Origin of the sequence: Methylobacterium sp. 092160098-2, from assembly GCF_028920805.1 — a bacterium.
GTDB lineage: Bacteria > Pseudomonadota > Alphaproteobacteria > Rhizobiales > Beijerinckiaceae > Methylobacterium > Methylobacterium fujisawaense.
On sequence record NZ_JAQPZJ010000001.1, the window covers coordinates 1,638,251 to 1,749,157 of the forward strand.

Annotated in this window: 113 protein-coding genes and 1 pseudogene (2 of these 114 only partly in view); 60 read left to right on the forward strand and 54 right to left on the reverse strand. The window is 70.7% G+C overall.

The features are described from left to right. The 4 genes in view from PQI07_RS07735 to PQI07_RS07750 are tightly spaced (at most 45 nt apart) and all read right to left on the reverse strand, a layout consistent with a single transcriptional unit that may run on beyond the window. Nucleotides 1-448, reverse strand: the 5' portion of a protein-coding gene (locus tag PQI07_RS07735; protein ID WP_075381225.1) for a GbsR/MarR family transcriptional regulator. Its footprint begins 131 nt before the window's first position; the window shows 448 of its 579 coding nt (coding positions 1-448); the start codon lies at nt 446-448; its stop codon lies beyond the left edge, outside the window. 45 nt (nt 449-493) lie between these two features. Further along, entirely contained in the window at nt 494-616 is a 123-nt protein-coding gene (locus PQI07_RS07740; protein WP_043346965.1) for a DUF2474 family protein, read from the reverse strand. Beyond that, on the reverse strand, nt 616-1,623 hold the full coding sequence (gene cydB / locus PQI07_RS07745) for a cytochrome d ubiquinol oxidase subunit II (RefSeq protein ID WP_043388977.1): 1,008 nt from the start codon (nt 1,621-1,623) through the stop codon (nt 616-618). The genes PQI07_RS07740 and cydB (PQI07_RS07745) overlap by 1 nt, the downstream gene beginning before the upstream one ends. 7 nt (nt 1,624-1,630) lie before the next feature. Then, on the reverse strand, nt 1,631-3,049 hold the full coding sequence (locus PQI07_RS07750) for a cytochrome ubiquinol oxidase subunit I (protein ID WP_274926382.1): 1,419 nt from the start codon (nt 3,047-3,049) through the stop codon (nt 1,631-1,633). Between the two features lie 261 nt (nt 3,050-3,310). Here PQI07_RS07750 and PQI07_RS07755 point away from each other — a divergent pair, with 261 nt between their 5' ends. After that, the gene (locus tag PQI07_RS07755; RefSeq protein ID WP_274926383.1) at nt 3,311-4,531 is read left to right on the forward strand and encodes a pyridoxal phosphate-dependent aminotransferase; all 1,221 of its coding nucleotides are present in this window, start codon (nt 3,311-3,313) and stop codon (nt 4,529-4,531) included. A gap of 130 nt (nt 4,532-4,661) precedes the next feature. Here PQI07_RS07755 and PQI07_RS07760 read toward each other — a convergent pair whose 3' ends face one another. Beyond that, a complete protein-coding gene (locus PQI07_RS07760) occupies nt 4,662-5,588 on the reverse strand; it encodes a dihydrodipicolinate synthase family protein (protein WP_043357464.1) in 927 nt (308 codons plus the stop codon). A 388-nt stretch (nt 5,589-5,976) separates the two neighbouring features. Between PQI07_RS07760 and PQI07_RS07765 the strand changes: the two genes are divergently transcribed. From PQI07_RS07765 to PQI07_RS07775, 3 genes are all read left to right on the forward strand, one after another. After that, the gene (locus PQI07_RS07765; RefSeq protein ID WP_418287739.1) at nt 5,977-6,693 is read left to right on the forward strand and encodes an amino acid ABC transporter substrate-binding protein; all 717 of its coding nucleotides are present in this window, start codon (nt 5,977-5,979) and stop codon (nt 6,691-6,693) included. Nucleotides 6,694-6,914: 221 nt separating this feature from the next. Next, nucleotides 6,915-7,595, forward strand: coding sequence for an amino acid ABC transporter permease (locus tag PQI07_RS07770; RefSeq protein ID WP_274926384.1), 681 nt, complete (start codon nt 6,915-6,917; stop codon nt 7,593-7,595). Continuing rightward, the gene (locus PQI07_RS07775) at nt 7,592-8,353 is read left to right on the forward strand and encodes an amino acid ABC transporter ATP-binding protein (protein ID WP_043357471.1); all 762 of its coding nucleotides are present in this window, start codon (nt 7,592-7,594) and stop codon (nt 8,351-8,353) included. Before PQI07_RS07770 ends, PQI07_RS07775 begins: the two co-directional genes overlap by 4 nt. Before the next feature lie 18 nt (nt 8,354-8,371). Here the strand turns inward: PQI07_RS07775 and PQI07_RS07780 are convergent, their stop codons facing one another. Continuing rightward, a complete protein-coding gene (locus tag PQI07_RS07780) occupies nt 8,372-9,100 on the reverse strand; it encodes an SDR family oxidoreductase (RefSeq protein WP_043388993.1) in 729 nt (242 codons plus the stop codon). 191 nt (nt 9,101-9,291) lie between these two features. Between PQI07_RS07780 and PQI07_RS07785 the strand changes: the two genes are divergently transcribed. Both PQI07_RS07785 and PQI07_RS07790 read left to right on the forward strand, forming a co-directional pair. Next, nucleotides 9,292-9,591, forward strand: a complete 300-nt coding sequence (locus PQI07_RS07785) for a hypothetical protein (protein ID WP_274926385.1) — start codon at nt 9,292-9,294, stop codon at nt 9,589-9,591. A 383-nt stretch (nt 9,592-9,974) separates the two neighbouring features. Next, a complete protein-coding gene (locus PQI07_RS07790) occupies nt 9,975-10,715 on the forward strand; it encodes a DUF4336 domain-containing protein (protein ID WP_274926386.1) in 741 nt (246 codons plus the stop codon). 18 nt (nt 10,716-10,733) lie between these two features. Here the strand turns inward: PQI07_RS07790 and PQI07_RS07795 are convergent, their stop codons facing one another. From PQI07_RS07795 to PQI07_RS07810, 4 genes are all read right to left on the reverse strand, one after another. Beyond that, complete coding sequence (locus PQI07_RS07795) at nt 10,734-10,979, reverse strand: hypothetical protein (protein WP_043357477.1); 246 nt, start codon at nt 10,977-10,979, stop codon at nt 10,734-10,736. A 296-nt stretch (nt 10,980-11,275) separates the two neighbouring features. After that, on the reverse strand, nt 11,276-11,539 hold the full coding sequence (locus PQI07_RS07800) for a hypothetical protein (RefSeq protein WP_043357480.1): 264 nt from the start codon (nt 11,537-11,539) through the stop codon (nt 11,276-11,278). Nucleotides 11,540-11,603: 64 nt separating this feature from the next. Next, entirely contained in the window at nt 11,604-11,789 is a 186-nt protein-coding gene (locus PQI07_RS07805) for a hypothetical protein (RefSeq protein WP_043357482.1), read from the reverse strand. 20 nt (nt 11,790-11,809) lie between these two features. Next, nucleotides 11,810-12,196 carry a hypothetical protein gene (locus PQI07_RS07810; protein WP_274926387.1) on the reverse strand — a complete coding sequence of 129 codons (387 nt, stop codon included), beginning with the start codon at nt 12,194-12,196 and terminating at the stop codon, nt 11,810-11,812. 238 nt (nt 12,197-12,434) lie between these two features. Here PQI07_RS07810 and PQI07_RS07815 point away from each other — a divergent pair, with 238 nt between their 5' ends. Together PQI07_RS07815 and PQI07_RS07820 are read left to right on the forward strand one after the other, a co-directional pair. Then, nucleotides 12,435-12,698, forward strand: coding sequence for a hypothetical protein (locus PQI07_RS07815; RefSeq protein ID WP_043389003.1), 264 nt, complete (start codon nt 12,435-12,437; stop codon nt 12,696-12,698). Nucleotides 12,699-12,871: 173 nt separating this feature from the next. Then, entirely contained in the window at nt 12,872-13,060 is a 189-nt protein-coding gene (locus tag PQI07_RS07820; protein ID WP_043357488.1) for a hypothetical protein, read from the forward strand. A gap of 16 nt (nt 13,061-13,076) precedes the next feature. Here PQI07_RS07820 and PQI07_RS07825 read toward each other — a convergent pair whose 3' ends face one another. The 3 genes from PQI07_RS07825 to PQI07_RS07835 form a co-directional block, all read right to left on the reverse strand. Then, nucleotides 13,077-13,322, reverse strand: coding sequence for a hypothetical protein (locus PQI07_RS07825; protein WP_236961841.1), 246 nt, complete (start codon nt 13,320-13,322; stop codon nt 13,077-13,079). 196 nt (nt 13,323-13,518) lie between these two features. Beyond that, complete coding sequence (locus PQI07_RS07830) at nt 13,519-13,848, reverse strand: hypothetical protein (protein WP_274926388.1); 330 nt, start codon at nt 13,846-13,848, stop codon at nt 13,519-13,521. Between the two features lie 85 nt (nt 13,849-13,933). Then, the gene (locus tag PQI07_RS07835) at nt 13,934-14,692 is read right to left on the reverse strand and encodes a CDP-diacylglycerol diphosphatase (protein ID WP_274926389.1); all 759 of its coding nucleotides are present in this window, start codon (nt 14,690-14,692) and stop codon (nt 13,934-13,936) included. Between the two features lie 96 nt (nt 14,693-14,788). On the opposite strand from PQI07_RS07835, the gene PQI07_RS07840 reads away from it, so the two are divergent. The 5 genes from PQI07_RS07840 (at nt 14,789) to PQI07_RS07860 (ending at nt 18,770) form a co-directional block, all read left to right on the forward strand. Then, nucleotides 14,789-15,169, forward strand: coding sequence for a hypothetical protein (locus PQI07_RS07840; RefSeq protein ID WP_274926390.1), 381 nt, complete (start codon nt 14,789-14,791; stop codon nt 15,167-15,169). 168 nt (nt 15,170-15,337) lie between these two features. Further along, nucleotides 15,338-15,640, forward strand: a complete 303-nt coding sequence (locus PQI07_RS07845; protein ID WP_043357496.1) for a hypothetical protein — start codon at nt 15,338-15,340, stop codon at nt 15,638-15,640. Between the two features lie 352 nt (nt 15,641-15,992). Further along, nucleotides 15,993-16,523 carry a Ros/MucR family transcriptional regulator gene (locus PQI07_RS07850; RefSeq protein WP_043389007.1) on the forward strand — a complete coding sequence of 177 codons (531 nt, stop codon included), beginning with the start codon at nt 15,993-15,995 and terminating at the stop codon, nt 16,521-16,523. A 178-nt stretch (nt 16,524-16,701) separates the two neighbouring features. After that, on the forward strand, nt 16,702-16,962 hold the full coding sequence (locus PQI07_RS07855; protein ID WP_043357512.1) for a hypothetical protein: 261 nt from the start codon (nt 16,702-16,704) through the stop codon (nt 16,960-16,962). Nucleotides 16,963-17,294: 332 nt separating this feature from the next. Beyond that, nucleotides 17,295-18,770, forward strand: a complete 1,476-nt coding sequence (locus PQI07_RS07860; protein WP_274926391.1) for a protein adenylyltransferase SelO — start codon at nt 17,295-17,297, stop codon at nt 18,768-18,770. 16 nt (nt 18,771-18,786) lie between these two features. On the opposite strand, the gene PQI07_RS07865 is transcribed toward PQI07_RS07860, so the two are convergent. Then, entirely contained in the window at nt 18,787-19,002 is a 216-nt protein-coding gene (locus tag PQI07_RS07865; protein WP_043357502.1) for a hypothetical protein, read from the reverse strand. Between the two features lie 419 nt (nt 19,003-19,421). Here PQI07_RS07865 and osmF point away from each other — a divergent pair, with 419 nt between their 5' ends. The 6 genes from osmF (at nt 19,422) to PQI07_RS07895 (ending at nt 24,593) form a co-directional block, all read left to right on the forward strand. Further along, on the forward strand, nt 19,422-20,315 hold the full coding sequence (osmF, locus tag PQI07_RS07870) for a glycine betaine ABC transporter substrate-binding protein OsmF (RefSeq protein ID WP_043389235.1): 894 nt from the start codon (nt 19,422-19,424) through the stop codon (nt 20,313-20,315). Between the two features lie 118 nt (nt 20,316-20,433). Then, nucleotides 20,434-21,624 (forward strand): ABC transporter permease, encoded by a 1,191-nt coding sequence (locus tag PQI07_RS07875; RefSeq protein ID WP_274926392.1) that lies wholly within the window; start codon nt 20,434-20,436, stop codon nt 21,622-21,624. Next, nucleotides 21,621-22,553, forward strand: a complete 933-nt coding sequence (locus PQI07_RS07880; protein ID WP_274926393.1) for an ABC transporter ATP-binding protein — start codon at nt 21,621-21,623, stop codon at nt 22,551-22,553. Before PQI07_RS07875 ends, PQI07_RS07880 begins: the two co-directional genes overlap by 4 nt. Further along, nucleotides 22,550-23,293, forward strand: a complete 744-nt coding sequence (locus PQI07_RS07885) for an ABC transporter permease (protein WP_274926394.1) — start codon at nt 22,550-22,552, stop codon at nt 23,291-23,293. Before PQI07_RS07880 ends, PQI07_RS07885 begins: the two co-directional genes overlap by 4 nt. Before the next feature lie 257 nt (nt 23,294-23,550). Next, entirely contained in the window at nt 23,551-23,763 is a 213-nt protein-coding gene (locus PQI07_RS07890) for a hypothetical protein (RefSeq protein ID WP_043389020.1), read from the forward strand. A 467-nt stretch (nt 23,764-24,230) separates the two neighbouring features. Continuing rightward, nucleotides 24,231-24,593, forward strand: coding sequence for a hypothetical protein (locus PQI07_RS07895; RefSeq protein ID WP_274926395.1), 363 nt, complete (start codon nt 24,231-24,233; stop codon nt 24,591-24,593). Between the two features lie 408 nt (nt 24,594-25,001). Here PQI07_RS07895 and PQI07_RS07900 read toward each other — a convergent pair whose 3' ends face one another. The 3 genes from PQI07_RS07900 to PQI07_RS07910 form a co-directional block, all read right to left on the reverse strand. Next, nucleotides 25,002-25,436: a hypothetical protein gene (locus PQI07_RS07900; RefSeq protein ID WP_274926396.1), complete on the reverse strand. Its 435-nt coding sequence runs from the start codon at nt 25,434-25,436 to the stop codon at nt 25,002-25,004. Between the two features lie 86 nt (nt 25,437-25,522). Continuing rightward, nucleotides 25,523-25,930, reverse strand: coding sequence for a hypothetical protein (locus PQI07_RS07905; protein WP_043760055.1), 408 nt, complete (start codon nt 25,928-25,930; stop codon nt 25,523-25,525). Beyond that, nucleotides 25,930-26,190, reverse strand: a complete 261-nt coding sequence (locus PQI07_RS07910) for a hypothetical protein (protein WP_043760054.1) — start codon at nt 26,188-26,190, stop codon at nt 25,930-25,932. Before PQI07_RS07910 ends, PQI07_RS07905 begins: the two co-directional genes overlap by 1 nt. Nucleotides 26,191-26,719: 529 nt before the next feature. Between PQI07_RS07910 and PQI07_RS07915 the strand changes: the two genes are divergently transcribed. The 4 genes from PQI07_RS07915 (at nt 26,720) to PQI07_RS07930 (ending at nt 30,400) form a co-directional block, all read left to right on the forward strand. Further along, on the forward strand, nt 26,720-27,133 hold the full coding sequence (locus tag PQI07_RS07915; RefSeq protein ID WP_043389239.1) for a Ros/MucR family transcriptional regulator: 414 nt from the start codon (nt 26,720-26,722) through the stop codon (nt 27,131-27,133). Nucleotides 27,134-27,365: 232 nt separating this feature from the next. Beyond that, nucleotides 27,366-27,611, forward strand: a complete 246-nt coding sequence (locus PQI07_RS07920) for a hypothetical protein (protein ID WP_043357529.1) — start codon at nt 27,366-27,368, stop codon at nt 27,609-27,611. A 250-nt stretch (nt 27,612-27,861) separates the two neighbouring features. Then, on the forward strand, nt 27,862-29,271 hold the full coding sequence (locus PQI07_RS07925; RefSeq protein WP_210274656.1) for an MFS transporter: 1,410 nt from the start codon (nt 27,862-27,864) through the stop codon (nt 29,269-29,271). A gap of 124 nt (nt 29,272-29,395) precedes the next feature. Beyond that, complete coding sequence (locus PQI07_RS07930; RefSeq protein ID WP_111473467.1) at nt 29,396-30,400, forward strand: helix-turn-helix domain-containing protein; 1,005 nt, start codon at nt 29,396-29,398, stop codon at nt 30,398-30,400. Here the strand turns inward: PQI07_RS07930 and PQI07_RS07935 are convergent. Next, nucleotides 30,366-32,507 (reverse strand): peptidase domain-containing ABC transporter, encoded by a 2,142-nt coding sequence (locus tag PQI07_RS07935; protein ID WP_043389033.1) that lies wholly within the window; start codon nt 32,505-32,507, stop codon nt 30,366-30,368. The genes PQI07_RS07930 and PQI07_RS07935 overlap by 35 nt on opposite strands. Next, nucleotides 32,504-33,820, reverse strand: a complete 1,317-nt coding sequence (locus PQI07_RS07940; protein ID WP_274927697.1) for an HlyD family secretion protein — start codon at nt 33,818-33,820, stop codon at nt 32,504-32,506. The genes PQI07_RS07935 and PQI07_RS07940 overlap by 4 nt, the downstream gene beginning before the upstream one ends. Before the next feature lie 553 nt (nt 33,821-34,373). Between PQI07_RS07940 and PQI07_RS07945 the strand changes: the two genes are divergently transcribed. Then, a complete protein-coding gene (locus tag PQI07_RS07945) occupies nt 34,374-34,604 on the forward strand; it encodes a hypothetical protein (RefSeq protein WP_043357549.1) in 231 nt (76 codons plus the stop codon). Between the two features lie 81 nt (nt 34,605-34,685). Then, complete coding sequence (locus PQI07_RS07950) at nt 34,686-35,576, forward strand: AraC family transcriptional regulator (RefSeq protein ID WP_043357551.1); 891 nt, start codon at nt 34,686-34,688, stop codon at nt 35,574-35,576. Between the two features lie 4 nt (nt 35,577-35,580). Here PQI07_RS07950 and PQI07_RS07955 read toward each other — a convergent pair whose 3' ends face one another. Next, nucleotides 35,581-36,942, reverse strand: coding sequence for an NAD(P)H-dependent oxidoreductase (locus PQI07_RS07955; protein ID WP_274926397.1), 1,362 nt, complete (start codon nt 36,940-36,942; stop codon nt 35,581-35,583). Between the two features lie 296 nt (nt 36,943-37,238). Then, a complete protein-coding gene (locus PQI07_RS07960) occupies nt 37,239-38,132 on the reverse strand; it encodes a LysR substrate-binding domain-containing protein (protein WP_274926398.1) in 894 nt (297 codons plus the stop codon). 131 nt (nt 38,133-38,263) lie between these two features. On the opposite strand from PQI07_RS07960, the gene PQI07_RS07965 reads away from it, so the two are divergent. From PQI07_RS07965 to PQI07_RS08040, 16 genes are all read left to right on the forward strand, one after another. Further along, nucleotides 38,264-39,568: an MFS transporter gene (locus PQI07_RS07965; RefSeq protein ID WP_043389044.1), complete on the forward strand. Its 1,305-nt coding sequence runs from the start codon at nt 38,264-38,266 to the stop codon at nt 39,566-39,568. 32 nt (nt 39,569-39,600) lie between these two features. Continuing rightward, on the forward strand, nt 39,601-40,464 hold the full coding sequence (locus PQI07_RS07970) for a class II aldolase/adducin family protein (RefSeq protein ID WP_043760040.1): 864 nt from the start codon (nt 39,601-39,603) through the stop codon (nt 40,462-40,464). Between the two features lie 216 nt (nt 40,465-40,680). Next, nucleotides 40,681-42,123: a CoA transferase gene (locus tag PQI07_RS07975; protein ID WP_274926399.1), complete on the forward strand. Its 1,443-nt coding sequence runs from the start codon at nt 40,681-40,683 to the stop codon at nt 42,121-42,123. Nucleotides 42,124-42,393: 270 nt separating this feature from the next. Then, the gene (fumC, locus tag PQI07_RS07980; RefSeq protein WP_043389241.1) at nt 42,394-43,851 is read left to right on the forward strand and encodes a class II fumarate hydratase; all 1,458 of its coding nucleotides are present in this window, start codon (nt 42,394-42,396) and stop codon (nt 43,849-43,851) included. A gap of 46 nt (nt 43,852-43,897) precedes the next feature. After that, complete coding sequence (gene poxB, locus PQI07_RS07985) at nt 43,898-45,625, forward strand: ubiquinone-dependent pyruvate dehydrogenase (protein ID WP_274926400.1); 1,728 nt, start codon at nt 43,898-43,900, stop codon at nt 45,623-45,625. 30 nt (nt 45,626-45,655) lie between these two features. After that, nucleotides 45,656-46,051, forward strand: a complete 396-nt coding sequence (locus PQI07_RS07990; protein ID WP_043389052.1) for a cupin domain-containing protein — start codon at nt 45,656-45,658, stop codon at nt 46,049-46,051. Between the two features lie 31 nt (nt 46,052-46,082). After that, nucleotides 46,083-47,594, forward strand: a complete 1,512-nt coding sequence (gene mqo / locus PQI07_RS07995) for a malate dehydrogenase (quinone) (protein ID WP_043389053.1) — start codon at nt 46,083-46,085, stop codon at nt 47,592-47,594. A gap of 107 nt (nt 47,595-47,701) precedes the next feature. Beyond that, nucleotides 47,702-49,126, forward strand: coding sequence for a cytochrome ubiquinol oxidase subunit I (locus PQI07_RS08000; protein ID WP_053609659.1), 1,425 nt, complete (start codon nt 47,702-47,704; stop codon nt 49,124-49,126). A 6-nt stretch (nt 49,127-49,132) separates the two neighbouring features. Continuing rightward, nucleotides 49,133-50,119 (forward strand): cytochrome d ubiquinol oxidase subunit II, encoded by a 987-nt coding sequence (gene cydB / locus PQI07_RS08005; RefSeq protein WP_179697587.1) that lies wholly within the window; start codon nt 49,133-49,135, stop codon nt 50,117-50,119. 47 nt (nt 50,120-50,166) lie between these two features. Beyond that, nucleotides 50,167-52,023: an FUSC family protein gene (locus tag PQI07_RS08010; RefSeq protein ID WP_043389061.1), complete on the forward strand. Its 1,857-nt coding sequence runs from the start codon at nt 50,167-50,169 to the stop codon at nt 52,021-52,023. Continuing rightward, nucleotides 52,020-52,235, forward strand: coding sequence for a DUF1656 domain-containing protein (locus PQI07_RS08015; protein WP_236952766.1), 216 nt, complete (start codon nt 52,020-52,022; stop codon nt 52,233-52,235). The genes PQI07_RS08010 and PQI07_RS08015 overlap by 4 nt, the downstream gene beginning before the upstream one ends. 1 nt (nt 52,236) lies before the next feature. After that, the gene (locus PQI07_RS08020; RefSeq protein ID WP_274926401.1) at nt 52,237-53,232 is read left to right on the forward strand and encodes an HlyD family secretion protein; all 996 of its coding nucleotides are present in this window, start codon (nt 52,237-52,239) and stop codon (nt 53,230-53,232) included. A 111-nt stretch (nt 53,233-53,343) separates the two neighbouring features. Further along, the gene (locus tag PQI07_RS08025; protein WP_274926402.1) at nt 53,344-54,375 is read left to right on the forward strand and encodes an aldo/keto reductase; all 1,032 of its coding nucleotides are present in this window, start codon (nt 53,344-53,346) and stop codon (nt 54,373-54,375) included. A 198-nt stretch (nt 54,376-54,573) separates the two neighbouring features. Then, nucleotides 54,574-55,512, forward strand: coding sequence for a pirin family protein (locus tag PQI07_RS08030; protein WP_043389064.1), 939 nt, complete (start codon nt 54,574-54,576; stop codon nt 55,510-55,512). Between the two features lie 168 nt (nt 55,513-55,680). Beyond that, nucleotides 55,681-56,205, forward strand: coding sequence for a hypothetical protein (locus PQI07_RS08035; RefSeq protein WP_051045126.1), 525 nt, complete (start codon nt 55,681-55,683; stop codon nt 56,203-56,205). A 31-nt stretch (nt 56,206-56,236) separates the two neighbouring features. After that, on the forward strand, nt 56,237-56,740 hold the full coding sequence (locus tag PQI07_RS08040; RefSeq protein ID WP_274926403.1) for a hypothetical protein: 504 nt from the start codon (nt 56,237-56,239) through the stop codon (nt 56,738-56,740). 141 nt (nt 56,741-56,881) lie between these two features. Here the strand turns inward: PQI07_RS08040 and PQI07_RS08045 are convergent, their stop codons facing one another. After that, a complete protein-coding gene (locus PQI07_RS08045) occupies nt 56,882-57,325 on the reverse strand; it encodes a Ros/MucR family transcriptional regulator (RefSeq protein ID WP_274926404.1) in 444 nt (147 codons plus the stop codon). 121 nt (nt 57,326-57,446) lie between these two features. Between PQI07_RS08045 and PQI07_RS08050 the strand changes: the two genes are divergently transcribed. Continuing rightward, nucleotides 57,447-58,403, forward strand: coding sequence for a helix-turn-helix domain-containing protein (locus PQI07_RS08050; RefSeq protein ID WP_274926405.1), 957 nt, complete (start codon nt 57,447-57,449; stop codon nt 58,401-58,403). A gap of 7 nt (nt 58,404-58,410) precedes the next feature. Here the strand turns inward: PQI07_RS08050 and PQI07_RS08055 are convergent, their stop codons facing one another. The 3 genes from PQI07_RS08055 to ppk2 form a co-directional block, all read right to left on the reverse strand. Further along, complete coding sequence (locus PQI07_RS08055) at nt 58,411-58,638, reverse strand: hypothetical protein (protein ID WP_274926406.1); 228 nt, start codon at nt 58,636-58,638, stop codon at nt 58,411-58,413. A 523-nt stretch (nt 58,639-59,161) separates the two neighbouring features. Then, entirely contained in the window at nt 59,162-59,410 is a 249-nt protein-coding gene (locus tag PQI07_RS08060; RefSeq protein ID WP_124262955.1) for a hypothetical protein, read from the reverse strand. A gap of 80 nt (nt 59,411-59,490) precedes the next feature. Further along, nucleotides 59,491-60,408: a polyphosphate kinase 2 gene (ppk2, locus tag PQI07_RS08065; RefSeq protein ID WP_043357892.1), complete on the reverse strand. Its 918-nt coding sequence runs from the start codon at nt 60,406-60,408 to the stop codon at nt 59,491-59,493. A 154-nt stretch (nt 60,409-60,562) separates the two neighbouring features. Here ppk2 and PQI07_RS08070 point away from each other — a divergent pair, with 154 nt between their 5' ends. Both PQI07_RS08070 and PQI07_RS08075 read left to right on the forward strand, forming a co-directional pair. Beyond that, nucleotides 60,563-60,838 carry a hypothetical protein gene (locus PQI07_RS08070; protein ID WP_182591317.1) on the forward strand — a complete coding sequence of 92 codons (276 nt, stop codon included), beginning with the start codon at nt 60,563-60,565 and terminating at the stop codon, nt 60,836-60,838. A 59-nt stretch (nt 60,839-60,897) separates the two neighbouring features. Next, entirely contained in the window at nt 60,898-61,758 is an 861-nt protein-coding gene (locus PQI07_RS08075; RefSeq protein ID WP_043357896.1) for a hypothetical protein, read from the forward strand. A 115-nt stretch (nt 61,759-61,873) separates the two neighbouring features. Here the strand turns inward: PQI07_RS08075 and PQI07_RS08080 are convergent, their stop codons facing one another. The 5 genes from PQI07_RS08080 to PQI07_RS08100 form a co-directional block, all read right to left on the reverse strand. Beyond that, nucleotides 61,874-62,398: a cupin domain-containing protein gene (locus PQI07_RS08080; RefSeq protein WP_043389080.1), complete on the reverse strand. Its 525-nt coding sequence runs from the start codon at nt 62,396-62,398 to the stop codon at nt 61,874-61,876. Between the two features lie 95 nt (nt 62,399-62,493). Then, nucleotides 62,494-63,852 (reverse strand): MFS transporter, encoded by a 1,359-nt coding sequence (locus PQI07_RS08085; protein ID WP_078947142.1) that lies wholly within the window; start codon nt 63,850-63,852, stop codon nt 62,494-62,496. Between the two features lie 44 nt (nt 63,853-63,896). Next, the gene (locus tag PQI07_RS08090) at nt 63,897-64,811 is read right to left on the reverse strand and encodes an amidohydrolase family protein (RefSeq protein WP_274926407.1); all 915 of its coding nucleotides are present in this window, start codon (nt 64,809-64,811) and stop codon (nt 63,897-63,899) included. Nucleotides 64,812-64,815: 4 nt separating this feature from the next. Further along, the gene (locus PQI07_RS08095; protein ID WP_274926408.1) at nt 64,816-66,051 is read right to left on the reverse strand and encodes an MFS transporter; all 1,236 of its coding nucleotides are present in this window, start codon (nt 66,049-66,051) and stop codon (nt 64,816-64,818) included. 86 nt (nt 66,052-66,137) lie between these two features. After that, complete coding sequence (locus PQI07_RS08100) at nt 66,138-66,878, reverse strand: GntR family transcriptional regulator (RefSeq protein WP_043357911.1); 741 nt, start codon at nt 66,876-66,878, stop codon at nt 66,138-66,140. A 139-nt stretch (nt 66,879-67,017) separates the two neighbouring features. On the opposite strand from PQI07_RS08100, the gene PQI07_RS08105 reads away from it, so the two are divergent. Continuing rightward, nucleotides 67,018-67,263, forward strand: coding sequence for a hypothetical protein (locus PQI07_RS08105; RefSeq protein ID WP_043389089.1), 246 nt, complete (start codon nt 67,018-67,020; stop codon nt 67,261-67,263). Between the two features lie 364 nt (nt 67,264-67,627). Continuing rightward, complete coding sequence (gene katG, locus PQI07_RS08110) at nt 67,628-69,946, forward strand: catalase/peroxidase HPI (RefSeq protein WP_274926409.1); 2,319 nt, start codon at nt 67,628-67,630, stop codon at nt 69,944-69,946. A gap of 106 nt (nt 69,947-70,052) precedes the next feature. On the opposite strand, the gene PQI07_RS08115 is transcribed toward katG, so the two are convergent. The 7 genes from PQI07_RS08115 to PQI07_RS08145 form a co-directional block, all read right to left on the reverse strand. After that, nucleotides 70,053-71,207 carry a M20 aminoacylase family protein gene (locus PQI07_RS08115; protein WP_274926410.1) on the reverse strand — a complete coding sequence of 385 codons (1,155 nt, stop codon included), beginning with the start codon at nt 71,205-71,207 and terminating at the stop codon, nt 70,053-70,055. A gap of 78 nt (nt 71,208-71,285) precedes the next feature. Continuing rightward, nucleotides 71,286-72,650: a DUF3100 domain-containing protein gene (locus PQI07_RS08120; RefSeq protein WP_236952765.1), complete on the reverse strand. Its 1,365-nt coding sequence runs from the start codon at nt 72,648-72,650 to the stop codon at nt 71,286-71,288. Nucleotides 72,651-72,753: 103 nt separating this feature from the next. Further along, nucleotides 72,754-74,292 carry an aldehyde dehydrogenase family protein gene (locus PQI07_RS08125; RefSeq protein WP_182591320.1) on the reverse strand — a complete coding sequence of 513 codons (1,539 nt, stop codon included), beginning with the start codon at nt 74,290-74,292 and terminating at the stop codon, nt 72,754-72,756. Then, the gene (locus PQI07_RS08130; protein ID WP_274926411.1) at nt 74,292-75,176 is read right to left on the reverse strand and encodes an NAD(P)-dependent oxidoreductase; all 885 of its coding nucleotides are present in this window, start codon (nt 75,174-75,176) and stop codon (nt 74,292-74,294) included. Before PQI07_RS08130 ends, PQI07_RS08125 begins: the two co-directional genes overlap by 1 nt. 102 nt (nt 75,177-75,278) lie before the next feature. Beyond that, nucleotides 75,279-76,190 (reverse strand): LysR family transcriptional regulator, encoded by a 912-nt coding sequence (locus PQI07_RS08135; protein ID WP_043354113.1) that lies wholly within the window; start codon nt 76,188-76,190, stop codon nt 75,279-75,281. After that, nucleotides 76,187-77,428 (reverse strand): amidohydrolase, encoded by a 1,242-nt coding sequence (locus PQI07_RS08140; RefSeq protein WP_274926412.1) that lies wholly within the window; start codon nt 77,426-77,428, stop codon nt 76,187-76,189. The genes PQI07_RS08135 and PQI07_RS08140 overlap by 4 nt, the downstream gene beginning before the upstream one ends. Before the next feature lie 37 nt (nt 77,429-77,465). Next, nucleotides 77,466-77,915 (reverse strand): Lrp/AsnC family transcriptional regulator, encoded by a 450-nt coding sequence (locus tag PQI07_RS08145; protein WP_043354111.1) that lies wholly within the window; start codon nt 77,913-77,915, stop codon nt 77,466-77,468. A 148-nt stretch (nt 77,916-78,063) separates the two neighbouring features. Here PQI07_RS08145 and alr point away from each other — a divergent pair, with 148 nt between their 5' ends. Beyond that, the gene (alr, locus tag PQI07_RS08150; RefSeq protein ID WP_274926413.1) at nt 78,064-79,197 is read left to right on the forward strand and encodes an alanine racemase; all 1,134 of its coding nucleotides are present in this window, start codon (nt 78,064-78,066) and stop codon (nt 79,195-79,197) included. A gap of 8 nt (nt 79,198-79,205) precedes the next feature. Next, nucleotides 79,206-80,465 carry a D-amino acid dehydrogenase gene (locus PQI07_RS08155; protein ID WP_274926414.1) on the forward strand — a complete coding sequence of 420 codons (1,260 nt, stop codon included), beginning with the start codon at nt 79,206-79,208 and terminating at the stop codon, nt 80,463-80,465. A gap of 221 nt (nt 80,466-80,686) precedes the next feature. Here the strand turns inward: PQI07_RS08155 and PQI07_RS08160 are convergent, their stop codons facing one another. From PQI07_RS08160 to PQI07_RS08195, 8 genes are all read right to left on the reverse strand, one after another. Further along, nucleotides 80,687-80,908: a hypothetical protein gene (locus tag PQI07_RS08160; RefSeq protein WP_043354105.1), complete on the reverse strand. Its 222-nt coding sequence runs from the start codon at nt 80,906-80,908 to the stop codon at nt 80,687-80,689. Nucleotides 80,909-81,195: 287 nt separating this feature from the next. Continuing rightward, nucleotides 81,196-82,287, reverse strand: a complete 1,092-nt coding sequence (locus PQI07_RS08165; protein ID WP_043389114.1) for a protein-glutamate methylesterase/protein-glutamine glutaminase — start codon at nt 82,285-82,287, stop codon at nt 81,196-81,198. Further along, nucleotides 82,284-83,132 (reverse strand): CheR family methyltransferase, encoded by an 849-nt coding sequence (locus PQI07_RS08170; protein ID WP_043389116.1) that lies wholly within the window; start codon nt 83,130-83,132, stop codon nt 82,284-82,286. The genes PQI07_RS08165 and PQI07_RS08170 overlap by 4 nt, the downstream gene beginning before the upstream one ends. Nucleotides 83,133-83,146: 14 nt before the next feature. Next, nucleotides 83,147-83,620: a chemotaxis protein CheW gene (locus tag PQI07_RS08175; protein ID WP_043354099.1), complete on the reverse strand. Its 474-nt coding sequence runs from the start codon at nt 83,618-83,620 to the stop codon at nt 83,147-83,149. 113 nt (nt 83,621-83,733) lie between these two features. Continuing rightward, on the reverse strand, nt 83,734-85,929 hold the full coding sequence (locus tag PQI07_RS08180) for a HAMP domain-containing methyl-accepting chemotaxis protein (protein WP_053609639.1): 2,196 nt from the start codon (nt 85,927-85,929) through the stop codon (nt 83,734-83,736). Between the two features lie 48 nt (nt 85,930-85,977). Beyond that, nucleotides 85,978-86,463: a chemotaxis protein CheW gene (locus PQI07_RS08185; RefSeq protein ID WP_274926415.1), complete on the reverse strand. Its 486-nt coding sequence runs from the start codon at nt 86,461-86,463 to the stop codon at nt 85,978-85,980. Further along, complete coding sequence (locus tag PQI07_RS08190; protein WP_274926416.1) at nt 86,463-88,541, reverse strand: chemotaxis protein CheA; 2,079 nt, start codon at nt 88,539-88,541, stop codon at nt 86,463-86,465. The genes PQI07_RS08185 and PQI07_RS08190 overlap by 1 nt, the downstream gene beginning before the upstream one ends. Before the next feature lie 542 nt (nt 88,542-89,083). Beyond that, nucleotides 89,084-90,310: a methyl-accepting chemotaxis protein gene (locus PQI07_RS08195; RefSeq protein ID WP_274926417.1), complete on the reverse strand. Its 1,227-nt coding sequence runs from the start codon at nt 90,308-90,310 to the stop codon at nt 89,084-89,086. A 3-nt stretch (nt 90,311-90,313) separates the two neighbouring features. Here PQI07_RS08195 and PQI07_RS08200 point away from each other — a divergent pair, with 3 nt between their 5' ends. From PQI07_RS08200 to PQI07_RS08210, 3 genes are all read left to right on the forward strand, one after another. Continuing rightward, nucleotides 90,314-90,460 carry a hypothetical protein gene (locus PQI07_RS08200; protein WP_158498479.1) on the forward strand — a complete coding sequence of 49 codons (147 nt, stop codon included), beginning with the start codon at nt 90,314-90,316 and terminating at the stop codon, nt 90,458-90,460. Nucleotides 90,461-90,633: 173 nt separating this feature from the next. Further along, a complete protein-coding gene (locus tag PQI07_RS08205) occupies nt 90,634-90,915 on the forward strand; it encodes an STAS domain-containing protein (RefSeq protein ID WP_043389130.1) in 282 nt (93 codons plus the stop codon). A gap of 35 nt (nt 90,916-90,950) precedes the next feature. Further along, the gene (locus PQI07_RS08210; RefSeq protein ID WP_043389132.1) at nt 90,951-91,316 is read left to right on the forward strand and encodes a response regulator; all 366 of its coding nucleotides are present in this window, start codon (nt 90,951-90,953) and stop codon (nt 91,314-91,316) included. A gap of 97 nt (nt 91,317-91,413) precedes the next feature. Here the strand turns inward: PQI07_RS08210 and PQI07_RS08215 are convergent, their stop codons facing one another. Then, nucleotides 91,414-92,553: a hypothetical protein gene (locus tag PQI07_RS08215; protein ID WP_274926418.1), complete on the reverse strand. Its 1,140-nt coding sequence runs from the start codon at nt 92,551-92,553 to the stop codon at nt 91,414-91,416. Between the two features lie 23 nt (nt 92,554-92,576). Further along, nucleotides 92,577-93,533 carry an antibiotic biosynthesis monooxygenase gene (locus tag PQI07_RS08220; protein ID WP_053610300.1) on the reverse strand — a complete coding sequence of 319 codons (957 nt, stop codon included), beginning with the start codon at nt 93,531-93,533 and terminating at the stop codon, nt 92,577-92,579. A 17-nt stretch (nt 93,534-93,550) separates the two neighbouring features. Here PQI07_RS08220 and PQI07_RS08225 point away from each other — a divergent pair, with 17 nt between their 5' ends. From PQI07_RS08225 to PQI07_RS08235, 3 genes are all read left to right on the forward strand, one after another. Beyond that, nucleotides 93,551-94,267, forward strand: coding sequence for a hypothetical protein (locus tag PQI07_RS08225; RefSeq protein ID WP_274926419.1), 717 nt, complete (start codon nt 93,551-93,553; stop codon nt 94,265-94,267). Nucleotides 94,268-94,584: 317 nt separating this feature from the next. Beyond that, nucleotides 94,585-95,067 carry a nucleoside deaminase gene (locus PQI07_RS08230; RefSeq protein ID WP_043354062.1) on the forward strand — a complete coding sequence of 161 codons (483 nt, stop codon included), beginning with the start codon at nt 94,585-94,587 and terminating at the stop codon, nt 95,065-95,067. 86 nt (nt 95,068-95,153) lie between these two features. Further along, nucleotides 95,154-96,566 carry an FAD-binding oxidoreductase gene (locus tag PQI07_RS08235; RefSeq protein WP_274926420.1) on the forward strand — a complete coding sequence of 471 codons (1,413 nt, stop codon included), beginning with the start codon at nt 95,154-95,156 and terminating at the stop codon, nt 96,564-96,566. 60 nt (nt 96,567-96,626) lie between these two features. Here the strand turns inward: PQI07_RS08235 and PQI07_RS08240 are convergent, their stop codons facing one another. Further along, on the reverse strand, nt 96,627-98,324 hold the full coding sequence (locus PQI07_RS08240; RefSeq protein ID WP_043389141.1) for a dihydroxy-acid dehydratase: 1,698 nt from the start codon (nt 98,322-98,324) through the stop codon (nt 96,627-96,629). A gap of 372 nt (nt 98,325-98,696) precedes the next feature. After that, on the reverse strand, nt 98,697-99,332 hold the full coding sequence (locus PQI07_RS08245) for a LacI family DNA-binding transcriptional regulator (protein WP_274926421.1): 636 nt from the start codon (nt 99,330-99,332) through the stop codon (nt 98,697-98,699). Here PQI07_RS08245 and PQI07_RS08250 point away from each other — a divergent pair. The 4 genes and pseudogenes from PQI07_RS08250 to PQI07_RS08265 all read left to right on the forward strand — a co-directional run bounded on the left by PQI07_RS08250 (nt 99,318) and on the right by PQI07_RS08265 (nt 103,994). Beyond that, entirely contained in the window at nt 99,318-100,220 is a 903-nt protein-coding gene (locus PQI07_RS08250) for a PTS fructose transporter subunit IIC (RefSeq protein WP_274926422.1), read from the forward strand. The two genes, PQI07_RS08245 and PQI07_RS08250, sit on opposite strands and share 15 nt — an antisense overlap. Nucleotides 100,221-100,287: 67 nt before the next feature. Then, a pseudogene (locus PQI07_RS08255) lies at nt 100,288-101,775 on the forward strand (carbohydrate porin). 579 nt (nt 101,776-102,354) lie between these two features. Then, nucleotides 102,355-103,644 (forward strand): AraC family transcriptional regulator, encoded by a 1,290-nt coding sequence (locus tag PQI07_RS08260; RefSeq protein ID WP_274926423.1) that lies wholly within the window; start codon nt 102,355-102,357, stop codon nt 103,642-103,644. After that, nucleotides 103,641-103,994: a GCG_CRPN prefix-to-repeats domain-containing protein gene (locus tag PQI07_RS08265; RefSeq protein WP_274926424.1), complete on the forward strand. Its 354-nt coding sequence runs from the start codon at nt 103,641-103,643 to the stop codon at nt 103,992-103,994. Before PQI07_RS08260 ends, PQI07_RS08265 begins: the two co-directional genes overlap by 4 nt. An 82-nt stretch (nt 103,995-104,076) precedes the next feature. On the opposite strand, the gene PQI07_RS08270 is transcribed toward PQI07_RS08265, so the two are convergent. Together PQI07_RS08270 and PQI07_RS08275 are read right to left on the reverse strand one after the other, a co-directional pair. Then, nucleotides 104,077-104,502 carry a phospholipase A2 family protein gene (locus PQI07_RS08270; protein ID WP_274926425.1) on the reverse strand — a complete coding sequence of 142 codons (426 nt, stop codon included), beginning with the start codon at nt 104,500-104,502 and terminating at the stop codon, nt 104,077-104,079. 114 nt (nt 104,503-104,616) lie between these two features. Beyond that, entirely contained in the window at nt 104,617-105,012 is a 396-nt protein-coding gene (locus PQI07_RS08275) for a hypothetical protein (protein WP_274926426.1), read from the reverse strand. Between the two features lie 481 nt (nt 105,013-105,493). On the opposite strand from PQI07_RS08275, the gene PQI07_RS08280 reads away from it, so the two are divergent. Together PQI07_RS08280 and PQI07_RS08285 are read left to right on the forward strand one after the other, a co-directional pair. Continuing rightward, nucleotides 105,494-106,018 (forward strand): DUF892 family protein, encoded by a 525-nt coding sequence (locus PQI07_RS08280; protein WP_043354056.1) that lies wholly within the window; start codon nt 105,494-105,496, stop codon nt 106,016-106,018. A 128-nt stretch (nt 106,019-106,146) separates the two neighbouring features. Then, nucleotides 106,147-106,761 carry a hypothetical protein gene (locus PQI07_RS08285; RefSeq protein ID WP_111473483.1) on the forward strand — a complete coding sequence of 205 codons (615 nt, stop codon included), beginning with the start codon at nt 106,147-106,149 and terminating at the stop codon, nt 106,759-106,761. Between the two features lie 75 nt (nt 106,762-106,836). Here the strand turns inward: PQI07_RS08285 and PQI07_RS08290 are convergent, their stop codons facing one another. The 3 genes from PQI07_RS08290 to PQI07_RS08300 all read right to left on the reverse strand — a co-directional run. Beyond that, nucleotides 106,837-108,243, reverse strand: a complete 1,407-nt coding sequence (locus PQI07_RS08290) for a TAXI family TRAP transporter solute-binding subunit (protein WP_274926427.1) — start codon at nt 108,241-108,243, stop codon at nt 106,837-106,839. Between the two features lie 63 nt (nt 108,244-108,306). Then, nucleotides 108,307-108,609, reverse strand: a complete 303-nt coding sequence (locus tag PQI07_RS08295) for a hypothetical protein (RefSeq protein ID WP_274926428.1) — start codon at nt 108,607-108,609, stop codon at nt 108,307-108,309. 1,185 nt (nt 108,610-109,794) lie between these two features. After that, nucleotides 109,795-110,907, reverse strand: the 3' portion of a protein-coding gene (locus tag PQI07_RS08300) for a putative bifunctional diguanylate cyclase/phosphodiesterase (protein ID WP_078947229.1). It continues 684 nt past the right edge of the window; the window shows 1,113 of its 1,797 coding nt (coding positions 685-1,797); the start codon falls outside the window, past its right edge; the stop codon is at nt 109,795-109,797.

The following is a 110,907-nucleotide window of genomic DNA, read 5'->3' on the forward strand; positions in this document are numbered from 1 at the left end:
GCACGTCGGCGTACCAGCCCGCGAACAGCTCGAAGAGGTCATGCATCTCCTTGAGACGCTCCTGGGCGTGCCGCTCCTCCTCGGTGGCGGCGTCCTGCATCAGGAGCTCGCGCAGGAGGGTCAGCGTCGGATCGACTTCCCGCTTCTTGCGCTCCTCGACCAGCGTCCGAACGATCTGCCAGATGTCCTCGGGCGTCGTGAAGTAGTCGCGCCGGTCGCCCGGCCGGTGCTGGAGGCGCACGAGATTCCAGGCCTGCAGTTCCTTCAGGCCCATGCTGACGTTGGAGCGCGACACGCCGAGCCGTTCCACGATCTCGTCGGCGTTGAACGGCCGCTCGGCCACGAACAGCAGGGCGTAGATCTGCCCCACGGTCCGGTTGATGCCCCAGCGCGAGCCCATCTCGCCGAAGTGCAGCACGAAGGTCTGGACGAGGGGAGGCAGCTGCACGGCGAGGGTCCGACGCGGGGAAGGTACGGGGTCGCCCCCGGCTTATCAGGACTTGAGCCAGAACCGGAGGAGCGTCGCCACGAAGGCGAGGCCGACGACGCTCGAGGCCCAGAGCACCGCGAACCAAGCGAGGCGCTTCCAGAGGGGTTGTGCCGATGCGGGTGCCATCAGTGATATCCGTGCGCGTCGACCTTGCCGCGGAAAACCCAGTACGCGTACGCGGTGTAGGATAGGATGATCGGGATCAAAACCGAGGCGCCGGCGAGGAGAAAGATCTGGCTCGCCTCGGGAGCGGCCGCCTGCCAGATCGTGATCCGGCCCGGCACGACGTCGGGGAAGATGCTGATGCCCAGTCCCAGGAAGGTCAGGGCGAACAGGCCCAGGGCAATCAGGAAGGGCGCACGCTCGGCGCCGCTGCGCAGGGCCCGCCACAGGGCATACGCGGCGAGCGCCACGAGCAGCGGCACCTGCGCGGTGACGAGCACGTTCGGCATCGCCAGCCAGCGCTCGGCGTAGCGGCCCTGGAGGAACGGCGTCACCGCACTGACGAGGGCGATGGCCGCGACCGTCGCCACGGTGAGGCCCAGGGCATAGCGCCGGGCCTGCGCCTGGAGCTGGCCCTCGGTGCGCATCACCAGCCACGTCGCCCCGAGCAGTGCGTAGGCGACGACCACGCTCGCGCCGACGAGGATGCTGAAGGGCGTGAGCCAGTCCCACCAGCCGCCGGCATAGGCCCGCCCCTCGACGGTGATGCCCTGCAGGAGGGCGCCCAGCGTGATGCCCTGGGCCAGGGCCGCCACCAGCGAGCCGCCCGCGAAGGCCACGTCCCAGGCGGCGCGGTGGCGGGGATCGCGCCAGCGGAACTCGAAGGCGACGCCGCGGAAGATCAGGCCGAGCAGCATCGCGATGATCGGCGCGTAGAGCGCCGGCAGGATCACCGCGTAGGCCAGGGGGAAGACGGCGAACAGGCCGCCGCCGCCCAGCACGAGCCAGGTCTCGTTGCCGTCCCAGACCGGGGCGACCGAGTTCATCGCGGTGTCCCGCTCCGCGCCGGGCCGCAGGAGGGGGAACAGGAGGCCGATGCCGAGATCGAAGCCGTCCATGACGATGTAGGCGAAGACCGCGAAGGCGATCACGAACGCCCAGACCACCGTGAGGTCGAAGCTGTAGGCCATGGGTTCCTCACTCGGCCGGCTGGAGATGGCGGTCGGGATCGATCGCCGGGGCGGGGGTGAGGCCCGCCGTCCGGATCGGCACGCCGGGCTCGATGCCGCGCTCGCCGGCATGCGGGGGCTTGGCCATCAGGCGCAGGATGTAAGCGGTGCCCATGGCAAAGACCGCGAAGTAGATCACCACGAAGGCGGTGAGCGAGGCCGCCACCGCGGGCGCGTGGAGCGGCGAGGCGGACTGCGCCGTGCGCAGCAGGCCGTAGACCGTGTAGGGCTGGCGCCCGACCTCGGTGGTGATCCAGCCGGCCAGCACCGCCACGAAGCCGGCCGGGCCCATCGCCACCGCGAAGCGGTGCAGCGGCGGCCATGCGTAGAGCGTCCCGCGCCAGCGGGCGAGGAGGCTCAGGGCGCCGAGCAGCAGCATCAGCATCCCGAGACCGACCATGATGCGGAACGACCAGAACACGATCGGCACCGGCGGCCATTCCGCCCGCGGCAGGCTGTCGAGCCCCTTCAGGGGCGCGTTCGGATCGTGCTTCAGCACCAGCGAGGACAGCTTCGGGATCTCGACCGCGTAGCGGACGGTGCCGGTCTCCTGGTCGGGCAGGCCGAACAGGATCAGCGGCGCGCCGTCCGGGTGGCTTTGGTAGTGCCCCTCCATGGCCATGACCTTGGCGGGCTGGTGCTCGAGCGTGTTCAGGCCGTGCGCGTCGCCGGCGAGGATCTGGACCGGCGCCACCAGCGCGGCCATCCACATCGCCATCGAGAACATCGTCCGGGCAGCCGGATTGGACCGGTCGCGCAGGAGGTGCCACGCGCCGACCGCGCCGACCACCAGGGCGGTGGTGAGATAGGCGGCCAGCACCATGTGCACGAGGCGGAACGGGAAGGACGGGTTGAACACGATCGCCCACCAGTCGAGCGGCACGAACTGGCCGTCCGCGTTCGTGCCGTAGCCCGCCGGCGTCTGCATCCAGGAATTCACCGACAGGATCCAGAAGGCCGAGAAGAAGGTCCCGAACGCCACCATCAGCGTCGCGGCGAAGTGCAGCCGCGGCCCGACCTTCGTCATGCCGAAGAGCATCACGCCGAGGAAGCCCGCCTCCAGGAAGAAGGCCGACAGCACCTCGTAGGCCATCATCGGGCCCAGCACCGGGCCGGTCTTGTCGGAGAAGACCGACCAGTTCGTGCCGAACTGGTAGGACATCACCAGCCCCGACACGACGCCCATGGCGAAGGCGATCGCGAAGATCTTAATCCAGTACTTGAACAGGTCCATGAAGACCTCACGCCCGGTGGCGAGCCAAAGCCCTTCCAGCACGGCGAGGAAGCTCGCGAGGCCGATCGAAAAGGCCGGGAACACGATGTGGAAGGCCACCGTGAACCCGAACTGCATGCGGGCGAGGATCAGGGGATCGAGATTGGCGAGCACGTCGGGCCTCCGGCACTGAGCGCGACTCGGCATATAGCAATTTCAGAAATGTCTGAAAAGTCAGAATGCAGAACGGCCGCGCGTCGGGGCGGCCGCGCGCGTCGGCCTCCGGGGCTGATCCGGGCGACGCGCGGGTCTGGACGTCCGCGCTTGAACGCGGCAGGGTCGCGGCCTTCCCCACAGGTCGGGATCCTGCAGGCGCTCCGGTGCATGCCGCGCCACGGCACGCCGCGTCCCGACGCAAGCAGAGCACGCGCCGCCATGGCCGATATCCCCGCATCCGCCGCGCCCGTCGATCTCGGCTCCGCCCTCTCGGCGCGCATCCGCGGCATCGGGACGAGCCAGATCGGGCTGGTGGCGGATCGCGGGCGGGACGACCCGGAGGTCGTGAAGCTCTGGATCGGCGAGGGCGATCTGCCGACCCCGCCCTTCATCGTCGAGGCGGCCCACAAGGCGATGCTTGCCGGGCACACCCGCTACACGACCTCGCTGGGGCTGCCGGCGCTGCGCGCGGCGCTCGGCGCCTATCACGCCCGCCATTGGGACGTGGAGATCCCGCCCGACCGGTTCGCCGTCACGGCGGGCGGCATGAACGCGATCATGCAGGCCGCCCAGGTGCTGCTGGAGCCGGGCGACGAGATGATCATCCCGTCCCCGGCCTGGCCGAATCTCGGCGAGGCGGTCCGCATCGCCGGCGGCGTCCCGGTGACGGTCCCGTACCGCAGGTTGCCGGACGGACGCTTCGCGCTGCCGCTCGCCGATATCGAGGCGGCGCTCACCCCGCGCACCCGGGTGATCATGGTGAATTCACCCTCCAATCCCACCGGCTGGACCATGCCGCTGCCGGAGATGAAGGCCCTGCGCGACCTCGCCCGGGAGCGCGGCCTCTGGATCCTCTCGGACGAGGTCTACGCGCATTTCACCTACGGCAACCGGATCGCGCCGTCCTTCCTGCAGATCTGCTCGGAGGACGACCGGCTGATCGTCACCAACACCTTCTCGAAGAACTGGGCCATGACCGGCTGGCGCGCCGGCTGGGTGATCTATCCCCGTGGCCTCGCGCCCACCTTCGCCAAGCTCGGACAGTACAGCACCACCTCGATCCCGACCTTCGTCCAGCACGCCTGCATCGCGGCCCTCGAGGAGGGCGACGGCTTCATCCGCACCATGGTCGACCGCTGCGCCGAGGCCCGGGCGATCCTGATGGAGGGCTTGTCCCGTCTCCCGGGCGTCACGGTCGCACCGCCTGACGGGGCCTTCTACCTCATGGCCCGGATGGGCGGCGACGAGCCCAGCCTCGACCTGGCACTGCGCCTGCTGCGGGAGGCCAAGGTCGGGGTGGCGCCGGGGACCGCCTTCGGGCCGGAGGGCGAAGGTCTGGTCCGGATCTGCTTCGCCATCAGCCCGGCCCTGGCGCGAGAGGCGGTGCGGCGGCTCTCGGGCGCGCTCGGGACCCGCGCCCCGGCCGCGTCGGCGTATTGAGCCGGGCGGGTTAGGCGGCCCCGCTCGCCTTGCACGCGCGGCGACGAAGCAGGACGGTGAAGCAGAGACGGTGAAGGCCTACGGGTCGTCCTTGCTCAGGGAGTCGCCTGTCCGAGGCCGCAGCGCCCTCTCAGCGCCCCCAGCGCAGGACCAGCGCATCGTTCCGGCGGGCCAGTTCGATCAGCCCGGCGCGCGTGTCGGGGTGCAGCGGCTGGATCGGCAACCGCGCGGTCTCGTGGGCGATCACCCCGCCCTCGGCCATCAGCGCCTTGCAGGCCAGCAGGCCGCATTGCCGGTTCTCGTAGTTGATCAGCGGCAGCCAGCGCGCGTAGGCGTCCATGGCCTCGTCCCGGCGGCCCGCCGCGTAGGCGTCGGTGATCTGCCGGATCCCGTCCGGATAGGCCCCGCCGGTCATCGCTCCGGTGGCGCCGGCATCGAGGTCGGCCATCAGGGTGATCGCCTCCTCGCCGTCCCAGGGGCCCACCACCGCTTCGCCGCCCAGCGCGATCAACTCGCGGAGCTTGGCTGCAGCCTGCGCGGTCTCGATCTTGAAATAGGCGACGTTGGCGATCTCCCGGGCCATGCGCGCCAGGAACGCGGCCGAGAGCGGCGTCCCCGAAACCGGAGCGTCCTGGATCATGATCGGGATCGAGATCGCGTCCGAGACCGCGCGGAAGAACTCGTAGATTCCGAGGTCCGGCACGCGGATCGTGGCCCCGTGATAGGGCGGCATGATCATCACCATGGCGGCCCCGGCCTCCTGCGCCAGCCGCGAGCGCTCGGCACAGACCTGCGTGGCGAAGTGGGTCGTGGTGACGATCACGGGCACGCGGCCGGCCACGTGCTCCAGCACGGCGTGCATGACGGTCTCCCGCTCCGCGTCGGTGAGGACGAACTGCTCGGAGAAGTTGGCGAGGATGCACAGGCCCTGGCTGCCGGCGTCGATCATGAAGTCGATCGCCCGGCGCTGCCCGTCGAGGTCGAGGGCGCCCGCGGCGTCGAAGACCGTCGGGGCGACCGGGAAGACGCCCCGGTAGGATTGGGCAGGCGAGGTCATGCGCGCTCCTTCCATCGAGAAGGCCGCGTTCCCCGGCGCGTGAATCGGTCCGGATTCGAGACCCGCTTCCTCCTAGCACGGAGCCGGCCTGTCCGCGGCCGCATCATATCCCCGGGACGATGCCCCTGTCGGTAGGCGTCCCGGGTTCCCCTTGATATGGGAAGCGCGGCCTTCATGAGCGTGGCGCCATGCGGCGGCATGCCCTGACGGTCCATCAAGTCCCGGCCACGCGCTGGCCGCCCGAAACCTTTACTGCGTCCCGCGTCGACAGCTGAGAGCGACCTCGGCGACAGCGGCAGGACCTTCTATCGCGCTGGAGCCAACCACGATGCGCTTTGTCTCGACCCGCCTGGCCCTGGTCCTCGCCGCTGCGGCATGCCTCCTCGGAATGCCCGCGCAGGCGGACGACCTCGACGCGATCCGTGCGGCCAAGACCCTGCGCATCGGGACGGAGGGCACCTACGCGCCGTTCACGTTCCACGACGCCTCCGGGGCGCTCGTCGGCTTCGACGTGGAGATCGGCCGCAAGGTCGCCGAGAAGCTCGGCGTCACGCCGCAATTCCTCGAAGGCAAATGGGACGGCCTGATCGCCGGCCTCGACGGCAAGCGCTACGACGTGGTGATCAACCAAGTCGGCATCACCAAGGAGCGTCAGGCGAAGTTCGACTTCTCCGAGCCCTATATCCGGGCGCGGGCCGTGCTGATCACCCGCGCGGACCGGGCGGACATCACGTCCTTCGCCGACCTGAAGGGCAAGAAGGCCGCGCAGAGCCTGAGCAGCAACTTCGCGCGCCTTGCCGAGCAGTCCGGTGCCGAGCTCGTCGGCACGGACGGATTCGATCAGTCGGTTCAGCTCGTGGCCACCGGCCGCGCCGACGCGACCGTCAACGACAGCCTGTCGTTCCTCGACTTCCACAAGCAGAAGCCGAATGCGCCCGTGAAGATCGTCGCCGAGCAGACGGACGCGGACGCATCCGGGATCATCATGCGCAAGGACAACCCCGCGCTGAAGGCTGCCATCGACAAGGCGCTGGAGTCGATCAAGGCCGACGGCAGCTACGCGGCGATCGCCCAGAAGTACTTCGGCGCCGACGTCTCGAAGTAGCCGTCCGGAAGGGGCCCGTCGCGGCGCCCCTGCGGGTCGCCTGCAGGCCCCTGCAAGCCTGAAGGCTGCGAGGATCCGGGCGCGCCTCTGAAGGCAGAGCGCATCGGGATCCCTCCCCGAGGGGACGCGGGGATCCGCACATATCCTTCGGCGAAGGCCATGCCCCGAGGCCGAACCTGCGAAACCCGTAACCCTGTCCGACCGAAAGGAAACGCCCCCCCGTGCCGCACTGGCTCGACCTCATGCTCCAGTCGCTGGGGCCGCTGCTCGCGGCCGGCCTCCGCTTCACGGTCCCGCTGACCCTGATCGCCTTCATGCTGGGGCTCGGCCTCGGGCTCGGAACCGCGCTCGTGCGCCTGTTCGCCCCACGCCCGCTGGCGGCACTGGCCTGGTTCTACGTGTGGATCTTCCGGGGCACGCCGCTCCTCGTGCAGCTCTTCGTGATCTTCTACGGGCTGCCGAGCACCGGCATCCTGATCGACGCCTTCCCTGCGGCCGTGATCGGGTTCACGCTCAATGTCGGCGCCTACACGTCCGAGATCATCCGCGCCGCCATCGCCTCCATTCCGAGGGGACAATGGGAGGCGGCCTACGCCACCGGCATGACGCCCGCTCAAGCCCTGCGGCGCACGATCCTGCCTCAGGCAGCGCGGGTGGCGGTGCCGTCGCTCGCCAACTCCTTCATCGCGCTGGTCAAGGACACCTCGCTCGCAGCCGCGATCACCGTGCCGGAACTGTTCCAGGCCGCCCAGCGCATCGTAGCCGTCACCTACGAGCCGCTGATCCTCTACATCGAAGTGGCGCTCATCTACCTCGTCCTATCCACGTTCCTGTCCTGTATCCAGACGCTCTTGGAGCGGCGGCTCGGGCGATACGGCGGATATCTGGAGGCGCGCGCATGATCGCCCTGTCGGCCATCGAGAAGAGTTTTGGCGGCAACGCGGTCCTGCGGGGCATCGATCTCGCAGTGCCCGAGGGCCGCGTCACGGCGCTGATCGGCCCGTCCGGCTCGGGCAAGTCGACGCTCCTGCGCTGCGTCAACCTGCTGGAGATGCCGCGGTCCGGTACGCTCGACCTCGGCGATATCCGACTCACCTTCCGACCGGACCGGCCGCCGACCCGGCGGGAGATGCTCGCGGTGCGCCGCCAGACCGGCATGGTGTTCCAGAATTTCCAGCTCTTTCCCCATCGCACCGTCATCGAGAACGTCACGGAGGGGCTCGTCACCGTCGCCAAGTGGCCGCAGGCCAGGGCGCGGGCGCGGGCGCTGGAGTTGCTGGAGCGCGTCGGCCTCGCCCACAAGGCGGGGGACTGGCCTGCCAACCTGTCAGGCGGCCAGCAGCAGCGGGTCGCCATCGCCCGGGCGCTCGCCCCCTCCCCGCGCCTGCTCCTCTGCGACGAGCCGACCTCGGCCCTCGACCCGGAACTCGCAGCCGAGGTGGTGGATGTGCTGGCCAGCCTCGCGGGGGAGGGCATGACCATGCTGATGGCAACCCACGACCTGCGCCTCGCGCGGCGCGTCGCCGACACGGTGGTGTTCCTGGAGGGCGGCACGATCGTCGAGCGGGGACCGGCGCCGGACCTGTTCGCCCACCCGAAGGATCCGCGCACCCGCCGCTTCATCCGGACCCTGCTCGGTGAAGCCGCGGAGGAGGCGTAAAGGGCGATCCGGCCCGGATCAGATCGTCCAGCCGCCGTCGATCATGACGGCTTGGCCGGTCGTGTAGGTCGCGCCCGCCAGGTAAACGGCGAGGTCGGCGATCTCCTCGGCGGTACCCAGCCGCCCGATCGGCTGCCGCGCGATGAAGGCCGCGCGGGTCTGCGCGTAGTCGCCCTGCGCGCGGATGCGCTCTTGGAGCGACGGGCTCTCCACCGTGCCGGGGCAGATCGCGTTGCAGCGGATGTTGTGGCCGACATAGTCGGCCGCCACCGCCTTGGTCAGGCCGATCACCGCCGCCTTCGTCAACCCGTAGGCGAAGCGGTTGGGCACGCCCTTCACCGAGGAGGCAACCGACGCCATGTTGACGATGGCGCCGTCGCGGCGCTCCAGCATCCCGGGCAGAACCGCGCGGATCGTACGGATCATCGCCTTGACGTTGAGATCGAGGGCGAAGTCGAGGTCGTCGTCGCGCATCTCCAGGATGGTGCCGGCGTGCACGATGCCGGCGCAGTTGAACAGGACGTCGACCACGCCGATCCGCGCGACCAGGGTGCTGACGGCGCCCGCATCGAGAACGTCGAGGATCGCGGTGCTGAGACCGTCGGCGCGCAGCCCGGCGAGGGCATCCGCGTTGATGTCGGTGGCGTGGACCCGAGCCCCGGCTTGGGCGAAGGCGAGCGCGCTCGCCCGCCCGATCCCCTGCCCCGCCGCCGTAATCAGGACCGTCTTCCCGGACAGATCTGCCATTGCTCGCTCCCAGCAGGCTGCACTTCGCCGCGTCGGCTCCCGGACCGGGATACGCCGGCCAGATCCGGGCATCCGGGCTGAGTGCCCCCCAGCGTTGTAGGTTCGGGATGGGCGGGGCTCCAGGCCCGATCGCCCCGTCCATCCGACCCGACGCCGCCGCCCGGAGCGACGCAATCAACCGACCGCGCGGGATGACCGGCACGGCGGCGGATCTCTGGATGCCCGTCCGGCGTTCTCACGACGAAACCGTTTCGTGGAGGATCGCCGTGGGGCTTGCCGCCTTCGTCTTCTTCGTCGTGCCCTGGATGGCCGTGGCGATCTGGCTCTCGCTGCGGCCGTCCGGCGCCCGCCTGGGCGCCCCGGCTGCTCCCTGGCGTCCGCTGACGGATTATCCGCCGCCGACGCGGGACCAGCAGGACAGCGCAGAGACGCAGAGCCTGGATTCGGGTGCGGCGCATGACGGCAAGCACGCACCGATCCAGGCCGTGTAGGGCCCGCTGACGCGGCGGATGGTGGAGGTGGAGATTTCCACCTCCCGGCCAACGAGCGCCACATCATCCCATCCGCCGCGCCTGCCCTGCGCCTCGATCCGTTCGGACCCTGGGCGGCACCGAAGGGGGCGGCGGCGACGCGCATCTGGACCGGTCCGGACGGTCCGGCTCTCGGACGGGCCTGCCACGCGCCGACACGATCCTCAGGATCGTGAGCGCGCTTCGACGCGCCGTCCTGGCTCCTATGAGGAGGTCGGGCGCGCCGGCCGCGGCGGGGGCGTGGTCCGCCGGCCTGCGGCGATCCATCCGGGAAATCCGTTGCGCTTCCGCGGTTGCACAGGTTCGTGGGCGCGACGTTGCGCGGCCGAGGGAGAGACCGGGACTTGCCCGAAGCCACCTATCCGCCCCTCGACGTCCTCAAGCCGGTGGCCGATGGCGTCTGGATCGTCGACAGCGGACCGCTCCGCGTCCTCGGCATCCCCCTCCCGGTCCGCATGACCGTCGTCCGCCTTCGCGACGGCGGACTCTGGCTGCACTCACCGACACGGTTCGATCCGCACCTGTACCGCGAGATCGCCGCATTGGGGCCGATCCGGCATCTGGTCGCCCCCAACATCGCCCACTGGACCTTCCTGAAGGCGTGGCAGGCGCATTGTCCGGAGGCGCTGACCTGGGCAGCTCCGAACCTGCGCCAGCGTCGCCCGGTCCGCCGCGCCGGCCTCCGCATCGACCGGGTTCTCGGGGATGACGCCCCCTCCGATTGGGCGGCCGATTTGCGCCAGATCGTCGTGCCGGGCGGCTTCGGGTTCCGGGAGGTCGCGTTCGTCCACAGGGTGAGCCGGACGCTGATCCTGACCGATCTCGTCCTCAACCTGGAACCGGAGAAGATGCCGGCGCTCCTGCGTCCGTTCCTGCGCCTCGCCCGCATGACGCGACCGCACGGCCAGCCGCCACCCTACCTGCGCCTCGTGATCAAACTCCGCCGGCACGACGCCGCGAGAGCAGCGAGCGACCTTCTCACCTTGGCTCCCGAGCGGGTCATCTTCGCACACGGCCTCTGGTTCGCCGGGGACGGCGCAGCGCGCCTCAGACACGCGCTCCGCTGGCTCGCGAAAGGCCTCTGAGGGCGGGCGGTATCGGGATCACGCCGCAGCGATCAGCCGCCGCATGATCCAGGCCCGGGCGGCCGCGAGATCCGCGAAGAGCGGCGGACAAGCCGGTGCGAGCGGGCCGAATCCGGCCTCCAGGAACCACTTTCCGGTGTCCTCGCCGTGCTGCGCCGAGAGGCGGACCAACACCGCGACCAGAAATCCGTCGGCGAAGACGAGCTGGCTCTCGGTATCGTCGCTGCTGGTCGCGACCTGCACGGCCTGCAGGCTCAGGATCATTCGGCCATCGACTTCAAGGCGAAGACTTCGGCCGGATCAGTCCATCGCACGTTGGCGACGGGCGCAGATCTCCGTACCGATCCCTCTGGTCAATCGACCCTTCGCGCCGAAGTTCCGACGTCGATAGGGTCCGGCCGGCAGCCGCCCCCCGCGATGGCGCAAACGGGGATCGCCCGCCCCGCGCAGCAGGCGTGCAGATGGATGACGGCCCGCGCGCCGATTCGGTCCGGGCTCGGCCCGGCAGACGCCTTCGCGCGGGGCACCGACGATGCGTCGACCGGGAGAAGGGCGGCCGTTCAGGGCTCTTCCGGCGGGTCAGCCGCGACGGTGACGGCCCCCTCGATCGAGCGGGCGAGTTCGGTCAGCACCTCCTCCACCATCGGCGGCCAGGGTGCCTTCTCCTCGTCCATGAGGCGGGCAGCGCCGACCAGGGCGGCGATCTGCGCCTCATAGACGGGACGGCCGACGAGCTGCGCGTAGCGCACCCGCGCCGCGAGCGCCGTGGCGAGGCGCTGGACCTCCGCGATCTTCACGCTCGGCGCGCCGCTGCCGTCGCTCATCCGTCCATCCCTCCGGATCCTCGCCGATCCTCATAGGCCATGGGCGGGATACAGTCAGGACCGGCTACCAAGCCTGGAGGATCCAGCCGCAGGCGAGGGCGACGACGACGCCGGCCAGCAACGCCAGGGCGATGTCCCACAGCGGAGCGGTGAACGCTCCCGGCTCCGAGACGAAGCGTGTCAGACTCTCGGGCAGGACCGGTGCCGGCGGCCCGCGCCGCCAGCGCAGGCCAGTGCGGATGCGGCGCATGCGCAGATCCCCCGACCCTCTCAGGCGGTCTCGGCCAGGCGGCCGGCGGCGGCCTGCGCCTTCCGCGCCCCGCCCTTGGTGCGGACGAATTCGCCGAGCGGCTTGCAGGCCGGAAGGCCGATCACCTCCGCGGGCCGCATCCCGGCCGGTGGCACCGGATCGCACCGGGTCAGGGTGCCGGCGGCCTCCGCGGTCCCGGCGGATCCGCCATTCGCGCTCGGCAGGTCGACGCGATGCCCGATCAGGTACGCTTCGAGGTCGATCAGGCGGTGGCGCAGGCGCCAGATGTCGTTCTCGACGCCGTTGATCTGGACCAGCAGGTCGGAGACGGTGCCCTGGCGCGCCGCGATGGCCGACAGCACGGCGGCCCGCTCGTTCAGCAGAACGGCTTTGACGGTCGGGTTCATGACGCACGCCTCCGAATGTTACTGCGCCACGATCCGCCAATTCCGCCTGCGAAATACCTCTCAAAATTGATTAGCCATTACGCCCGAAGGTTAACCGCGGAATTCGACGGCATCGCCGCGAAACGGCGCCTCCGAATGCACCACATGCCGGCGCGGGCGCGTCGCGGGCGCGGGAACTTCATGAACGGACAAGCGTCGGTTTCTCGCAGACCGACGCACGCAGTTCCGGGAGCTTCACATGCGCAGATCCGCAACCCTCGCCATGGCCGCCACCCTGAGCCTGGCTTCAGCCACCGCCTGGGCCGACCCCGTCGGCAGGACGGGAACCGGGGGCGGCCCCGATACGACCGCCAAGGCGCCCCACACCGCCGCGACCGGCCAGACGGTGCCCAACCCCGGCGCCCTCGGCCCGAGCGAGACCGGCAGCATCGAGCGGCGGGATGCCATCGAGGAGCGCAACGACGCGATCACGCGCGGAATCTGCATCGGCTGCAGCCGCTGAGACCGCAGGCCGTCCGGCCCCATCGCGCCCGGCCAGGCGGGCCATCTGCAGGGCGCCCCCAAGGGTATGACGAACCGTCATGGCCGGGGCGCCCTGTTCCGGGCGGGGGTTGAAGCCGCGGCCGCCGCGGCCCAAATCATCGGCGCTCACCCACCATGAACAGGAGTCGAAGCGTGGCGAACGAGTCTGTCGAACAGGCGACAGAGAAGACCTATTTCGGGCTGACCCTCGCGCAGCATGCGGAGCGGATCCGAAAGCTCGCGACCGAGCGCGGCCTCACCGGCGATGTCTTCGACCGTGTGACCGCGAAGGCCGTCGCGATGATCCCGACCGTCAAGGTGAACGACGCCGCCCAGCGGTGAGCCCGGACGGGCCGGATCAGCCTTCGGCCCGCAGGCCCTTGATGATGCGCCGGGCGATGGTCCGCACGGCCTCATCGTCCCGCGCCTCGCCCTCGACCGGATCCCACAGGTGGGCGAGGCTGCCCTCAAGCTCGTCCAGCAATTCCGGATGACGCTGCGCCAGAAACCGAACCGTCCCGAACAGCAGATGCTCGGTCGCCATCTCGCGACGACGGGCCTCGGCGACGGCATCGGGATGAAGCTTGGGATTCTGCGCGCTCATGGATGCCCAACGATCGGCGGCGGCGGCGGTTCGTCCCGCAAGGCGTGGTGCGACGCCGCGGAGCGGGCCTCAGCGAACGCGATATCCGCGACGGTTCGTGAGCGTTGCGGACACGCAGCGCACAAGATCGTGCCGGCCAGATCGTGCCGGCCAGGCGGGACTGGATCGGACGCGAGAAACGCGGCGCGGGGCGCCCTCAGCGCCGCAGCGCCCCGAACCAGGTGACAAGGGGCTCCGCGAACGCGACCCAGGTCCGCGACCACACCGTGCCGGTGCGTGCGTCCGCCGGGCGGGCGCCGGCCATCAGGGATGCCACCAGGGCATCCTCGCGGGACTTGCACTCGTCGAGGGCGTTGCGCTCGTCCCCGGCGCGGCTCTGACCCGTCGGCTGATGCCCGGAGGCGTCTCGAAGGCAGCGGTGCCACGCGCGCTCCAGCTCGGCCGGATCGGACGCTCCGGCGACCGGACCCGCGACGGCAGGACCGGTGGTCAGGAGGAGCATCGCGGACAAGCTGAGCACCGGCATGCGCATGATCGCTTTATGCCCGATTCGCGCCCAGCTCGGATAGAACGTAGCAGCAACAGTGGCGGTGGCTCGGGACGGCGGCCGATCAGCCGTGCCGGCCGGGCTTGGCCATCCGGCAGCTGTGATCCATCAGGTACTCGGCGCTGGCCTCCGGCTCCCGATAGGCCAGGAGGATCATCCCGCCCTGCGGATCCCCGGGATCCGCCTCCACCGCCGCGAAGCTCGCGTCGTGCAGATGCCCCTGCCAGCCCGGCACCCGGGCCAGAGCCGCGAACGGGTTGAAATCCGCCACCGCGTCCGGGGGAATCCGCAGCGCGACGTAACGCGCCTCCGCCAGCGGCACGGGGAACGGGGCCCAGGTCTCGCCGACGGCGCCGCCATGGGCCTTCAGGGCCGCCATGACGCTCCGGTGCATGCAGTCGAGATGGATGTGAAGCTGGTCCTGGCTGCGGCCGCCGACGGAATTCACCTCCAGACCCACCGCCGCGACCGGCAGCCGGCCCGGCAGCGCATCCGACACAAAGTGCCGGGCCGCGAGCGCCGCGCGCCAATAGGCGGCGCCCCGCGGTCCCTGGAGCACGGGCGCCTCGATGCCCGAGATGCTGTCGGTGGGCATCACCACCGTGTGGGTAGGCTGTCCCGGCGCGCGCAGCACCGCCGTCCCCGGGCGCGTACCATCGCCGAGGTCGACGGAGAGGCAGGGAAAGCTCCGGCCCGCCGCCTTCTTGGCGAGCACGCAGCCCTGCAGCGCCACCCAGAGCACGTCCCGCACCGGGTTCGCCGCGATGGCGGCCGGCACCGTGGCGAAGGCGAACAGGATCGCGGCGACCAGACGACGAAGCATGAGCAGATGTTCCGGTCCCCGGCCGCCGTTATGCTACAGGCGGCAGCGCGCCATCACTGTACGCGGGCGCCGTCGGCGCGAGGTTACGATTCCGCGATGCTGAGAGGGAAGGTGCCGTGGCTCGGCCTGATCCGGATCGCGGCCTGGATCCTGGTGGCCCTGATCGCCGCCGTCACGCTGGTGCCGATCGGGCTCCGCCCCGTCGTCACGGCCGAACCCAGCATCGAGCGCTTCGCCGCCTACGCGCTCGCCGGGCTGCTGATGGCCATGGGCTACCCGCGGCACGGGCGCTGGATCCTCGTCGGCAGCATCCTCCTCGCCGGCGGCCTGGAGTTTGGGCAGACCCTTACCGGGACCCGCCACGGCCGGTTCGACGATTTCCTCGTGAAAGCCGTCGCGGCCTTGGCCGGCGCGGTGGCGGGCCGCCTGCTCGCGGTCCCGGGCCGCGGGCGCCCGGACGACGCGACCTGCCGATAAATCCGGCCCGGCCGGACCGTCGCCGCGGACGCGGACGTTTGCACATGTCCCAATGCATGTCGCCGATGCATATCTGCGCCGCCAGCCCGGCATCCTGCGGTCGGTCTCCGGCGGAAACCGCCGAGCTTGACCCACGTTGGCTCAGGGGGCTCTCACGCGAGGTGCGGCATGTTCGGCGCAGCCAAGCTCACGGGACGGTTCTGGTTTCGCAAGACGTGGACGGGCAAGCTGGTCCTGCTCGTCGAGGAAGAGAAGCCCCGGTGGCTCAGCCGGACCGGCCTCACCAAGCGCCGCTGGCGCGACGCGCGCCTTCTCGACCTGGCTGAAGCCCCGATGCACGCGCTGATGACGCTCGAGCGCGGCTATCGCGGGGATCCCGCATCCGGTCCGGCGCGGATTCTGCAATCGGTGGTCCCACCCGGGACGCGCGGCGCGATCGCCACGCCGATCGGGACCGCCGTCAACGCGTGAGCGCCGCAGGGGCGCGGGCCGAGCATGAAGGGGCAGGGCTCGGCCCGCCTGCCGTTCGGCTTCTTACCCCCAAAGCCGGAGCGACCCTGCCACTGATCACGGCAGGATTAACACTTCCTGAAGCCGCCCGCCCGGGCCCGCGCCGCAGGCCCCCGTGCGGACGATCCGAGGGAAGCCGCGCTGCCAGCTCCGACCGGAATGATCCAGCGGCAGAATCGCTACTGATCTATGTTGGTATTCGCCCAGACATTCGGTAGATAACAGCCATAATAGGTTATCTTCGCTCATATATGGACTTGACTGTCGAGAGGCGGATCAACGTTCATGCATCACTCCAACGTGAGAGGCGTTCATGGAAGATAGCAATCCCGCACCGCATCAGGATCCAGTCGATTTCGTGGAGCTGACGGCCGACATTGTTTCCGCTTACGTAGCCAACAATTCCGTCCCGGTCCCCGATCTGCCGTCGCTTCTGTCCGGCGTTCATGCCGCGCTGGCCGGCCTGAGCCAGACGACGGTCTCGGCCGAGCCGGAATTCAAGAAGGCGACGCCTGCGCAGATCAAGAAATCGATCACCCCCGACGCCCTGATCAGCTTCATCGACGGCAAGCCGTACAAGACGCTGAAGCGGCATCTCACCGGCAACGGCATGACGATCGAGCAGTATCGGCAGCGCTACGGTCTGCCGCCGGACTATCCGACGACCGCATCCACCTACTCGGCGATGCGGGCCGAGTTCGCCCGCAATGCCGGCCTGGGCCACAAGCGCCGGAGCCCGGCCGCGAAGCGGGGCGAGCCTGCGGCGTCCGCCGCGGCGCCGGATGCGGACGGGACGAAGGTGGCCAAGGGCCGCAAGACCCGGAAGGCCGACGCGGAGGCGTGAGCCCTGAGGTTGCGGGCCCTGACGTGCGATCCCGGGGCCCGGACTCGGAATGACGGGATCGGGCGCGGCCAGGGCGGCCGCATCCACCCGTCAAAACCGCGGCGCGGAGTGCCGGAACGACGCCTGCGGCCATCCGTTGGCCCTGCGGAACGCCCGGCTGAACGCCACAGAGCCCAACGTGAACCGACCGATCCCCGCCCTTCTCCTCGCCGCCGCGACCGTGGCCGCCCTCCCGGCCGCAGCCTGGGCGCAGGATCGGCCCGGAACCGGACCGGCGCCCCGGACCGAGACCGCACCGAAGCCGGCGGCCGATACGAAGGATCCCGGCCGGACGGCGACGGAAGCCGTCACCCATCCGTCGGCCGTTCCGCCGACGGAGGGTCAGGTCGGCACCGGCAAGCCTCCGGCCACCGGGACCCCTCCGACGACGAGCCGCTAGCGTCCCGTCACAGCCCCGGCGCCCCCAGCCGAACTTGCGCAGCCGCACGGGCCTGTCCCCGCCGGGGCGCGACTTCGAGGGATATCGGTCCGGCGGGACAGACGCGGCGTGGGCCCGCCGCCGTGGCCGTCGCGCCCAGCGGATCGGGCCGCCATCACAGGCCGCGCCTGCCGGTGGGGCCAGAGCAGCGGGTGCACGGAACCGGGCCCGTCTGCCGCGAGCGCTGCGGCACGCATCGGTGGAAACGACCCGGCCGGCCGGCGGTGACGCGATCGACGAGCTCCTTCCGGCTTCCGCTTGTCCCCCGCGCCCACCGTCCATAGATCCCGACGATGACGGCACTCCCCTTCGACAACAGCTACGCCCGCCTGCCGGAGCGCTTCTACGCGCGCCGGCCGCCGACGCCCGTGGCGGCCCCGCGTCTCGTCAGGCTGAACCGGGCGCTCGCCGCGGAGCTCGGCCTCGATCCGGACTGGCTTGCCGGCCCGGACGGCGTGGCGGCCCTTGCGGGAAACGCCGTCCCGGAGGGCGCCGATCCGATCGCGGCGGCCTATGCCGGACATCAGTTCGGCCAGTTCGTGCCGCAGCTCGGCGACGGCCGCGCGGTCCTCCTGGGCGAAGTGCTCGACCGGACTGGGCAGCGCCGCGATATCCAGCTGAAGGGCGCGGGCCCGACACCGTTCTCCCGGCGGGGCGACGGGCGGGCGGCGCTCGGTCCGGTGCTGCGCGAGTATCTCGTCAGCGAGGCCATCGCGGCGCTCGGCATCCCGACCACCCGGGCGCTCGCCGCCGTGACGACCGGCGAGCCGGTGGTGCGCGAGACGCTCCTGCCGGGCGCGGTCCTCACCCGCGTGGCCGCGAGTCACATCCGGGTCGGGACGTTCCAGTTCTTCGCGGTCCGGGGCGATGTCGAGGGCCTGCGGGCGCTCGCCGACCACGTCGTGGCCCGGCACTATCCCGAGGCCGCTTCGGCCGCGAACCCCTACCGCGCGCTGCTGGAGGGCGTCATCGCCGCCCAGGCCGAACTCGTCGCCCGCTGGCTGCATGTGGGCTTCGTCCACGGGGTCATGAACACCGACAACATGTCGATCGCCGGCGAGACGATCGATTACGGACCCTGCGCCTTCCTCGACGCCTACGATCCCGGGACCGTCTTCAGCTCCATCGACCGCAACGGCCGCTACGCCTACGGCCAGCAGCCGCGCATCGCGCTGTGGAACCTGACGCGGCTGGCCGAGACCCTGCTGCCGCTGCTCGCCGAGGACGAGGCGGGCTCGGTCGCCGAGGCCGAGGCGGCGCTGGCCTCCTATGCGGCGCGCTTCGAGACGGCCTATCACGGCGGCCTCGCCCGCAAGCTCGGCCTCGCCGAGACCCGGGACGGCGACGCCGCTTTGGCGGGCGATCTCCTCAAGCGCATGGCCGAGAATCGGGCCGACTTCACCTTGACGTTCCGCACGCTCTGCGCCGCCGCGGAGCGGCCGGAGGCCGACGCGGGCGTGCGCGACCTGTTCGTCGATCCAACGGCCTACGATGCCTGGGCGAAGGACTGGCGCGGGCGGCTCTCGCAGGAGGCCCGCGACCCGGCCGAGACCGCCGCCGCGATGCGCCGGGTCAATCCGGCCTTCATCCCGCGCAACCACCGGGTCGAGGCGATGATCGAGGCAGCCGTGGAACGGGGGGATTTCGCCCCGTTCGAGACGCTGCTGACCGTGCTGTCCCGCCCCTACGCGGATCAGCCGGATCAGGCCGCCTTCGCCATGGCGCCCGAGGACGGTGGCGTCGGCTACCGCACCTTCTGCGGCACCTGAGGCGGCGCGCCGGCGGTCACTGCCGCGGCCAGGTGAAGATCTCGCGCACCCCGCCCTCGTGCCGAAACCAATGGACGCGGGTGGCGGGGTTGAAACCGTGATCCCGGTACGACGTGGCGATCACGGAAACGAGAGTCTCCGCCGCCGACCGGTCGTGAATGTCGTAGGCTAGAAGTTTGGGAGCACCGCCAGGTTCGCGGGCGAGATCGCGGACCAGAATCGAATACGACATACTCCCCTCCTTTCGACGCAAACGATCTACTCAACATTATATCTCTAAGGCTAGGATTGTTCGCGTCAGGATCGCGTAAAGGTTAAACATCATTAACCGGAGTGGGTTGATTTGATACGGTCGAGGTCGGAGGCGCCGGGCGCGGAGGTCATCCCTGTCGTCGCGAGCCTCGCGAGGGGACCGAGAGCGGCGCGGGAGCGATGAGCGGCGCGTGCAAAGGCGGCGAAGCCATCCCCATGAAACGGAAGTCGAATCGCGTCGCGACCGTGGCCGCCGGCCTGTCGCCCGGGCTCAACGGGATCATCGCCCGCCCCAGCCGGACATCGCGCGCGGCAGGCCCCCGCCGAGACCGGACGACGCGAACGGGGGATCCGAAGGCCAAGGTGAGGCGGATCCTCGCGTGGTTCGTCGCACCGGCCCTGGCGCTGCTGGTCGCCCAATGTGGCCCGACGCCCGGCGCGCCGGCGGCCGGGATCGTCGTGGCCTCCAAGATCGACACGGAGGGCGGGGTGCTCGGCAACATCATCCTGCAGGCCCTGCAGGCCCGGGGCCTCCCGACGGTCGACAAGATCCAGCTCGGCGCCACCGCGATCGTGCGCCAGGCCCTGATCGAGGGTCAGATCGACATCTATCCGGAATACACCGGCAACGCGGCGTTCTTCTTCGGGAAGGCGGATCTCCCGGTCTGGAAGGATCCCGAGGCGGCCTATCGGACGGCCCGGGACCTGGATCGCGCGGCCAACGACCTCGTCTGGCTGACGCCCGCCTCGGCCAACAACACCTGGGCGATCGCGGTGCGCCAGGAGATCGCGCAGGCCGCGGGCCTGAAGACCCTGAGCGACTTCGGCCGCTACGTAGCGGGCGGCGGCGCGATCAAGCTCGCCGCCGCGTCGGAATTCGTGACCGCCCCGGGGGCCCTGCCGGCCTTCGGCAGGACCTACGGCTTCACCCTCAAGCCGGAGCAGCTCGTCATCCTGGCCGGCGGCGACACGGCCGCCACGATCGCCGCGGCGGCGCGGGGCACGTCCGGCACGAACGCCGCCATGGTGTTCGGCACCGATGGCGCCCTCGCGGTCGCGCGCCTCGTGACGATGGACGACGACAAGGGCGTTCAGCCGGTCTATCAGCCGGCGCCGGTGGTCCGCGGGGCGGTCCTCATGGCCCATCCCGAGATCGCAACGGTGCTGGATCCGATCTTCCGCAGACTCGACCTGGCGACGCTCCGGGATCTCAACGGCCGCGTCCAGATCGGCGGCGAACCCGCCTCCGCGGTCGCAGCGGACTTCCTCCGGCAGAACGGATTCGTGCGCTGACACGCGTCGACAAGCCGAAACTCTGCCGGCATGGGTTCTCGGCGGGTCGCGGGGACTCGTCGCGAGGCCGGCCACTTTTGCGCGGGCCCGCGCGCGCCGGCGCCGTCGGAGCTTGAGGATGGGGGGACATTCCGCGACGGGGCTGCTCCGCCCGGGGGTCGATCCGCTGGGCTCGGCCTTCGCGGCCCTGCTGGGACTGAGCCTGCTCGCCCTGCCGCTGATGACGACCCGGCCGAACCGGATCGCGGCCGGCACCGGGCTGACGGCCTGGTCCGCCCTCCCGTCGGATGCGGTGCTCCTCCTCGGAGGCGTCGTCGCCCTCGGCCTGCCGCTGCTGGCGCTCCGGGCGGCGCCGCCCCTGCGCCTCGCCGCCGCCGCCGCGATCCTCCTGCTCCTCGGCCTGTCGGCCGGCTGGGCGGCCGATCACCTGACCCTGCCGGGCGACCGGTACGGCCGGGTCTCGCCGGATGCAGGCTGGTGGCTCGCCTTCGCGACGGCGGCCCTCGCCGTCGGCGACGGGCTGGCGCGGCTGCGGCCGGGACCGATCCTGCGGATCGCCCTGCTGGCCCTGCTGGTCGCCGCGACGGGACTCGCCCTGCGGACCGGGTTCTGGAACAACCTTTCGGTGCTGCGGGAATATGCCAGCCGCTCCGACACGTTCGGCCGGGAGTTGCGGACCCATGCCGTTCTCGCCCTCACCTCGGTGGCGGCCGCCGCCGCTCTGGGGATCCCGGCGGCCATCCTGGCGCGCCCGGTTCCTGCGCTGCGGACGGGCCTGCTCGCGACCCTCAACGTCGTGCAGACCATCCCCTCCATGGCGCTGTTCGGGATGCTGATCGCGCCCCTGGCCTGGATCGGCCGGGCGGTCCCGGGCGCGGCCGCCCTCGGCATTGCGGGAATCGGCGCCGCGCCGGCCTTCGTGGCGCTGTTCGCCTACGCGCTCCTGCCCGTGGCCGCCGCGACTGTCGCGGGCCTCGATGCCGTGCCCTGGCCGGTGCGCGACGCCGCCCGGGGCGTCGGCATGACCGCGCGGCAGCGGCTGCTCCAGGTGGAGCTGCCCCTCGCCCTCCCGGCGATCCTGACCGGAATCCGGATCGTCCTCGTCCAGAACATCGGGCTTGCGGTGATCGCGGGGCTCGTGGGCGGCGGCGGCCTCGGCGTGTTCGTCTTCCAGGGCATCAGCCAGAATGCGGGCGACCTCGTCCTGCTCGGCGCGCTGCCGACCGTCGCCATGGCGACCGGCGCCGCGGTGCTGCTCGACGCGGTCGTCGATCTGAGCCGGGGCCGGGCGGCGGAGCGGGTTCCATGATCGACCTCGCCCAGGTGAGCCGCGTCTTCGAAGGACGCACGGTCGTGGCGGACGTGACCCTCCGGGTCGAGGCCGGGACGATCCTGACGGTGGTCGGCACCTCGGGATCGGGCAAGACCACCCTGCTGCGGATGATCAACCGCCTGATCGAGCCGAGCGCCGGCACGATCCGGATCGCAGGCCGCGACATCCGGGACGTGCCCCCGCATCTCCTGCGGCGCGGGATCGGCTACGCCATCCAGGGACACGGGCTGTTCCCCCACCGCACGGTCGCGGAGAACATCGCGGTGGTGCCGAAGCTGCTCGACTGGGACCGGAGGCGGATCGCCGCCCGGGTCGACGAACTCCTCAGCCTGTTCAACCTCGATCCGGCGGCCTACCGGGATCGCCTGCCGGCGGCGCTCTCCGGTGGCGAACAGCAGCGGATCGGCGTGGCCCGGGCGCTCGCCGCCGAGCCGCCGATCCTGCTCATGGACGAGCCCTTCGGCGCCCTCGATCCGATCATCCGCGGTCGGGCGCAGGAGGATCTGCGGACGATCCAGCAGCGCTACAACACCACGATCGTGCTCGTGACCCACGACATGGACGAGGCCCTGCACCTCGGCCACCGGATCGCCGTGATGGATGCCGGGCGCCTCGTGCAGGAGGCGCCGCCGGCAGACCTTCTCGGCGCACCCGCCACCGCCTTCGTCGGCACCCTCCTCGGCAGCGGCGACCGGGCCTTCCAGCTCATGGCCCTGCGCGTGGTGGACGATCTGGTGGAGCCCGGCCCGGCGCCGGGCCCGCCCCTCCCGGCCGGGACCTCGGTGCGGGCCGCCCTCGCGGAGAGCCTGTGGTCCCGGCGCCCGGCCCTGCCGGTCAGCCGCGACGGCGTCATCCTGGGACGGGTGACGCGGGCGGCCCTCGAGGCGCAGGGCGGCCGGCCGTGAGCCGGGCCCCGCCTCTCGCCTGGGCCGCGCTCCTCGCCCTCCTCGGCGTGTTCCTGGTCGCTCCGGGCCGATTCGCGCCCCTGTTTCAGCCGTTCGCCCCCGGCGACACGCCGCCGATCTACGCGCAGACGCCGCTGCTGACGCTCGCCGTCAATCACCTCCTGCTGGTCGCCGCCGCGACCCTGACGGCCGCCGCGATCGCCGTCGGCCTGGCGGTCGCGGCCACCCGGCCGGCCGGGCGCGACGTGCTGCCGTTCGCCCGGTCGGTGGCCCGGATCGGGCAGACCTTTCCTCCGGTGGCGGTCCTGGCCCTGGCGGTGCCGATCTTCGGGTTCGGCGCCGTCCCGACCCTGATCGCCCTGGTGCTCTACGGGCTCCTGCCGATCTTCGAGACCGCGCTCACCGGGCTCGACGGGCTCGATCCCGCGCTGATCGAGGCCGCGCGCGGCATGGGCATGACCGACCGGCAGCGGCTCCTCCGCGTCGAGCTGCCCCTGGCGCTGCCGATAATCCTGTCGGGGATCCGCCTCGCTGCCGTCATCGGCCTCGCGACGGCGACCATCGGCTCGACGGTGGCGGCCAGCACCCTCGGCGAAGTGATCATCTCCGGCCTCCTCACCGGCAACACCGCCTACGTGCTGCAGGGCGGCCTCGTGGTGTCGGCGCTGGCCCTCCTGATCGATGCCGGCTTCCGCCATGTCGAGCGCGGGGCGGCACGCCGGGCTGGATTTCGTTCCTAGACGCGACTAAAACGCCAGCGGGGCCGTACGCGCGGCCCTGGGGCGTGGAACCCCCTGTCTGATGGTTGGTGCCGACCAGAACGGCACCCGCATCCTTGGCCATACGGTCGGGGAGCCTGCGACGCATGTCCAGGCGTTCCGGCGCTAAAGGTCGTAGGGACCGTTCAGACACGGTTTTCCAACTCCCCGACTCGGGATGGTCGAAGGCTCGTTCGCGGGGGCGCACCGCGGATCAGAGCCCGCCGGGGGGATGGACCATGGGCTCCAGCGATCCCGAAACGCGCGGACGTCAGCTCGCCCGGCTGCGCGCGGCCTACGAGGGCCGTCCGGGGCGGCCGGACCGCGCCGGCAGTGGCGCGCGGCACTCGCGGGCGCTCTTGGGACGGATCCTCGTGGTGCTCGGCGGCCTGCCGGACGGGACCGGCTTGCCGGTGATCGGTCCGGGCGGGGACGGACGCGCCCGCTCGTAGCATCGGCCCGCCCACGCGCCGGAATCGCGCGGCATGACCGGCCCCAGACGCACGGCGGGCCAGGCGCATATGGACCGCCAGCCGGCCCGGCAGCGATGGCGACGCGCAGATCGAGCGACAAAAACTGTCAAACTCCAAACATATTGAATATTTAAACCCGCTATAACAATATTAACTCGACGCACACGATTCGTTCGGCCGTCGTCCAATTGCGCGATCGATGCCGACCGGTCTTGAAAGCGTCGGACTGGGAGGTCGCCATGACACGAAGGACCATCCACACAGCATTCGCCCCAGGACTCTCCGCTGTCGCGCTCGTCCTGATGCTGCCCGCTGCCATAACGGCCCGCGCCGAGGACATGCCGCGACAGGGCGATTTCAGGATAACTTACACATCGACAAATATCTCTGCGGCGAAACCTGTCACGATCGGCGACAACCGAACGGCTTCGGCAACGATCAACATGATGACCGCCGTCAACGAATCGGGCGGGCGGCTCCTGCACAACATGGCCGGACGCTGCACCTCCGCCCCGCTGATCGACACCGCCGCCAAGACCCTCGAGAATCACGGCTATTGCGACTACGTCGACGCCGACGGCGACCACGTCTTCGAGAAGTGGGACTATCCGGTCCAGCCCCTGGGCGCGGTCAACGAGGGCACGGGCGAGTGGATCGGCGGAACCGGCAAGTACGCCGGCATCTCCGGGACCATGAAGATCCGCTCCCGACGGCTGAACTCCCTCACGGACGGCGCCATCCAGGTGGTCGGCGAGAAGCTCGGCAGCTACAGCTTCACCAACGCGGTGGCCAGCGCGAAGCGGGACTGACAGGTTCGGGGCGACGGGACAGGCGGGCCGACTTGGCGGTAAGACGCCGTTCATGACGCCCGCCGACCGAGACCGGTTCGAAAAATGCCTCGCCCTCGCCGCCCAGGGCGCCACGATGGGCGAGCGCGCGGCCGCCCGGGCCGCCGCCGAGCGCATCGCCCGGGGCGCGGGCCTCACCTTCGCCGAGGCGGCCGAAGGGCTCCGGCGGACGGGACAGGAATCCGCCCACCGGGCGACCCGTCCGCCACCGCCCCGGCGGTCCTATCCCTGGGCGCAACCCAAGGCGCCGGTGACGCCCATCACGGTCGAGGAACTGCTCCACCAGAAGGCCGAGACGGAGGCGTGGCAGAAGCGGTCGGCGGCCGCCGCCGACCGCCGCCGGAAGCGGGAGCGCGCCGACCAGGACGCCTACGTGGCGGAGCAGCGCGCCCGGCAGGCGGAGCGCGACCGGGACTGGGCCCGCACCCGCACGGATCCTCCGGCCGCGCCGGGGACGAGGCCTGAAGCGTCGCTCGGCCGGCGGAGAGCCGTCTCAGCGGCGGGGCTGCGGACGCGCGCCCGGTGCGCCCGCGCCCGGCGATGGCGCGGGGCGATCCGCGGCGTGGCCTGCGGCGGCGCTGCGGCGGCCGGGGGACCGGGCGCGACGCCGTCATGGGCCGCGACGATCCGGCGGGCCTCCTCGACGCTCATGTCGCAGGCGCTCGTCATGCCCTGCAGGGCGCCCAGGGCGCGGTTGTATTCGGGAAGGTTGGTGCATCCGGGAACGCCCCACGCCCAGGCGGGAGCCGGCACTATCCCCACCGCCGCCAGCACGAGGGCGACAAGACCGTTCCTGATCGACACGGATGCTCCTCCGCTCCCCGAGACCTGGATTCCGGCCCCCGGCGGGGAAACGCGGTCACACTGGTGGCGGGTTCACCGCCGCCGGGTCAGGCCCCGCCGCACATGTGCTGGGAGTCGGGCAGAGTCCAGGAATCCAGCGTGCGCAGGTTGGTCGTCGTATACATCTTGCCGCGATCGTCGCCCTTGGGGCAGCCGGTCGGCAGGGCGACGAGGCAGGTCATCACCCGATCGCCAACCCGCGACCGCGCGATCGCGTCGATATAGGCGTAGGAGACGCCGTAGACGCCGTTCTTGAGATCGACGCTCGTCCCCTCGTCGATCCCGTCGCCCTTCGGCTTCACGAGCTTGTCGCTGAACCGCGTCCCGATCCGCGAGATCGTGGTCGCCACGCAGGTGCCGACCCGTGTCGGCATCTGCGCCGCGGCGGTGCCGGGGGCGAGCCCGAGACCGACGACGAGCGCGCCCGCCAGAACCGCACCGGCCCGGCCCCCCATCAGGCGGCTTCGAGCAGGAAATTGGCCCGCCGGAACATCAGCTCGCGCCGGTAGAGGTAGACGCCGCCCCGCCGCATCGCCGCATGCGCCGCGTCCGCATCGAACCCGTACGGCTTGTCCCGCGCGGTATCGATGCAGCCGACATACATCCAGCGCACACCGTCGATGATCGCCGGGATCGGCTGGTCTTGTCGGACGGCGCAGAACTGCTCACCGTCCGTGGCCGCCACGAAAATGTAGAAGGTCTTCCGCGCGCACATCCGAACCTCCAGAGGTCTCGGGGGTGTAACCGCAAGGCAACGGTCAAGGGATAAACTGATTCCGCTGCAATAGTCAAGCTTCTGCCACATTTTCGTCACGCCCGAGACAGAACCGGCGCAGCCTCACACCCGCCACCCTTCGAAGATCGGCCGCGCCCGAGAGCCCGCCCCGTCCGGCGCGCCTCCCATCGCGAACGAGGCATGACCCGGCAAGGTCCGGCGCCGGCCTGGATCCATCGACGGCTCGGCCCCGTCGGACCGTCGCATCGGCCGCGCTCCTTCGCCCGGCTTCAGGCAGCCGCACATTCCCTGCGCCCGACGGTGGACCACCCCGGCGCGAAGGCCGGACACCTCAGACAACAGCGCAGACCGATAAGCCTTCGGATCCGGCTCTCTAAGATCTCAATAAAATTTTGTATGCATAACAAGAGGTTTACCGGACATGCGAACAAGTATTGACAGGCCATAATGTACGAGTAGTCATAAGGACCGAGCGAGGTTGCCGGGACCAGAGATGCGATCGATCGCGTTGCCGAAAGACCAAGACCATCTCGAATCGACGATCAGCGAGGTCGCGGTGCGCGTCGTCACGGCCTACCTGTCGAACAACGCAATTCCTCACACCAGCCTGCCGCCGCTTCTGGCCACCGTGCACGGCGCCCTGTTCGCACTGACAGACCGGCCGAAGGCCGCCGAGATCCCCTATGAGCAGCCGACCCCCGCGCAGATCCATCGGTCGGTCCGCCCGGACGGCATCGTCAGCTTCATCGATGGCCGATCTTACAAGACCTTGAAGCGGCATCTCACGGCGCATGGGCTGACGCCGGCCTCGTATCGCGCGCGCTACGGGCTGCCGGAGGACTACCCGATGACCGCGCCCGGCTATGCCGAGCGACGTTCGGAAATCGCCAAGGCGATCCGGCTCGGCCGCAACGCGGCCTGACCGGCGCGATCCCCGGCGCCTTTCCCGGCTGCCGCGCGGCACCCCGACCGCGCCCGCGCACGATGGCCGGGCGGGCTCCCGCCGGGAGCCTCACCGGGCTCGGCGGACCAGCCTCGCGCTCGCTTGTGAACCGATCGTCCGCGTGGACGTAGATACCCTGGACCTATGACGCGCGCCGGCGATGCTGGAACCGTCCGCTGGGACGGCGCGATCAGGCGAGGGGAATGCGGGCATGAAGGGTCTGTCGGGCTGCGTCGTCATCCTGTCCCTGCTCGGCGGGGGAGCGGCCTCCGCACAGACCGTCCTGGCGCCATCCGGCGACTCGGCCGTGACGCAGCCCGGTGGGACGGCCGGTCGCTCCGCACGACGCAACATCCGGGAGGCCTACCGCAACGGCGACGTGATCGGCCATCGGCCCGGCCCGGTCGCTCCCGTATCGCAGCGCGATCGATCTCGGCACACGCAACCGCGCTTCTAGCCGGCGGCTGCGGACCCTATCAGCGCGGCGCGCGCCCAGGCCGGCTTCGCTCCGTCGGCGAAACGAGCGGGAGGCAGGGACGTCCGCGGCAGCCGGCCGGCCTGCGCGGCGCCGGATCTCGTGTGACCCGCGACAGCAGCGCATCGTGCGTTTGTGAGCGCCACCACGTTTCCCGGTTCGAGGCGCGCAGCTATGGCGGTGCGGCACCGGTTGCGCGCACGCTCCGGTCGGGAGAGGACAAACGCCCGTGATGGACGCCCGCCTGCAGGCCGCGACGCCCTCCCATAGCGCCGCGCCCGCGGCCGGATCGGTGGCGGTCGTCACGCGGCGGCTCGATTCCCTCCCGATCACGCGGCTCCACGTGGCGGCGCTCGCTGTCTGCACGCTGGGCCTGTTCACCGACATCGCCGAGGTCGCCTTGAGCAACGCCTTGGCGGCCATCTTCCTCGCACCGCCCCACAACATGCCACGGGGCAGCCTCTCGCTGCTCCTCGCCTCCGTCTTCGCCGGTGGGGCGGTGGGCGCCCCCTTCTTCGGGATCCTGGGTGATCGCTTCGGCCGCAGGCGCGCCCTTCAGGCCTCCCTGGCGCTGATGGCCGCCGGATCTCTGGCGGCCGCCGCGAGCCAGGGGCTCACGGCGCTGACGCTCGCCCGCACGGTCTCGGGTTTCGCGATCGGCGGGTTTCCGCCCCTCGTCGCGACCTACCTCGCCGAGGTGACGCCGGCGCGCCACCGCGGCGCGACACTGATGGTCTGTGCCGGGATCGGGCTCCTCGGCGGCTTGGCCGTCCTCCTCCTGGTGCAGGCGCTCGCACCGGGGGCTCCCCTCGGCGTCGAACCGTGGCGCTGGGCCCTGATCCTCGGGGGCGCCCTGGCGGCCCTGGGCAGCATCCTGTTCGCGGGGCTGCCGGAATCGCCGCGATGGCTGGCCTCGGTCGGGCGACCCGTCGAGGCCGACGGGGCCTGCCGCCGGTTCGAGCGCGCGGCCGGCCGGGCGCCGGTCGTCGGAGCAGCCGACCTCGCCCCAGCGCCGGCGATACACGGGCCGGCGATACACGGGCCGGCGGGCTTTCGCGCCCTGTTCACCGGGACGCGCCAGACGCGCCAGACGGCCCTGTTCGTGGGCCTCTTCACGCTCGCCCCCCTGGCGACGATCGCCTTCCCGCTGCTCAGCGCCGTCGTGATGGTGGAGAAGGGCTTCCGGGTCGATCAATCCCTCGCCTTCGCCGCGCTGTCGATGCTCGGCCCGCCGCTGGGCACCCTCCTGACCGCGCTGGTGATCGACCGGCTCGAGCGGCGCGCCTGCCTGACGGCCCTGGCGGCCGCGATGGCGGCCCTGGGCACGGCCTTCGCGGCGAGCGGCACGTTCCTGACGCTGGTTCTCGTCGGCATCGCCTTCAACACCGCCGCGGCGACCTACGGCAGCGTCCTCGCCGTCTACGCCACGGAACTCCTCCCGACGCCGCTGCGGGCCTCGGCCATGACCTGCGCCTGGGCCGGCGGCCGGGTCGCCGCCGCCCTGGCGCCGCTCATCCTCCTGCCGGTCCTTTCGGCCTACGGACCGCACGCGATGTTCGCGGTGATCACGATCGTCCTCGGGGCCAGCGCCGCGCTGCTGCTTGCCGGACCGCGCGGCCTGTCCGGCCGGGCCGTTGCATAGGCCGCGCGGGGACGCCCCGCATCGTCAGGCCCGATCGGCGTCGGTTGCCAATCCGGCAAGATTCACACGATAGAGTTGCACAGGCGCTGGGACAGCGCCGCCGGGCCGGACGGGAGTGTCACACGTGTTGAGCCCGGTGCTCGTCCCAAGCCTCGTCGAGACGACCAATCACGTCGAGCCCAAGCAGGCCTTCGAATTCTGGCGCTGCACGGCCCTGGCCGCTTTCGGCGACATCGGCCGGCGGCATCCCCGGGAGCGCTTCGCGGCCAAACGCCTGACCGTGGCGTCGGCCGGCTGGTCGCTGACCCATACGGTCAGCAGCCCGGTGGAGCTGGAGTTCCGGTCCCGGCACGTCGACCGGAACGCCCGCGCGATGGTGGTGATCGGCCTCGGGCTCGACGGCATCGGCTATCACGAGCAGCACGGCCGCGGCGCCCAACTGAACCCCGGTGATATCAGCTTCCTGTCGCGGAACCGGCCCTTCGTGGCCGGCACCCAGAGCGCCTACGGCGAGATCCGGCTCGCCGTGCCGCGCGAGGTCTTCGAAGCCTGGGTCGGCGATGCGGACGCCTTCGCGGGCCGCAGCCTCAACCCGCACCCGGCCGGGGTGGCGTTCCGGACGCGCCTGTGCACCGTGGCCGCCTCCATCGCCTGGATGTCCGAGGGCGAGGCACAGACTGCGATCGAGGGCGTGCTGCACCTTCTCGGCCACCTCGTCGACGGCACGGCCCGGCGCACGAAGCCCGCGGAGGTTTCGCAGGCGGCGGTGGTCTCGCTCGCCCGCGCCCATATCGCGCGCCGGATGCACGATCCCGACCTGAACCCACAGGACATCCAGAGGGCGCTGGGCCTGTCCCGGACGAGCCTGTACCGCGCCTTCGCGGAGACCGGCGGCATCGCGACGGCGATCCGCGACGCGCGCCTCGACCTCGCGCGCCGACGGCTGGAAGCTGCCCGCGACGACAAGGTGCGGATCGCCTCGATCGCCTATGCGTGCGGGTTCACCGACGTGCCGACCTTCAACCGCGGGTTCCGCAAGCGCTTCGGCCTGGCTCCGGGCGACATCCGGCCCGCGCGGCCTCAGGCGAACCGCGTCAGCCCGCGGCAGCCAGATCCGCCGCGCCCCTGACCTGGGCGGGGAAATCGAACACCGCGTCCGCATGGGCGATCGTCGCCGGGCGATGGGCCACGATGACCCGCGTCATGCGCAGGTCCCGCAGAGCCTCGGCGATCACCGCCTCGGTGGCCTCGTCGAGATGGCTCGTAGCCTCGTCGAGGAACAGGATCTCGGGCCGCCGGTAGAGGGCGCGCGCCAGCACGATGCGCTGCTTCTGGCCCCCCGACAGGGTCGAGCCCATGTCGCCGACGAGGCTCTCGAAGCCCATCGGCATGCGGCGGATATCGTCCAGGATCGCGGCCCGGGCCGCACATTCGGCGATCCAGCCGGCATCCGGATGCTCGTCGAAGGCGGCGATGTTCTCGGCGATGGAGCCCGCGAACAGGCCGTCGTTCTGCATCACGCCGGCGATCCGGCGGCGGTAGGATCCGGCGGCGGTGCGGATGTCCTGGCCGTCGGCGGCGACGATCCCCTCGGTCGGGGGCGTCAGCCCCATCATCACCTTCATGAGCGAGGTCTTGCCGCATCCCGAGGGACCGGTGATCGCGAAGCAGGCGCCGGCCCGGACCGACAGCGAGACCCCGCGGAAGATCCAGGGCTCGTCCGCGCCGTAGCGCAGCGCCAGGCCTACGCCGGCGAGCGCCCCGGCCTTCAGGGCGACGACCGGCGCCGCGGGCGGCGCGGCGGCAGCGAGATCCTGCTCCTCGGGCTCGCACAGAACGATGTCGGCGAGCCGGTCGGTCTGCACGTCGAGCATGCGCAGCTTGAACCACGCGTCGATCAGGCTGCCGATCCGCGTGGCGAACTGGTCGCGATAGGCCAGGAACGCCACCAGCATGCCGAGCGACAGCGACCCGCCGATCACGGCGCGGGCGCCCAGCACCAGCAGGATCAGGCGGTCGAGGCCGAACAGGAACTCGTTCGCACGGCCGAACACGAGGTCGAGGCGCTGCAGCCGCAGCCGGGCGTTCAGGGCCGTGACGAAGTGGTTCATCCAGGCGCCGCCGCGCCGCTCGCGCAGGTCGAGGAGCTTGACGCTCGCCATGCCGCGGACCGTCTCGATGAAGTGCGTCTGCTGGCGGGCCTCGGCCACGAGGGCCTCCTCGCTGCCCTCGCGATAGGCGCCGTAGGCGAAGACCCGGAGGATCGCGTTGAGCGCCGTCGAGGCCAGAACCACCGCGACCAGCCAGCCGCCATAGACCATCAGCATGGCCAGCATCCCGACCGCCATGAGGCCGTCGAGGACGGCCTGGACGAGGTCGGTCGTCAGGCCCTTCTGGATGGTGGCCAGGGAGCCGAACCGGGAGATCACGTCGCCGACATGGCGCTTCTCGAAATAGTCGAGGGGCAGCCGCGACAGGTGGTCGAACAGGCCGGCCGACCATTGGTAGTTCAGCCGGGTCCCGGCCAGCATGATCGCCCAGGTCCGGGCGATGCTGAGGCCGAGCTGGAGCAGCAGCAGCAATCCGAGGCCGATCGCCACCACGAGGAGCAGGTCGTGGTCGGCATTCACGATCACCTCGTCGATCACGACCTGCGAGGCGATGGGCATCAGCAGGGCGACGAGTTCGATCCCCAGGGAGAGGGCCAGCACCTGGGCCAGGGCGGCGCGGATGCCGGACATGTTGCGGAACAGGTCGCGCAGCCGCAGGCCCGGGTTGGCCCGCTCGCGCTTGAAGCCCGGGTTCGGCACCGCCTCCAGGGCGACACCGGTGAATTCCCGCGAGGCTTCCGCGAGGCTGATCCGGCGCCGGCCGCGGCCCGGATCGTTGATAACGAGGCCGCCGCGCTCGACCCGGGTCAGCACCACGAAGTGGTTGAGGCCCCAGTGCAGGATGCAGGGGAGCCGGAGCCGGGGCAGATCCGTGAGCTCGACCCGCAGGGCGCGGGCGGTCAGGCCCTGGGCGCCGCAGAGGTCGATCAGGTTGCGCAGGGTCATGCCCTTGAGCGACAGGGGATGGCGCCGCCGCAGCGTGGCGAGGTCGAGCTGGCGGCCGTGATAGGCCAGGACCATGGCGAGGCAGGCCATGCCGCATTCGGCGGCCTCGGCCTGCAGGACGACCGGCACCCGGCGGCGAAGCCCGAAGTCCAGCCGGGCGGCACGGGATGGCGCCGTCACGGGGCCGCCTTCCGGACCGGCAGGGCGTCGAGGCCGCCGCGCGTGACGAGGGCGAGGCTTTCCCGGACATGCGCGACGGGATCGAGCAGCCAGCGGTAGAGCGACCGCTTCTCCAGGGCGATATCGGCCTCGACCCGCATGCCCGCCTCGAGGCTGCGCCGCTCGCCATAGGCCAGCACGGTGTCGGAATCGGGCCGGACGACGATGCGGTACAGGTCGGTCCCCTCCCCCCGGGCGGAGGCGCGCCGCGCGAAATCCGGGGCGTCGTCGCTGCCCAGCGGCGCCCGCGTGACCTCGGTGACGACGCCGCGATGCAAGCCGAAGCGCTGGAACGGGAAGGCGGCGTAGCGCAGCATCACCGGCGCGCCGGCCTCGGCGAAGCCGATGGCCGACGAATCGACGAACAGGTTGGCCTGGAGGCGCCCCGCGCTCGGCAGCAGGGTCAGGAGCGTCGCCCCGGCCGCCACGGTCTGGCCGACCTGGGCGCGGATCGACGTCAGGGTCCCGGCTTCCGGTGCCCGGACCTCGATGGCGCGGCGCGCCTCGCTCTCGGCCTTCTGCTGCGCCAGCTGGGCGGCGGTCCGGTCGAGGTCGGCGAGGTCGCGGGCCAGCCGGTCGTCGTAGGCGGCGAGCTGGGATTTCGTGTCGGCGAGCTTGCCGTCGACCTGGAGGCGGCTCTGCTGGAACTGCGCGAGCTGCGCGCTCGCCTGCATGTAGAGGTAGTTCTGGCTCTGGAGATCGGCGGCGCGGGCGAAGCCGCGCGCCACGGCGTCGGCGAGCTCCTCGACCCGCGACCGGAGCGGCGGCACCAGCTTCTCCTGCAGGTCGATCTGCTTGGCGAGCTGGGCGGATTGCTCGCTCAGATTTGCCACCTGCTCCCGGAGGGCCTGGCGCTCCGTCCAAGCCAGATCGGCCCGGGCGGCCCGCTGCCGCTCCACGCTCTGCCGCTGGCGCTCCAGCTCGGCGATCACCCGTTCCTGCGTAGGCCCGCTCGCCGACACGGCGTCGAGGTCGATCGTGTACAGGAGCTGCCCGCGGGCGACCTTGTCGCCCTCGCGCACCCCCGTCGAGCCGACGCGGCCGGCGACCGGGCTGGCGAGACTGATCAGACCGATATCGGGCGCGAGCAGGCCGACGGCGTGGATGCGGCGGGTATAGGTGCCCTGCCAGGCATAGAGGCCGACGGCCGCCACCATGGCCACGCAGGACAGGGCCACGATGCGGATCGGCAAGGGCTGGATGATCTGCGCCTCGCCCAGCCACGCATTGCGTCGTGCCTCTATAACTTCCAGTCGAAAGAGCGGACTTGGCACCCGGCTAAAGCAACCTTCCCAGAACGAGACCACATCTTCGAGGATAGCACCCCTCGGCGTCATCCGGCTTGTTCGGTCGCATCGTACGAGTGCTGTGTCAACACTGCACGGGAATGCGAATTTTGTATTCCCGATTCCGCGTCAGATCGTCGCAGTTTTCTGTAAAACTTCAACGATATCAACTGCTTGAATAAAATGAGGGTCCGGTTTGTTTTGCGCCGCAAAACAAGGTCAATTTTTGCGCGCTCTCGTGCTGCAGCGCAAAGATCGCGTCTTCGCGATGCTGTCGAGAGGCACGGGGCCCCAGCGAAGACGGCGCTCGATGCGAAAGCGCCTGGAGCGCGCCCTGGGAAAGGCAAGCCCGGTCAGTTTTTGCGCATTCGCCGAATTCGAGAGAACTCGACACGTATCGGCAGCCAGATACCGATTGACACGAAGCACATCTCTGTAATCCTAAAGGCAGGTGCCGACGTCCAAGGCGCCTCGACGCTGCGATCAGACAATAGATCGAGCAGAATAAACTTCTTCTTGAATCTCAATCAGGAGAACGATCATGCAGGACAGCATCGATACCGTCCGCGAGCTGAGCGCCACCGAGCTTGACCAGGTGGGCGGCGGCCTCGGGGTCGGCCTCACCGTCGGCCTGGGGGTCGACGCAAGCCAGGAACTCGGTGCGGTCTCGGGGGTCGTCGGCCAAGCGGGCAGCCTCGTGAGCGGCTTGGTGGGCAGCGTGCTCGGCGCGGTTGGCGGCCTCGTAGGCGGCGTGACCGGCGCCCTTCGCTGACGGAGGAGAATCGGGAGGGCGGCCGCGAGGCCGCCCTCCTCAGGCGCCCGAGGGCGATGAAGCCGGAACCGACTGGCCCGCATGGACAGCACGCCCGAGACCATCACGTACGCCACCAGCGGCAGTTCCGGACATCTCTCCGGCCGTCCTGAACTGACCTGCTGCGCGCCGGGCGACCGCGGTCTCCCGGAGATCACCTTCATCGATTTCCGCTTCGCCACCGGGGGCTGGAGCACGCATGCGGTCTCCGGTCTCGAAGTCGCAGCCAGCACGCAGCCCGCGGGGGCGCATCACGAGGTCGATTACGAGATCGCGGCGCGGCTGAGCGACCGCGAGGGCCTGCTGGTCCGGCGCCCCGGTCTGCACGGCACGACCCGGTGGGTCGGCCCGTATACCGGCCGGGTCCTGTCCTTCTCGGCGGCGGCCGTCGAGCGCCTCGCGGAAGCGCCCATCGGAAAGATCGCGTTTGCGACCGACGGGCGCGACCTCCGCGCCTGCCGGAGCACCTGTCACATCCTCAGCGCGCTGAGCTGCGCGCATCGGGACGATCCTTCGCCCGACCCGCTTTTGATCGAGAGCCTCCATCTGGCGGTCCTGCGCTCGGTCATCGCGGTCCGCACGGCGGGCCGGTCGGCCGGACCCGATCTGTCGGCGTCGCAGGCCGGGCGCGCCTGCGCGTATATCCGGGAGCACCTGGACCGGGAGATCACCGTGTCGGCCCTGGCCGGGATCGTCGGGCTCAGCGAGGGCTACTTCATCCGGGCCTTCCGCCAGAGCACCGGGGTGACGCCGTACCAGTACATCATGCGCGAGCGCGTCGGCCGGGCCGAGGCCCTGATCCGCTCCGGCGCGGGGTCCATGGCGGAGGTCGCCGCGCGGTCGGGCTTCACGAGCGCCGGCGCCATGAGCCGGACGTTCCGGAAGCTGGTCGGGCGCTCGCCGACCGGGCGCACGGCCGGCCGGCGCGCATGAGCGCCTAGCCGGCGGCCCGCCCCGTCGCCCCGCGAAACAGGTCCTCCATCTCGCGCCGGACGCGGATCGCCTCCTGGTCGGCCTCGTACGCGACGTCGCTCCAGCGCACGGCCCGGCCGGCGGGCACGTCGGTCTTGAGGACCATGTTGTGGGCGAGCCCGATCGGCAGGGCGTCCTGCGCCAGGGACTCCGCCGCCGGCATCAGCTTGCCGTAGACGGTGAACCCGCCCTCCCCGTCGAGCCGCTCGCCCGCCCGCAGGGCGCGCTTGGCGGTGGCGGCGACGTCGCCGCGCCAGTCGCCGGTGGCACCCGTGGCCTCGCCGCGGACCGCGATGGAGGCCACCGAGATCCCGAGCTCCAGCCCGATCAGGTGATAGGGCTTGTAGGTGGCGGCGAACCGGCCGCTGGCGTCGGTCTTGAGGCCGTACTGGGCGAAGCAGTCGCGCACGTAGGGGCTCGGCGCCTCGAACACCGCGTAGACGCCCCAGCGCAGGTCCCGGAACACCGGCCGCCCGTCCCGCTCGACGGACGAGACCACCTCGACGGTGCCGCGCTCGGTGAGGAGGCCGCCATCCGCCACGGGCTTCAGGATGCTCGGCAGGTCGTCGACGCCGCAGGGCGGGAAGGCGAGGCCGTCGCGCGGGGGGGTGAGCCCGCAGGCATTGGCCACCGCGGCCATCTCCAGGGCCGACTTGGTGCCGTCGAGGAAGGAGTTGAACATCTGCGGGTTGAAGTCGCCGCCCGCGACCTGGCTCTCGCTGAAGCCGTAATGGCCCCAGACCGTGTCGGGCGTGGAGGCGTGGTAGACCGGCAGGTACTTGGTGCCCTTGCCGGCGCAGATCACCTCCAGCCCGATCGTGCGCGCCCAGTCGACCAGCTCGGCGATCAGCGCCGGCTGGTCGCCCGAGGCCATGGAGTAGATCACCCCGGCCTCGGCCGCCTTGCGCGCCAGCAGCGGCCCGGCCAGCACGTCGGCCTCGACGTTGACCATCACGATGTGCTTGGCCGCCGCGAAGGCCCGCAGCGCGTGGTGGATTCCGGCGGCCGGGCTGCCGGTGGCGTCGATGACGATGTCCACGAACGGGCTCGCGATCATCGCGTCGGCATCCTCGGTGACGAGGGTCGTGCCGGCCCGGGCAGCCTCCTCCAGCCCGCGCGCCGCGAACCGGGCCTCCTCCCAGCCGACCCGCCGCAGCGACGCGCGCGCCCGGTCGGGCGACAGATCGGCCACGGCGATCAGGTGGATCCCGGGCGTGCGTGGCGCCTGCGAGAGGTACATCGCGCCGAACTTGCCGGCCCCGATCAGGCCGACCCGGACGGGCCGGCCCTCGTCGGCGCGCCGCTGCAGCTTGGCGAAGAGGGACATGGGGCGTTCTCCCTGGGGGCGCACGGTCGGGCTCGGGTCCCGCCGCGTTTGCCGCGTTGTTTGGACCTGCACCTAGCGCGGTTCCCGATCCCGTTGAGACCCGCCGCATGACAAGACTGGCACAACCGTTTCGACCGGGGGGACGCGCGCCGGACCCTGCACCGCCATTGGCTCCGGGTTCCGGGCTCGCCTCACGCGCCCCGGACCGATGGCGTGAGGCGCCCGCCTGTCGCCGAAGCGATCCGGCCGACGACGATCACCGCGCCCATGTCTTTCCGCGCCAACATCTTTCCGCGTCAGGCCGGAACCGCCCGGCTCTCCACCTCCACGTCGAGCAGCCAGCGGCGGAAAGCCCGGATCTTCTCCAAGGCCCCGTCGCGCTCGCGGTAGCAGATGAAGTGCAGGTCCCGGGACAGGCTCTCGAACCGCCCGGCGCCGAGGCGCACCAACTGCCCGGCGGCGAGTTCGTCCCGGGCGAACCGCAGGGTCTCCAGCGCCACGCCGAGCCCCTGGACGGCCGCCGAGATCACCAGCGAACCCCGGTCGAAGGCCGCGCCCGACGCGCCGGTCGGGACGGGCAGGCCGTTATGGGCGAACCAGTCCGGCCAGCGGATGGGGCTGAAGGACGAGTCCAGCCGGGTGAAGGCCCCGGCCCACCCCGCGGCCCGGGCAACCTCCGGCGTGCACAGGGCGGCGATCTCCTCCGGCCCAAGGGACTCGACGGTCAGTCCGGGCCCGCGCGGCGGCCGGCCGTAGGCGATCAGGATGTCGATCTCCTCGTGCCGGGCGAGATCCAACGGGTCGGCGCTGGTGGAGAGGCGGATGGCGATGCCGGGATGCGTCTCCACGAAGGCGGGGAGCCGGGGCCCCAGCCACTTCGCCGCGAAGCTCGGCGTGCAGTGGACGGCCAGCGACGAGGGCGGCGGCGGGCTCAGCTCGGCACAGACCGCCTCGATGGCGTCGAAGGCGCTGGAGAGCCCCGCGAGCAGGCGCTGGCCGTCGGCGGTGAGCGTCGCCTGACGATTCGCCCGCCGGAACAGGGCCCGTCCGAACCAGCGCTCCAGGGCGCGGATCTGGTGACTCACCGCCGAGGGCGTGAGGTGCAGCTCCTCGCTCGCCCGCGCGAAGCTGCCGAGGCGCGCGGCCGCCTCGAAGGCCCGTAGGGCGGGGAAGCTCGGGATCCGGCGCATGGGACAATCCATGAATTGAATTCACGAAAAGCGTGAAAAATCGTCGTTTGTCAACGATTGGACGCAGCACGATAGTGCCGGCCGCGCCGCGCAGACGGTGGCGAAACGATAAAGTCTAGGGAGACACCGGAATGGCACAGGGGGTCATGACCCTCGTCGAGCCCAGTATCGACGAGACGACGCGGGTCTACCGCAAGGTTACGTGGCGCCTCGTGCCGTTCCTGTTCGCCTGCTACGTCGCGGCCTATCTCGACCGCGTCAATGTCGGTTTCGCCAAGCTGCAGATGCTGAGCGACCTGCAGTTCAGCGAGACCGTCTACGGCCTCGGCGCCGGGATCTTCTTTCTCGGCTACTTCCTGTTCGAGGTGCCGAGCAACATGATCCTCCACAAGGTCGGCGCCCGGATTTGGATCGCCCGGGTCATGCTGAGCTGGGCCGTCATCTCGGCGGCCATGATGTTCGTGACCTCGCCGACCTGGTTCTACGTCCTGCGCTTCCTGCTGGGCCTCGCCGAGGCGGGCCTGTTCCCGGGCGTGATCCTGTACCTGACCTACTGGTACCCGTCCGAGCGCCGCGGCGGCATCATCGCCCTGTTCATGACCGGCATCCCGATCGCCGGCCTGATCGGCGGACCGGTCTCCGGCTGGATCATGAACGCGTTTGCCGGCACGGGCGGCCTCGCGGGCTGGCAGTGGCTGTTCCTGATCGAGGCGCTTCCGTCCGTCGTGCTGGGCTTCTGCGTCCTCGCCTATCTCGACGACGGCATCCAGAAGGCCAAGTGGCTGAGCGCCGACGAGAAGGCGCTGCTCGCCCACAATGTCGCCGCCGACGGCGCCTCCGTGACCGCGCACCGGTTCCGGGACGGCTTCACCAGCGGCTGGGTCTGGCTGCTCTGCGGGATCTACTTCTTCTTCATCATGGGCCTCTACGGCGTCGGCTTCTGGCTGCCGACCCTGATCAAGGGCGCGGGCGTCTCCGACCCGCTGCAGATCGGCCTCCTGACCATGCTGCCCTACGGCGCCGCCGCCGTGGCGATGATCACGGTCGGGCGCCTGTCCGACGCGGCCCGGGAGCGGCGCTGGCACATCACGGTGCCGGGCCTCGTCGGGGTGGCGGGCTGGCTGGTCAGCATCCGGTTCAGCACGGATCTCGTGATCGCCGAGGCGGCGCTCACCGTGGCGACGATCGGCGTGCTGGTGACGCTCGCCCAGTTCTGGTGCCTGCCGACCGCCATCCTGGCGGGGGCGGCCGCCGCCACCGGCATCGCGGTGATCAACTCGGTCGGCAACCTCGCGGGCTTCGTGAGCCCCTACCTGATCGGCTGGATCATCGACACCACCAAGTCCACGAGCCTCGGCGTCTACACCCTCGCCGCGTGCCTCGCCCTGGGCAGCCTCCTGGCGCTGACGGTGCCCAAGCGCCTCGTCAACCGCTGACGCCCTCCCCTCACCCGACGAAAGGATACGCCATGCTCGACGATCATTCCCACGACGCGCCCGTCGCCCTCGACCTGCCCGACGACGATGCCGGCCGCAAGCGGACCTCGATCTACCAGCCGGAGCAGGCCGGCCTGATCTTCCCGGAGATTCCGGAATTCGCCAACCACGCCGAGGCGCGCGACTACCGCAAGAAGCACCTCGTGGCCGCCTGCCGCGCCTTCGCGATGCACGGCTTCGACTACGGCTTCGCCGGGCACCTGACGATCCGCGACCCGGAGCGTCCGGAGCTCTACTGGACCAACCCGATGTGCGTGCACTTCTCGCAGGTGCGGATGTCGAACCTGATCCTGGCCGACCACAAGGGCCGGGTGGTCGAGGGGCGCCACGCCATCAACCGGGCGGGCTTCGTCCTCCACGCCGCCGTGCACGACGAGTACCCCGAGGTCATGGCGATGTGCCACGCGCACACCACCTACGGCACCGCGTGGTGCGCCACCGGTCGGCCCCTCGACATGATCAGCCAGGACGCGGCGGCCTTCTACAACAGCCACGCGGTGATCGGCGCCTCGGCCGGCGCCGTGGCGGTGGAGAAGGAGAGCGGCCTCTCGGTCGCCCAGCAGATCGGCCGCAACCGCGGCGTGCTGCACCAGAACCACGGCCTGCTGACCTGCTCGCACCACAGCATCGACGACGCGGCCTTCTGGTTCATCGCCCTGGAGCGGGCCTGCAAGCAGCAGCTCCTCGTCGAGGCCTCCGGCATCAAGCCGCAGCTCCTCTCGGAGAAGACCGCCCGCTACAGCCGCGAGCATGTCGGCAGCGACTATATCGGCTGGCTGCACTTCCAGACGCTGTACAACCACATCGCCGAGACCCAGCCCGACATGTTCGCCTGAGGCCCGACGGGCGCCGCCCCCGCGCGGACGGCGCCGCGACGCGCATCGGGGCCGGCCGCGAGGCCGGCCCTGCCGCTATGGGCCGGTATGGGCCGGCGCCCGGACGGCGCCGTCCGGATGGAGCGGGGAGCCGGTCCGTCCTGCCCATCAGCGGTACAAGATTGATTCATCCGTCGGCGGCCGCCACCCTGCACAGGTCATGTGAGGGCCGCGACCATGCGCAAGCGACACGCCGACGAGGGCGCCCTGCGGTCGATCTTCGCGGAGGCGCTGGCAGCCCTGGCGCTGCCGCCCGATGCCGGAGACCGGCTGACGGTCACCGGCACGGAGAGCCTGCCGTCCTGCTTCCCCGTCACGGAGCTGGCGACGGCGGCGATCGGTGCCGCCGGCCTCGCCGTCTCCGAACTTCTGGGCCTGTTCGGAGATGCGCCCGCCGTGACGGTGGACCGGCATCTCGCCTCGGCGTGGTTCGGCCCGTCGGTGCGGCCGCGCGGATGGACGATGCCGGCCGCCTGGGACCCGATCGCCGGCGACTACCGGGCGGCGGACGGCTGGATCCGGCTGCACACCAACGCGCCCCACCATCGCGCCGCCGCCCTCTCGGTGCTCGACTGTCCGGGCGACCGGCAGGCGGTTGCGGCCGCCGTGGCCCGGGAGACGGCCGAGACCCTGGAATCGGCGATCCTGCGCGCGGGGGGCTGCGCCGCGGCGATGCGCAGCCTGGAGGCGTGGCAGCGACTGGACCAGGGCCGGGCGGTCCGGGCCGAGCCCCTCGTGGCGGTCACGGAGGCGCCCGGCCACGACTCCGGACGGTGGCGCCCGGACCCGGCCCGGCCCCTCGCGGGGATCCGGGTCCTCGACCTGACCCGCATCCTGGCGGGACCGGTAGCCACGCGCTTCCTGGCCGGGCTGGGCGCCGACGTCCTGCGAATCGACCCGCCCGGCTGGGACGAGCCGTCCCTGGCGCCCGACGTCACCCTGGGCAAGGTCTGCACCCGGCTCGACCTCCATCGGGCCGCCGACCGACAGCGGTTCGAGGGGCTGCTCTCGGAGGCGGACATCCTCGTGCATGGATACCGCCCGGATGCCCTGGAGCGGCTCGGCTACGGGGAGAAGCATCGCCGGGCGCTCAATCCGAACCTGATCGACGTCACGCTCTGCGCCTATGGCTGGACCGGGCCCTGGGCCGGCCGGCGCGGCTTCGACAGCCTCGTCCAGATGTCGGCCGGCATCGCGGCGGCCGGACAGTGCTGGAAACAGGCCGACCCGCCGGTGCCGCTGCCCGTCCAGGCGCTCGACCACGCCACCGGCTATCTGATGGCGGCGGCGTCCATACGGGGCCTGATCGCCCGGTTGCGGGAGGGGCGCGCCGTCACCGCGAAGCTCTCCCTGGCCCGCACGGCGTTTCTGCTCACCGACCATGCCGGCGGCGCACCGGGGCCCGCCTTCAGCGGAGATCAGGATCGGGACTTCTTACCAAAGATCGAACACACGGCGTGGGGATCCGCCCTCAGGCTGTACGCGCCCGCGCGGATCGACGGCGTTCCCCTGCGATGGGATAGGCCCGCCCGAGATCTCGGATCTACGGAGGCTGCACTGGTTTCCAATTTCGATAGCGCGCAATTTTCCAGCCCGAACAGCAGCCGCGCTATAAATTGATCAATCCATCTAATATTTTTGCACCGGCGACATTACGCGACCCTTGACATCGATCCGCGTCGTCTGGCAATCGGCACGTACGATATGCATGACACTATGTTAATATATTCAAAAATTTGTAAAAAAAGAACAGAAAATTCCTGAAGATCTCGATTTGGCAACAGTCCATCAAGCAACAGGGAATATTAATACGATTTACCTCAAAGCACATCCGTTTCGCCGACCCAGACTTGCTCTGTGCCATACGGTTCGACACCGAGAAGGATGACGATGCCCGCGTCTGCCCCGGACCATCCTGTCCTGCGCGAAATCCCGATCGGCATCTCCGCCACGGGGACACGCCGCGAGACGGATTCGATGGGGGCGATCGACGTTCCGGCGGACCGCTACTGGGGGGCGCAGACGCAGCGCTCGCTCCAGCATTTCTCGATCGGCAACGATCGCATGCCCAAGCGGGTCTATCACGCCTACGGCTACGTCAAGAAGGCCGCGGCCCTGGTCAACGCCGCGGCCGGACGCCTGGAGGACTGGCGGGCGCAGGCCATCGTCCGGGCCGCAGACGAGACGATCGCGGGAAAGCTCGACGCGCATTATCCGCTCTACGTCTGGCAGACCGGTTCCGGCACCCAGTCCAACATGAACGTCAACGAGGTGCTGTCGAACCGCGCGATCCAGCTCCTCGGCGGTGAACTCGGCTCCAAGAGCCCGGTCCACCCGAACGACCACGTCAACATGGGCCAGTCGTCGAACGACACCTTCCCGACCGCGATGCACATCGCGACGGTGCTGGAACTCGACGAGGTGCTCCTCCCGCAGGCGCACGCCCTTGCCGACGCGATCGACGCGAAGGCGCAGGCCTGGATGGATGTGGTCAAGACCGGCCGGACTCATCTTCAGGATGCGACGCCGTTGACGGTCGGCCAGGAATGGTCGGGCTACGTGGAGCAGATGCGCGACGCGCTGGCCCTAGTCGCGGCGTCGCGGGCCGGGCTCTACAAGCTCGCGGCCGGCGGCACCGCGGTCGGCACCGGCCTCAACGCCCCGGAGGGCTTCAGCGCGGAGATCGCCGGCCAGATCGCCGCGCTGACCGGCAAGCCGTTCGTCACGGCGCCCAACAAGTTCGCCGCCCAAGGCTCCCTCGACGCCATGGTCGCCGCCATGGCGGCGGTGCGCGGGCTCGCGGTCGCGCTGATGAAGATCGCCAACGACATGCGCTGGCTCGCCTCGGGGCCGCGCTGCGGTCTCGGCGAATTGCTGCTGCCCGCCAACGAGCCGGGCTCCTCGATCATGCCCGGCAAGGTCAACCCGACCCAGTGCGAGGCCATGGTGATGGTCTGCATTCAGGTGATCGGCGAGGACAACGCGGTCGCCTTCGCGGGCGCGCAGGGCAATTTCGAGTTGAACGCGATGCGCCCGATCATCATCAACAACACGCTGCACGCGATCCGCGTGCTGGGCGATGCCTGCGAGAAATTCCGGACCTACTCGGTCGCGGGCACGGAGCTCAACCGGAAGCGGATCGACGAGACCGTGAACCAGTCGCTGATGCTGGTCACGGCCCTGTCGCCGGTGATCGGCTATGACCTCGCCTCCAAAATCGCCCACCGCGCCAACGACGAGGGTACGACGCTGCGCGAGGCCGCCCTGGCCGAGGGCGTTCCGGCCGAGCGCTTCGACGCGGTGTGCGATCCCAAGACTATGACCGGCCACGGGCTGGCCGGCGCCTGAACCCGCCGGGACCATCCGTCGGGGCCCCTCAGCTGAGCGAGACACCATGAGCACGAAGGTCGCCGATCTGTTCGTCCGGGCGCTGGCGCAGGCCGGCGTGAAGCGCATCTACGGCGTCGTCGGCGACAGCCTCAACGGGCTGACCGAGGCCCTGCGCCAGGACGGCTCGATCGCCTGGATCCACACGCGCCACGAGGAGAGCGCCGCTTTCGCGGCCGGCGCCGAGGCGCACCTGACCGGCGACCTCGCGGTCTGCGCCGGCTCCTGCGGGCCGGGCAACCTCCACCTGATCAACGGCCTGTTCGACGCGCACCGCTCCCGCGTGCCGGTGCTGGCCATCGCGGCCCAGATCCCCTCGGCGGAGATCGGCCGGGGCTACTTCCAGGAGACCCACCCGCAGAACCTGTTCCAGGAATGCAGCCACTATTGCGAACTGGTCTCCTCGCCGGCCCAGCTGCCCGGCGTGATCGAGACCGCGATCCGCGTCGCCGTCGCCGAGCGCGGGGTCGCCGTGGTGGTGATCCCCGGCGATGTCGGCCTCATGGCCATGCCGGGGAACGCGCCCGAACTCTCCGCCGCCCTGGTGCCGCCCCCGCCCGTGGTGCGCCCGCGCGACGCCGACCTCGATGCGCTGGCCGGGATGCTCAACGATGCCGGCCGCGTGACCCTGTTCTGCGGCCGCGGCTGCGCCGGCGCCCACGCGGAGCTGCTGCAGCTCGCCGAGGCGCTGAAGGCGCCGGTGGTCCACGCGCTGGGCGGCAAGGAATACGTCGAGTGGGACAATCCCTACGACGTCGGCATGACCGGGCTGATCGGCTTCTCGTCGGGCTACCGGGCGATGCTCGACTGCGACACCCTGCTTCTGCTCGGCACCAGCTTCCCCTACCGCCAGTTCTACCCGGAGGACGCCAAGATCGCGCAGGTCGACCTGCGGGCCGAAAGCCTGGGGCGCCACTGCCGGATTGATCTCGGCCTGATCGGCGACGTCGGCGCGACGATCACGGCGCTGCTGCCGAAGCTGCAGGCGAAGACCGACCGGGCGCATCTCGACGACAGCCTCGCCCATTACCGCAAGGCCCGCGCCGGGCTCGACGCCCTGGCGGTGGGCAAGCCCGGCGGCAAGATCCACCCGCAATACGTCGCCCGGACGCTCAGCGAGGCGGCCTCCGAGGACGCGGTGTTCACCTTCGACGTCGGCACGCCGACGATCTGGGCGGCCCGCTACCTCGCCATGAACGGCAAGCGCCGGCTGATCGGCTCGCTCAACCACGGCTCCATGGCCAACGCCCTGCCGCAGGCGATCGGCGCGCAGGCGGCCTATCCCGGGCGGCAGATCATCTCGTTCTCCGGCGACGGCGGCTTCGCCATGCTGATGGGCGACCTGCTGACCCTCAACCAGCACAAGCTGCCGGTGAAGATCGTGGTGCTGAACAACGGCACCCTGGGCTTCGTCGAGATGGAGATGAAGGCCGCGGGCTTCCTCGAGACCGGCGTCGAACTGGTGAACCCGGACTTCGCCGCCATGGCGCGCGGGGCCGGCATCTTCGCCCGGCGCGTCGAGGATCCGGCCGAACTGCCGGACGCGATGCGCGCGCTGCTCGACCACGACGGTCCGGCCCTCCTCGACGTCGTCTCGGCCCGCCAGGAACTGTCGATGCCGCCTAAGGTCGGCCTCGAGCAGGTGACGGGCTTCGGGATGTGGCTCGCCAAGGCGGTGATCGACGGGCGCGGGACCGAGATCGTCGACCTCGCCAAGACCAACCTCTGGCGCTGACGCGCCGATCCCAAGCTGGAGGTCAGCCCGATGATCCGCTGCGTTCGCATCTGGACCGGTGACGACGGCAATTCCCACTTCGCGGAGGGCGTCATCGACCTGCCCCACGGCGAGCGCGGCGACATCCTCAGCGGCACGACCGACGTGGTTTCGATCTCCTTCCGGGAGACGCAGTCCGGCGGCACCTACGCGTGGCACACGGCCCCGACCCGCCAGTTCGTCATCACCCTGCGCGGCACCCTCGACTTCCAGACGAAGGCCGGGGCGCATTTCACGATCCGCCCCGGCGACATCCTCATCGCCGAGGACACCGCCGGCTCCGGCCATTCCTGGCGCCTCGTCGACGACGAGCCCTGGTGCCGAGCCTACGTGATCCTCGCCCCCGGCGCCGAGGCCCGGCTGCCCTTCGTTCCGAACGCCCAGTGAGTTCCCCCGAACCGGTGCCAGGAGTTCCGCGATGGCCGGCCTAAGCGACGACGACACTCCCGACGTGGTGCTCATCGGCGCCGGGATCATGAGCGCGACCTTCGGCACGGTCCTGAAGGAGCTGGAGCCGTCGCTGCGGATCGCGATGTTCGAGACGCTCCACGACTGCGCGCAGGAGAGCTCGGAGGGCTGGAACAATGCCGGCACCGGCCACGCGGCCAATTGCGAGTTGAACTACACGCCCCAGCGCCCCGACGGCAGCGTCGACATCGCCAAGGCCCTGGAGGTCAACACCGAGTTCGACATCTCGCGCCAGCTCTGGGCGCATCTCGTGCGGAAGGGCGCGATCCCCGATCCCCGCGCCTTCATCCATCCCTGCCCGCACATGAGCTTCGTCTGGGGGGCCGAGAACGTCGCGTTCCTCAAGGCGCGCTACGCCGCGATGTCGGCGCACCATTGCTATCACGGCATGGAATACAGCGAGGATCCGCAGGTCATCGCCGGCTGGGCGCCGCTGATCATCGAGGGCCGCGCCCCCGGCGAGCCCATCGCCGCCACCCGGATCGTCACAGGGACGGATGTCGATTACGGCGCCCTCACGCACCTGCTGGTCAAGCAGCTCGCGGCGCAGCCCGGCTTTTCCGTGCACTACAACCGGAAGGTCGTCGCCCTCGACCGGGTCGACGACGGCCGCTGGGCCGTCACCGTCGAGGACACCTACGACGGCACGCGCCAGACCGTGACGGCGAAGTTCGTGTTCATCGGCGCGGGCGGCGGCTCGCTGCCGCTGCTGCAGGCCTCGAAGATCCCGGAGGGGCGCGGCTACGGCGGCTTCCCGGTCTCCGGCATCTGGCTGCGCTGCGACGTCGACGCGGTCAGCGCGCGCCACCACGCCAAGGTCTACGGCAAGGCGGCCTCCGGCTCGCCGCCGATGTCGGTGCCCCACCTCGACACCCGCATCATCGGCGGCAAGCGCTCGCTGCTGTTCGGACCCTATGCGGGCTTCTCGTCGCGCTTCCTCAAGCACGGCGCGCTCACGGACCTGTTCACCGCGCTGACCCCGCACAACATCGTGCCGCTGCTCGACGTCGCCAAGGACAACGTCGCGCTGACCGAGTACCTCGTGGGCCAGGTGCTCCAGAGTTCCGACCACCAGTTCGCGACCCTGAAGCAGTTCTTCCCCAAGGCGCTGAAGCAGGACTGGACGTCGGCGGTCGCCGGCCAGCGGGTGCAGACGATCAAGCCGACCGGCCAGTCGAACCCGCTGGAGGAGGGCTACCTCGAGTTCGGCACCGAGCTGGTGGCCGCCGCCGACCACTCGATCTGCGCGCTGCTCGGCGCCTCGCCGGGCGCCTCGACGGCGGCCTTCATCGCGGTCGAGGTCCTCGAGAAGTGCTTCGCCGACCGGCTGACGCCGGAGGGCTGGCTGCCCCGCCTCAAGGCCGTGATCCCGACCTACGGCATCGACCTCAAGCAGGACGCCGAGGCCTGCCGGCGCAGCCGGGCCGAGACGGCGCCGATCCTGAGGATCGACACCGTCTGACACTTCCGCGAGGCGCGGTTCCCCGCGCCCCGCCGGTGGACATCTGAGGGTGCGATGCGCCCGAGCGGGGGCGGCGGACCGGCGAGCTTCGGCTGGAGAGAGGAACGATGGACATCTCCGCCCTGATGCTGTCGCGCATCCAGTTCGCCTTCACGGTCTCGTTCCACATCATCTTCCCGGCCTTCACGGTCGGGCTGGCGGCCTGGCTCGCCTTCCTCCAGGCGCGGGCGATGATCTCGGGCGAGCCGGTCTACGACCGCCTGTTCGACTTCTGGCTCAAGATCTTCGCGGTCGCCTTCGGGCTCGGGGTCGTCTCCGGCATCGTCATGGCGTTCCAGTTCGGCACCAACTGGAGCGAACTCGCCCGCCGCACCGGGCCGATCCAGGGGCCGCTTCTCGGCTACGAGAGCTTCACGGCCTTCGCGCTGGAGGCCTCGTTCTTCGGCGTGCTGATGTTCGGCCGGCGGCGGGTGCCGCGCTGGTTCTACCTGTTCGCCTGCCTGATGGTCTGCCTCGGCACCAGCCTGTCGTCGTTCTGGATCCTCGTGAACAACTCGTGGATGCAGTATCCGACCGGCTTCGCCCTGCGGCCGGACGGCGTGTTCGTGCCGACCGACTGGTGGGCAATCCTCTTCAACGGAGTCGTCTGGGTCCGCTTCCCCCACATGGTCCTGGCTGCCTACGTCACCACCAGCTTCTGCGTGGCGGCGACGGGCGCGTGGTCCATGCTGCGGGGCCGGGACCGCGTCGAGGCCCGCGCCATGGTCCGGATGGGGCTCGGCCTCGCCGCGGTCCTCGTGCCGCTGCAGCTGTTCTTCGGCCACCTCACCGGCGACTACGTCGTCCGGCACCAGCCCTCGAAGATCGCCGCCATCGAGGGCCACTGGGAGAGCCGGGCGCCGGCCGGCGAGATCCTGTTCGCGTGGCCCGACGAGGCGCAGGAGACAAACCACTTCGTCATCGCCCTGCCCGCCCCCGCCGGCAGCCTGATCGACGACGGCACCCTCACCGGCAAGGTGATCGGCATCAAGGACATCCCCAAGGCCGACCGGCCGCCGGTGCTGATCCCGTTCTTCGCCTTCCGCATCATGGTCGGCTGCGGGCTGCTGATGCTGGCGCTCGCCTGGGGCGGGATGGCCTTCTACGCCACCGGGCGGCTGGAGCGGGCGCGCTGGCTGCAATGGGCGATCTTCCTGTCGTTCCCCCTGGGCTTCGTCGCGACGCTGACCGGATGGTTCACCGCCGAGGTCGGGCGCCAGCCCTGGACGGTCTACGGCCAGCTCCGCACCGCCGACGCGGCGACGCCGTTCCTGACATCCCCGCAGGTAGCGACCTCCCTCGCCGTGTTCGGCGCGGTCTACGCGCTGATCTTCGCGGCCGGCACCGTCTACATCTACCGCATGCTCAGGGCCGGCATCCTGCCGACGCCCGCGCATGCGGGGAGCGCCGCCAACCCCAAGCGGCCGCTCGCCGTACCGGGCGACAGTCCCGGCACGCCCGGCGCCACGCCGACCGGCACACCGGCGGAGTAAGCGGCCATGATCGAATTCTGGGCCGCCGCCCTCGCCCTCACCCTGATGCTCTACGTGCTGCTCGACGGGTTCGACCTCGGCGTCGGCATGCTGTTCGGGATCGCCCCGGACGAGGCGGCGCGCCGCCACATGATGCAGGCGATCGCCCCGGTCTGGGACGGCAACGAGACCTGGCTGGTTCTGGCCGCGACGATCCTGTTCGGGGCCTTCCCCGCGGTCTACGCGCTGCTGCTCTCGGCCTTCTACCTGCCGCTCCTCCTGATGCTCGCGGCCCTGATCCTGCGCGGCGTCGCCTTCGAGTTCCGCTACAAGTCCCGGCGGCTGCGGCGGGTCTGGGACGCGGGCTTCGTCGGCGGCTCCTCCTGCGCGGCCTTCGTGCAGGGCGTGACGGTCGGGGCGCTGGTGCAGGAACTGCCGGTCCGGGACGGGCTCTATGTCGGCGGGGCGTTCGGGTGGCTCACGCCCTTCTCGCTGCTCTGCGGGCTCGGCCTGTGCCTCGGCTACGCGCTGCTCGGCGCCGCGTGGCTGTGCGGCAAGACCGAGTCCGACGTGCGCGACCTCGGCTTCCGGCTGCTGCCGCGGCTCCTGCTCGGGGTGCTGGCCTTCCTGGGCGCGGCCTTCGTGTACGCGCTGGCGATCAACCTGCGGGTGCTGCACCGCTGGATCGAGCGGCCCGAGATGCTGGTCCTGCCCCTCGTGGGGGCCGCGGCCTGCGCGGGGCTCCTCTACGCGGCGCGGCGCCGGAACGACGCCCTGCCGTTCCCGCTGGTGGCGCTGATCTTCGCCGCCGCCTTCGCGACGCTCGCCGCCTCGTTCCTGCCCTACATGGTGCCGTTCAGCGTGACGGTGACCGAGGCGGCGGCGCCGGAGGCGAGCCTGTCCTTCATGTTCTGGGGCGCGGGGATCGTGGTCCTGCCGATCACCCTGATCTACACCCTGGTCGTCTACCGGGTGTTCAAGGGGAAGGTCGACGTCGCCGAGCATTATGAGTGAGCCCGCGACCGGGCTCCCCGACCCGCCCCGGCCGCTGAGGCCGCGCCGTGGCCGGTGAGGTCGCGCTCTCCGAGGACGCGCCGGGCCTCCTGCAGCGCCTCGCCGCGTGGTGGCCGCGGGAGGCGGCCGAGGCCGTGCGCATCGCGCTCACCGCCATCGCGGCGATCTGGCTCGCCATGTGGCTCGAACTGGCGCTGCCGCACTGGGCCGGCTGGACGGTCATCTCGGTGACGCTCGCCACCCGCGCGGCCTCCCTGCGCAAGAGCCTGTGGCGGGCCGGCAGCACGCTTGTCGGCGTCACCGTCGCGATGGTGCTGGTGGCCAATTTCGCCCAGGCGACCCTGGCCTTCGACCTCGCCCTGGCCCTGTGGATGGGCCTGCTCACCGCGGCCTCCAGCGTCGAGAGCGGCCAGCGCGCCTACGGCTTCGCCTCCATGGGCTTCACGGTGCCGATCATCGCCCTGGCCGACGTGCAGAGCCCCGAGACGGTGTTCCAGATCGGCGTCGACCGCTGCTCGACGATTCTGCTCGGGATCGGCTGCGCCTACGCGTCGAACGTGTTCGTGGCGCCGGGCGTCCCCGCCGTCAGCCGCGCCCTGGCGGGGCGGCTCGAGGCGGCCGCGCAGGCCTGCGACGCCTGGATGGCCGCCCTGCGGCGGGGCGAGCGGCCGGGCCCGATGCCCATCGCCGCCGTGATGACGCTCGGCGAGGAGGTCACCGACACGTTCACCGAGCAGCCCTCCCTCCGTTCCGGCGGCCGGGGGATCCGCAACGCCGCCCCCCGGCTGCGGCGCGTGCTCGCCGCGGGCCTGCTGCGGGCCCTGCTGCCGGACCGGCCGGGATCGCGCTCGACCGACCTGATCGGGGCCGGCGGGGCGATCGCCGTCCGGCAGATCGGGCGCGTCCGGGTCTCGGCGCGGCTCCTGCGGGCCGGGGGCCGGGTGGGGCGGCGGCGCGTTCCGTTCCGCCCGCACCTGCTCCTGTGGAACGACCTGGACTGGGACGGCTGGCACGCCTTCGACAACGGCCTGCGCACCGCCGCCGCCGTCCTGCTCGTCAACGGCTTCTGGTACGCCACAGGCTGGTCGCACGGGGCCGGCGCCGCGACCTGGGCGAGCCTCGTCTGCGTCCTGCTCGCCGCCCATGCCGACCCGCGGGCGGAATCCCGCGCCTTCCTGATCGGCGCGCTGCTCGCCGCCGTGGTCGGGCTGACCCTGCGCTACACCCTGCTGACCACCACCGGGAGCTTCGTGCTCCTGGCCGCCGTGCTGCTGCCGGTGGCGATGCTGGCGGTGGTCGGCCGGGCCGACAAGCGCGCGATCTACGGCATCGGCTTCGGCTTCTTCGTCTTCGGCGTCCTCGATCCCAAGAACCCGATGACCTACGACCTCGCCGACTCACTCAACACCGTGCTGGCCGAGCTGCTCGGGATGGCGGTGGCGGCGGTCGCGTTCGCCGCCCTGCCGCCGCCGGTGAGCCCCGCGACGCTGCGGCTGCGGGCCCGCCGCCGGCTGGTCCGGTCGGTGCGCGGCGCGGCCCTCGATCCGGCGCTCCTGCTGCCGCCCCGCGACCGCTACCTCGCCCGGGGCTTCGGCCGGCTCGCCCTCATCGGCGCGGATGAGGCGATGGCCCGGGGCGGCGAGCGCCTGCTCGTCATCGGGCTCCTGCTGCTCGCCCTGCGGGAGACGGACGACCGGGAAGGCCGCCGCGTCGGCCGGGCGGTCTGGGCCCGGCTCGCCGCGTCCCGTCCGGCAGAGGCGGATGCGGTGCCGGATCCCTTGCGCGAGCTCGCCGACCGGGCGACCCTGCCGCTCCAGGCGGAGCGCATCGGGGCGCTGGCCGCCCTCGTGTCGGATCTCGACCGCGCGGGCTGGCCGAACCTCGATCCGGGGGTGCGGGCGTGATCGGATTGCGGGCGGTCGACGTGCTGGGGCTCTACGTCGAGCCCGCGGTTATCTGCCTGCTCGCCGCCCTGGTGATCACCTGGGGCCTGCGCTGGATCCTGGACTGGATCGGCATCAACCACCTTGTCTGGAACCGCGCCCTGTTCGACTTCAGCCTCCTGACCGCCGTGACGGCTCTGCTGATCCTGTCCCTGCGCGTCCAGGGTCCGTGACATGGCCACGACCCCGCGACCGTCCCTGCGCGACTGGCAGCCGCCGCCCGCCTACAACGTCGCCGCCACCCTGCTGGCGCTGGCGGCGGCAATGGGCCTCGCCTACCTCGCCTTCCTCTACTACGCCTACACGCCCTGGACCCGGGACGGGCGCGTGCGCGTCTACACCGTGCAGGTGGCTCCCGAGGTCTCCGGGACGGTGGTGGCGGTCCGCGTCCGGGACAACCAGTTCGTCCGCAAGGGCGACGTGCTGTTCACGATCGATCCCGGCACGTTCAGGAACGCCGTGACCCAGGCGGAGGGCGCCCTCGCCAGCGCCCGGGCACAGGCCGGCTACCTCGCGGGGATCGCGCAGCGCACCGCCGAACTCGACGATCTCGCCACCACCCCGCAGCAGAAGCAGACGACCAGCGGCCAGGCGCAGGCCGCCCAGGCCAACGTGGTCCAGGCGGAGGGCGCGCTGGCGCAGGCGCGGCTCAACCTGGAGCGCACGACCCTGCGAGCCACCGTGAACGGCTGGGTCACCAACCTGCTGCTGCAGGAGGGCGGGTTCGCCGCCACGGGGCTGCCGGCGCTGACGCTGGTCAACGGCGACAGCTTCTGGATCGAAGGCTACTTCGAGGAGACTCAGTTGCCGCGCATCGGCGAGGGTGACGCCGCGCGGGTGTCGCTGATGGCGTGGCCGGACCGTCCGATCCAAGGCCGGGTGATCGGCCTCGGCCGCGGCATCAGCGTCGCCGACGCCGCCCCGGGCGTTCAGGGGCTGCCGACGGTCAACCCGATCTTCACCTGGGTCCGGCTGGCGCAAAGGGTGCCGATCCGGATCGACCTCGACGACGTGCCGTGCCCGATCGTGCTGGCGGCGGGGATGACGGCGAATGTCGCGATCCTGCCCGAGAAGGCCGGATCCCCGGACGCCCTGCCGCCCGACCGGCGCACCGGCGCGGCCGCCGGCCAGCGCTGCGAGGGGGCGCCGGTCGTCGAGTCGCGGCGCTGACGCGCACGGCCCTGGTCGTGCCGTCCCAGCCTCCGGGAAAGCCGGGGCGGCGACCGCGTTAGACCGGCAGGCGCGCCGACATGCGGCGCCCGCGATCGCGATGAGGATCCGATGGACTACAGGCAGTTCGGACGCTCCGGCCTTACCGTGCCGGTGCTCAGCTTCGGCACCGGCACCTTCGGCGGCACGAACGAATTCTTCCAGCGCTGGGGCCAGACGGACGTCGCGGAGGCGACCCGCATGGTCGATCTCTGCCTCGATTCCGGGGTCAACTTCTTCGACACGGCCGACATCTACTCGGGCGGCGCCTCCGAGGAGATCCTAGGTCAGGCCCTCAAGGGCAAGCGCGACCGGGCGCTGATCTCCACCAAGGCGACCTTCCGGTTCAACGACGACCTGAACCAGGTGGGCTCCTCGCGCTACCACCTGGTCCGCGCCTGCGAGGCCAGCCTGAAGCGGCTCGGCACCGACCATATCGACGTCTACTTCATGCACGGGTTCGATGCGCTCACCCCCGTGGACGAGACCCTGCGGGCGCTGGACGACCTCACCCGCGCAGGCAAGATCGGCTACATCGGCGCCTCGAATTTTTCCGGCTGGCAGCTCATGAAGGCGCTCGCGACCTCGGAGCGCCACGGCCTCGCCCGCTACGTCGCCTACCAGGGCTACTATTCGCTGATCGGCCGCCACTACGAGTGGGAGTTGATGCCCCTCGGGATCGACCAGGGTGTCGGCCTGATGGTCTGGAGCCCGCTGGGCTGGGGCCGCCTCACCGGCAAGATCCGCCGCGGACAGGCCAACCAGAGCGGCCGCATCGCCGCCGGTGGCGCCGAGGGTGGGCCGCCTGTCTCCGACGAATACCTGTTCGGCGTGGTCGACGCCCTCGACGCCGTGGCGGCCGAGACCGGCAAGACGGTGGCGCAGGTGGCGCTCAACTGGCTGCTGACCCGGCCGACCGTGTGCAACATCGTGGTCGGCGCCCGCACCGAGGAACAGCTGAAGCAGAATCTCGGCGCCTTCGGCTGGACCCTGACCGCCGAGCAGGTCGCCCGCCTCGACGCGGCGAGTCACGAGACGCCGATCTATCCGTACTGGCACCAGAAGGGCTTTGACGAGCGCAACCCGAAGCCGACGGTCTGGTAGCCAGCGGCGCGCGGCCGGGACCCTGAGGGCGGAAATCGGAAACGATGCGTTTCGATCGTTTCTGTTTCAACTCGGGCGGTCCCGGTCCAGGATGCCTGCGGATGGCCGGCCGATCCCGAACGATGTCGGCTCCGCCATCCGGGGCGCCGCGCAGCAGCCGATGGCGCTCCTCCCTCCCCCGCGCGAAGGAGCAAGGCGATGAGCTGGCACAGTGCCGAGGATCCGATCCCGGGCGACCATTTCAGCTGCGACGCGATCCGGACCCTGATCGTGCCCCGCTCGCGCGATCTCGGCTCCTTCGCGGTGCGGCGGGCGCTGCCCTCCACCGAGTGCCGGATGGTCGGCCCCTTCATCTTCTTCGATCAGATGGGCCCCTCCGAGTTCCTGCTCGGGCAGGGCATGGACGTGCGGCCGCATCCGCATATCGGCCTCTCCACCGTCACCTACCTGTTCGACGGCGAGATCATGCACCGCGACAGCCTCGGCACGGAGTTGCCGATCCGGCCGGGCGAGCTGAACTGGATGACCGCAGGCCGCGGCATCACCCATTCGGAGCGCACGGCCCCGACGCTGCGGCAGACCGGCTCCCGGCTGTTCGGCATCCAGAGCTGGGTCGCCCTCACCGACCGGGACGAGGAGAACGCCCCCGCCTTCGAGCATTACGACGCCGCCGCGCTGCCGGTCCTCACCGGCGAAGGCAAGACCGTCCGGCTGATCGCGGGCGAGGCCTTCGGCGCACGCTCGCCGGTGCGCACCTCGAGCCCGATGGTCTACGCCGACGTGGCGCTCGAGGCCGGGGCCGTCCTGCCCCTCGATCCGACCTACGACGAGCGGGCGATCTACACGGTGGCGGGCGCCATCGAGATCGCCGGCGACGGCTTCGGGCCCGGCCAGCTGCTGGTGTTCCGGCCCGGCGACCGCATCAGCGTGCGCGCCCTGGAGGGGGCCCGGTTCATGGTGCTGGGCGGCGAGCCGATGGATGGTCCACGCCACTTGTGGTGGAACTTCGTCTCCTCCCGCCCCGAGCGGATCGCGCAGGCCAAGGAGGATTGGCGCCAGGGCCGGTTCGACACGGTGCCGAACGACGCCGAATTCATCCCCTTGCCGGAGGATCCGCAGCCCGTCCGCTACCCCTGAGCCGTCAGCCCGATCCGGCGGTCCGGCGTGCAGCGACAGGCGATCATGGCCGCTCGAACGCAACCCTAGCGCGAGTGTTAAGGAGTTGTTAACCATTTTCCATCGGTGTGGGACGGACACCGATGCCTCATCGGAGGCTTGCGCTGCACCCTGCCGGCAGGACGCGTGATGGAACAGACGAAGCACCCCAAGGCCGAGACGCTGACCCCGATCGAAGCCGCCGCGTGCGACATCCGCGAGCCGACGACCCGGATCCGGACCGGCAACTTGGTCCTTCTCGCCGCGGACGAGCGCGCCACCGCGCAGGGCCGGAACCCGAACCCGTCGCCGGTGGAGCGGTGGCCGGACCTGCTGGAGCGGGTGCAGGGCGCGGCCCGGTACATCCGGGACGTCGAAGACCGGGCGCAGGAGCAGGAGACGCACGTCCAGGATCTCCTGCGGCAGGTGCGGGCCGACATGGATGCGGCCCGCGCCCAGGTGCAGGCGGCCGAGCGGGAGACCCACGAGGTCCATGCGCAGGCGATCAAACTGATCCAGGCCGCCGAGGACCGGGCCGCGGCCGCCGAAGAGCGGGCTGCAGCGGCGGAACTCATGCTCCAACGCATCGCCGAGACGATCGACGCGGAGTTCGTGACGCAGGCGGGCCCACAGGACGCCCGGACCCGGGCCTCCGCCACCCGGGCGGCCTCGTGACCCGCGCGGGCCCGGCCGGATCGCGGCGGCGATGAACGCGGCCTTCTGGGCAGAGCTCGACGCACGCATCGCGCGCGCGGAGCCGGCCCCGGCGACCGCCGACGGCAATCCGGCGGTCGCCGGGCCGCTCCCGGTGGCGGCCTCCGGAGCGGGTCCCGAGACGCCGTCCGAGCCACCGTCGCGGCCGGATGCGGACTGGAGCCAGGTTCTGGACACGCTGTCGGCCGCGAGCATCGCGGCCCAGGAGCAGGATCAGCGCCTGCGCCAGCGATCCGCCACCTGCGAGACCCTGTCTGCGGAGTTGCAGGCGGCCCGGCAGGAAATCGAGGCGCTGCGGGCGCATCTGCAGGAGGTGCAGACCCAGGCGGCACTGCGCGTCCGCGAGGTCGAGGCGCTGGCCGACGGGCGGGTCCGGGACGCCGACGAGCGCGCCGAGGCCGCGATCGTGCGGGCGGAGTCGGCCGAGGACTGGCTCAAGCGTATCGAACAGGCCAGCCGGGATCTGCTGCCGGACGGCCGGCATGCGGCCGCCTGAAGCGCGGGACGCCGGGCCTTTCGGAAACGCCGGTCTCCCGGTGGGTCATCGGCCCCGGGAAGACGGCCCGTTGCCCGGTCAGGAGAACCTCCTCGTCGGAATCCGAGGTGGGTCGGCCTCAGCCCGTCGGGATCCGCCGGCTCAGGCGGCCCGGTCGCGGGGCACGCCCTGGGCGATCGCACGCGCCAGCGCGGCCCGGCGTTCGGCATATTCCCGGGCGACCATCGGATAGTCGCCCGGCAGGCCGAAGCGCGCGCGATAGCTCAGCGGGTCTAGCCCATGCGCCGTCAGATGGCGCTTGAGGGTCTTGTAGACGCGCCCGTCGATGAAGCTCATGATGCCGTCGGGCCGGACCGAGCCGCGGACCTGCGCCGCGCTCGGCTTGTCGAGCCGCACCTGCAGATCCGGGGCCGCCGTCACCGGCCCGCTCCCGGGATACGCCAGCGCGCTGATCGCGCTGTGGCACTGCGCGATCAGGGCCGGCAATTCGGTGACGGGGACCCGGTTATTCGACACGTAGGCAACGACGAGCCCAGCAACCAGCTCGATATTGGATTGGGGGCTCATCGGAGTCGATGGGGACACGGGGCGGCCTCCTGAATGGGATGAAAACCTTCATAGGTTGGTCCGTCCCATTGCGCTTGCCTGGAAGCGTGCTACCGTTTTCCTGAGCGCGCACGCGGGCGCCCGAATACAAGAAGTTGCAATGAGGACTTTGTTCTCGACGGCGGATTACGCGCCAGAAGACAGTTTCCGCTTCTGGCGTGAGACGATCTTCGATCGCATTGTGCCTGTCGAACTTACGCCCACCGCCGCTCACGGATTCGCCGGCTCCCTGGAGGCCGCCGAGGTCGGACCTCTGCTCATCACGCGGGTGACGCAGAGTGCCGTCACGACCGTCGCGACCCCGGACACGATCCGGCGGCACGGCAAATACGAGACGCTGAACGTCGCGATCACCCTGAAGGGCCGCGTGTTCAGCGCGCAGGACGATCGCACCGCGATCCAAAATCCCGGCGACATCGTCGTGATGGATCGGCGACCGGCCGTCATGGGTTCGGATGGCGACACGCAGACGCTGTTCATCGAGATGCCGCGCGCGTGCCTGGAACGGGCGCTCGGCTCGACGCGCCGCTTCACGGCCCTGACGATCGGGGCCGACCAAGTCGGCACGTCGATGGTCACGACCTTCTTCCAGGAGCTCGCCCGCACCGCCGGTCAGATGACCCCGGACATGGCGAACCGCATGGCCTCGATCGGCGTCGACCTGGTGGTCGCCAGCATCGCGGAGCGCCTCGCCCACGAGCCCCCGAGGAACATCCAGGGGATCCTCATCTTTCAGCGCGCCTTGGCCCACATCGAGGCCAATCTGGGCGACGTGAATCTCGACCCCACCCAGCTCGCGGCGGCGGTCGGCGTGTCGCTGCGCCACCTGCAGACGCTGTTCCGCGAGCAGGACCGCAACATCGCAGACTGGATCTGGCGGCGGCGTCTGGAGAGCGCCGCACAGCGGCTCACGGATCCCGGCTTCAGCCACCTGTCCGTGGGCGAGCTGGCCTATAGCTGCGGCTTCAGTACCCAGAGCCACTTCAGCCGACGCTTCAAGGAGAGCTACGGACTCTCACCGAGCGATTACCGGAGGGCGCCCGGGATCGCGGGCTGACGGCCGGCTATTGGGGACGGGCCCCCGCGGAGTTCGCCCGGATCCATCCCGGCGCGAGGATGTCGCCGTCCTCCGTGATGATCCACGGGCTGGCATCCTCGGCGTCGATCGCCGCGAGCGCGGCGGCCAGGGCGGCCCGCAGCGTCGGGAAGCTGCGCGAGTCGGCGACCCGGGCGGGCGCGTAGCCCGGCCAGAGAGTCAGTTCGGCGGGTCTGTCGAGGTCGGTCGGCATCATGGCGTAGGCGGGTCTGGAGGGGCACGCCGCCGATGCCGCGGACGTGCAGGGGAAGCGAGCGGAGCGCGGGAGGCCTCCCGGGCCGCCCGCCGAGCGGAACGCGACGCGCGTTCAGGCGGCTTTCGGCTTCGGCCGGGGAACACGCACCTCGACGGTTTGTCCGGTCAGCGGATTCAAGATCAGCATGGCAGCACGTCTCCGGTGGAACTGCCCGTAGAACGCCGGCCGATCGCATCCGGATCGGGGCGGTCGGTGCAAGTTTGCCGATTGGGTAAACCAATCGTTCACCGTGGCGGCGGGCCGTCCATCCGCCCCGTGATCGCCCCAGGATAGATCCGGGTCGCCGCGCCGATGGAAGGCCACGCGCGTACCGCTTTAGGAGGAGGTCTGACCCGGGCGCAGATCGCGCGCAGATCGCGCGCAAGCGGGCCGACCGGGCGCCGCCGCGACGCGACCGCGCCGGCGGTGCGACGGGCCCCGCCATCCCGAGCGCGGCAGTCACGGGCCGAACGGCCCGGTTCGATCAGACCCGTTCGGGCTCCGCCAGCAGGATGGCGGCGCGGATCGCCGCCCGGCGCAGTCCGGTATCGGCCCAGGGCTGATCGATCAGCGTCCGGGCGAAGGGATGCGAGGCCACCGCCACCGCAGGGTCGATGCGGAAGCCGTCCCCGAACGCCACAGAGCCGGGCGTGGGATCGGCCAGATACGCGTCCACGACGGCCGAGACGTCGTCATCGACGATGTCGAGGGTCGTGAACAGGTCGAGGGTCATCGGGCGCTTCGCCATGGCGGCGCTATAGCGGCGTCTGCACGACAGGATCACGACTCCCGCCCCGGGCCGCGGCGCCCCGTTCAGTACGCGTCCGGCACGTACATCTCGGCGGGGACCGGACCGCGCACGTAATCCGCATGCCGCAGGCGGGCCGGCAGGTGGACCGGCGGGTGCTCCACGCTGCCGTACGGGATCTGGCCGAGCAGATGGCTGATGCAGTTCAGGCGGGCCCGGCGCTTGTCCACCGCCTCGACCACCCGCCAGGGCGCCTCGGGGATGTGGGTGCGCGCCAGCATGTCCTCCTTCGCCCGCGTGTAATCCTCCCAGCGCCGACGCGACTCGACGTCCATCGGCGACAGCTTCCACTGCTTGAGCGGATCGCGGATCCGCATCTGGAAGCGGAATTCCTGTTCCGCGTCGGTGATCGAGAACCAGTATTTGAGGAGGACGATGCCGGAGCGCACCAGCATCCGCTCGAACTCGGGCACCGAGCGGAAGAACTCCTCGACCTCCGCCTCGGTGCAGAAGCCCATCACCCGCTCGACCCCGGCGCGGTTGTACCAGGACCGGTCGAACAGCACGATCTCCCCGCCGGCCGGCAGGTGAGAGACGTAGCGCTGGAAGTACCATTGCGTCCGCTCGCGCTCGCTCGGGGCCGGCAGGGCGGCCACGCGGCAGACGCGGGGGTTGAGGCGCTGGGTGATCCGCTTGATCACGCCGCCCTTGCCGGCCGAATCGCGGCCCTCGAAGAGGACGACGACACGCAGCTTCCGATCCTGCACCCAGTCCTGGAGGCGGACCAGTTCGTGCTGCAGGCGCAGCAGTTCGCGGAAATAGACCTTGCGGTCCAGGCGCTCGGGCTGTGCGCCGTCGGCGGCGAGCCGATCGAGGCGCTCCTCCTCGAGCCCGAGTTCCACCTCCTCATCGTAGCTGTCGGCAAGGTCGCGCCGGATCGCCTCCAGGGCGGCATCCAGGGCAGCACTGTCGTCGAGCCTCATCGCGGGTCCCCCTGCGTGTCGGACGGCCGAGCTAGAGCAGCCTTCCGTGACAGGCCTGAGAAGCGATCGGTCCGCGGGCGGACGATCCGGTATCGCACCCGTGATCGTTCCGTCATACGCTTCGGCCACGGAGCACCGCGACCGGAGACGCGTCATGGCTGGAGAAGCGACGAAGCCCCCGCCGGGGCGGGCGCCGGACGATCGGGATCCGGCCCGGGCCGAAGGCGAGAAGGTCGGCGCCCGGATCGACGCGGCGTTCGAGAAGCTCGCCAGGAAGCTGCGCGCCCGCGCCGACAAGGCCCATGGCAAGCTCGATGCGGCGACGCCGGCCGAGAAGCGCGCGGTCCTGCTCCGCCGCTACGAACTCTACGCGGATGCGGCGGCCTATCTCGAAGAACGGCTGGTGCAACGCGGGGAGCGGTCCACGTGATCTGCACCGACCCGGCCGGGCGCGTCGCCGCCGGCCGCAGCTGACGGCGAGGCCCGACCATGTTCGACGCGACCAAGATGCTCGCCGATGCCCTCGGCGAGCACCTCGCCGTCACCTACCAGCGGACCTTCGGCAGTCGGGAGCCGCGCTATGCCGAGATCATCGAGGCCTCGGCGCGCCTGACGATCGAGCGGATCGTCGGGAGCGATGCCCTCTACCATGACGGCGATCATACGGCCCTCGTCACCCTGGTCGCCCAGGACATCCTGCGCGGCCGCTTCCTGCACGAGGGTGTCACGCCGGAGGACTGGCTGCACATGATCCTGGCCGCCCTCTACCACGACATCGGTTACGTGCGCGGCGTCTGCGCGGGCGACCGGGCCCAGGCCTTCGTCATCGACGCGCGGGGCGGGACCGTGTGCCTGCCCCGCGGGGCCTCCGATGCGGCGCTGGCGCCGTATCACGTCGAGCGCTCGAAACTCGCTGTCCAAGAGCGCTTCGGCACGCACGATCTCGTCGATGCGGGCCGGGTCATCCGGGCGATCGAGCTGACCCGCTTCCCGGTGCCGGAAGACGACGCGCATCGCGAGACCGGGACCGAGGCGGGCCTGTTGCGGGCGGCCGACCTGATCGGGCAGCTCGGCGACCCGCTTTATCCGCGCAAGTTGAATGCGCTGTTTCACGAATTCGCCGAGATCGGCGTCAACGCGGAACTCGGCTACGACAGCCCGGCCGACCTTGCAGAGCGCTATCCGTCCTTCTTCTGGGGCAAGATCGAGCCCGTGATCGGGGATGCGATCCGCTTCCTCGACCTCACGGTCGAGGGCCGGGGCTGGGTCGCCAACCTCTACGCCCATGTCTTCGCCATCGAACACGACCGCCGCCGCATGGGCCCGCATCCCGGATCGGGGCCCGTCTGAGGCCGGCGGGGCGTCCGGCGGGAAGACGCGGTGGGCCGGCCGGGCGAGGCCGCTGTCGCACTCGACGCGGCCGCCGGGGCGCGGCGTCCGGCCTATCGCCGCGGGCGCCGGTCGCTCACGGATGCCTGTGGATCGGATCGACCCAGTAGACGGTCTCGGGCGTCTCGGCGGCCTCGACATCGGGCAGGTTGACCACCACCGCCTCGTTGTCGGAGCGCACCAGCACGCAATGCAGGGGCTCGTCGGTCGAGGCGTTGATCTCCTGGTGCGGCACGAAGGGCGGCACGAAGATGAAGTCGCCGGGGCCGGCCTCGGCCACGTATTCGAGCTTGTCGCCCCAGCGCATCCGGGCCCGGCCGGAGACCACGTAGATCACGCTCTCCAGCTCGCCGTGATGGTGCACGCCGGTCTTGGCGTCGGGCTGGATCGCCACCGTGCCGGCCCAGATCTTCTGGGCGCCGACCCGGGCGGCGTTGACGGCCGCCTGCCGGAACATGCCGGGCGTCTGCGCGGTGTTGGCATCGAGCCGGTCGCCCGGGATGACCCGCACGCCGTCGTGCTTCCACCGCTCCGGGGCGCCCGGCTCGTGGGCCTCGTCGTGCGCATGCGGGTGCGTGTGATCGTCGCCGCTGTCGTGCATGTCGAATCCTCCCGCGCCATCATGGCATGGCGGCGCGGGATCGCCGAGGAGGCCGGTCGCGGGATCGACGGGCGGCCGGACGGTTCCCCGCAGCCTCAGCCCCCCGCCACCGACGGGGCCGGGCCGACGGCCGGCGGCCGCGACGGGTGCCGGCCGATCCAGAAGACCAGGGCACAGCCGATGCCCGTGAGGGCGCAGAGCGGCAGCAGGGCGACGGGGAAGCTGCCGGTCTGCTCGCGCAGCACCCCGATCAGCGAGGTGATCGCTCCGGTCCCCAGATGCGCCAGCGTGTTGATCGCCGCGATGCCGGCGGCCGTCTGGGCCGGCGGCAGCGTCTCGGTCGCCAGGGCGAAGAACGGGCCCTTGATCGCGTAATTGCCGAGCAGGACCAGCGAGAGCAGGACCAGGGTGATCCAGAGGGAGCCCGTCAGCAGGGTCAGGGCGAAGCTCAGCGAGGTCAGTGCCAGCGGCAGGGCCGTGCTCCAGATGCGCTCGCCGCTGCGGTCCGCCCGCAGGCCCCAGACGATCATGAACACCGAGGCGATGCCGAAGGGGATCATGTTCAGCAGGCCGGTCTCCAGGTTGCTGAGGCCGAACCCCTTGAGGATCTGCGGCATCCACAGGGACAGCGTGTTGCTGGTGGCCGAGCTGCCCGCGTAGATCACGGCGAGGAGCCAGACCTGACGGCTGGCGAGCACCGCCCACACCGCCGCGAGGCCGTGGGCGTGGTGCGATGAACCCGCCTCCGCGGCGCGGCGCTCGGTCTCCAGCCGGTCCGCCAGCCATCGGCGCTCCACCGGGCTCAGGAAGGCCGCCTCGGCCGGCCGGCTCGGCAGCAGCGCCAGGGCGGCGATGCCGAGGAGAACGGCCGGGATCGCCTCCATGATCAGCAGCCACTGCCAGCCGCGCAGGGACGCGGCCCCGTCGAGGGTGAGCAGCGCCGCCGAGAGCGGCGAGCCGAAGAAGCTGGAGAGCGGGATCGCGACCATGAACATCGCCACGATCCGCGCCCGATAGGCCTTGGGGAACCAGTAGGTCAGGTACAGGATCACGCCGGGGAAGAAGCCGGCCTCGGCCGCGCCGAGCAGGAAGCGGGCGGTGGCGAAGCTCGCCGGACCGGTGACGAAGGCCGAACCGATGCCGACGAGCCCCCAGGTGATCATGATCCGCGCGATCCAGATCCGGGCGCCGACCCGCTCCATGGCGAGGTTGCTCGGCACCTCGAACAGCACGTAGGCTACGAAGAACAGGCCGCCGCCCAGGCCGAAGGCCGCGGCGGAAAGGCCGAGGTCGCGGTTCATGGTCAGCGCCGCGAATCCGACATTCACCCGGTCGACGTAGGCGATGAAGTAGCAGAGCACGAGGAAGGGGATCAGGCGCAGGCCGACCTTCCGCATCGTTCGGCTCTCGAAGGCGGCCGCGTCCGCCCCGTGAGGCATGGTCGGTGTTGCCATGGTCCTGTCCTCGTTGAAATCCGGGCCGGCGCGCGCCGGGCGGCTCAGTGGTCGAAGCGGAAAAGGGCGGCGGGCGTCTCGCCCAGGATGATCCGGCGCTCGGCCGGGTCGGGTACCCAGGCGTCGAGGTCGCGCCGCGCCTCGGCGGGGCTGGCCTGGGTCTCGAACTGCGTGTGCGGCCAGTCGCTGCCCCAGAGCAGGCGCCGCGCACCGAAGGCACCGCGCAGGCGCTCGGCCGCCTGCAGCGCCGTCTGCCGGCCGGCCGCGCCGCTGCCGATGCGGTAGGCGCCCGAGAGCTTGACCCAGACGCGGCCGCCGCGGCCGAAGCCGAGGAGGTCGGCGAAGCCCGGATCGGTGATGCCGAGGGCGGGGTCGATCCGGCCGAAATGATCGACCACCACCGGAACGCCCGCTTCGATCAGCGGCGGCAGCAGATGCGCGAGGCGCCGCGCCTCGGCCTGGACCTCGATCTGCCAGCCGAGATCCGCCACGCGGGCGAGGTGGGCCCGCCAGACCGGACTGCCGAACTCCGGGTCCGGCCGGCCGATCAGGTTGAGGCGCAGACCGACGACGCTCTGGTCGGCGAGATCGCGCAGGGTGGCCGTCTCCGCCGCGGGGTCCAGCACCGCGATGCCGCGCAGCCGCTCCCGGGCGGATCGCAGGGCCGAGACCATGTAGCTGTTGTCGGTGCCGAGGAAGCTCGGCTGGATCAGCACGCCGCGCGCCATGCCGTTCCGGTCCAGCATGGCGCGATAATCGGCGATGCTCGCGTCGTAGGCCGGGGCGTAGCGCCGGTCCCCGACCAGGGTGAGGGTCCGGGTGAAGACGTGGGCGTGGGTATCCACCGCCGCCACGCCGTCGCGCGCGTCGAGGCCCGTCTCGGCCGCCCGGCCGCGGACGGGGAATGCGAGCGCGACGCCGCCCGCGAACAGGGTACGGCAGAACAGGCGCCGGTTCATCGGATCATCTCACGGTCTGGGGGAGCAGCGCGCCGCCGGACTGCCGATCCGGCAGGAGCGCGACGGCGAGGAGGACGAGCCCGTAGGCGCCGATGGCCGACAGGCCGATCGCCGTCCCAAGGCCGCAGATCTCGCTGAGCAGGCCGACGCCGAGGGGCAGCACCCCGGAGGCGAGACGGCCGGCATTGTAGCAGAAGCCCATCCCGGTCCCGCGCAGGCCGTCCGGGAAGAGCTCGCTGAACAGAGCGGCGAGACTCGCGGGGATCCCGGCCGTGCAGAAACCGAGCGGGGCGCCGAGAAGGAGCAGCCCCGTGCCGCCGACCGGCACCAGCAGGTAGAGGACGACCAGGGCCATGCAGCCGGCGGCGAACAACGCCACCGTCCGCCGGCGGCCGAGCCGGTCCACCAGGCCGCCCGCCACGAGGCAGCCCAGGCCGAAGGCCGCGATGATGATCGCGAGGTAGAGCCCGGTGCCCGCCACGGAGGCGCCGCGCTCGACGCTCAGATACGTGGGCAGCCACGTGAACAGGGCGTGGAAGCCCCCGTGCGCCCCCAGCCCGAGCAGCGTCCCGATCACCGTGATCCGGCGCAGGCCGGGCGAGAAGATCAGGAGCGGCCCGATGGCCGGCCGGATCGGTCCGGCGGCCGGTCGGACCGGCTCCGGGACCGAGCGGCGGAGGTAGAGGACGAGGAGCGCGGGCGCGAGGCCGCAGGCGAACAGAGCCCGCCAGGCGGTCTCCTGATCCAGGACGGCGAAGGCCGCGGTGGACAGGAGCACGGCCGCGCCCCAGCCGAGCGCCCAGCCGCCCTGGACGGCGCCCAGCGCCTTGCCGCGATGCTCGGGCCGAATGGCATCCGCCATCAGGACCGCGCCGGCCGCCCATTCGGCGCCGAAGCCGATCCCCTGCAGCGCCTTCACGATCAAGAGCTGGCCGAAGCTCTGCGCGAAGGCCGCCAGGAAGGTCGCGACCGCGAACCACAGCACCGTGATCTGGAGGGCCCGGACGCGGCCGATCCGATCCGCCATGAGGCCGCCGAGCCAGCCGCCGATCGCCGCCGTGACCAGCGTGACCGCGCCGATCAGGCCGGCCTCCGGGCGGCTGAGCCCGAAGCTCGCGACCAGGGCGGGGATGGCGAGGCTGAACATCTGCACGTCCAGGGCGTCGAGCGACCACCCGCCCAGACAGGCCCAGAAGGTGCGACGCTCGGCCGGACCGACCTCACGGTACCAGCGGAACACGGGCTTTCCTCCGCCCTCTAAAGAGGACTAGTCATTTATATGACTTAATGAGCATGGGCCTGACGGCCCGTCAAGGCGGCGGCCTTTCACCGGATGTCGATGTGGTACCGGAAGTCCTTGGCGGCGCCGCGCGTTACGCGCCACTCGATCGGGCGGGCATCGAAGCCGAAGGCGAGGCGCGCGATCACGACGACAGGCTCGCCCTCCGCGATCCCGAGGCGTTCGGCGTCGGTCGCATCGGCGATGCCGACCGTCAGGGTCTCCTCCGCCCGGGCGACGATCTCGCCGCACAGGCGCTCGTAGGCGGGGTAGAGCAGATCGCCGATCTCCGTCAGCGGCGCCTCGAGGAGCGGTGCGAAGCGTGCGGCCGGCAGCCAGATCTCCTCGGACAGGATCGGTCGGCCCTGCAGGAGCCGCGTCCGGATCAGGCGGATCGCCTCGCCGCCTGCGTCGGGGCCGAGGGCTTCGCGCACGGCCGCGGGCGCCGGCCGGGCCTCGCGCAGCAGGATCCGCCCTTCCGGCACGGCCTGGCTCCCATCCGGCCCCAGATGCCGGAAGAACCGGAACAAGGATCGGTCGAAGCGCGGCCGGCGGACGAAGGTGCCGCGGCCCTGCTGGCGCTCCACCAAGCCGTCGGCGACCAGGACATCGATCGCCTTGCGCACGGTGCCGATGGCGACACGATGGGTCGCCGCGAGTTCCGCCTCCGTGGGAATCGGTTCGCCCGACCGCCAGACGTTGCGCGCGATCTGGAAGGCGATCGCGTCGCGCAGTCGCTGATAGAGCGGCAGACGGAGATCGGGCTGCGGCGCGGGCGTGAAGGTCATGTGTATGACTGTATGATCCTCGCGCATCGCCGCCAATGGGCCGAGGGAGGCGGCGGTGCACAGCGTCGCAGGGCGGGACCCAGGCGCAGCGTCGCGGGTTTGAGCCCGGATGTCTGAAGACGGGCTCAGCGAGGAGCGGATGATCGAACGTCGCACGGCTCAGGAGAGCCGCCAGGGCCGGCGGGGCAGGCCGGTTCTCGTCGTGCTCGCCGTGAGTGTGGCGCTGATGATCGCCGCATGGGCCGGTCTGCTGATCTGGCAGGGCGCGGCATCCCCCCCCGATTACGCCAGCCAGAGCCAGGCCGCGGCCCGAAAGGTCGTGACCGGTTCCGAGACGGGCTCCGCCGGAGCCGCCCCGGCAGCCAGCGCGCGTCCGGCGCCCTGACGAGGAGCGGATTCACGCCAGAGGGTGCGCCAAGTGGTGCGCTGAGACGCCGAGACACAGATTCGCGAGGATCAGCGACCCCCGGGCGGGTATCCGTGTCGACGTGGAATCCCCGCGCGCCGTCGGTGCCTGCGGCGGCGGGTCGGATCACGGCAATGTCATCGGCACTATTGCGAGGCCGCCTGCCCCGGTCCTTGGAAGGACTTCGCTGCTCCGAACTTGATCCCGGGAGCGACTGCCTCATTTCGTCACCAGCCTCGAGCGCGACGGGGATTCCCCGGAGGTTCGAACTGCCTGCACCGCCCCGCCGCCTTCGATGCCCGAGCTTCGGGCGGCCGGCGGCTCAATGCCTAGGGGACCACTGATGAGCGAGACGATCGACAAGACGGACACCACGACGTTCCCGATGGCGGGCAAGTGTCCGTTCGGCGGCGACCGGATCGGCGGCGCCCACGGCAACCGTCCGACGCTGGAGAACTGGTATCCCCATCGCCTGCGGGTGGAAGTGCTCCACCAGAACGGGCTGGCGGCCGATCCCCTCGGGCCGGATTTCGACTACGCGGCTGAGTTCGCCAAGATCGACTTCGAGGCGCTCAAGCGCGACATCAAGCAGTTCCTGACCTCGTCGGTGGACTGGTGGCCCTCCGACTACGGCAATTACGGCCCGCAGATGATCCGCATGGCCTGGCACTCGGCCGGCACCTACCGGATCGCCGACGGGCGCGGCGGCGCCGGCACCGGGATGCAGCGCTTCGCGCCGATCTCGAGCTGGTGGGACAACGGCAACACCGACAAGTCGCGCCGCCTCCTGCAGCCGATCAAGCACAAGTACGGCAACGCCCTGTCCTGGGCCGACCTGATGGTCCTGACGGGCAATTGCGCCCTGGAGATCATGGGCCTGCCGACCTACGGGTTCGGCGGCGGGCGGCTCGACGCCTGGGAGGCGGACAATGCCACCTACTGGGGCCCCGAGGTGGTCGAGATGGGCTCGGTCTCGAGCTTCGACGACATGGTGAACCGCGACAAGCGCTGGCGCGGCAAGAACGGCGACGCCGACTACGACCTGGAGAACCCGCTCGCCGCCTCCCACCAGGCGCTCATCTACGTGAACCCCGAGGGACCCTACGCCAACGGCGATCCGCAGGGGTCGGCCAACGACATCCGGGTGACCTTCACACGCATGGCGATGAACGACGAGGAGACCGTGGCGCTGATCGCGGGCGGCCACGCCTTCGGCAAGAGCCACGGCATGACCCCCGCCAAGGAGATCGGTCCGCCCCCCGAGATGGCGCCGATGGAGGCGATGGGCCTCGGCTGGCACAATCCGAAGGGGTCCGGCTCCGGCAAGGACACGATGACCAACGGCATCGAGGGCAGCTGGACGCCCGATCCGACCAAGTGGGACAACGCCTATCTGGAGAACCTCTTCAAGTTCGAGTGGGAACAGACGAAGAGCCCCGCCGGGGCGCTCCAGTGGACGCCGAAGGACCCCAACGCGCCGAAGACGCCGGACGCCCATGTCGCGGGTCAGATGCACCCGCTGATGATGATGACCTCGGACATCGCCCTCAAGGTCGATCCCGAGTACCGCAAGGTCTGCGAGAAGTTCCTCAACGACTTCGACGCCTTCACCCAGGCCTTCTCCAAGGCGTGGTACAAGCTCACGCACCGCGACATGGGTCCGAAGCACCGCTATCTCGGCCCGGAGGTGGTGATCGAGGACGGGCTCCTGTGGCAGGATCCGCTGCCGGAGCGCGACTACGACCTGGTCGGCGAGGCCGAGATCGCCGTGCTGAAGCAGGCGATCGCCGGGACCGGCCTGTCGGTGTCCGATCTGGCCTTCACGGCCTTCTCGGCGGCCTCGACCTATCGGGACAGCGACAAGCGCGGCGGTGCCAATGGCGGCCGACTCGCCCTCGCCCCGCAGAAGGATTGGGCTGTCAACCGCCGGGCCGCGCCGGTGATCGAGGCCCTGCGCAACGTGATGTTGACCTTCAACGGCGGGCGCAGCGACGGGAAGAAGATCTCCCTCGCGGACCTGATCGTGCTCGGCGGCTGCGTCGCCGTGGAGAAGGCGGCCCGCGATGCCGGAGTCGAGACGCCGGTGCCGTTCACGCCGGGTCGGGTGGACACGACCCAGGCGCTCACGGACCTCGAGATGTTCGAGTGGCTGAAGCCGGTGGTGGACGGGTTCCGCAACTACGTCGATGACGGCTTCGGGCAGATGACCCGCAGCGTCTCGCCGGAGGAGATGTTCCTCGACAAGGCCAACCTGCTGACTCTGACGGCCCCGGAATGGAGCGTCCTGACCGGCGGCCTGCGGGCGCTCAACGCCAACCACGACGGGTCGAACCGGGGCGTCCTGACCGATCGGATCGGGGTGCTGACGACCGACTTCTTCCGCAACCTGACCGACGTCGATCTGGTCTGGGAGAAGGCGGATGCGGACGGGATGACCTTCGCGCTCAAGGACCGTGCGAGCGGCCAGACGAAGTTCGAGGCGACCCGCAGCGACCTCGTCTTCGGGTCGAACGCACAGCTCCGGTCGATCGCCGACGCCTACGCGGGCAGCGACGGCCAGCGGCGCTTCGTGGCGGACTTCGTCAAGGCCTGGGACAAGGTCATGATGCTCGACCGCTTCGACGTGAAGGGTCACAAGCGCTACGCGCCGATGGCCGCCTGACCCCCGCCCTCAAGATACGCCCGCGCGGCCTGCGCGGGCGTTATTCCGGAGCATGCGCCGCGGACGGACCGACGATGTCCGCGGCCGCGCCTTCCGTCCCGCAGCTTCAGGTCCCGAGGCTGTGTGTGGCCAGTGCAGCCCAGTAGGCCGCGCCGACCGGCAGGGCCTCGTCGTTGAAATCGTAGCGCGGATTGTGGAGCGGCAGGCTCGGCCGCGTCCCGTCGGTGCCGATCCAGGCATAGGCGCCTGGGCAGGCTTCGAGCATGTAGGCGAAATCCTCCGACGCCATGGAGGGGCCGACATCGCCGCGGCGCGCGGTGATGTCCGGGACGGTCCCGGCGGCCGCGAGGGCGGTGCCGACGGCATCGGCGGTGTTGACCGTGGCCGGGTATCCGAACCGGTACGCCACCTCCGCGCGGGCGCCGTGCGTGCCGGCGGTCCCGCCGGCGATGGCCTCGATGAGCTCCGCGACGCGCTTGCGCACCGCCTCGTCCAGGCAGCGGACCGTGCCGCGGATGACGGCGTGGTCGGGAATGACGTTGTAGGCGTCGCCGCCATGGATCTGCGTGACGCTGAGCACGACCGGCTCCGTGGGGGCGATGCGGCGGCTGACGATGGTCTGCAGGGCGAGGACGATCTCGGAGACGACCACGAGCGTGTCGGTGCCGCGCTCCGGCATGGCCGCATGGGTGCCGAATCCGGTGACCGCGATCTCGAACGTGTCGAGGGAGGCCATGATGGCGCCGACCCGGGTCGCGAAGGTCCCGAGGGGCAGGCCCGGCCAATTGTGCAGCCCGTAGACGGAGTCGCAGGGGAACAGCCGGAACAGGCCGTCCTCGACCATCGCGCGCCCGCCGCCCTCGCACTCCTCCGCAGGCTGGAAGATGAAGTGGACCGTCCCGGTCAGGTCGGTGCGGGCCGCGAGATGCCGCGCCGCGCCGAGCAGCATCGCCACGTGGCCGTCATGGCCGCAGGCATGCATCACGCCGGGCGTCCGGGAGGCGTAGGCGACGCCTGTCGCCTCCTGGATCGGCAGGGCGTCCATGTCGGCCCGCAGGCCGATGGTCGGGCCGTCGCCCCGGCTCAGGGTCCCGACCACGCCCGTGCGCCCGAGCCCGGTCTTCACGGACAGGCCGCAGGCGGCCAGTTCCCGCGCGACGAGATCCGCCGTGCGGACCTCCTGGTAGGCCAGTTCGGGATGGGTGTGCAGGTCGCGCCGCCACGCGACCATCCGCTCCACGGTCTCTGCCTCGATCCCCATGTGGTCTCTCACCCATGCCAGAGGCCGCCGGAGCGCCTCGTTCCCCCTGCCTCACCCTACGCCGGACGGCGCGGCGGTTCACCCCAGCGGCGGATGCATGAAGAACTGCGCGATCAGGGCCGCACCGAGGAACGTCCCGGCATTGGCCATGAACGAGACCACCACGATCCGCCAGCCGAGGCGGCGGAAGGCGGGCACGTCCTTGGCGACGGAGAGGCCCGCGAAGGTCAGGATCGGCGTGGCCAGGGCCAGGAAGTTGATCTTGCCGGTCAGGGCGGCGATCTCGGCGGCGTAGGGCGTGCCGGGATAGGTCAGGGCCATGCCGATGATCGAGACCCACAGGACCGCCGGCAGGCGCCGGCCGAGGAGCAGGTAGACGATCCAGCCGGCCAGCACGGTGCCGATGATGATCGCCATCCCGCCGACGACCTTCGCGTCCGGGACGACGCCGTAGGTCAGCCAGTTGCCGATGAGCCCGTAGGCACCGATCAGGATCCAGGCCAGGACGGTCTCGGCGAGGCCGATCCGCACCTCCTGATGGACCGGTGCCTCCGCCTGCGGGTCGACCGCCGCCGGGCGGGCGGCATCCGGCCGGTTGCGGCCGAGGATCGGCTCCAGCTTGCCGTAGGCCCAGATCGTGAAGGGCAACGACAGGAACAGGGTGAAGTACGTGCCGATCGTCGTGGTGACGAGGTTGCTGGCCGCCGCGAAGGTCGCGACATCCTTGGCGACCTCGGGGGTCTGCTGAGCGGCGATCGCCCCCGAGGCGGCGGCCATCATGCTGCCGGAGCCGACGCCGGCGCCCATCGCCAGGGCCAGCGGGTTGAAGACGCCCAGGCTGGCGATCAGCCCGGCCAGCAGGGCGATGAACACCGCGCCGAACACCGTGCCGGTCAGGTACTCCGCCAGCACGCCGCGGCCCTCCGGAGAATCCATGCCGTAGCGCTCGCCGATGATGGCGAGGCTCGGCTCGCGGCCGACCGAGAAGGTCGCGCCGATCGCCTCGCGCTTGATGCCGAGGAGGAGCGCCACCGGCAGGCCGAACACCATCGTCCCGAAGAAATGGCCGAATTCCTGGAAGGCGAGCGCCCAGCCCGAGGCCAGAATCTTCGGCAGCGAGCCCCCGACCAGCAGGCCGAGCTTGGCGATGAAGATCAGCAGCGCCGGCTGGAGATAGGCCCCGGCCGCGTTCTGCAGGGCGCCCGTCAGCCGCAGGGGCGCCGGGAGGCGCGGGCTCATCAGCCCCAGGGCCCCGCCGAGGAGCAGGGCCCAGAGCAGCGGCAGCAGGACGATCTTGCCGGCTCCCACCGGGATGCTGACGTTGCCGATCGCCTCGGCGATGATGACGATGACCAGGGCGAGCAGGAACAGCGTCAGCTTCCCGCCGCCGGAAACGGGCGGCGCGTCCGGCCGCGTGTTCGTCGCAAACAGTTCGCCCGCCATCGTCATCCTCCCCGCCCCTCCGGGGCTGCCCATCGCCCTGCCTGCCGGACTTGGCCGCCGGTCGTGTCGGTTGATCCCGTCCGTCGCCCCCCGCGCCCGGCGCCTAGCCCACGTAGCCGAAGGTCACCGCCGGCTGGGCCGCGGTCTCGACCCAGACGCTCTTGGTCTGCGTGTAGGCCATCAGCGCCTCGCGGCCCGAGGAGCGGCCGAAGCCCGAGCGGCCGAAGCCGCCGAAGGGCGAGGCCACGTTGATGGTCTTGTAGCCGTTGACCCACACCGTTCCGGCCCGCAAAGCCGCCGCGACCCGGTGGCCGCGGCCGCCGTCGCCGGTCCAGACCGCGCCCGCGAGGCCGTAGGGCGTGCCGTTGGCCAGCGCCACCGCCTCGTCCTCGCCGTCGAACGGCAGGACCGTGAGGACCGGGCCGAACACCTCCTCCCGGGCGATCGCCGCGTCCGGCGCGACGCCGTCCACGATGGTCGGGCCGAAATAGAAGCCGCCCGTGTCCCGCAGGGACGCGGGGCAGGCGCCACCGGCCGCGATGGTGGCGCCGGCGCTCGCCGCGGCCTCGACCATGCCGGCGATCTTGTCGCGCTGGCGCCGGTTGTTGATCGGCCCGATCTGCGTCGCCGGGTCGGTCGGCGCCCCCACCGGGATGCGCGCGGCGGCGTGGGACAGGCGCTCCACGAAGGACGCGTGGATCGAACGGTGCACGAGGAGGCGGGAGCCCGCCACGCAGCTCTGGCCGGCGCCACCGAAGATCGCGGCCTGCGCGCCGATCAGCGCCCGGTCGAGGTCGGCGTCGGCGAACACGATGTTGGCCGACTTGCCGCCGAGCTCCAGCACGCTCGGCACGATGGCGCGGGCCGCCGCGGCGGCGATCTGCGCGCCGGCCTCGGCCGAGCCGACGAACACGACGAGGCGGGTGTCGGGATGGGCCACCGCGGCGGCCCCCGTGGTCGGACCGGCGCCGGCGAGCACCGAGACGAGGCCGCGGGGCATCCCCTCGGCGCGGTCGCAGAGCAGGCCCAGCGCCAGCGAGGTCAGCGGCGTCAGCTCGGAGGGCTTCAGCACCACGGCGTTGCCGGCGCAGAGGGCCGGGGCGATCTGCCAGCCGGCGGTGAAGATCGGCGCGTTCCAGGGGGTGATCTGCACCACGGTGCCGAAGGGCTCGTGGCGGGTGTAGTTCAGGTGCGAACTCGGCACCGGGATGACGTCGCCGTGGAGCTTGTCGCACCAGCCGGCATAATACTCGAACATCTCGGCGACCTTGGCGACCTCGCCGCGCGTGTCGCGGATCGGCTTGCCGGCCGAGAGGGTCTCCAGCTCGGCCAGCGCCCCGGCGTGCTGCCGGACCAGGGCGGCGACCGCCCACAGGGCCCGGCCCCGGGCGGCGGCGCTCATCCCCCACCACGCGCGCTGGGCGTCGCGGGCCGCCGCCATGGCGGCCTCGACCACCGACGGCCCGGCATCGGCGAAGGTCGCGAGCACACCGCCGTCCGCCGGGTTGACGAGGTCGAGGGCGGCGCCGGTCCCGGCGAGGACCTCGCCGGCCACGACGCTGCCGATGCGGCCGCCCGGCAGGAGGTCGGTCAGGAGGGCGGCGACCCGATCGGCGGCGGGCGAGTGCGGCGTGCCGGACATCAGTGGGCTCCCTTGTGATCGCGGTAATCGGCCATGCGGGTGAAGTCGGCCGTGTCGGGGATGGCGGCCTGCGTGGCCTGCCAGATCCGCTTCACCTCGGCGGAGAGCGGCAGGTCGATCCCGCATTCGGCGGCGAGCTCCAGGGCAAGGCGCACGTCCTTGCGCATCAGGCCGGCCGAGAAGCCGCTGTCGAAGGTGCCGGACTGGACCCAGCGCGGGACCATGACCTCGCTGATCGCGCTGCGGCCGGTGGCGGTGTTGACGACCTTGACCGCCTCGTCGGCCGAGAGGCCCGCGGCCTCCGACAGGCGCAGGGCCTCGCCGGTGGTCACGAGATGGGCCGCCACCAGCAGGTTGTTGACGAGCTTGACGATGTTGCCGGCGCCCGAGGGCCCGACATGGGGGGCGCGGGCCGACATGGCCTCCAGGACCGGCCGGGCCAGGGCGTAATCCGCCTCCGCCCCGCCGACCATCATGGTCAGGGTCCCCTCGGCGGCGCCGGACGGGCCGCCGCTCACCGGCGCGTCGAGGAGGGCGTGGCCGGCCGCGGCGAGGCGCTCGGCCAGGCGCCGGGTGGTGCCGGGATCCGAGGTCGAGGTGTCCACCACCACAACCTTCCGGTCGGTCCGGGACAGGAGGCCGCCCTCCGCGGTGACCACCGCCTCCACGTCCCGCGCCAGCGGCAGCGAGAAGACGAGGGCGTCGGCCGCTTGCAGGACCTCGTTGAGGGTGTTGAGTGTCGTCACGCCGGCGGCCTCCGCGGCCGGGCGCCGGGCCGGACTGAGGTCGTAGCCCAGGACCGTGAAGCCCTTGCGGGCCAGGGTCGCGGCCATGCCCAGACCCATATTGCCGAGCCCGACGACCCCTACCGTTGCGATGGTCATGCCGATCCGTCCTCACGATGCGGCACTATCGTTCCGGTAATCGAGCGTTGCGACAACAACCGATTTCTGCACGATGCGTGCGGAAATTCAGCACGGTCCCGATCAGGCCGGCGGCGGCCGGAACGCCACCATGTGGTCGGCCAGCCAGCCCAGCAGCCGGGCCGCCCCCTCGGGCAGCCGTCGCCCGGCCCGGATGACCAAGTGGGCGCTCGCCTCGGACAGGATGGCGTCGCGCAACGGCACCGCGTCCAGGAGGTCGGCGCGCAATTCGGCCGCGACCACGAAGCGGGGCAGGAAGGCCACCCCCATGGCCGCCATGACGAAGCGGCGGTGCAGTTCGAAGGACGCCGTCTCCAGCCGCGGCACCAGCCGGAACCCGCCATCCGCCTCGACGCGGCCGAGGAGCTGGCGCACCCCGTGGTCGGGCGGCAGCAGGGCGGCCGGCTCGGTGGCGAAGCTGCGCAGGGGAACCGGCGCCGACCCATTGGCGAGGGGGTGACCCTTCGGCAGGACGGCGAGCAAGGGCTGCCGGGCGGAGACGACGCCGCGGACATCCGGATGCGCGGGCGGATTGTAGACGAGGCCGATATCCGCCTCACCCCGCGCGATCGCCGCGAGGATGCCGTCGGTGGTGCCGATCTCGACCTGATAGGCGATGCCCGGATGGTCCTGCGCGAAGCCCGCGAGGGCGTTGTCGAGGAGGTCGATCAGGAAGCCAGCGCCGCAGCGCAGGCTGATCGTCCCCCGCTGCACCCCGCGCAGGCGCTTGAGCTGGTCCTCGAGGAGCGCCGCCTCGTCGGCCTGCCGCTGCGCGTGCTCGGCGACCAGACGGCCGGCCTCGGTGGGGACCACGCCCCGGGGCAGGCGTTCGAGCAGCGTCTCGCCGACCTGCGCCTCCAGCTCGATGATCTGCCGACTGACGGCCGAGGCGGCGACATTCAGGCCCTCGGCGGCGGCCCGGACCGAGCCCGCGCGCACGACGGCGAGGAGATAGCGCAGGGCGCGGTCGTTCACGGCGGCGGGCCTCCGGCGGCCGCACCGTGCCGGTCGACCGCGACGGTCCCCCGCGCCACGACGAGCACGGGCGCCTGGCGCTCGACGATCACCTGGGGCACGTTGCCGGCGCGGAAGGCGACCAGGTCGGCCCGGGCCCCCGGCGCCACCACGCCCGGGCCCAGCCCCAGAACCCGCGCCGGGACGGTTGTGACGGGATCGAGCAGCGCGGCGAGCTCTCCGTCGGTGCGGAGATCGAACCGGTAGGCGGCGAGCTGGGCGCGGTCGACCATGCCGGTGACCGTGGCGGGATTCCAGCAGTCGCGGACATTGTCGGTGCCGAAGCAGACCGGGACGCCGAGGTCCCGCAGCCGCGGAATCGGCGGGCACCGGCGCCCGCCCGGCACGCTGCTGAGGATCGCGACGCCGGCCCGGTTCAGGCCTTCCGCGATCCGGCCGAGTTGGAGATCGTCGGCTTCCGCGAGGGCGAAGGCGTGGCTGATCGTGACCCGCCCGCCGAGGCCGGCCGCAGCCGTGCGGGCCGCGATCGCCGCGATCGTGTCGAGGCCGGCTTCGCCGCCGTCGTGAAGGTGGATGTCGATACCCCTTCCGTGACGCTCGGCCAGGGCGAAGACGATGTCCAGGTGACCGTCGCGATCGCCGTCGATGCCGACGGGATCGAGGCCGCCGACGAGATCGGCGCCCATCCGCAGGGCCTCGTCCAGGTCATCCGCGACCGGCGGGCATCCCAGGATCCCGCTCTGCGGGAAGGCGACGATCTGGATCTGCATCCGGTCGGACCAGCGCGCCCGCAGGTCGAGGATCTGGGCGAGGTGGTCGAGCCGCGTGACGTCGTCGATGTCGACATGGGTCCGCAGGCTCGTCGTGCCGCCGCGGAGCATGCGTTCGAGGAGGGCCTCGGCGCCCTGCGCGGCGAGCGGCACCCGCGTGGTCCGGCGGAAGGCCTTCTCGTCCGCGATGATCGCGCGGACGGATCCCTGCGCCCGGTGGGGGCGCCACGCGAGGCCGAGCAGGCACTTGTCGAGGTGGACGTGCCCGTCCGCCAAGCCCGGCAGCACCAGGGCGCCGCCGAGGTCGATCGTGCGTGCAGCGGGGGGCAGCGGCGCGCCGGGATCGTGCAGGATGGCCACGCGGCCGTCCCGGATGTCGATGGTCGCCCGGCGGCCTTCGGCGAGCGTGACATCGCGCAGGCGCAGGTCGCAGGGGGCTACCGTGTCAGAACCGGGACTCGACGTCATGCCGGGGCTCCTCTCGCATCCTGATCCGCGTCGGCCATCAGAGGGGCCGGCCCGCCGCCACGACGGTCCGGATGGCGAAGCTCGATTGCAGCCGGGCCACGCCGGGGAGACGCGACAGGACATCCTTGTGCAGCCGCTCGTAATCGGCCGCGTCGACCACCTTGAGCTTGACCAGGTAATCGGCCGTCCCAGTCATCAGATAGCAATCCTGCACCTCGGGACAGCGCCGGACGGCCGCCTCGAAGCGGTTGAGGTAATCCTCGGTCTGGCGGTCCAGGGTGAACTGCGTGAGCACCACGAGGCCCGGCGCGTCGGCGCCGCCGCCGATCAGCGCCGTGTAGCCCCGGATGATCCCGGATTCCTCCAGCAGGCGCACGCGGCGGTGGCAGGCGGAGGCGGACAGGCCGATTGCGGCGGCGAGGTCGGCATTGCTGATCCGGCCGTCGACGCGCAGGGCCTGGATGATGCGGCGGTCGATCTCGTCCACGGCGGGTCACGAAGGATCTTCGAAATCGCCGTAGAAAATTGCACGAGCCGCCAATCGTCGCAAGACGCTTCGACACATCGCACGCCTGTTCGACGATCCTCCGTATAGCTTGGCGGCAGCGCATCAGGGAGCCGCCCCGGGGGTCGCCATGAGCAGGATCGATCGCGATCACCGGCCCGATGCCGGTCCCGCAGGCACGGCAGCCGCGCTCCTGACGATCGACCTCGGGGCCATCGCCGACAATTACCGTGCCCTCGCGTTGCAGGCCGGGCCGGCCGTCTGCGCGGCGGTGGTCAAGGCGGACGCCTACGGGCTCGGCGCCGAGCGGGTGGCGCCGGTCCTGGCCGCCGCCGGCTGTCGGCACTTCTTCGTGGCGCAGGTCGGCGAGGGCGTCGCCCTCCGGGCGATCCTCGGCCCCGGCCCCGTGATCGCCGTGCTCAACGGCGCCTCCCCGGGCAGCGAGGCGGCCTGCGCGGCCCACGACCTCGTCCCCGTCCTCAATGACCGGTCGCAGCGCGACGGCTGGCAGGGTCTCGCCCGGCGCCTGGACCGGCGCCTGCCCGCGATCCTCCAGATCGATTCCGGCATGGCCCGGTTCGGCTTCGCGCCGGACGAAGCCTGCGCGCTCCTCGACGCGCCGGACGCGCTCGCGGGCCTCGACCTGCAGCTGGTGATGAGCCACCTCGCCTGTGCGGGCGAGTTGGACAGCCCCGTCAACGCGGCGCAACGCGCCGTCTTCGAGGTCGTCCGGCGGCGCCTGCCGGCCGTGCCCGCGAGCCTCGCGGCCTCCTCCGGGATCTTCCTCGGGCCGGACTTCCGGTTCGACCTGGTGCGCCCCGGCGCCGCCCTCTACGGGATCGCCCCGCAGGCGGACGCCCCGAATCCGATGCGGCCGGTGATCGGTCTGCGGGCGCGGGTGATGCAGACGCGCAGCGTCCCGGCCGGAACCCCCGTCGGCTACGGGCACGTGGCGACCGTCGGCCGGGACAGCCGCCTCGCCACCGTGGCGATCGGCTACGCGGACGGGTTCTTCCGCAGCACCGCCGGTGGGGCGGCCTGGTTCGGCGGCACGCGCCTGCCCGTGGTCGGGCGGGTCTCGATGGACAGCCTCGTCCTGGACGTCACCGACCTGGCCCCCGGCACGATCGGGCCGGGGGCGCTCGTCGACATCATCGGGCCGGAGCGCGACGTCGACGCCGTCGCCGCGGCGGCCGGCACGATCGGCTACGAGGTCCTGACCAACCTCGGCCACCGCTTCCACCGCGTCTATCTCGGAGCCTGAGGCCCGCCATGAACGTCCTCATCCTCGGCGGCGGCGTCGTCGGCGTCACCTCGGCCTATTACCTCGCCCGGGCCGGCCATCAGGTCACCGTGCTGGAGCGCCAGCCCGGCGCCGGCCTGGAGACCAGCTTCGCCAATGCCGGCCAGGTCTCGCCGGGCTACGCGGCGCCCTGGGCGGCCCCCGGGATCCCCGTGAAGGCGCTCAAGTGGCTGATGATGCGGCACCGCCCCCTGGTGCTCTGGCCGCGCCTGGAGCGCCGCCTCTACGGCTGGCTCACGCGGATGCTCGCCAACTGCACCGAGGAGGCCTACCGGCGGAACAAGGGCCGCATGGTCCGGCTCGCCGAGTACAGCCGCGACGTGCTGCGCGACCTGCGCACCGAGACGGGCATCGCCTACGACCACCGGGAGAAGGGCACGCTGCAGCTCTTCCGGACGCAGAAGCAGCTCGACCATGTCGGCGACGATACCCGCGTCCTCGACGCCTACGGCGTGCCCTACACGGTTCTGGATCCGGCGGGCTGCATCGCCGCGGAGCCCGCGCTCGCGGCGGTGCCGGACGTGTTCGTCGGCGGCCTGCGGCTGCCGGGCGACGAGACCGGCGACGCGCACCTGTTCACGCAGCGCCTCGCCGCGATCTGCGAGGGACTCGGCGTCACCTTCCGCTACGGGACGGCGATCGCGCGCCTGCACCATGCCGGCGACCGGGTGACGGCGGTGGAGACCGCTGGCGGTGAGCTCCTGCGGGCGGAGGCCTACGTGGCGGCGCTGGGCAGCTACACGCCGGCCCTGCTGCGCCCCCTCGGGATCGCCCTGCCGGTCTACCCGGTGAAGGGCTATTCCCTGACCCTGCCCATCACCGATGCGGCCGCCGCCCCGGTCTCGACGGTGATGGACGAGACCTACAAGGTGGCGATCACCCGGCTCGGCGACCGCATCCGCGTCGGCGGCACCGCCGAACTCGCCGGTTTCAGCAGCGCCCTGCGCCTGCCGCGCCGCGAGACCCTCGCGCGCTCGGTGCAGGACCTGTTCCCCGCGGGCGGCGACCTCTCCCGGGCCGCGTTCTGGACCGGCCTGCGGCCGATGACGCCGGACGGCACGCCGATCGTCGGGGGGACGCGGGTCGCGAACCTGTTCACCAACACCGGCCACGGCACCCTCGGCTGGACGATGGCCTGCGGCTCGGGCCGCCTGCTCGCCGACCTCGTGTCCGGCCGGGCCCCGGAGATCGCGAGCGACGATCTGGCGCTCGACCGCTACGCCGCGTGAGCCGGCCGGGCTTTCCGCGCCGCGTGGTGACGGCGGTGCCGGCACGCGGCGCCCTGGGGACGTGGCGCACGGGCACAGCCTCGCCTCGTCCTGCGCGGGGCCGGCCCCGACCCTGCCGGCGCTGAAGCGGCCGCCGCGAGCGGTCGCCGCGAGTGGTCGCGAAGCCCTGCCCCGGGCCTGCCCAATGATTCGGCACTCTTCGCGACACGACTGCAAGTTGATTACATCGCGTTCATGAAGCGCCGATGTCCGACATCACCGGACGACTTCACAACGGCCTGAGCAACCCTTCGCATCCCGTCGAGTTTAGGATCTGAACCAACGATCCGGGTGCGCAGATGAGTTTCATCGTCGTACAGGGCAGGGAAGATCAAGAGCAGGCGGATGCCGTGCTCAGAGGCGTCGCCGACGGGCTGGCCAGCCTGTTTCCCGTGCCCGATCATCCGCCCGGTGTTCAGGACCTGCTGGATGCCCGGACACAGGAGGCCGGCATCCGCGCAGGCAGCATCGCAACGTCGAGCGGGCGGAGTACGAAGCGCGCGAAAGCGGGTGCGCGCCGCGGCGGGGATATGGGGCCGCCTCCGGCCCGCGCCGTGAAGACGGCTCCCGCCGGGGCGCTGCGCGGATCGCCTCCGCAATACAGCCGCACGCGAGCGCGCCGGGCGAGATCCGAGGCGAAGTCCGAGCGTCGCGACCAGTCCTGAGCCCGAGGCCGGCGGTCACACCGGCCTCAGCGCGGCCCCGCCACGGTCAGGCCGAACCGCCGGATCTCCCCGGGCATCTGCTCGAGCGGCAGGACCTTGGCGGCCGCGCCGCGATCGATCGCCTCCTTGGGCATCCCGAACACCACGCAACTCGCCTCGTCCTGCGCCACGGTCTGCGCCCCGGCCCGGCGCATCTCCAGCAGGCCGTTGGCGCCGTCGTCGCCCATGCCGGTCATCAGGATGCCCAGCGCGTTCGCGGCCGCCGCCCGGGCGGCCGACCGGAACAGCACATCGACGGATGGGCGATGGCGCGCGACAAGCGGACCGTCCTTCACCGACACCGCGTAGCTGCCGCCCCGGCGCTCGACCATGAGGTGCCGCCCGCCCGGGGCGATCAGGGCCCGGCCCCGCAGCACCGGATCGCCGTCCTCCGCCTCCTTGACGGTGATCGCGCAGAGCCCGTTCAGGCGCTTGGCGAAGGCCGCCGTGAAGTGCTCCGGCATGTGCTGCACGATGACGAGGCCGGGGGACTCGGCGGGCAGCACCTCGAGTACGTCGCGCAGGGCCTCCGTCCCGCCCGTCGACGCGCCGATGCAGACGATCCGGTCGGTCTCGACCACGACGCGTCCGGGCACGGGCGGCGGCAGGACGACATCGGCCGAGAGCTTCGCTTCGACGAGCTGTCGCGGCGGCCGGCTGCCGCGCAGCTTGGCCCGGGCGGCCGCGCGCACCGCGTCGCAGACCCGCACCGTGGATTCGAGCAGAAACTGGCGGGTGTCGACCCGCGGCTTCGGCAGTACGTCGACGGCGCCCGCCTCCAGCACCTCGAACAGGATCCGGGAACCCGCCTCGGTCAGGGTCGAGCAGACGATCACCGGGAGCGGCTTCTGCGCCATGATCTTGCGCAGGAAGGTCAGGCCGTCCATGCGCGGCATCTCGAGATCGAGGATGATGACGTCCGGGATCTCCTCCTGGATCCGGCGGGCGGCGATGAACGGATCGGCCGCGGTACCCAGGACCGCGATGTCGGGCGCCGTCTCCAGGATGCCGCACAGGGTCTGGCGGACGGAGGCCGAGTCGTCGACGATGAGGACGCGGATCGGTCTCGACGCATTCACCGGCCGGAATCCCTCAGCTTGCTGAAGACGGTCGAGGACATCTGGTCGAGGCCCGCCACGCCGACGCCCGCCATCGATTCGGAATGGCCGACGATCAGGTATCCGCCGGGGCGCAGGTGCCCGGCCAGGCGTGCGACCACGGCCTTCTGGGTCGGCTTGTCGAAGTAGATCAGCACGTTGCGGCAGAAGACGAGGTCGACGTCCCGGTCGATCGGGTAGCTTTCGTCCATCAGGTTGAGCCGCTGGAACCGCACCCGGGCGCGCAGCTCGGGCACGATCCGCCCCTCGCGCCGGGCCGGATCGCGCGCGACCATCACGTAGCGCCGCCGCAGGTCCGGCGGCACCGCCTCCAGCATCTCCTCCGGGTAGATCGCCGTCCGGGCGCGGTCGAGCACCTCCGAGGAGATGTCGGTCCCGAGGATGGCGTAGCGGAACCGGTCGGCGGCCATGTCCTGCAGGACCATCGCCAGCGTATAGGCCTCCGCCCCGGTCGAAGCCGCCGCGCTCCAGACCTTGAGCAGCGGCCGGTCGCCCCGCGCCGCCAGCCGCGGGACGATCGTCGTGCGCAGCAGATCGAAATGCGCGGGCTCGCGGAAGAAGTCGGTCTTGTTCGTCGTCACGCAGTCGACGAGGTGCGGGAACTCGTCCGCGAGATGGCCCGCCTCGAACAGGTGGCGGCCATAGGCCTCGAGGGTCGGAAGATCGAGGGCGCGCATGCGCTTGCGCAGCCGGCCCTCGACCATGGTGCGCTTGGCCGGCGGCAGCTGGATGCCGGCATGGTGCTGGACGAGGTCGGCAACCGAGCGGAAATGCCGGTCGCTCAGGTGACCCGGATCGGTCTCCATGGTCCCGGGTCCGCTCAGGCGGCCTGGGGCGACGCGGCGAGCGCGGGCCCGTCGCCGTCCATGAGCGCGACGAGGTCGAACACCACCACGAACGCCTCGCCCCGGCGGCCGATCCCGGCGATGTAGCGCGCGTTCCAGCGGCCGCCGACCTCGGGGGCCGCCTCCATCTCGGTCCCGTCGAGTTCCGTCACCTCGATCACCCGGTCGGCCACGAACCCGACCCGCAGCGCCCGGCCCGGCATCGGCACGTTGAGCAGGATGATCCGGGTCGCCGGCGTGCGCGCCACGGGCGGCAGGCCGAGCTTGGTGCGCAGGTCCACCACCGGGTAGCTCTGCCCGCGCACGTCGATCATGCCGAGCAGGAAGGCCGGCGCCTGCGGCAGGGCCGCCGGGACCCGGTAGTCCAGGATCTCGTGGACGTGCTCGACGTCGATCCCGAAGGTCTCGGCGCCGAGACCGAGGGTCAGGTACTGCCACACACTGGACATGCAGAGTCTCCGGATGGACTGCGACGCGCGCCGACGGCAGGATCCGCGCGGGGACGAGCGCCGCGCGGATCCGGGCCTCGCCCGACAGGTCGGGCGACCTGTCGGGCGAGATGTCAGGCGACGCGGGTGAAGGCGGCGTCCTGCGCGTCGCCCTCGCCCATGTCGAGGGCGAAGCCCCCGGCCGCGGCCGGGTTGCGCCCCCCCGCCCGCTTCGGGCTCGGCGAGCGGATCGCCGCCGAGGGCGCGCCCATCCGCGTCGCGGTCGCGCGCAGCCGCGTCACCGCCTGATCGACACCGGCCAGAGGCCCGACCGGTGCGGCCGCCTCGGTGATGCGGAAGTAGGCGATCGTCGCCTGCAGCTTCTCGGCCTGGGTGGCCAGTTCCTCGGAGGTGGCCGAGACCTGCTCGGAGGCGCTGGCGTTCTGCTGGGTCACCTTGTCGAGCTGCTGGATCGCCTGATTGATCTGGCCCGAGCCGACATCCTGCTCGCGGCAGGCGGCGGTGATCTCCTCCACCAGGCTGGCGGTCTTCTTGATGTCGGGCACGAGCTTGCCGAGCATGTCGCCGGCCTGCTGGGCGGCCTTGACGGTGTCGGACGACAGCGTGCCGATCTCGGCCGCGGCCGCCTGGCTGCGCTCGGCGAGCTTGCGCACCTCGCTGGCCACCACCGCGAAGCCGCGGCCATGCTCGCCGGCCCGGGCCGCCTCGACGGCGGCGTTGAGGGCCAGCAGGTCGGTCTGGCGGGCGATCTCCTGCACGATGGTGATCTTCTGCGCGATGGTCTGCATGGCCTCGACGGCGCGGCCGACGGCGACCCCGCTGGCCTCCGCGTCCTGGGCCGATTGCCTGGCGATCGTCTCGGTCTGGCTGGCGTTCTCGGCGTTCTGCTTCACGTTGGCGGCCATCTCCTCCATCGAGGCCGAGGCCTCCTCGGTCGAGGCCGCCTGCTCGGTCGAGCCCTGCGACAGCTGCTCGGCCGAGGCCGACAGCTCCTGGGACCCCGCCGACACGTTGCTCGCCGCCGCGCTCGCCTCGGCCACGACGGCGCGCAGCTTCGTCAGCATGGTCTGCAGGGCGATGCCCATCGTGTCCTTGTCGGAGAGCGGCCGGGCCTCAACCCTGAGGTCCCCCTGGGCGATGGCGTTGGCGAGCGCGGCCGTCGCGTTCAGGTTCTCGGTCATGCGGCCCATGGCCCCCACCAGGTCGCCGAGCTCGTCGTTGGAGGTGACCTTCGCGGTCTGGCTCAGGTCGCCCATCGCCACCGCGTCGGCGAGGGTCACGGCGCGGCCGAGGCCACGGGAGATCGAGAAGGCGAGCCAGGTGGCGATGCCGAGGCCGAGGAGGAGCGCCGCCGCAACGGTGGCGAGCAGGATCGTCTGGCCCTCGCTCGCATCGGCCTTGGCCCTGCCGACGGCGTCGATCATGCGGCGGTTCTGGAATTCGGCCAGCGCGTCGAAGGCCCGGTTCGCCGCGAGGCTCAGCGTCGCGTATTCGCCGGAGGCGAGGTCGGCGGCCTTGACGGCGGCCCCCGTCTCGATGGTCGCCAGCGCCTTCTGGAACGAGGCCGACCAGGCGGCGTATTTCTGGCGCACCCCCTCGGTCGAGATGCCCTGCGCGGCGCTCGCGCGCAGGAGGTCGTCCATGGCGTGCGCGACCTCATCCCGCACCTGCTTGGCCGCGTTCACCCGCTGCTCCAGCACCTCGAGGGTCGTCGCACCGGTCGCCGATTGAAGCTGTCCCCAGGCCCGCTCCATGCGGATCTGGAAGGCGGCCGCAGACTTGGCCAAGTCGTCACCCGATGTCTCGCCCGAGCGGCCCTTGGCCAAGGTGTCGAGTTCCGAACGGAGCGCCGCCGTCGCCGGCCGACCCGTCGTGTTGATCTCGGCCCAGGTCCTGACGCCGGAATTCTGCTTCGTCAGATCGATGATCTTCCCGGCCAGGGCGCGCTGCTTCTCGTACTTGTCGGACAGGTCATCCAGCAGCCGCTTGCCCTCATCCGCGACGATGTAGCCCTTGGCCTTGGCCAAGCCCGCCACGGCGTCGTTGCGGTTGTCCGCAGCGCGCTTGCTGAACTCCGTCATCTGGGCGTCATCGGTGCTGATCACCGCCGCCCGCACGTTGCTGACGCCATTGATCGCGTGGCCCTTCGCGTCCAGCACGAGGGCCTGCAGCTCGGCGCGGCTGATGACGAACTTCATCGACTCCTCGGAAGACATCAACTTCTGATAGCCGACGCCGCCGGCCGCGGCGGTCAGGAGCAGGACGGCGCCGAAGCCGCCTGCGAGCTTGGCCTTGATCGAGAAACGCATCGTACTCACCCCACGCACGCAACACTTGGACAGGACAGCCACAAGATTTCAGTTGAGGATCTGCTCGAGTTCGGGGACGATGATGAATTCATCCCTCGCCTTGACGATCGACCGGATGTATTCAGGGCGCCACGTCGTGCCGACCGACGGCACCGCCTGGCAGCTCGCCGGATCGATCTCCGTCACCGCGAACACCTTGTCGGCCACCAGCGCGACCACCACCGGATCGCCCCCCACCGCAACCTCCAGCACCAGGAAGCGCGTGTCCGGGCTGTCCGCCGCCGCCGGCATCCCGAACCGCTCGCGGATGTCGGCCAGGGGGATGACGTTGCCGCGCACGTTCACGATTCGGTCGATATGCGGCCGTGCCCCCGCCACCCGCGTCGCCGGGATCGGATCGATGATCTCGCGCACCATCCCGGCATCCAGCGCGAAGCTCTCCGTGCCGATCCGGAACATCACCACCTGCTGGCCGCCCCGCGACCCCGCCTGCGGTCCGGTTCCGAGAGAACCGCTCGTCACGCCGCCGCTCATCACGCCACCTCCTGATACACGCGCGCGCCCTCGGCGCCGCCGCCGCTCACGAGCCGGCCGACATCGATGATCAGCGCCGCCGTGCCGTCGCCCAGGATCGTCGCCCCCGAGAACGTCGCCACGTCCGCGTGCAGCTTCGACAGCGACTTGATCACCGTCTGGTGGTTGCCGATGATCTGGTCCGCCACCAGCCCGACCCGGGCCTCGCCCGCCGCGACGATGATCACCTTCTGGTGCAGCTCCGGCTCGCCCGCGGCCCCGAACAGGCTGCGCAGCCGCAGGAACGGCACCAGCGCGCCCCGGATGTTCAGGAAGTCCCGCCCGCGCCCGCCGCGCTCGCCGGCGGGCAGCTCGACGCATTCCTCCACCGCCGCCAGGGGGATGACGTAGCGCCCCTCCCCCACCCGGATCAGCAATCCCTCGATGATCGCCAGCGTCAGCGGCAGGCGCAGGGCGACCGTCGTGCCGCCCCCCGGCTCGGTCGCGATGTCGATCGTGCCGCGCAGGCTCTCGATCGTCTTCTTGACGACGTCCATGCCGACCCCGCGCCCCGACAGGGCCGAGATCTCCTGGGCGGTCGAGAAGCCCGGCGCGAACAGGAACTGGTAGACCTGCTGGTCGGTGAGCACCGCGCCGGGCGCGCACAGGCCCTTCTCCTCGGCCTTGGCGCGGATGCGTGCCGCGTCGAGCCCGGCGCCGTCGTCGCGCACGCTCACCAGCACCTGGGCGCCGACATGCTCGGCGGTCAGCGTGATACGCCCGGTCGCGGCCTTGGCGGCGGCGGCCCGGCGCCCGGGCGCCTCGATGCCGTGGTCGATGGCGTTGCGGATCAGGTGGACGAGCGGGTCGGCCAGCCGCTCGATCACGGTCTTGTCGAGTTCGGTGTCCTCGCCGCCGGTGACGAACTCCACCGGCTTGCCGAGATCGCGCGAGAGATCGTGGATCAGGCGGCGGAAACGGCCGAACAGCGCGCCGATGGCGACCATGCGGATGCTCATCGTGGTGTCGCGCAGCCGCGCCGACAGGCGCTCGATCTCCTCCGCGATGCCCTTGAGGCCGGGATCGGCGCTCAGGCCGGCGAGCTGGCTCAGCCGGGCCTGGGCGATGACCAGTTCGCCGACCCGGTCCATCAGCTCGTCGAGCCGCTCCGCCTCGACCCGCACGCTGCTGGCCGGCCGCTCCTCGGCCCGCCGCGCCGGGCTCCGCTCAGCGGTCGGGGCCGCGGGCGCGATCGCCGGCGGCGCGACGGGTGGGGCTTCGACGGAGGCGATGGCGGCGAGACCCGCCGCCGGAGCCGTGACGGTCGGCGGCGCAAAAGGCCCGGGCGCGGCCTCGCCCGGTTCGGGTGCGGCGTCCGGCTGCGCCGGCGAGATCGGGACCAGGGTCAGGGTCATCTCGTCCCGCACGAACAGGAAGACATCCTCGATCGCCTCGCGGGTCACGGCCGCGCGCAGCGTGACGTCCCAGCCGATGGCGAGGCTCTCGGGATCGAGGCCCGGCAGTTCGGGCAGCGCGTCGAGGCGCGGCACGATCGTGCAGGCGCCGAGGTCGCGCAGTTCGTCGAGGAGCGCCAGGGGATTGGTACCGTTGCGCAGCACGTCGGGCGCGAAGGCGATGCCGATCTGCCAGCCGCCCTCCACCATCGGGATGGGATCGGCGACCGGCTCCGGATGGGGGGCCAACGGCGCGGCGGCGGGGCGGCCGGTGGTGCCGAGGAGCTGCTCGAGTTCGGCCAGGATGGCCTCGCCGATGATGGGCGCGCTGGCCTCGGGCTCCTCGATGAGGCCGCGGATATAGTCCTTGGCCGAGAGGGAGACGTTGACGAGGTCGTGGCCGACCGGAACCTCGCCGCGACGGACGCGGTCGAAGGCGGTCTCGAAGTCGTGGGTGAAGGCGGCGACCTGCTCGAAGCCGAACATGGCGCCCGAGCCCTTGATGGTGTGCAGGGCGCGGAAGGCGGTGTCGATCAGGGCGCGGTCCTCGGGCCTGTCGCCGAGGTCGAGCAGGGTCGTCTCCAGGCAGGCCAGAAGCTCGGCGGCTTCGGCCCGGAAGACGTCGGCGGGATCGAGAGCAGTCATGGGACGGTCGGACCCGCTCACGCTAGACACAGATGCAGAATGAACCGCCCGGCTTCGAGCGAACGCGAAGACTTCGACTTTGTCACCGGGCGAATGTCTTTGAACTCAAGCGTTCGGCTGGATTGCCGAGTCGCGCCGCACCCTCACGGCGACGCGAAACGACGATCATCCGCCGCCCGATTTCACCGGTTGTATATAATCTGACTAAAAATTTTCGGTTAACGCCGAGGTTTCGATGCCTGACGGACAGTATATCCGCCCATCGCCCAGAGGATTTGATTATCGGATACTGAGATCGCGTGAGCCGTGGATCACAGGATCGCCGTATCCGGCATCCTGTGCCGGTCGGTCCGGCACGGGCTCTCGTCGTGCATCCCATGCGGATGGGGGCCGCGGCCCTGCTGGGTGCGGCCGGCGGAGAGACGGGGATGAGACGTGGGGCCGGTCGCGGCAGATCCGGCGCCGAAGCCCCGGCCGCGGCGCAACCGCCGGCCGGGCCGGACCGGATTGCCCGCGGACCGCGCCTGGCGGCGCGCTCGGGTTCAGAACAGGTCGATGCCGTCCAGATCGTCGGCAGCCGGGCGCTGCGCGACCGGGGCGACCCCGAGCAGTCGCTCCGTCAGGCGCGCCCGGACCTCGCCGAGGGTGCAGCGCGCGATCGCCGCCTCGATCCAGGCCGGGTCGGCGCTGGAATCCGGCACCGCGCCGTCGCCCGCGCCAGAGAGACGGCCGAGTTCCGCACCGGCCGCGCGCAGCAGGCCTTCGACGTTCTCGATGCGCTGCTTGGCCCGGTCCTGGAACTGCATCGCCACGATCGCCGCCGACACGTCCTCGGTGATGGCCTGCGTCGTCTCGGCGGTCTGGCGCAGGACACCGGCGACCTGGGCGTTCTGCTCGACAAGGGCCCGCATCACCATGCGGACGCGCAGCTCGGCGGTGCGGCTCTCCTCGGACATGTCGATCGCCGCGATGTCGCCCAGCAGGGCGTGGCTGCTGCGCAGGTCGGCCGCCATGGTGCCGATCTGCTGCTTGATCACGTCCGACAGGGCGTTGATGGTCGTGGCGAGGCCGCGCACCTCGTCGGCGACCACCGCGAAGGCCGCGCCGCTGCTGCCGGCCCGGGCGGCCTCGATCTTGGCGTTCAGGGCAAGCAGGTTGGTCTGGCGGTTGATCTTCTCGATCTCCGCCACGCTGCCCTCGACCGACGACAGGCCGTCGAGGGCCCCCGCCAGCCCCTGCGCGAGGGTCGTCCCGCGGGAGGACATCAGCGTGATCCGCGCGATCAGCGCGGCGAGCGTCTCGCCGAGGCCGGCGGCGACATCTCCGAGGTCCAGGGTCTTGTCGTCGATCCGTACGGTCTGAACCGAGGCGACGAGGCCGCGCACGATCTCCGACTGCTCGCAGGTCGAGGCCGCGATGTTCTGAAAGCGGTTGGACAGGCCGTGGACATTCGCCTCCACATCCGCGGAGACGATCCCGAGCTCGGCGATGAGGGCGTCCAGGAGCCCCCGCTGCTGCGCCGAGAGGCCGAGCCAGGCCTGCAGCAGATCGGCCGACCGCGTGGCGGCCGCCGGGTCGGCCGGGATCTCGATCTGCGGCGCCGGCGACGTATCGGCGGCAGGGGATGCCATCGTCTCGGGACGATCCGGCGGCGCGAGCGCGGAGCCGGACACCGCGCCGGGCACTGCGCCGGATCCGCGCCGTCCGTCGGCCCGCCGGAAGCGGGCCGGGACCTGCCTGAGAATGTCGTGGGCAGCTTGGAAGGACATCAGATGTCGGATCTCTCGGCGTCGACCGTCGCGCGCCGGTCAAGCCGCAAACCGATGGACGGCGTCGGCCCGACAGTAAGGATCGCCGTTAAAGAAAGCGTTATCACCGGCAATGAAGCGCAAGAGCGAGACAACAGATTTCTGTATTGACGCTTGAATTCCGTTCCATGCTGAATCGAATTCCAGCTGTGCAGCGTCCGGCGGCGGCGGCAACAGCGGTGGATTGGTCTGCCGTCGGTCAGAAAGAATTTACCCGCCGCGGTGTTGTCTCCGCCGGAGAGGCGCAGCGGCGCCCAATCCTGTCGTCGAGGGCCTGAACCCGCATGTCCGAGGCTTCCGTCCTCACGCTCGAATCCGACTGCACCATCCGGACGGTCCGGTCGCTGCAGGGCGCTTTGGCGGCGGCCCTCGCCGGCGCGACGCGCCTCACCCTGGACTGCGCGGCGGTCGAGCGCGCGGACATCACCTTCGTCCAGATCGTGCTCGCGGCGGACAAGGCGGCACAGCGTCAAGCCACGGAGATCGCGCTGGCCAATGTGCCGCCGGCGGTCAGCGGCGCGTTCCAACGCGCTGCGATCGCCCTCCCCGGCCAGGCACTCCGCTAGGCCCACGCTTCAGGCACAAGAACGGGATCCTTGTCATGGCCACTGTCCTCGCCGTCGACGACTCGCCCAGCATCCGGCAGATGATCAAGGTCGTCCTCGGCCCGGCCGGCCACACGGTGATCGAGGCCGGCGATGGCGCCGAAGGCTTGGCGAAAGCCAAGAGCGCCAGCCTCAACCTCGTCATCACGGATCTCAACATGCCGGTGATGAACGGGCTGGAGATGATCAAGCAATTGCGGACGTTGCCCGCCTGCACGGGCGTTCCGATCCTCTTCCTGAGCACGGAATCGGACGAGGGCATCAAGCAGCAGGCGAAGGCGGCCGGGGCGACCGGCTGGATCACCAAGCCGTTCAAGCCCGAGCAGCTGCTGGCCGTCGTGTCCAAGCTGGTGCGCGCCTGAGGGCGCGGGGCCGGTCCCGGCGGCGCGGCCTTCCGGGACGCCGGCCCCGAGACGTCGGCGCCATCCCCCGCACCGCGAGCGGGGACGCGCGTCGCCGTCACTTCAGGTGATAGGCGACCCCCGCGATCAGCGCCTTTTCCTCGGTGTTGATGGTGCGCCGCGGGTCGGCGCCGAACTTGTTGCGCCAATACTGGAACCCGGCGAAGACCTCGACCCGGTTGGGGGTCCCGGCGAGCAACTGCCCGACATCCAGGACAAGGTTCGTCTGTGAGGCGAACTCTAATTGCGTGTCGTTCTGGTTGATCGTGCCGTAGCGCCCCTTGGGCAGGATGATCGTGTTGAAGCCGGCCAGGGACAGCGGCAGCCCGGTGAACGGCAGCGGGATCGTGTAGGTGATCTCGAATTCCGGGGTCAACTTGAACTCGACACTGCGGAAGTGCGAGTAATCGAAGCCCGGCACGGCGCCATTCCCGGGTATGCCCGGCGTGGGCCCGTTCCCCGCAAAGCCGTTGCGGGAGAAGTCCTTGTAGCCCTGGACCTTCAGGTTCACGAACCCGGCCGGCACGTCGAAGGCGAAGCTGAGGCCGAAGGTGCCGGCCCGCTTCTCGGCGTCGAAATACGTGTCCTTGGTGTTGATGTCGGCCCCGAACGACAGGCCGACATCCTTGACGAAGCCCGGAATCGCGAAGGTCTCGATATCGAAGATCTTGTTGAAGCTCAGGACGCCGCGATAGATCAGGTAGATTTCGGTCGCGCCGTAATCCTTGAACGGGCGCCGCTTGTCGCCCGCAGGATCCTGGGAGCCGGATGTGAGGATGTCGAGGGAGATGAGGTTGGTGCCGTAAGCCCATGAGTCGGCGTAAAACACGTTGACGACGTTCTTCGGCACCTCGCGCGGGGCGAACCCACCCTGCGCCGTGCCGTCGGGACGCCGCACGAAGAGCCCGGGCTCCGCCGACGGGCCCTGGAAGCGGTAGCTGACCACCGTGTCGGAGAAGCCGAGGTACGAGGGCGGCGGCGCCGCCATCACGGTGGCGGCCGCCACGGAAATTCCGGCCTCCTGGCGCTCCGCGCGGGCCGGAGCCCGCGCCCCGGGAACGCGCGTGCCGCCTGCCGCCCCGGCGATCTCCGGAGCCGGGGACGTGGCCGAATCCGGCGAAGGCTCGGCCCGGGCCAGCCCGACCGGCCCGGATCCGCAGGCCAGGATCAGCAGACCCGCCGCGGAGAACGGCCTCATCCGGGATAGCAACCGGAGCCCGGTCAAGACAGCTTCCAGAAGGCAAGGATCATGATCGCGTAGGCGGCGATCAGCAGCGCGGCGCCCTGAAGGTTGGCCCGGGCCCGCCGCCCCGGAGCCGGCGACAGCCACCAGCCCAGCCGCCGGGCCGTCCAGGGCACCATCTGCGCGGTGAGGAGCACGCTGAACACGTTGCCGATGAACAGGGCGACCGGGAAATCCAGCTTCAGCATCCCGGAGAGGATCGGCGTGCCGACCAAGACCCCCCACAGGAACACGGTGGGGTAGAGCGTCAGCACGACGATCATGTTCATCTTCCACGCCGCGGGCGCCGGGCCTCCGGCCGGGGCGACGGTGCGGAACCATTGCTCGAAGCCGCTCTGCACCGTCCGCGTGTGGAATTCCGCGGTCAGCGGCGCCGCTTCGGCGACGAGGGCCCGCCGCTCGGGCGAGTCCATCCAGGTTTGCAGGTTCGCCTCGCCGTCGAAGCGCAGGATCGCGACGTAATCCTCCTGCACCCCCGGCACGGCCGGCTCGAACCGGTAGCCCTGCATGCCGGGCGCCTTCGATTGGGCGGCGGCGATCTTCTGCTCCCACTTGAGGTAGGCGGCCTCCAGGCCGGGCTTAACGCGGGTGCTGATCACCGCGCTGACCGGCGACGTGCGGGCTGCACTGGCATCGTCCTTGACGATATGGACGTCGTCGCGGCCCACGAGCATGGGCGTGGCGCCCTCGATCCGGGCCTGCCGCTCGGGCGAGCCCAGCCACGCCCGCGCTTGCTCCAGGCCGCTGAAGCGCTGCAGGATGACCCAATCCACCTGCAGCGGCGGCCGCGGCGGGATGAGCTGCTGCTCGATGAAGCCCGGAAAGGTCGCCACGACGGCATGGGTGTCGGACTGCCATCGGGCGAAGGCGTCGGCGCTCTCCGGCCGGATGGTCGTCTGCGTCACGATGGTGACGGACGTCGAGGCACCGCTCATGAACCGACGCACTTCCGTTGCACGACGCCCTGCCCTCGCCCGCTCGTGCGAAGCGGGGTGCAGCCCTCGGCGCTAAACCGAGCCACACCGCCGGGCGGATCGAAGCATCGGTTCGGGGACCATCACACCGCGACCGCGGCAGACTTGAAGAAGCCCGCCGCCCCACGAAAGACGAGGAGGAACAGCCGAAGATTGGTCTGGCATCGCATAGCCGCCGTTCCGCCGGCGGCGTCGCTCTGCATGCCCCCATCAGCAAGCCGACACCAGTTAAAGTCAAGGCCTTGGCGGAAAAGCTCAATGCAAATATTGTAAATATAATACAATACAGCTATAGATCGTTCTTTGAACCAAAACATCGAAAGGATAGTTATATCTCGGGGACGCAGCCAGAATCGCCGGACTTTTTCCAGCGCGCCGGCGCCTCGCGTGCCGCAGGTCTGGGACGGAGCGACAACAAAAAGGCGGCGCGCTGGCCAAACGGACGAGGCGGAGGCGGAAATATTTTTTCTTGTTCCTGCGTCTCAGACCGAGCGCCATCCGACTTCGCGAACTCCACGGCGCGACTGCAACGCCTCGGATCTGCTGCAGGAACCGCGACCCCGGCGAATCTGATCGTCTATGCATCAGATATTTATTGCATTCGTGAATATTTACAATTCAATTGCGGCGGATGTCTTGACGGCGTTGACGCGTCTCCCGGTGCCATGTCTAGTCAGATCGTCGTCGGATCATGACCATCCGGTATTGGCGAACGGACATGCGCTTCACGGGACGCACGGCCTTGGCGGGACGACCTGATCTGCGAGAACCATCGCGGCGGATGCGGGCGCGGCTCGATCCCGCCCCCCCTCGCAACCTGCGCGGTTTCATCGACCCACGAGACCATCTGTCCCGAACCGAAGGCGATGCCGGTCTCCGAGGCAGGATTCTTGATCATACGGCACCAAGTTCAAATCCGTTGATCGACGCCCATCCCCCCGGACATCGACAAGAACATCGCCGCAGATCATAGTCGCACTTGGCCTGAAAACATGACGATGCAGAGGATTCGATGACCGAAAAACACGAACAGTTCATGGCCCGCGCGATCGCGCTGTCGGAGAAGACGTCGCTGGTCGACAGTGCCGGCGGCGTGTTCGGCTGCGTGATCGTCCAAGACGGCGAGATCATCGCGGAGGGCGCCAATCGCGTCGTCGCCGAGAACGATCCGACGTGGCACGGGGAGATCGAGGCCATCCGCAAGGCCTGCAAGTCGCAGGGTACCTTCAAGCTGCGGGACGCGACGCTCTATACCAGCGCCGAGCCCTGCCCGATGTGCATGGCGGCCGCGTATTGGGCCGGGATCAAAAATGTCTACTATGCGGCTCAGGTCGAGGACGCGCTCGAATACGGCGGCTTCGACGACAGCATGATCTACGCCGAGCTCAAGAAGGATGTCGGGGAGCGCTCGATCCCGACCCAGCAGATCATGCGCGAAGAAGCCGTGGAGGTGTGGAAGAAATACGCCCAGAAGGCGGACCGCGTCCCCTATTGAGGGTCGGGCCGGGCGACCGACCGCAACCTTGAACCCGCTCGGGCAGATCGGTCCGGGCGGGTTCCTCGCTCGTGCAGGGCTTGGCCATGAATGCTGAGGATCTGAGGACGCTCTGCAAGGGTCCCGTCATCGACGCGGGCGATGCGCAGTTCCGGGACGCCCTTCATGGGAATCTGTGGAACCGGCTGATCCCGGACCGGGCGCCGCGCATGATCGTGAAGGTGGCCGACGAGGACGACATCATCGCCACCGTGAAGTTCGCCCGCGCGCATGGCCTCAAGGTGGTCGTCCGCGGCGGCGGCCACAACTGGTGCCAGCCGACGCTGCGCAACGGCGGCATCCTGATCGACCTCGAACGCCTCAACAGGATCCTCTCGATCGATGTCGAGCATCGCAGGGCGGTCATCCAGCCCATCCTCAGCAATCGCGAGATCCAGACGGCGCTCAACGCCCACGGGCTCGCCTTTCCGACCGGCCATTGTCCGCAGGTCAAGGCCAGCGGCTACTTCCTCGGTGGCGGCATGGCCTGGAACCCCACGATCTGGGGATACGGCACCGAGAGCCTGGAGGCGATCGAACTCGTCACGGCCGAAGGCGCGCTGATCCGGGCGAGCGAGTCCGAGAACGCGGATTTCTTCTGGGCCGCACGCGGCGCAGGCTCGGGTTTCTTCGGCATCGTCACGAAATACTTTCTGAAACTTCACCCGCTGCCGAAGGCGATTCATGGCAGTCAGTCCTTCTATTGGCTCGCGGATGCCCCGGCTGTCGGCACCTGGCTGGGGCAGGCCGCACCGGCGATCTCGCCCAGCGTCGAGCTGACCCTGTTCCTCGTCCAGGCCCCGCCCGCGCTGGCGGACAGGGCGGCCGGCAGCAACGGCTGGGTCTGCATGGTCACCGCGACCGCCTTCGAGGACGATCCGGAAGCGGCCCGGCGCGCCTTGCAGCCGCTGGACGATGCGCCGGTCGAGCCACTGTCGCGTTCCCGGGTCACGCCCCTCGATTTCGAGCAGCTCTTCGATGCCTCCGGTGCGCTTTTCCCGGAGGGCGTGCGATCCAGAGTCGAAGCCACCTATTCCGACCACTGCCCCGGCGCGGTGATGGCGGCCATCCTGCCGGCCTGGCAGCGGGCCCCCTCGGCGATCTCGGTGTTCCTGACGACGATCTTCTGCGGGCCCCATGTTCCGGGGCCGCAACGGGACATGGCGCGCTCGATCACCTCCAAGATCTATGGCGGCCCCTGGACGATGTGGCACGATGCGGATGCCGACGCCGTCAATGCCGAATGGCATCGGGCGGTGACCGCCGTCTTGAAACCGTTCAACGTCGGGTACTACATCGGCGAGACCAACACGGTCGAACAGCCCGAGATCGTCGCCCAGGCCTTCACGCCCGAGAAGTGGCGGAGGCTGTGCGACCTGCGCGACAGGTACGATCCGGACCGCGTCTTCTTCGATTATTTCGACGGCCTCACCGCCGAGCCGAGTCGAGAGGTCGGATAGGATCGGACGTCGCGACGGTCGACCCGACGACGCAGGCCGGCCGCGCGATCGGACGAGGCCCTAGGCGTCGACCTTCGTCAGGAAGTCGAAGTCGCAGCCGTGCGGGGCCTGCGTGACGGTGCGGCGGTAGAGGGCCTTGTAGCCCCGGGCCGGGGCCGGCGGCGGCCGGTGGTCAGCGAGCCTGCGGGCGATCTCGTCGGCCTCGACCAGCAGGTCGACCCGCCTGTCCCGGATCGACAGGCGGATCCGGTCGCCGTCGCGCACCGCCGCCAGCGGTCCGCCCACCGCCGCCTCGGGCGCCACGTGCAGGACGATCGAGCCGAACGCCGTACCGGACATCCGGGCGTCGGAGATCCGCACCATGTCCGTCACTCCCGCCCGGGCGAGCTTCTTCGGGATCGGCAGATACCCGGCCTCCGGCATGCCGGCGGCGTGGGGACCGGCGTTCTGCAGCACGAGGATATCGCCCGGCTCGACGTCGAGGTCGGGATCGTCGATGCGGGCGGAGAGATCCTCCAGGCCGGTGAACACCACCGCCCGACCCTCGGATTCGAACAGCGCCGGGGTCGCGGCCGCGCGCTTGAAGATCGCTCCGTCCGGGGCGAGGCTGCCCGACAGGGCGACCAACCCGCCCACGGCCGAGACCGGCTCGGCGAAGGGGCGGATCACCGTGCGGTCGACCCAGCCGGCGGGCTCGTCCAGGCGCTCGGCGAGGGTGCGGCCCTCCACATCGACGGTGTCGAGGTGCAGGAGCGGCCGCAGCTCGCGCAACAGCGCCCCCATGCCGCCGGCGGCATGGAAATCCTCCATGTACCCCTGACCCACGGGCTTGAGATCGACCAGAACCGGGGTCTCGTCCGAGATCTGGTTGAAGCGCTCGGGGGAGACCCGGATGCCGAGCCGCCCGGCGATCGCCGTGAGATGCACGATGGCGTTGGTCGAGCCCGAGACCGCCATCAGCACCCGGATCGCGTTCTCCACCGACTTCTCGGTGATGACCTGGGAGGGCCTGATCTTCGTCTCGATGAGACGCACGGCGGCCCGGCCGGTCTCCTCGGCGGCCACCAGCCGGTCGGAATGCACCGCGGGGATCGCCGCGGTGCCGGGCAGCGACAGGCCCAGCGCCTCGGCGATGCACGCCATGGTCGAGGCCGTGCCCATCACCGCGCAGGTGCCCTGCGTGACCGAGAGCCGTCCCTCGACTTCGGCGATCTCCTCCGCATCGACGGTGCCGGCCCGGTACTTGGCCCAGAAGCCCCGGCAATCCGTGCAGGCGCCGAGCCTCTGCCCGCGGTGGCGCCCGGTGGACATCGGGCCGGTGACGAGCTGGATCGCCGGCAGGTCGGCGGAAGCCGCCCCCATGAGCTGGGCCGGCACGGTCTTGTCGCAGCCGCCGATCAGCACGACCGCGTCCATGGGCTGGGCCCCGATCATCTCCTCGGTGTCCATGGCCATCAGGTTGCGATACATCATGCTGGTCGGATTGAGGAAAACCTCGCCGAGCGACACGGTGGGGAAGGGCCGCGGCAGGGCCCCGGCCGCCAGCACGCCGCGGGAGACCGCCTCCACCAGCTCGGGCATGCCCCGGTGGCAATTGTTGAAGCCCGACGGCGTCATCGCGATGCCGACCACCGGCTTGTTCAGGAGTCCGACCGAGATGCCCATGGAGCGGGCGAAGGACCGGCGCAGGTAGCGCGCGAAGTCGCGGTCGCCGTAATTGGTCAAGCCGCGATCGAGGCCGTGCGGTTCGTCGGTCATCGTCGGATCCTGTTTCGAAGGCGCGGATGTCTGCGGTGTCGTCCCGGGCCTCGGGCACCCTGTCGGTCATGCCCTTCGCGACCGGAGACCGTGCCGGCCGTCGGAGCCTTCGCGCAGCCGATCCGGCCGGGCGCGGCCCGGCATCCGGAGGTGCGCGCCGAAGCCTTCGGCAGGTGGACCGGGACCGCTCGTCCGGACCGGGCCCGGCGGGAGGCTACCGCATGGCGTTTGCCCTGGGTAGCCGGAAGACCCGCTTCGGGCGCTGCCCGGCGCGGGCCGCCGACCCAACGCCCCGCGCGGCCGGAACCGGTGGCGTGCTCCGCCCGGTAGACAACCCGATCCGCGGCGCCGCGCGCGCGCACAGGCAGACCGTCACCGTGTCCCAGTCGAACCGCGCGGGACGAGACAGCCGCTGAGGACCACGCGCCGGACCGGCTGATCCGGCCTCTCGATCCGCTCGAACAACAGGCGCATCGCCTGGGTGCCGATCTCGGCGACCGGTTGCTCGATCACGGTGAGGCCCGGTTCGGCGAGTTCGGTCCACGGCTCGTTGTCGAAGCCGGCGAGCGCGAGATCCCGCGGGAGCGCGAGATTCAGGGCACGGGCCGCCCGCACGGCGCCCATCAGGATGAGCCCGTTCGAGACCACGAGCGCCTCCGGCCTGTCGGGCTCCTGGAACCAGCGCGTGGCCTCCGCCATCGCCGCGGCCGCGTTCGGGGGCACGCTGCGGATCTGCGGCGCCAAGCCGTGCCGCCCCATCGCCTCCAGATAGCCGGCACGGCGCTCCTGCGCGGTCGAACTCGTCGAGCCGAACAGGCCGCCGATCCGCCCGTAGCCCTGGGCCGCCAGATGACCGACGAGGGTCGCGCAGGCCGCCACGTTGTCGAGGACGACGCTGTCGTAGGCCCCCGGCGGTCCGGCCCGGTCGATCAGCACCACCGGGAAATCGAACCGGCGCGCGCCGAGCCCCCCGGGGTCGGCGGAATCGACGCCATGGCGCCGGACCACGCGGGAACCCTGGGCTACGCCCTCGGGCAGATCGGCGCCAAGGCGGCCTTCGCCCTGATCGTCCCGGCGCTCGCCGGCTACATCGCCTACTCGATCGCCGACCGGCCCGGGATCGCCCCCGGCATGATCGGCGGCATGCTGGCGGCCAATCTCCAGGCCGGCTTCCTCGGCGGCATCGCGGCCGGGTTCATCGCCGGCTACGCCGCCCGCTTCCTCAACACGCATATCCGGCTGCCCAGGAACCTCGAGGGCCTGAAGCCGGTCCTGATCCTGCCGCTCCTCGCCACCACGATCACCGGCCTCCTGATGATCTACGTGGTCGGCGTGCCGGTCGCGGCGGTGCTGTCGGCGCTCACGACCTGGCTCAAGGGCATGCAGGGCGCGAGCGCTCTGGTGCTCGGGCTCGTCCTCGGCGGCATGATGGCGGTCGACATGGGCGGCCCGATCAACAAGGCCGCCTACGCCTCGGCGGCGGCCCTGCTCTCCTCCGGCGTCGACGCGCCCATGGCGACGGTGATGCTCGGCGGGATGACCTCGCCGCTGGGCCTCGCCTTGGCGACCCGCCTGTTCCCGGCCCGCTTCACGCAAGCCGAGCGCGAGGCCGGCGGCGCCGCCGCCGTGCTGGGGGCGGCCTTCATCACCGAGGGGGCGATCCCCTTCGCGGCGGCCGCCCCCCTCCGGGTGATCCCGTCTCTGGTCGCGGGGTCCGCGGTGGCGGGCGCCCTGGCGCTCACCCTCGGCGTGACCCTGAAGGTGCCGCATGGCGGCCTGTTCGTCCTGCCGATCCCGAACGCCGTCACGAACCTGCCGGGCGCCGTCCTGGCGCTCGCCGCCGGCACCCTGGTCACCGCGCTCACGGTGGGCCTCATCAAGAAGCGCCCAGGCTGAGGCCCCGATCCGGAGCCCGGCGCACGACCGGGCCCGGACACCACAGAGCGTCACGGGGGGATCCGTCATGAAGGGTTTGGCGACGCGCGCCGCGCTCGCGCTCGCGTTGGGCTTGGCGCTGCCGCACCCCGGATGGAGCCAGGAGGCGGGGGCCGGCCGCGCCGTGCCGGCCACGGCCGTCGGCCCGGTGCTGCGGCGCCGGGCCAGCCGCCCGCCGCCGCGATCGGAGGGCCCGGGCTCCGACGGGGCCGACAGCCCGGCCGGCGCCGCCGACACGCTTGGGCAGACCGCGACGCCGCCGACCCTGCCGCCCGGCACCCTGGATCTCGACAACGGCCTCAGTCTCCTGGCCAATTTCACCGGGCAAGGGGCGATCAACCCGGTCGGCGGCCTCCGGCAGGGCGCGGCTTATGCCGGCCAGCTCGTCCTCGGCATCGACGGCGACCTGCAGCGCCTCGCCGGGCTCGAGGGCGGCGCATTCCACCTGGCGGTGACGAACCGGCACGGACGCAGCCTGTCGAACGATGTCATCGGCAACAACACCAGCGTGCAGGAGATCTACGGCGGCGACCAGACCACCCGGCTGACGCTGCTCTCCTACCAGCAGAAGCTGTTCGACAATCGTCTCGACGTCGAGGCCGGCCGCTTGGTCGCCAATATCAGCTTCCTGAATTAGCCGCTCTATTGCAACTTCCAGTCTAATTCAGCCTGCGGCAACCCGACCTTCGTGTTCAAGACCTCGAACTTCACCTTCTGACCGGTCTCCAGCTGGGGAGCGCATGCCAGGGCGTGGCTCACCGACACGACGTTTTTCCATGTCGGCGCCTACGAGGTGAACCCGCGGCATCAGCAGCCGGGCGACAACGGCCTCGACTTCTCGCTCGAGGGCGCGACGGGCGCCATCGTGCCGTTCGAACTCGGCTACACGACCACCTTCGCCAACGACGTGCTGCCCCGCGATTACGGAATCGGCGGCTGGTACGACGCCTCGGATTACGCCGATCCGGTGCGCGACGTGACCGGGCGGCCCGCGGTACTCACCGGCCTGCCGGCGATGACCCGGTTCGGCCGCTCGGGTGTCTACGCCCGGTTCAACCAGATGGTGTGGCGGCCGGATCCGAAGGCGATCCAGGGCCTGACGCTGTTCGGCGTCGCGATGGCCGGCACCTCGGGCCGGCTCGTCGAGGACCACTTCCTGGAGATCGGCGCCCTGCAGACCGGCACCTTCGCGGGCCGGCCGTTCGATACGGTCGGCTTCGTCATCAACACGCAGGCCTTCAGCCGGCTCGCCCTGTCCAACATCGCCCTGGCGCAGGGCACGCTCGGCCTGTTCCGCAAGATCCCGACGCAGCAGGTGATGATGGAGCTGAACTACGGCATCCAGGTCAATCCGGCGATCCGGCTGACGCCGAACCTGCAATACATCCTCGATCCGGACCAGACCCGGTTCCCATTCTACCGCAAGACCATCCCCGACGCCTTCGTGGTCGGCGCCAAGCTGTCGATCGATCTGTTCACCCTGGCGGGGCTCGCACGCGGTCCCGGCAGTTGGTGACCGCCGGCCGGGTGTCCCGGTCGGCCCAGCATCGCGCAGGCCGGCGGCGTCTGGGCCCGGCAGGTTCTCCGGCGCGCGCATGTCGATCCCGCGGGCCGCGATGTCGGTGTTTCCAGGCGGGATAGGGCTGCATCACGCCCGTCGGCTTGTCCGTCGCCTTGCCCGTCGCCTTGCCCGTCGTCCCGCCGGTGAGCGCGATGGCCTGCGGGCCGAGGCGTGGCTGCGGGTGGAGGCGCGGCGCCGGGTCGGCATCGCCCCGCGCGAGGCCGCCCGCCGTTCCCGGTCCGTCACCCGGATCTCGGCCGCGTTGTTCTCCGGAGAGGGCGGGAGCCAGGCCTTCCCCGCCGCCCTGCACCACGCCGCGCCGTGCGCGACATGGCCGGAGCCGCAGATACCGACACACGATTGCGAAAACGCCGATCGACCACCTGTGCCCGGACAAAACCCTTCATGAATACTGCATTTTAGTTGCATATTCAAAACATGTCACAGATTTTTTGACAATATTGATCCAGCGCAATGCCGCCGGGAGGGCAAGATTTTGAATTGAGCCCGAATTGGAGAAATGGGATTTGTGCAATGACCAGTCGCCTCGCTCTCGTGTGCGAAGACTCTTGTGACAGTCTCGAATTCTTCCACCCATCGGATGCGGATCTTTCCCCCTCCGTCGAAACCGTTCATGGCGGCGTCGCGAGCGCGACCCGTGCCGCTCTCCGGGAACTCGGCGCCGATCCCGTCCACATCCTGCGCGAGGCCGGTTGCGATCGCTGGGCGTCCGGAGACGATGCCAGCCCGATCTCGAACGCCGCGCTCGGCCGCGTGCTCCAGTTGGGGGCGAACCGCACGCGGTGCGGCCATCTCGGCCTGCTGGTGGGGCAGCGCATTGCCCTCGCCAAGCTCGGGCCCAGCAACATCCTGATCCGGAACGCGGCGACCATCGGCGACGCCCTCCATGTGCTGGAGACCCGGCCCTGGGCCTGGACCTGCGGCTCGGCGGTCCGACTCTTCGTCGAGGCCGACTTGGCGCTGCTTCATTACTTTCCCTACGAGACCGGCGCGACGGCAGTGGGCCTGCAGGCGGAGGGGGCGCTCGCCACCGTCGTCAATATCGTGCGCGCCCTGTGCGGCGCCCGCTGGTCCCCGTCGGAGCTTCTGCTGCCGCGGGCACCGCCGGAGCAGACCGATCCCTATTGGCACTTCTTCCGCGCGCCCGTCAGGTTCGATCAGGAATGGGCGGCCCTCGCCTTTCCGGCGCGCCTTCTGGAGCAACCGGTCCCGGGCGCAGATCGGACGGCACACCGGATCGCCGAAGGCCGCATCCGACAGGTCGGGGCGGCAGCTCCGCTCCCGATGTCGGACCGGTTGCGGCGGCTGCTCCGCGCGGAGTTCATCCAGGATCCGTGGTCCGGCCAAGCCGTCGCGCGCCATCTGGCGGTGCATCGGCGCACCCTCAGCCGCCGCCTGAGGGCCGAAGGCACGAGCTTCCGGTCGGTGGCCACCCAGATCCGGTTCGAGACGGCGCAGCAGCTCCTGGCCGATACCAACATGACGCTGGCGCAGATCTCGGCCTGTCTGGGCTTTTCCGAAGCCGCCGCCTTCACGCACGCGTTCAGACGCTGGTCCGGTACGACGCCGAGCATCTGGAGGCGTGGGAGCCGGCCTCCGGATGCGGCAGCCGATCCGGGGCCGCCCGATCCCGTACCCCTTCCTGAATGGACGGAACGGGCCGGCCTTTCAGGCCGCCCTTGGGCGCCACGGCCGCGATCGCCGGACGGCCGCTTTCCCATCGACGGCAGACAGCATTGGTCAATCGAGCACAAGAATCCGGATTGCATGGCATCACCCAGCGAATTCAGGAGATCCCGATGAAAGCGACACGGACCATCTCGCTCGCAGCCCTCACCCTGGCTGCCATGCTGGGCCTGCCTCCCATCGGCTCGGGCGGACTCGGCATTGCGGCCGCGCAGGCCGCCGGCGGCTGTGGGCCCGGATTGCATCGGGGCCCCTACGGCGCCTGCCGACCGAACGTCTCCGGCGCACCGGGCTACTACGGGCCCCGGGGTGGCGGCGTGTACGGATACCGCGGCGGCGCCCGCTACGGATACCGGGGCGGCGCCGTCTATCGGGGTGCGCGGGTGTATCGGGGGGGCCGCGTATACGGGGGCCGCGCCGTTTACGGACGGCGCGTCGGCGGGTTCCGGGGCGGCTTCCGCCGCTGACCGCGCCGGCCAGACTTAACCGCGCCGGCCGGACTTGGCTGCCCCGCAGCCTTGTCCGGCCGACGCAACCGGAGGTCGTGCCCTAATAGACGCGGTAGACGGGCCGATGGACGCGAGCCGGAGGAACGTCGTAGCGCACGGAGGCCGGAATCCGCACGGCCACCGGGGCATTCGGGTCGAACGGCAAGATCGCGGCCCCGGCTGCGATGAAGCCCGCCAGGGCGCGGATATCGTCCGGCTGCCGCAGATCGCGCGCGATGCGGTCCGTCTCCCATTGAAGCCGCAGATTGCAGGCCCGTGACGGCAATCCGCCGACGGGGGTGCAGGCGTCATGACGCGCACAGGCGGCATCGAGCGCATCGACGGGCGGCAACGGGGCATTGCTGCCGAGGCCACAATAGTTGCCGTGAATGAGCGCCGCAGGCTGCTGCAAGCCGGACGGCTGCGCCAGGGCGGGTGCGCTCAGGCAGGCGGCGATGAGGAAAGGGGCGACGATTCGGGAGGTCATGGCTTGGGCCGAACCCATTCTGGGGCCACTCTGCCGGGGCAGGCCGCCGGCTCGGGCCGGATGATCGGGGGTTGGGGGTCGGGGCCTGCCGGCCTCGACCCTGTCGCAGCAGGATCAATACGGGCGGCAGACGCCCGCATAGGCATCGTAATAGGCGTAGGGTCCGCAGCGGCCGTAGGTGGCACCGTATCCGGTGGCGGCGGCAGCGCCCACGGCAGCCGCGCCCAGGCCGTAGCCGTAGGGACGGACGCCGTAGCGGCCATATCCGTATCCGTAACGGCCAACCCCGCCGTATCGACCGACCGCCCCATAGCGGCCGACCGCGCCGTAGCGGCCGCGATAGCCCATCCCCCCGCGATAGCCGCCGACCCGGACGCCCTGGACGCCGCCCGCGCGGAAACCACCGCCGCGGAAGCCCCCCCGGCCGCCGTAGAAGCCACGCGCTTCGGCCACCATGCCGCTCATGATCAGGGCGGCACAGGCCACCGACGCAATCTGCAGAGTTCTCATGGATGGTCTCCGTTCAGGAGAACGACCTGCCGAGGGGCGCCGGACACGAAGCCCTGCGGCCCCTCGGACGCGTCTCGGCCGTACCGTAACGCCGAGCTGCCGACGCCGCTTGATCCGCGGGGACTCGCGTGCCGGTGAACCGGCGCAGCCGCGTTGCGCCGCTCCGACCGCAGCGTTCCATCCTGAACGTCGCTTCCGTCCGGCGCCCAGGCGGCCCGAAGCCGTTGTCAATCGCGCCGGCGGCCGGTGTCTTCCCCGATCAAGCATGGGATCGCCGCGACTGCATAATAAGCCCTCCGCTTCGGTGCGGTGAGGCGAGGCAGGGAACTGACCTTGCGTGCCCGGTCAGGGCGCGACCGATCGGGCTTCACGGCGGTCGGCGCGTTCCGCACATCCCGGCGATCGGAAGAACGCTGCCTCCGGTCCGCTCAAGGACGCGCGAAGCGGTCTCGGCATTCGAGAGATGCCTCGGTTGATCACGATGCAGCGTGAGGAGATGACCATGCCGATCAAGTCACCGAAGGAGCTTTTCGTGCGCATGTTGAGCGATGCGCGGCATCACGCGGAGCGCGCGACGAAGATTTACGAGGAGCTGGGCCAAGCCACGCAGGATCCGGCCATCCAAGAGGCGCTCCAGTCACGCGCCTTCATCCAAGAGAAGACGGTCAAGTCGCTCGATCGCTGCTTTCAGCTGATCGGCGAGAAACCGATTGCCTCCAACGGTCGGCTTCAAGAAGTCTTCCTCGAAGACTTCCGGCGCGAGCTGGCCGAGATCCAGGCCCCGGCCGCCAAGGCCCTGTTCATCCTGATCAAGGCCAATCACCTGATGCATCTGCGCATCGCCGAGTATGTCGCCCTCGTCGCCATGGCCGATGTGAGCGGTCACTTCGGGGTCGGCGTCCTGCTGGAGAGCTGCCTGGCGGACAAGATGGCCTTCACCGAGCGGACCCGTCGCCTGATCCGGCGGACGATCGAGAGCAAGCACGCCGTCAAGCTCGCGGCCTGACCCGCGGCCTGTCAGACCCCGGACCGGGCAGCCCGGTCCGGGGCTTCGGGTGCGCATGCGGAACCGGCCCATGGTCCACGCGCCCGGCGCGCGGACCATGGGCGCACGGGAGCCGCGGAGAACGAGCCATGCCCCCTGTCACGTCTCGAGAGGCGTTGGCGGCTGCCCCTGCCCCGCGGGAGCTGCCGGGTGCCGACGGGCGCGCAAAGTCCCGATCCCTGGGACGTCGGGCCGCCGCCGAAGCGAAGCGCTACCTGGCCTTCGCGATCTACCTGATCGTCGTTTTCGGCACCCTGATTCTGTTCAGCATCAACATCTACGCACGGGTCGATCAGGATATACCGCACTATCCGAGCTATCACTTCTACGCACTCGGGCTGATCAACGCCCTGGTCCTGGCCAAATTCATGCTGATCGCCGAGGCGGCGAAGCTCGGATCCCTCCGCCTCGGCCGGCGCATCACGCGCGGCCCCCTCGTCTACGGGATCCTGTACCGCTCCCTTCTGTTCACCGCCGTCCTGGTGGCGGCCTACGGACTCGAAGAGGTGCTGGTGGGGGCCTGGCACGGGAAGGCGCCGGGCACCGTTCTTCCGGAGATGGCCGGCGGCCCGCGGGGCGTGCTCACTTTCGCCTGGGTGATGTTCGTGGCGCTGCTCCCGTATTTCGCCTACCGGGAGATCGGCCGCGTGCTGGGTGGCGGTCGCCTGCGCGTCCTGCTCCTCCGCACGCCGGCGGCGCGCTAGAGCGCCTTCACGGCTTCGGTCGCTCGATCGCCGGCCGCAGCCGGCCCGAGCCACCGCCCGGACCCGGGCCCGCCGTCAATGGGCGACCACGAGCGTCGGTGCGGACGGAAGCGCCGTCTCGGGGCCGAGGCTTGCGCGCCGGCGGTCGAGGGCGTCGCGCGCATGGGCCAGGGCCGTCGCGAAGGCCGACAGGCAGTCGGTGCTGACGGCCCCGGTGGTGCAGCCCAGCATCGCCGAGACGATCGCCCGGAATTCGCCCTCCAGGGCGGCGAGCTCCGTACGGTCGGCGCCGGGCGCCGCGTCGGCGATCTCGACCAGGCGCCGGACCGGGCGCCACTCCGCCTCCGATCGGCGCCGGGCCCAGCCCGCCGAGGCGGCGGCGAGGAGCGATCCGGCGAGGCTGATCACCACGCCGCCGAGATAGAGATATTGCTGGGCTTGGTCGAAGAAGCTCTGGTCCCCGTTACTGAGATAGGACGCGACCCCCGGATGGACGGGCAGGATCGGGCTCTTGTCGTCCGGATCGGGCGCCTCGATCTGAGTGGCGAGCGGCGTCACGGCCGTGAGCTTGGCCTTTGTGGTCAGGATCGACCGGGCGATGGCGGCCGCGACGACGTTGGGCATCAGCTCCGAGGCGGCGAACCGATAGGTGACCGCCAGCGTCGTGACCGACTCGCTGGGCGTGGCGGGACGCGCCCGGAACGCCCCCACGGGCACGTCGATCGCCTCGAAGCCGGGGAACCGCTTGCCGATCGCCTCCGCCTCGTCGAGCGCGAGGATGCCCGGCGTGCCCTTCGTGGCGCGCGCGACGGCGGCGACCCCATCGACGATCTCGCCCGGCGCCATGGGACCGACCGCCAGGATGGCCGCCACCTTCTTCTGCCGGACGGCCTGGGCCAGCGCGTCGATCGGAAGAATGGCCCTGCCGACATCCTTGGCGGGGATGTTGAAGTAGCTCAGCACCATGTCGAGGACACGCGTGTTGGTGTCTTGCAGCGGGCCGGCCACGAGGCCGACGGTCTTGCCCGCCAGGTTGGCGACCGAGCTGACAGGGCTGTGCGGGGGCACGATCAAGGCGACCACGTCCCGGCGCAGGATGACGATGGTCTGTGCGTTGGCGGGTGCCCCCGCGTCGCTGCGCACGATGGCGAGATCGGTCCGGCGCTCCTCCAGAGCCTTGGCGCTCCCCGCGAGGTCGTCGACCCGCACGAGGTCGAGATTGACGCGGGGATGCTGCACCCGGGAGACGGACACGAAGGCTGTGATGAACCGCTCGGCCGTGCTGCCGGGGGGGCCGAGCGTGATGCGCAGGTTGGCGTGCGGCGACCAGACATGCGCAACCGCGAACGCGCCGGCGGCCACGAGCAGGATGGCGACGGCCACGAGCGCCCGGCTCCACCGCCGGGGCGGCTTGGCGCGGTGCCGCGGGCTTTCCGATCCCGTCCGGTCGGGATCGACAGCGACAGGCTTGGCATCCTGCATCGTGACCTCACACCGGGATTTCGGACCGGGGGCGTGTCGCGCGGAGGCGCCGGCCGGAACCGTTCAGCACGCCTCGCAGGCGCCCCCCTCCCCCGGGAGCCTGCGGTCGTTGCGGCGATCCCGCGGGTCCCGATGCCGCCTCTGCGTGCCCGGTTCGACGCCCGGCGGAGGATCGCTCACATCGAGGGGAGGCGTGGTGATCGCCTCGCGTTCGAGGCGGTTGAGCTGCGCCTCGCTGGGGATGGCGATGCCACCCTGCGCGAGGCGGATCTGCGCTTCCCCGCGGGTGGCCGCACCCGCGACTCCGCTGGGAAGGGCGAGCATCAGGAGGGCGGCCCCGGCCCGTGAAAACGGTGAAAACGCCATGGCGACCTCCTCGGCAGCCGCTGAACGGACGATACTCCGCTCACATAGCCCGTCTCGGCGGGCGCTCCTTGACCGAACCGGACAGGGACTGCGCTCACCGCGCGACGCGCGCCGTATTCGGCGATGTGTCCTGGAGGCGACCCACGAAGTCCCGCGCACGCCGAACGCCCGACCTGATGGGGAGATCGAGCAGGCGGCTTGCGCGAAGCGGCCATCTCCCGCCGCCGCGTTCGGGGCGGGCCTCATGGCCGATGCGCGGCCCTCCGGGCGTGGCGAGGGCCGCCTCTCCGGATCTCAGGCCGAGGCGCGGATCGGACGACCGGCGACCGTGGCGAATGTCACCGGAGCCGCCCGGCGCAGGCGCCCGATCTGAGCCGGCGCAAGCCGTTCGACGATGTGCGGCAGAGCATCACCCCGGCCACCACGCACCGCGACACGGCCGGATCCACAGAGCACTTCAGGGGGACGCTCCGCACTTCCGGCCAAGTTCCTCGACACTCCGCCAAATCCGCCCCGGACACGCAGCGGAGGGTATAATGGAATGTGCATTGCGTTGGCGCGGAGCCCTGCAACTGCTCGGTTGCACTCTAGAGCGCGATCCGAGCGAGTTGAGTCGTCTGGGGTTTTGGCACGGACGGAGATGTGATTCGATGCACGGCTTTCTGATCAGGAGAGCCGGATACCCTGTCCGCCGATCTGCGTGAACGCGTCGTGACGGCCATCGAAGCGGGAGCCTCGCGCCGTGATCTAGCCTGACCGTCTGGCGGGAGCCCCTCGGCCAAGTCTCGGGTCAAATCTCAATCCAGGCCGACCGCGAGTTTTTCAACGAAATCGGTCGTGAGCGGGCGGAACGGTGACGTCCGCTTCATCGCGAGGCCGGTGTTTCGGTTGCGCCCCCCCGCGGTCATGTCGCGACACGCGTTGCTGTCCTGTTAGCAGACACCCCCGCTGCCGTGTTGCGGATCAGTGACACTGAATTGGCTGACTTTGGCGACGGCCTCGCAATTGCGCTACGCAGCTTTCAGCTGGCGGAGGTCGAACTCGGCGTGAACGCCTCCGGGCTTCGCCATCCGTTCCTCGCGATAGGGTCGCCTCGGCGTTCCTGGTCAATCGAATGAGTCACCTCATGGCGCATAGATCCGGCACCGGGCTCTCGCGTGGTAAAATTGAATTTTTCCGCGATACTTACGCCACCTTATTCTTGGAATGCTCGACTTTAAATAGGGCATCGACTTCCTGGGCAGGGCGCGGAGGACTGAACAGAAAGCCCTGCATCTCATGAGCCCCCTCGGAGAGGACAGCGTTACGCTGGATGTCCGTCTCGATACCCTCCACAAGGGTCGTCATATTGAGGCTCTGGCCGAGACCGATAATAGCCCGAATGATCGCGGCCGCCTCGGGCTTCTCGCCGATCTCGCGCACGAAGGACCGATCAATCTTGATCTTGTCAAAGGGGAACCGACGCAGGTAGCTGATACTGGAATAGCCGGTGCCGAAGTCGTCCATGGCGATGCGGATACCAAAACTGCGCAAGACGTGCAGCGTCTCAAGGTTCGCATCGGTTTCTTCCAGAAGTACGCTCTCGGTGATTTCCAGTTCGAGCCGACTCGGATCGAGGCCGCTTTCTGATAGAATCGAGAACACCATCGTCGCGAAGTTGCGCTGGCGCAGCTGATGGGCCGATACGTTGACCGCGACACCGACGTGAGCGGGCCATCGCTTGGCATCCTCGCACGCCCGCCGCAACACCCACTCGCCCAACGGTACGATCAAGCCAGTTTCTTCTGCGATCGGAATGAACACCGCAGGGCTCACGAGGCCCCGCTCGGCGTGCCGCCACCGAACCAGGGCTTCAACGCCAGTCACGTCGTTGCTGCTGAGTTTGACGAGCGGCTGGTAGTGCACCTCAAAGCGCTCATTGGTCAGCGCCTCGCGCAGTTCCCGCTCCAAGTTGAGGCGGGCTCGTGCGCTTTCGTCCATCTGGGGTTCGAAGACCCGAAACGTCCCACGCCCGTCCGATTTTGCTTGGTAGAGCGCCAGATCGGCGTTCTGCAGAAGCTGAGTGACGTCACGATCCATCTCGCCGGACAACACAATTCCGGCACTCATACCGATCTCAACCCGCAATCCGTCGAGCTCGTAGGGCGCGCTGACTGACGCGATCAGTCGCCGCGCCAGCGCTTCCGCCGCCTTCAGGTCCTTGACCCGGTGCAGGACGACGAACTCGTCTCCCCCCATCCGCGCGACGGTAGTTCCTTCACGAACTTCTCGCTGAAGCCGCTGAGCGACACACCGTAG

Excerpts from the sequence above, each read along its gene's own strand:
- PQI07_RS07740 (WP_043346965.1), bottom strand. The coding sequence starts at position 616 with ATGGCACCCGCATCGGCACAACCCCTCTGGAAGCGCCTCGCTTGGTTC.
- cydB (WP_043388977.1), bottom strand. The coding sequence starts at position 1,623 with ATGGCCTACAGCTTCGACCTCACGGTGGTCTGGGCGTTCGTGATCGCC.
- PQI07_RS07755 (WP_274926383.1), top strand. The coding sequence starts at position 3,311 with ATGGCCGATATCCCCGCATCCGCCGCGCCCGTCGATCTCGGCTCCGCC.
- PQI07_RS07760 (WP_043357464.1), bottom strand. The coding sequence starts at position 5,588 with ATGACCTCGCCTGCCCAATCCTACCGGGGCGTCTTCCCGGTCGCCCCG.
- PQI07_RS07765 (WP_418287739.1), top strand. The coding sequence starts at position 5,977 with ATGCCCGCGCAGGCGGACGACCTCGACGCGATCCGTGCGGCCAAGACC.
- PQI07_RS07775 (WP_043357471.1), top strand. The coding sequence starts at position 7,592 with ATGATCGCCCTGTCGGCCATCGAGAAGAGTTTTGGCGGCAACGCGGTC.
- PQI07_RS07780 (WP_043388993.1), bottom strand. The coding sequence starts at position 9,100 with ATGGCAGATCTGTCCGGGAAGACGGTCCTGATTACGGCGGCGGGGCAG.
- PQI07_RS07785 (WP_274926385.1), top strand. The coding sequence starts at position 9,292 with ATGACCGGCACGGCGGCGGATCTCTGGATGCCCGTCCGGCGTTCTCAC.
- PQI07_RS07795 (WP_043357477.1), bottom strand. The coding sequence starts at position 10,979 with ATGATCCTGAGCCTGCAGGCCGTGCAGGTCGCGACCAGCAGCGACGAT.
- PQI07_RS07800 (WP_043357480.1), bottom strand. The coding sequence starts at position 11,539 with ATGAGCGACGGCAGCGGCGCGCCGAGCGTGAAGATCGCGGAGGTCCAG.
- PQI07_RS07805 (WP_043357482.1), bottom strand. The coding sequence starts at position 11,789 with ATGCGCCGCATCCGCACTGGCCTGCGCTGGCGGCGCGGGCCGCCGGCA.
- PQI07_RS07810 (WP_274926387.1), bottom strand. The coding sequence starts at position 12,196 with ATGAACCCGACCGTCAAAGCCGTTCTGCTGAACGAGCGGGCCGCCGTG.
- PQI07_RS07815 (WP_043389003.1), top strand. The coding sequence starts at position 12,435 with ATGCGCAGATCCGCAACCCTCGCCATGGCCGCCACCCTGAGCCTGGCT.
- PQI07_RS07825 (WP_236961841.1), bottom strand. The coding sequence starts at position 13,322 with ATGAGCGCGCAGAATCCCAAGCTTCATCCCGATGCCGTCGCCGAGGCC.
- PQI07_RS07830 (WP_274926388.1), bottom strand. The coding sequence starts at position 13,848 with ATGCCGGTGCTCAGCTTGTCCGCGATGCTCCTCCTGACCACCGGTCCT.
- PQI07_RS07835 (WP_274926389.1), bottom strand. The coding sequence starts at position 14,692 with ATGCTTCGTCGTCTGGTCGCCGCGATCCTGTTCGCCTTCGCCACGGTG.
- PQI07_RS07840 (WP_274926390.1), top strand. The coding sequence starts at position 14,789 with ATGCTGAGAGGGAAGGTGCCGTGGCTCGGCCTGATCCGGATCGCGGCC.
- PQI07_RS07845 (WP_043357496.1), top strand. The coding sequence starts at position 15,338 with ATGTTCGGCGCAGCCAAGCTCACGGGACGGTTCTGGTTTCGCAAGACG.
- PQI07_RS07850 (WP_043389007.1), top strand. The coding sequence starts at position 15,993 with ATGGAAGATAGCAATCCCGCACCGCATCAGGATCCAGTCGATTTCGTG.
- PQI07_RS07860 (WP_274926391.1), top strand. The coding sequence starts at position 17,295 with ATGACGGCACTCCCCTTCGACAACAGCTACGCCCGCCTGCCGGAGCGC.
- PQI07_RS07865 (WP_043357502.1), bottom strand. The coding sequence starts at position 19,002 with ATGTCGTATTCGATTCTGGTCCGCGATCTCGCCCGCGAACCTGGCGGT.
- PQI07_RS07875 (WP_274926392.1), top strand. The coding sequence starts at position 20,434 with ATGGGGGGACATTCCGCGACGGGGCTGCTCCGCCCGGGGGTCGATCCG.
- PQI07_RS07880 (WP_274926393.1), top strand. The coding sequence starts at position 21,621 with ATGATCGACCTCGCCCAGGTGAGCCGCGTCTTCGAAGGACGCACGGTC.
- PQI07_RS07890 (WP_043389020.1), top strand. The coding sequence starts at position 23,551 with ATGGGCTCCAGCGATCCCGAAACGCGCGGACGTCAGCTCGCCCGGCTG.
- PQI07_RS07895 (WP_274926395.1), top strand. The coding sequence starts at position 24,231 with ATGACCGCCGTCAACGAATCGGGCGGGCGGCTCCTGCACAACATGGCC.
- PQI07_RS07905 (WP_043760055.1), bottom strand. The coding sequence starts at position 25,930 with ATGGGGGGCCGGGCCGGTGCGGTTCTGGCGGGCGCGCTCGTCGTCGGT.
- PQI07_RS07910 (WP_043760054.1), bottom strand. The coding sequence starts at position 26,190 with ATGTGCGCGCGGAAGACCTTCTACATTTTCGTGGCGGCCACGGACGGT.
- PQI07_RS07920 (WP_043357529.1), top strand. The coding sequence starts at position 27,366 with ATGAAGGGTCTGTCGGGCTGCGTCGTCATCCTGTCCCTGCTCGGCGGG.
- PQI07_RS07925 (WP_210274656.1), top strand. The coding sequence starts at position 27,862 with ATGGACGCCCGCCTGCAGGCCGCGACGCCCTCCCATAGCGCCGCGCCC.
- PQI07_RS07945 (WP_043357549.1), top strand. The coding sequence starts at position 34,374 with ATGCAGGACAGCATCGATACCGTCCGCGAGCTGAGCGCCACCGAGCTT.
- PQI07_RS07950 (WP_043357551.1), top strand. The coding sequence starts at position 34,686 with ATGGACAGCACGCCCGAGACCATCACGTACGCCACCAGCGGCAGTTCC.
- PQI07_RS07955 (WP_274926397.1), bottom strand. The coding sequence starts at position 36,942 with ATGTCCCTCTTCGCCAAGCTGCAGCGGCGCGCCGACGAGGGCCGGCCC.
- PQI07_RS07960 (WP_274926398.1), bottom strand. The coding sequence starts at position 38,132 with ATGCGCCGGATCCCGAGCTTCCCCGCCCTACGGGCCTTCGAGGCGGCC.
- PQI07_RS07965 (WP_043389044.1), top strand. The coding sequence starts at position 38,264 with ATGGCACAGGGGGTCATGACCCTCGTCGAGCCCAGTATCGACGAGACG.
- PQI07_RS07970 (WP_043760040.1), top strand. The coding sequence starts at position 39,601 with ATGCTCGACGATCATTCCCACGACGCGCCCGTCGCCCTCGACCTGCCC.
- PQI07_RS07975 (WP_274926399.1), top strand. The coding sequence starts at position 40,681 with ATGCGCAAGCGACACGCCGACGAGGGCGCCCTGCGGTCGATCTTCGCG.
- fumC (WP_043389241.1), top strand. The coding sequence starts at position 42,394 with ATGCCCGCGTCTGCCCCGGACCATCCTGTCCTGCGCGAAATCCCGATC.
- poxB (WP_274926400.1), top strand. The coding sequence starts at position 43,898 with ATGAGCACGAAGGTCGCCGATCTGTTCGTCCGGGCGCTGGCGCAGGCC.
- PQI07_RS07990 (WP_043389052.1), top strand. The coding sequence starts at position 45,656 with ATGATCCGCTGCGTTCGCATCTGGACCGGTGACGACGGCAATTCCCAC.
- mqo (WP_043389053.1), top strand. The coding sequence starts at position 46,083 with ATGGCCGGCCTAAGCGACGACGACACTCCCGACGTGGTGCTCATCGGC.
- PQI07_RS08000 (WP_053609659.1), top strand. The coding sequence starts at position 47,702 with ATGGACATCTCCGCCCTGATGCTGTCGCGCATCCAGTTCGCCTTCACG.
- cydB (WP_179697587.1), top strand. The coding sequence starts at position 49,133 with ATGATCGAATTCTGGGCCGCCGCCCTCGCCCTCACCCTGATGCTCTAC.
- PQI07_RS08020 (WP_274926401.1), top strand. The coding sequence starts at position 52,237 with ATGGCCACGACCCCGCGACCGTCCCTGCGCGACTGGCAGCCGCCGCCC.
- PQI07_RS08025 (WP_274926402.1), top strand. The coding sequence starts at position 53,344 with ATGGACTACAGGCAGTTCGGACGCTCCGGCCTTACCGTGCCGGTGCTC.
- PQI07_RS08030 (WP_043389064.1), top strand. The coding sequence starts at position 54,574 with ATGAGCTGGCACAGTGCCGAGGATCCGATCCCGGGCGACCATTTCAGC.
- PQI07_RS08035 (WP_051045126.1), top strand. The coding sequence starts at position 55,681 with ATGGAACAGACGAAGCACCCCAAGGCCGAGACGCTGACCCCGATCGAA.
- PQI07_RS08040 (WP_274926403.1), top strand. The coding sequence starts at position 56,237 with ATGAACGCGGCCTTCTGGGCAGAGCTCGACGCACGCATCGCGCGCGCG.
- PQI07_RS08050 (WP_274926405.1), top strand. The coding sequence starts at position 57,447 with ATGAGGACTTTGTTCTCGACGGCGGATTACGCGCCAGAAGACAGTTTC.
- PQI07_RS08055 (WP_274926406.1), bottom strand. The coding sequence starts at position 58,638 with ATGATGCCGACCGACCTCGACAGACCCGCCGAACTGACTCTCTGGCCG.
- PQI07_RS08060 (WP_124262955.1), bottom strand. The coding sequence starts at position 59,410 with ATGACCCTCGACCTGTTCACGACCCTCGACATCGTCGATGACGACGTC.
- ppk2 (WP_043357892.1), bottom strand. The coding sequence starts at position 60,408 with ATGAGGCTCGACGACAGTGCTGCCCTGGATGCCGCCCTGGAGGCGATC.
- PQI07_RS08070 (WP_182591317.1), top strand. The coding sequence starts at position 60,563 with ATGGCTGGAGAAGCGACGAAGCCCCCGCCGGGGCGGGCGCCGGACGAT.
- PQI07_RS08075 (WP_043357896.1), top strand. The coding sequence starts at position 60,898 with ATGTTCGACGCGACCAAGATGCTCGCCGATGCCCTCGGCGAGCACCTC.
- PQI07_RS08080 (WP_043389080.1), bottom strand. The coding sequence starts at position 62,398 with ATGCACGACAGCGGCGACGATCACACGCACCCGCATGCGCACGACGAG.
- PQI07_RS08085 (WP_078947142.1), bottom strand. The coding sequence starts at position 63,852 with ATGGCAACACCGACCATGCCTCACGGGGCGGACGCGGCCGCCTTCGAG.
- PQI07_RS08090 (WP_274926407.1), bottom strand. The coding sequence starts at position 64,811 with ATGAACCGGCGCCTGTTCTGCCGTACCCTGTTCGCGGGCGGCGTCGCG.
- PQI07_RS08100 (WP_043357911.1), bottom strand. The coding sequence starts at position 66,878 with ATGACCTTCACGCCCGCGCCGCAGCCCGATCTCCGTCTGCCGCTCTAT.
- PQI07_RS08105 (WP_043389089.1), top strand. The coding sequence starts at position 67,018 with ATGATCGAACGTCGCACGGCTCAGGAGAGCCGCCAGGGCCGGCGGGGC.
- katG (WP_274926409.1), top strand. The coding sequence starts at position 67,628 with ATGAGCGAGACGATCGACAAGACGGACACCACGACGTTCCCGATGGCG.
- PQI07_RS08115 (WP_274926410.1), bottom strand. The coding sequence starts at position 71,207 with ATGGGGATCGAGGCAGAGACCGTGGAGCGGATGGTCGCGTGGCGGCGC.
- PQI07_RS08120 (WP_236952765.1), bottom strand. The coding sequence starts at position 72,650 with ATGGCGGGCGAACTGTTTGCGACGAACACGCGGCCGGACGCGCCGCCC.
- PQI07_RS08125 (WP_182591320.1), bottom strand. The coding sequence starts at position 74,292 with ATGTCCGGCACGCCGCACTCGCCCGCCGCCGATCGGGTCGCCGCCCTC.
- PQI07_RS08130 (WP_274926411.1), bottom strand. The coding sequence starts at position 75,176 with ATGACCATCGCAACGGTAGGGGTCGTCGGGCTCGGCAATATGGGTCTG.
- PQI07_RS08140 (WP_274926412.1), bottom strand. The coding sequence starts at position 77,428 with ATGACGTCGAGTCCCGGTTCTGACACGGTAGCCCCCTGCGACCTGCGC.
- alr (WP_274926413.1), top strand. The coding sequence starts at position 78,064 with ATGAGCAGGATCGATCGCGATCACCGGCCCGATGCCGGTCCCGCAGGC.
- PQI07_RS08155 (WP_274926414.1), top strand. The coding sequence starts at position 79,206 with ATGAACGTCCTCATCCTCGGCGGCGGCGTCGTCGGCGTCACCTCGGCC.
- PQI07_RS08160 (WP_043354105.1), bottom strand. The coding sequence starts at position 80,908 with ATGATCGGGCACGGGAAACAGGCTGGCCAGCCCGTCGGCGACGCCTCT.
- PQI07_RS08170 (WP_043389116.1), bottom strand. The coding sequence starts at position 83,132 with ATGGAGACCGATCCGGGTCACCTGAGCGACCGGCATTTCCGCTCGGTT.
- PQI07_RS08175 (WP_043354099.1), bottom strand. The coding sequence starts at position 83,620 with ATGTCCAGTGTGTGGCAGTACCTGACCCTCGGTCTCGGCGCCGAGACC.
- PQI07_RS08180 (WP_053609639.1), bottom strand. The coding sequence starts at position 85,929 with ATGCGTTTCTCGATCAAGGCCAAGCTCGCAGGCGGCTTCGGCGCCGTC.
- PQI07_RS08185 (WP_274926415.1), bottom strand. The coding sequence starts at position 86,463 with ATGAGCGGCGGCGTGACGAGCGGTTCTCTCGGAACCGGACCGCAGGCG.
- PQI07_RS08190 (WP_274926416.1), bottom strand. The coding sequence starts at position 88,541 with ATGACTGCTCTCGATCCCGCCGACGTCTTCCGGGCCGAAGCCGCCGAG.
- PQI07_RS08195 (WP_274926417.1), bottom strand. The coding sequence starts at position 90,310 with ATGTCCTTCCAAGCTGCCCACGACATTCTCAGGCAGGTCCCGGCCCGC.
- PQI07_RS08200 (WP_158498479.1), top strand. The coding sequence starts at position 90,314 with ATGTCGGATCTCTCGGCGTCGACCGTCGCGCGCCGGTCAAGCCGCAAA.
- PQI07_RS08205 (WP_043389130.1), top strand. The coding sequence starts at position 90,634 with ATGTCCGAGGCTTCCGTCCTCACGCTCGAATCCGACTGCACCATCCGG.
- PQI07_RS08210 (WP_043389132.1), top strand. The coding sequence starts at position 90,951 with ATGGCCACTGTCCTCGCCGTCGACGACTCGCCCAGCATCCGGCAGATG.
- PQI07_RS08215 (WP_274926418.1), bottom strand. The coding sequence starts at position 92,553 with ATGAGGCCGTTCTCCGCGGCGGGTCTGCTGATCCTGGCCTGCGGATCC.
- PQI07_RS08220 (WP_053610300.1), bottom strand. The coding sequence starts at position 93,533 with ATGAGCGGTGCCTCGACGTCCGTCACCATCGTGACGCAGACGACCATC.
- PQI07_RS08230 (WP_043354062.1), top strand. The coding sequence starts at position 94,585 with ATGACCGAAAAACACGAACAGTTCATGGCCCGCGCGATCGCGCTGTCG.
- PQI07_RS08235 (WP_274926420.1), top strand. The coding sequence starts at position 95,154 with ATGAATGCTGAGGATCTGAGGACGCTCTGCAAGGGTCCCGTCATCGAC.
- PQI07_RS08240 (WP_043389141.1), bottom strand. The coding sequence starts at position 98,324 with ATGACCGACGAACCGCACGGCCTCGATCGCGGCTTGACCAATTACGGC.
- PQI07_RS08250 (WP_274926422.1), top strand. The coding sequence starts at position 99,318 with ATGGCGCCGGACCACGCGGGAACCCTGGGCTACGCCCTCGGGCAGATC.
- PQI07_RS08260 (WP_274926423.1), top strand. The coding sequence starts at position 102,355 with ATGACCAGTCGCCTCGCTCTCGTGTGCGAAGACTCTTGTGACAGTCTC.
- PQI07_RS08265 (WP_274926424.1), top strand. The coding sequence starts at position 103,641 with ATGAAAGCGACACGGACCATCTCGCTCGCAGCCCTCACCCTGGCTGCC.
- PQI07_RS08270 (WP_274926425.1), bottom strand. The coding sequence starts at position 104,502 with ATGACCTCCCGAATCGTCGCCCCTTTCCTCATCGCCGCCTGCCTGAGC.
- PQI07_RS08275 (WP_274926426.1), bottom strand. The coding sequence starts at position 105,012 with ATGAGAACTCTGCAGATTGCGTCGGTGGCCTGTGCCGCCCTGATCATG.
- PQI07_RS08280 (WP_043354056.1), top strand. The coding sequence starts at position 105,494 with ATGCAGCGTGAGGAGATGACCATGCCGATCAAGTCACCGAAGGAGCTT.
- PQI07_RS08285 (WP_111473483.1), top strand. The coding sequence starts at position 106,147 with ATGCCCCCTGTCACGTCTCGAGAGGCGTTGGCGGCTGCCCCTGCCCCG.
- PQI07_RS08290 (WP_274926427.1), bottom strand. The coding sequence starts at position 108,243 with ATGCAGGATGCCAAGCCTGTCGCTGTCGATCCCGACCGGACGGGATCG.
- PQI07_RS08295 (WP_274926428.1), bottom strand. The coding sequence starts at position 108,609 with ATGGCGTTTTCACCGTTTTCACGGGCCGGGGCCGCCCTCCTGATGCTC.